Source organism: Sedimenticola selenatireducens DSM 17993 (assembly GCF_000428045.1).
In the GTDB taxonomy this organism is placed as follows: domain Bacteria; phylum Pseudomonadota; class Gammaproteobacteria; order Chromatiales; family Chromatiaceae; genus Sedimenticola; species Sedimenticola selenatireducens.
Window position 1 is genome coordinate 1 of sequence record NZ_ATZE01000012.1, and the last position, 115,343, is coordinate 115,343.

Sequence of the window (115,343 nt, forward strand, 5' to 3'; positions counted from 1 at the left end):
CTTATGAATCGAGGGTTCGAATCGTGGACTAACCAACTGCCCACGGTTACTGAACTTCTGTTACCGTCCAGAATAATGGCGGAGAGCGAGGGATTCGAACCCTCGATACGCTATTAACGTATACGCCCTTAGCAGGGGCGCGCCTTCAGCCACTCGGCCAGCTCTCCTAAATCAGTTCACACGTTCAATGGTCCTTACGGACCATCAGGGGCGCGCGTGATTCGGTGCTTCGCACCTCTCCCCTTCGGGGCCGTCCTCCGGACGTTCAGGATCCTGCGGATCCTAGTCAGCCACTCGGCCAGCTCTCCTAAATCAGTTCACACGTTCAATGGTCCTTACGGACCATCAGGGGCGCGCGTGATTCGGTGCTTCGCACCTCACCTCTTCGGGGCCGTCCTGCTATACAGAACAAGCCGGGCGTCACCCTGCACCCCAAAAGAGGCGGTATTCTAACCCATTTTTTTTCGTATTGCTTCTATGAATTTCACTTAAAAACGGCTTTTGTTTTTGCCGTTTTAAGGCCAAATCCGCACCACACGGCGCAGCCATCGCGTCCAACTAAGGGTATGAATATTGCGGGGCCTGAACGGCCCCGCACAAGCAAACGGTTTACTCGTCTACTATATCTTGGTCAGTCTGCTGTTCACGTTTTATGCGCTCGTAAATCTCTTCACGGTGCACGGTTACATCACGTGGGGCATTGACACCGATACGGACCTGATTACCTTTGACGCCCAGTACCGTTACGGTCACTTCGTCGCCGATCATCAGAGTCTCGCCTACGCGGCGTGTCAAGATCAACATCGTCCAATCTCCCTGTCTAAATTTCCAACTGTGGCGCCTCAAACACAGCCCTTCTGAGGAACTCCATCCTCCGGACAATGAAAGGAAACGCCGCCAACCAAGCACTTACCCCACAGGAGATGTGGTGAAAGAGCGAAGGGATTCTACCAGCTAACACATTGAGAAAAAAGTGAATTAAAGGTTTAATCGCAATGCAAAATGGACCTGCGGCACTGGCAGACGGAACTGACTAGTCCGTATAGATAAACTCTAGCCTATCTTTGCCGGTTCTGCCGCCAGGTCAAAGGCCTCGTGCAACGCACGAACGCCCAGCTCCAGATACTTCTCGTCAACCACTACCGAGATCTTGATTTCGGATGTGGAAATCATGCGGATATTGATTCCCTCTTTCGACAGCGCGGCAAACATGGAGCTGGCAATACCGGCATGTGAGCGCATGCCCACACCCACCAGGGAAATCTTGACGATAGCGTTGTCGCCAATTACCTCCCGTGCACCCAGATCCTTCGCCACATCGTTCAGGATGGACACGGCCTTGTCGTAATCGTTGCGATGCACGGTAAAGGTAAAGTCAGTGGTGCCATCCTGACCGATGTTCTGGATGATCATGTCCACCTCGATATTGGCATCGGAGATGGGACCCAGTATCCGATAAGCCACACCGGGTTGATCCTGCACACCCAGGATGGTCAGTTTGGCCTCATCGCGGTTGAACGCGATCCCTGAAATTTTTGCGTTTTCCATACCCTTGTCCTCAAAGGTGATCAAGGTTCCCTCGCCCTCTTCGAAACTCGATAGTACGCGCAGGGGTACATTGTATTTACCGGCAAATTCAACCGCCCGGATCTGTAGAACCTTGGATCCGAGGCTGGCCATCTCCAGCATCTCTTCAAACGAAATCTTGCTCATGCGGCGGGCCTTTGGCTCCACCCGTGGGTCGGTGGTGTAGACACCGTCCACATCGGTGAAGATCTGGCACTCATCGGCCTTCAGGGCCGCCGCCAGGGCCACTGCCGTGGTGTCAGAGCCGCCGCGTCCCAGTGTGGTGATTGCACCCTGTTCATCAATACCCTGGAACCCGGCCACCACCACCACGCAACCGGCATCCAGATCGGCCTTGACCTTGATGTCATCGATATCCTGAATACGCGCCTTGCTGTGGGCGCTGTCGGTCAGGATATGCACCTGTCCACCGGTATAGGATTTTGCAGGACAATCGATCTTGTGCAGGGCCATGGAGAGCAGTGCGATTGTCACCTGCTCGCCGGTCGATACCAGCACATCCATCTCACGCGCCGAGGGGTGCTCTTCTATCGCCTTGGCCAGCGCGATCAACCGGTTAGTCTCGCCGGACATGGCGGAGACCACCACCACCACCTGATCGCCACGGTTTCTCGCCGCCGCGACCTTTTCGGCAACAGCCTGTATTCTCTCGATGCTGCCGACCGATGTGCCACCGTATTTCTGTACGATAAGGGCCATTGATTCTGCTACTCGCTTTTCAGTTACATAATTCACCCGGCGAGAAGCCGGGCGTCCGAAGGGCGCTAATTAAACAATAAAAGCAGGGTGGTTTCCACGGTTTCGTAAACAGATGCTGCTTACTGTCCCAGCGATTCGCGCACCCATCCCTCAACCGAAGCCAGGGCTCCTGGCAGCGCGGCAGGATCGCTGCCGCCGGCCTGCGCCATGTCGGGCCGGCCACCACCTTTTCCGCCTACCTGTTCGGCAACGAATTTCACAAGATCGCCTGCCTTCAGGGTGGGGATCTGGTCCTTGGTGACACCGGCCACCAGACTGACTTTCTCACCGCTGACCGCCGCCAGCAGGATCACGGCACTGCCCAGCTTGTTTTTCAACTGATCCATGGTGTCGCGCAGGGCCTTGGGATCGACCCCATCCAGCTTGGCTGCAAGCACCTTGACACCGGCCACCTCGACGGCGCTACCGGCCAGATCGCTGCCGGCGGAGCTGGCCAGCTTGCCCTTCAGCTGTTCCAGCTCTTTTTCCAGGCGCCGACTGCGTTCCACCAGTTGGGTGACCTTTTCCGCCACATCGTCACGACCGGATTTAACCAGATCCGCGATCCGCTGCAGCCGCGTTTCATCCTCTTCCACACACTGAATAGCGGCCGCGCCGGTTACCGCTTCGATACGCCGCACGCCAGAGGCTATACCGGTTTCCGAGACGATCTTGAACAAGCCGATATCCCCCACCGCCTTGACGTGGGTGCCGCCACAAAGCTCAGTGGAGAAGTCGCCCATGCGCAACACCCGCACATTGTCGCCGTACTTTTCGCCGAACAGCGCCATCGCTCCGCTCGCCTTGGCATCTTCCAGGGACATGATGCGGGTCTGCACCACATGGTTCTCCCGGATCTGCTCGTTGACCATGCGCTCGATCGCCCTGAGTTGGTCACGACTGACCGGCTCGTAGTGGGAGAAGTCGAAACGCAGGCGCTCGGCATTGACCAGCGAACCCTTCTGCTGGACATGATCGCCCAACACCCGCTGCAGCGCGGCGTGCATCAGGTGGGTGGCGGAGTGATTGAGTGCGGTGGCGGCACGCTTGTAACCATCCACCCGGGCGACCACCTCGGCACCGACCTGGATCGAGTCACCCTGGAAGTTTCCGTGGTGAACGAACACATCGCCACCCTGCTTTTGGGTATCGGTAACGATGAACCGGGTGTCACCACATACCAGGACGCCCTCATCGCCCACCTGACCGCCGGATTCGGCATAGAACGGCGTGCGGTCCAGCACCACCATCCCCGCCTCGCCGTCGCCCAGGGTATCGACGGACTGACCATCCTGGAACAAGGCAATGATGGTCGCCTTGCTTTCCAGTTTCTCGTAGCCGGTAAATTCAGTGGCGCCATCGAGATTGATCTCCACCTGCTGGGCACTGCCGAACTGGCTGGCGGCACGCGCCCGCTCCCGCTGCGCTTCCATCGCCTGTTCAAAACCGGGCATATCCAGGGTCAAATCCCGCTCGCGGGCGATATCCGCGGTCAGATCGGTGGGGAAACCGTAGGTGTCGTAGAGCTTGAACACGGTCTCGCCGGGGATCTGCTTGCCATCCAGCGATTGGATGGTGTAATCAAGGATTTTCATTCCCTGTTCCAGGGTCTCGGCAAACCGCTCCTCTTCCAGACGCAAGACCCGCGTCACCTGATCGGCCACCTTGGGCAGTTCGGGATAGGCGTCACCCATCTCCTGACTCAGGGGTGCCACCAGTTTATGGAAGAAGGGATCTTTCTTGCCCAGCATGTAGCCATGACGGATGGCGCGCCGGATTATCCGGCGCAAAACATAACCACGCCCCTCATTGGAGGGCAGCACGCCATCCACGATCAGGAATGCACAGGAGCGGATGTGGTCAGCGATGACCCGCAGGGATTTCTCTTCCAGATTTATGCATCCGGTCACCTCTGCGGCAGCCTTGATCAGATGCTGGAACAGATCGATTTCATAGTTACTGTGCACCTGCTGCAGCACGGCCGCCAGGCGCTCCAGCCCCATGCCGGTATCCACCGACGGACGGGGTAACGGGGTCATCTCACCCGACTGATCCCGGTTGAACTGCATGAACACCAGGTTCCAGATCTCGATATAGCGGTCGCCATCCTCTTCCGGCGAACCCGGAGGGCCGCCCCACACGTCGGGACCATGATCGTAGAATATCTCGGAACAGGGGCCACAGGGCCCCGTATCGCCCATGGACCAGAAGTTGTCCTTGGCGCCGCAACGGGAGAAGCGGGTCGGATCGATCTTCATCTCCTTGAGCCAGATATCCTCCGCCTCCTGATCCTCTTCGTACACCGTCACCCAGAGCTTCTCTTCCGGCAGACCCAGCTCCTCGGTCAGGAACTCCCAGGCGTACTTGATCGCCTCGCACTTGAAATAGTCACCAAAGCTGAAGTTGCCCAGCATCTCAAAAAAGGTGTGGTGACGGGCGGTGTAGCCGACATTTTCCAGATCGTTGTGTTTGCCACCGGCGCGCACGCAACGCTGGGAGGTGGTGGCACGCACATAGTCACGCTTTTCCCGCCCCAGAAAGGTGTCCTTGAACTGCACCATACCGGCATTGGTAAACAGCAGAGTGGGATCGTCATGGGGCACCAGCGAACTGCTGGGAACCTCGGTATGTCCCTTCTCAATAAAGAAATTCAGAAAGGCGGTGCGTAATTCGGCGCTGGTCTTCATACAGGCTAGACTTTGTGATTAAACGAAATGGTGGATATTAGGCAGAACCACTGGAGTTGTCACCTGCAATTCTACGGAAATCGACCGGGGAGAACAAATAGACCCGGCCCGGCGCCAGCCTGCCTGATGAAGACGGTTCCCGCCGAAAACCGTCCGGCTTGGACATCGGCACAATCCGCCTTAAGATGTCCGGCCATTTGAGCATACACCGGGGCGACAAGATGCAGATCAACAACGACAAGGTAGTGACCATCGAATACACCATGACCGACCAGCTCGGCAATCTGCTGGATACCTCGGACAATGGGGATACCGTCTCCTTCATCCAGGGGCGCGGCGCGGTCTTTCCGGCTCTGGAAGCGGCCCTGGAAGGAAAATCGATAGGCGAACGCCTGCAGATCACTCTCACCCCGGAACAGGCCTACGGTGCCACCGACGAGCGGCTGATCAAGATAATCCCCCGGGAGCAATTCCGCATGGCGGGTGAAATCGCGGTCGGCAGCCGCTTCAAGACCCGCCGCGATGATACCGAGGTGGTAGTCACCGTGGTCAAGGTGGATGAGGAGAGTGTGGTGGTGGATGCCAACCCGCCGCTGGCCGGTGTCACAATCCAGATGGATGTGGTGATTGTCGAGGTACGCGACGCCATCGAGGAAGAGCTGGCCAGTGGCCAGGTTCAGGATATGGACGAGATCTATGCCAAGGAGCAGAAAAAGAGCGTGACGGTGGAGCTCAAGTAGTCATTTGGGCAAAGCCACACGCAGCCCGGGCTGGCCACACTCCACCTCCTCCAGCACCTCCGGGTAGTAACACATGTAGCCCGAGTGGCACAGCTCGGGCCGAGCCCGTACATTCGAGGCATAGTCATAAACGGCCTGCGCCGTTGCACCGGAAGTCACCCTGTCACGCACCGATCGCACCAGCTGAATACTCTTCAGCTTGCGTTCCAGCGGCGCCTCCCGCCCGGCGATCTTGATCGCCGTCACCCCATCCCTGGCCAGCCGGGAGATGGCGCAGAGACCACAGGGACCGAAGGTGTAGCCCTGTTCAGAGGTCGAAAAACCGCAACTGAATTTGTACCAGGTCCACTCCTTGTAATCGGCCTCGTTCTGCAACAGCGCCTGCTGTATTGCCTTGTCTATACGCTGTCCGTCGGCGCGGTAAAAACTGTACTGATAGGCATCCATGCAGATCGGACCGCCATACTGTTGCGGCAGGTGGATGGTGTGACAGACCCCCTCCTCGTAAATGCAGCCGTCGTTGAGGATGAACGTCTCGAACTCCATGTCCGGCAGGGAGGCGGCAACATCCCGGATCTCATCCAGCTTGAGATAGCGTGGAAAGATGACCCGGTCGACCCCCAGCTCGCCGAAAAAGCGGGCCGACTCACTGTTGCGGCAGGCGGCGATGGAGCTCAGGTGAATCCGGATACCCAGATCCAGCTCCACCACCGCCATCAGCAGAGCGGGATCGGCCAGGATCAGGGCATCCCCCCCCTCGCCGGCAAAGCGTCGCGCCAGCTCGATCAGGCACTGCATCTGCGGCTCGGTGTAGTGCTGGGCGTTCAGGGTCAGCATGGACTGTTTCCCGGCCGCATGGGCGGTAGCGATGATCCACTGCATCTCGGCATACTCTCTGATGTTGCCGAACAGCCGACGGCTTACCGTGGAGATGCCGAACTGCCGGGTCCACTCCTGCGGCACCATACCGAAGAACACCTCATCGGCACCCGCCTCCAGAACCGGCTCCAACTCTTCTGCCTTGCTAATCGGCGCAACGATTTTCATTCCAGTCTCCCGCCAGTACCAATCGATTGACCCAACCCTGTTGCAGTGCCTCTGCCAACACCCGTTGTTGCTCTTCCCCATGGCGATAGAAGATGGTATTGCCACGCAGGAAGCTGGGCAGTTCATGGGGACTCTGGCAACCGGTCCGTTGCATGCGGCTGAAATAGACCAGACACTCCTTCTGACAACTGTGTCCAGGCATGAACTTTTGCTGCTTGTCCAGCGACAGCGAGCCCGGTTTGCAGATACGCCCCTTGAGGGTGTAGCCATAAGGAAGGTGCACGGAGAGCCGCAAGCCGTTGGGTTGCAGGTCGGCCGGCTCGGCAAAGGGACGGATATCTGTTTCCGCCGACTCGATTCCGAAGCGCCGCATCAGTTTCGGATAGAGCGACGACTGCATCCCCGGCGGTATCGCACTGGCCCACTCCGCCGAGGGCAGGCGCGGATCCTTGATCATCTTGCCCATCTGCCGTCCCGCTACCGGACACAGCCGGGGGAATTGCTCCCTCAGCAGTCGCAACACACCCCAATCGTTGACCACCACCTCGCTCTGTTCAGGCAGCCGCTCCAACAACCGGGGCAACAGGTCGATTCCCCGATCAGCCAGCATCGGCGTCAACAGGGTGACACCGAGACCCTGCTCGACGCTCCAATCCACTACCCGTTCAAGCTGGGGACGGTGCGGCAACAGACGTTCACAAAATTCATTACCGAAATGAATCCGGTCAAGCGCACGGTCGGCCAGCTTTTCGGGCAGCACAGTCTCGCGCCAACCCAGAGCCGCCATGCAGTCACGCGCCGTGAGCGGCATGGAAAGACCGGACAGACGTTCCAGTAGCGCAGCATCACAAAGCGTAAAGGCCAGCTCTGGCTCGGACACAGCGGCATTCACCAACGACATGTCAATCTCCTCTCACCTTATTCGGTCGACCCGACATACAACCGCTTCGGTCTTGTGATACGAAAAACCCGGACATAGCATCATCCTGTCCGCCGCTCGGCACCGAAATAGCAGGCATTTTCGCGCAGATAACGTCGGATCGAATCGACATCCGCCGCTCTGCCGGTCGCGAGGTAGGCCGCGATATGCCCGCTCAGATAGCCGGTACCGATACTGGCCCCGGCGACCCGACTGTCCGAACTGCGGACAAATGCACCGAAGTCGGCGTAGCGCGTCTCCAGACAGGACCACTCGGTCTCCTTACAGCGTGCGTCACCTGTCATGCGCAGTACACCGGAATAGGCGGCGGGAAACACCGGATCACCGCGCGCCGGGGTGGCGGCACAGAGCGGTATTCCCGCTGCTGCCGCTGCCGCACAGGCCGCCTGCAAAACCGGCCGGTCAGCCCGCAGGCCGAGACTGAGATTGATCAGATCCACCTGCTGCTCCAGCAACCAATGGATAGCCGCCGCGACCTGGGATGGTGTGGTGGTAAAGCGCTCGGTAAACACCTGGGCCACCGCCAGTCGGGCGGCCGGGGCTGTCGTGGTGATGGCGCGGATTACGGCTGTTCCGTGCTGAACGCAGTCGTACTGCGTCTCACGCTGCACCAGCATTTCGGAATCAACCACGAAGGCCGCGGCACAATCAACAGTCTGCGCCTGATCACGGCTGAAGCCGCTGTCCACCACACCCACCGTGACCACCCTATTCATAGGCCATCTCCGGCCGGGGCAACACCTCAATCACCCCGTCATCCAGTTTTAGTACTATCGATGTCGCATCGGACAGCGCGGGACGATGACTAATCAGTATCCGGGTACGATCGGCAAACAGCTCATCCACCGCTGCAATGATCTCTGTCTCCGTCTCCTGGTCGACGGCTGAGGTTGCCTCATCCAACACCAGTACCAACGGGTCCTGCAACAGGGCGCGGGCGATCGCCACCCGCTGCTTCTGCCCGCCGGACAGCTGCACGCCCCTTTCACCAACCTGACTGGAGATACCCTCCGGCAGGCGCTCGATCAGCTCTCCCAGCCGGGCACGCATGGCGGCGGCCAGTATCGCGTTCTCATCCGCCTGCGGCGCTGCGTAACGCAGATTCTCAAACAGACTGCCGCGAAACAGCACAATATCCTGACTCACCACCGCCACCCGTTGGCGGATCGCTTGCGGATCACAGTCACGCAGATCAACACCATCCAGCAGGATGCGTCCCGACTGCGGATCATAGTGACGCTGCAACAGGTCAATCAGGGTCGACTTGCCGACGCCGGAACGCCCGGTCAGAAGCACCTTGCTGCCGGCAGGAATAGCGATATTCAACCCCTGCAACACCTGCTGGGTACGCCCGGGATACGCGAAGGAGACTGCGTCAAACACAATATCCCCGCCTGTTTTCCGCAATGGACACGGTGTATCGGGCGGCGTCACACTTGCCGGGCTGAAACGCAACTCTGCCACGCGACCCAGGCTCACAGAAACCCGCTGGATCGACACATAAAGTCCCAACAGGCTCTGCACCGGACCAATGGCCATACCCAGATAGGTGGAGAAGGCAATCAACGCACCCAGTTGCCAATGCCCGTCAATCACCCAGAACCCGCCGACAACAAAGGCGCCCGCCCGGGACAGGGATGTCAACATACCGGGGACGGCACGGGTAAAGAACTCGGTCATCTGCAGCTTGATCAGATCCCCCAGATAGTGGTCGCCAAGTCCGCCCAGGCGCCTGGCCTCACGCGCCTCCTGGCCAACCGACTGGATGAACTTCATCGCCGGCAGGGTCTCCACCAGGAAAGAGGAGAGATCGGCCGAGCGCTCCCGCAGGGTCCGGGTTCGCTGCTCCAGCTTACGCCGCATCCAGCGCATCCACAGCACTTCGATGGGGATCAACAACGCTACAATCAGCGACAACTGCCAGGAGAGCATCAACATCAACACCACCGCCCCAATCAGGCCCAGAATGCTGGAGATGGCGGCAAACAGGGAGTCAACGGCAAAGCGCTGGATCTCGGCCACATCCCCGTCCAGACGGGAGAGGATATCTCCGGTCCGGCGCTCACCGTAAAACGTGGGCGACAGGGTCTGCAGATGCCGGTAGAGATCTTCGCGCAACCGGAACAGGATGCGTCCCGACAGGAGGGTATGCAGATAGCGATTCAGGCCCGACAGCGCCATGCCCAGGATCCCGATCAGAATCATCACAAGCGCTACATTGACCAGCAGATCCCGATCACCGGCCAGCAATCCGTCGTCAATCAATACCTTGGTCAACCAGGGCTGCAACAGCACCTGAGCAGTGGCCAGCAGTGAAAGCAGCAGCAGCACCAACATGCGATACCGCATGGGCCAGACAAAGCCGTACACCCAGCCCAAAGCGGCTCGTGCGGCCGCTTGTGTGTTCGGCTCGCTGGAGCGAATCAGCCGATCGAACATGACCGACCGGAAATCCGCGCTAGCACATCCCGGTGCTTCGCGCGACGGATCCGCCGCTGGATAAAACAGCCCCCCGCCATGGGGGGCTGAACTGGCGGGAACATCACTTGGCTATTCCTGCAATCTCACCAGACGCATATCCGCGGTAGACATATCACCCGGCAGTTGAATGCTGCCAATTTTCTTCAGCGTCTCGGGGTCATGCACCGAGATATCGCTGGAGGTTCCTCCGACATAGAGAGTGCTGCCATCCGATGTCATGTTGATGGTGTAATAGGTGTGATCCATATCCGTTACGGCCAGGGTTTTCTTCTCCTTGATGTTGTGCTTGGAGAGCGTATTGAAGGCACCATAGATGATATTGGAATCGTGCGGATCGGATACCCAGCTGAATACAATGAACTGAAAGGGGACCGTCTCCATTTGCTCCACCGCACCGGACTTCAGGTCGACCCGGCTCATGCCCCACCACCAGTCCGCAGTCTCAAAGTTCATACTGTCATCCTTAAACTCTGCGGTGACATAGGCCATGATGTATTCACCCACATGCTCACCCTGGGAAGAGACAGCGAAGGCATCCGGCGTAAGCCAGCGCGCACCCCGTTCCCAGTTCTGCAGTTTACTGATGACACGCACCGTTCCGGTCCGCGGATCAATCGCCTTGAGATCGGCGCCTCCCAAAACCACCTCACCGTTATCCATGGTGGCAATCTTGGTGATGCGACGATCTACCGGCCAGCTGCGGCTTTGTTGCACATCAAGCCCCGCCGTCGTATCGAACACGGCAAGCTGCGGTTGCATGACCTCATAACGGTCATCCAGCTCACGCACCGGATTCTGTACGGTATAGAGCTCCTTGCCATCGGGACTGACGGCCAATGAGAAGAACGTCTTCACAATCACGTCACTACTTGACTGCTTGGCGGAAAAGACCATCTTGCAGTCGGTAATATCAAAGCCGTATATGTCTTCCCACTTGTTGGACAACACATAGGCGATACGGCCATCCGGCGACATGGCGATTGAGCCCGCACCGAAATAGCCGGGGACATCGCAGGAGCGGGTGATGCTGTTGGTTTGGGTGTCGATTACCTGCAGCTGATTCGGCCGGGTCACCGTCAACAGATACTCATGGGGCGCCGTGGTGGCGGCCTGTTTCACGTTGCCATGACAACCCGACAGGATTACGCCCACTCCGGCAAGTGCCAGCAATGCCCGTACAGCTCTTTTTTTGGTTTTCATCAAACTCATCTCCATCACTCATCTTCCGGGAAGATGCCATCCAGCTTACGCCAGTCAACATTTGCCTTATCTATCCCCTTGGACCAATCCGGATAGGTGCTCATGGTGTCCGGTACCTGGGCAGGCCACCAGCAGGCGTCCGCGCAGCCATACAGATCCGACTCCATTGGCGCGCAGAGTGAAGCGAGACCGCCGAACGGATCCACTTCCCAGCCCGGATCGGTGGTCGCGGTACAACCGACAACCGTCTGCATGGCCATCACCTCTTCAACTTCTTCCCGACTGACTGCCTCTTCCACTGTTTTGGCTTTTTTATTTATAGACTTCAGATGTTTCATTTCAGAAACTCCTCCTGGGTAATACGTGATTCTCGAAAAAACCGGGATTTTCGAGCATGAGCCGTGAATAGACCTGCACACCAAAATCAATCCAGTCTCGCATCAGGTCGCAATAATGGTAGGTCGGTACGGCTGGATCACCGGTTTTTGCATAACTTTCGTGATAGCAGCCACCGGAACAGAAATTGCGGATGCGACAGGTCTCACACCCTGTGTCAGTGCGATCCAGGCGCTGTTCCACAAAACTGGCCAGGCGGGGCTTGTCGATACCCGTCCGAACCGTACCAAACTTCGGCAGCGCGGAACCGGTAAAGCGATGACAGAGATTCAGTCCCCCTTCCGTGTCCACCGCCAGTAGTGCTACGCCCGCCCCACAGGGCAGCTGTTTTTTATTACCTTCATGCAGATCGGTCATCAGTTGGTGCATATTGCCAAAGCCGAGACTGCGATTCTCCAGCGCCTGCTCAAGATAGCGCTGCCCGAGGCGCTTCATGCCCTCAAACACCTGCTGCAGCTCATCCGGTCGAAGATTGAATGCCGCAATATCACCGGAGGTCACCGGACCAAAACCGACTTCATGGAATCCCAGGTCGTGGTGGAGGTGGTCAAAAATGGCCGCCACATCGATGACTCCGTGAGTAAGTGTTACCCGGCAGCCGACCGGACGTGACATACCGGCCTCCAACAACATTTTCACCTTTTCACTGACAAGGTCATAAGTGCCATGTCCACCGACCGTCAGCCGGTTCCGGTCATGCAGGCTGCGCGGTCCATCCATGGAAACCGTGAGTCCGAACCGGTGTTGCTTGAACCAGTCAATCAAATCGGGCGTCAGCAAGGTGGCATTGGTGGTCAGGGTGAAATCTGGCTTGGCCCCCAGCTCTGCAAAGCGGCTTTCACAATAGGCCACCACCTTGCGGATCAGTGGCATATGGGTCAGTGGTTCGCCGCCAAAGAAGACGATGTTGTACTTCGCCTGCCTCGGTGACTCCCGCAACAGCATCTCGATCGACTCGAGGGCTGTTTCATAGGACATCTTCTGCCCATCGGACGGAGTCGCCAGATCCTCCTTGTAACAATAGGTGCAGCTCAGATTACAGCCGGTATTGACATTCAGCACCAGAGTCGTAAGCGGAAAGTTCTTTACGCTGACCGGCGGCAGATTCAACCTCGCCGCTTTACCGTCATCGCAAAGTATTTCCAAGGACTTCAGGTCGTCAATCGTCTCGCTCAGATCGGCCTGGTGAAAATGCGTGCTCAGCCGTTGGTCGATCAATTGCCTGCTGACCGTTCCATGCTCATCAAACAGATCCAGCAGGGCACCACTCAACTCGTCGAGTTCAAACAGGCTGCTGGTTGGTATATGGAACAGCATGTCATGCCGTTCCACCGCCATCCGATGCAGGTTGGGTCTGACCAGTGTCAGGTTATCCATGGTTCACCTCGGTGGATTGCATTCGCTTATGTATCGTAAACACAACCCGACCTAAAGCACCGAGGCCCGGACAAAATGCTGCACCGTCACCAGCAGATGGCCTTCGCCACTCACCTTGTTACCGGCATCATCAACCGTACCAACCACGTTCAGGTTGCCCACGTTATTGGTGGACATCTTGCGTTCCGGATTGGGTCCGGCATCACCTGGGACAAACACACCGTTTGCATCGATAGCACCAGCATATTTGAGGTCGTTGTCTTCCTTGGCCGTCTCATCAAAAGGTTTCAGAGACCAGGTGGCCGGCATATAACCCAGCCGGACATCGTCTTCGGTGCCGGGCTTGCCATCGGCACCGGCAGCATAACCTACCGCCCGATAGGCCGATTTCGCCTTGGCAATCGGCGTGCCGTTGCCGCCGACTCTGGCAACCGACTCGCCGGGCACAACATCAACCCGCGCCACCTTGTCATACACCGCAAGTGCGGCAGGAGCCTGAGCCTTACCGACGGCAACGTCACGCAGACCCACCGCGGCGTCCTTTTCCGCCTCCACCAGCAAACGAATACGGTTCGCTCCGGCAGACAGCGTCTTGACTATCCGCAGGCCTTTGCCCAACGCCGGCGTACCTTTCAGCCCAACACCGACAATAGTGATCTCCTGCCTTGCTCCCTGTCGAATATGCGAGGGCATTACGCCGGTCACCGCATGGTCCCCTTTGGCCGCCCGCTGCGCCACCATGGCCGCACCCAGTTCATTCGCCTCCGCCATGAACAGACGCCCCTGCATCCGCGTTCCCTGTTCATTGGCCGCCAGGATCTGGCGCATCTTGATACCATCCAGCGTCAGCGACGCACGCCATTCGTAGCCTGTATAGGTAATCGCCTGCCCACTACCCGTGAGCGGCGTGCCATCGGCGTACTGCCCGATGACTTGCAGACCATACAAGTCTCCGCCTTTGGCGCGGACCTGCATCAGCGCGTCAAAATCACCCTTTCCGGGTATGTATCCGGTGATTGCCCAGTCATGTTCGAAGGTCGGCTTATCCGCCGCCTGCCACGATTTCCAGGCTGCCGATTCAAATGGATAATCCTGTGCCAGCTTCGGAACGACTTGATTCATGGCAAGATCGAACCAGGGGCGGTCACGCGCCAAAGAATGCAGTTCCAGCGTGGGAATCTGTCCCATGTGGAATTGAACCAGTAGCGACCACTCCTCTTCGGTACGGCGCTGCAGGCCAAAACGGGCGCCGGAGTGACAGCGGGCGCACATCTCGGCATAGGCGGGATCGTTGTTTTCCAGCAGGTTGCCGTCACGCTCCAGTCCATAGCGCAGGGCTGTGGTCTCTGATGGCGCCAGCCCTTGGGTATCGGAAAGGAATTTGTGTACCTGTTTTCGTTCATCCGCCGACATTTTAGCTTCATGAATGCTGACCATTCGCTGTATGGTCATCTGCCACCCTTCGGGGGTTTTGCGCTGTTCACTGATCCTGGAGTAAGGCAGACTCGGGTTGCCGGTTTCACTATGGCAATCCATGCAGCGCTTCTGGATTATCTGTTCGCCACTCATAGGCTGTGAAGCGGCGTAGAGCACGCTGTTCCCAGCAAGGGCAAGAAACCCACCGATCAGAAGTGCGCTTTTTTTGCTGATCTGTTTCAAACCACCACTCCTTCATATTTGATTGTTATAAAATCGCCGCAAGATTGCCGGCGCAACTATACTTCATCATCCCAAGAGGCGGGAGGACTGACAATTCCCCCGGGGCTATTGCCAGCCTTTGATTGCCAGCCTAAAGTATCTTCCCTGCGTTAACGAAGTTCTGCCGAAATGTTCTAATTTGTCGCGATGTGTAACGAAATGTAAACGAGATCATTTCAATATTTCTGCCCGACATGGATAACCAGTAATGACTAATATTCTTCCCTACTTAATAACCTGACAAGTCACGCCCAATGGATGGTATTCCCTACACTTTGTATGAAATACTAGGCGCCGTCATAGCCGCTGTAACAGCCATGCAGGACCGGCTTCGGCCTCACCGATACAAGGCACGCCATGCAGACTGATCGCAAACAGACCACCATACTGATCGTTGAGGATGACGCCGCTTCACGCGCGCTGCTGGTCAGTTATTTCTCCAGTGAAGGCTACCATGTACTGGAGACGGAACAGGCCGAAGATTTGGTGCGCCGTGTAAAGGACGAACAGATCGACCTGGTTTTGCTGGATATCAATCTTCCGGGAAAGGATGGCCTGACCGTTACCCGGGAGCTCCGCGCGGAGTCGAAAGTCGGCATTATACTGGTTACCAGCAAAGGCGATGAGATCGACCGGATTGTCGGCCTGGAACTGGGGGCCGATGACTATGTCACCAAACCATTCAATCCCCGGGAACTGTTGGTGCGGGCCAAAAATCTGCTCTGGCGTGTACATGACAGTCAACAGTTGAAAATGCATCATGCCGATCCCGACGTGCTCCATTTTGAGGGATGGCAACTCGACTGCAGTAGAAGACTGCTATCGGCGCCGGACAGGACATCGGAACGCTTGCCGGAGGGTGAATTCAAGTTGTTGCAAACGCTGGTTTCCCGGCCCGGGGTCGTCCTCTCCAGGGACCAGCTACTGGATGCGATCCGTGATCGGGAATGGACACCCAACGACCGCTCTGTTGATGTCTTGATCGGCCGGTTACGGCGCAAACTGAAAGACAATCCAGCCAAACCCGCCTTTATCCTCACGGCACATGGCGCGGGTTACGTGTTTGCGGGAAAACCGGACTGAGCCCATGTTGCGGCTGGGCGGATATCATGGCCTGACTCTACTCCATGAAGGGAGCAAATCGGTCATTATCCGTGCCAAACGGGATGCGGATAATCTGCCCGTGATTATCAAACAGGTGAGCCGTACCACGCCGATCAATGACAGCATCAGCCGCCTGCGGCACGAGTACTATCTGCTGCGTGATCTGAATATTCCGGGAGTCATTCGGCCGCTCTCCCACCAACAGAACGAACAGCTACTGTTTACCGTCTTCCACGATCAGGGCGGCGACCGGCTGCGACACTTTATACGTAACGAAACCGGCAACTGGCAGTCACTGCTTCCGTTGATGCATCAGTTAAGTGAACTGGTTGGCCGGATTCACGAAGCCGGTATCACACATAAGCAGATCACGCCCGACAATATCATTATCAATCACCGCACCAAGCAGGTGGAGATTATTGATTTTACTCTGGCAACCAAACTCGATAGCGAAGAGGCACAACCAGAGACCACTCAGATCCAGCTCGATGCCCTGCCCTATATGGCGCCCGAACAATCCGGAAGAATCAACCGGCGTATCGATTTCAGAACCGATTTCTACAGTCTTGGTATCATATTCTACGAACTGCTGGCCGGTCACCCACCATTCATCGCGCAGGACAAGCTTGAACTGATTCATAGTCACATAGCCAGGCATCCACCTCCCCTGCATCAGATCAGACACGACATACCCCAAGCCCTTTCGGCGATCGTACTCAAACTACTGGCCAAGGATGCTGCGCAGCGTTATCAGTCCACCTTTGGCCTGACCGCTGACCTCAGCGAGTGCATGCGGCAACAACAGGCGACGGGGGGCATCGAACCCTTTGCTATTGCGCACCAGGATCGTCCTGAGCGATTTCTTATCCCGCAGCGTCTTTATGGTCGGGAGCACACCATTGGCAAACTGTTGGGCTGGTATGAGCAGACAATGCAGGGCAAGCCACAGACGGTATTGATTTCCGGCTACTCGGGTATCGGTAAATCCACCCTGGTGAATGAAATACGCGAACAGGTTATCGAACAGAAGGGCATTTTCATCAGCGGGAAATTTGACCAGTTCCGCCGCAGCCGGCCATACTCGGGAATCATTTTTGCCCTGCAGTCGCTCATCAAACAACGACTTACAGAGCCGGAACAACAGATCGATCTCTGGCGCTCCCGATTACAGGCTGCTCTGGGCGATAACGCCTTTCTGCTGATTCGCCTGATTCCAGAGCTGGAACTAATAATCGGCAAAGCTGTTGAAGCCCAGCGGCTCACACCACACCAGGCACAGAACCTGGTATCACGCATGTTTATCCGTCTGCTGGAGGTCTTCAGTGCCCATGACCGGGCACTGGTACTGTTCCTGGATGATCTCCAGTGGGCCGACATGGCCTCTTTCAATCTGATCAACAGCCTTACAAGAAGCAGCACACTCTCCAATCTGATGTTGGTTGCCAGTTTCCGGGAACAGGAGATAGGACCGACACATCCAATCCGCCTGCTGATCGACAACGCAAAAGGCTGCCTGAACCAGATCAAGCTCGAACCACTCAGCCAGGAGCAAATTTCTCATCTGCTTGCCGACACGCTGCACCGCAAGCCCGATGAGACCCGCTCACTCGCCTACCTCTGTCTGCACAAAACCCAGGGTAATCCTTTTTTCCTGAAGCAGTTCCTCGGCTCACTGCATAACCAGAAACTGATCTTTTTCAGACAGGGAAAATGGCATTGGGATGAACAAGGCATCCAGAGCCAGGAGATGGCTGATGATGTCATTACTCTACTGGTCACCCGTATAGAGAGTCTGCCACAGGACACCCAACAGGTTTTAAAACTGGCGGCCTGTATCGGCAACCGATTCAATCTTAAAACCCTCTCCGTTGTCTATGATCATGATTACGAATCAACCACCCAGGCACTATGGCCTAGCCTCTCCGATGGCCTGTTGATTCCACTGGATGAGCAGTACCAGATGGCCGAGGCGAATGCCCAGGGGCTGACCTGGTACCGATTTGTTCATGACAGGGTGCAACAGGCGGCCTACTCATTGGTGTTGCCTGGACAGAGAAAAACCCTGCACCTGCAGATTGGCCAACTATTGAGGCGAAGCACCCCCGAGAATGAGCTGGATGAGCATATTTTCGAGATCGCCAATCATCTCAATATGGCCAAAGAGATAATATCGCAGCCGGATCAACGCATCCTGCTGGCGGAACTGAACCTCCGGGCCGGCCTCAAAGCCCGGCAATCGGCTGCCTGTGAGGGTTCGGCTGAATACTTCCAGCATGGCCTGGAACTGTTGCCGGAAGATTGTTGGTCAAGCCATTACCGGACCAGCCTTGCTATCCATACCGCGGCGGCCGAGAGCGCGTTTGGCCGCTCCGATTTTGTTCGGATGGAAAGCCTGATTGAACAGATCCTGTCTCATGCACATACGCTGCAGGATCAACTGAAGATCCATGAATTGAGAATTCAGGCGGAAACCGCCTGTAACCGGTTTGATCAGGCCCTCAAGATTGCACTGGAAGTATTGTCCCTGCTCGGCATTCAACTGCCGGAATCACCCGGCAGGCTACGAATTTACCTGACGTTAGCAAAAACACAATGGCAACTCGGGAAATACTCGGAAACCCAACTTCTCGAAGCACCGGAAATCAGCAACCCCCAAATCAAGGCCGCCCTGCCCATTTTAACCAGCATGTTCGGCATCGTGAAGTTTTCCAGCTCATCATTACGTCCGCTGGTTATGGCAAAACAGGTTGAGTTGACCTTAAAGCACGGACTGATGCCCTGTGCCGCACAATCATTTGCGGGATACGGCGGTATGCTGTGCGGCTATTACGGCGAGATAGATAAAGGTTATGCACTGGGCCAACTGGCGCTGAAACTGGACCAGCAACTTCCTTCCAAGACATCTCATCATAAAACGCTGTTCTTACACTACACCTATGTCGCGCACTGGAAACAGCCACTTACCGAAACTCTGGAGCCACTCCTGCAAGGCCATCACCTGGCGCTGGATTGTGGTGATGTGGAATGGGGTGCGTACGCCCTGGCGACCTACATCCAGTACTATTTCTTCCTTGCCCCCAGACTGGATATCCTGAAACAGACACTGACCGAGTACCTGCACCAAATCCGGCTGACCAGACAAAAGCAGTCGGAAGAGTACTCGCTCTTCACACTACAGACCATTGATAATCTGCTCGGTAACTGCAAACCCGCCAGCCGCCTTGAGGGTGAATACTATCGCGAATCGGAGATGCTGCAGCAACATAAGGCCAATAATCACAAGACCGCCATCTGTCTGCATTACTTCTACAAAGCGATACTGCACTATCTGTTTGCCGAATATACTGAGGCCGCCTCCGTATGCCGCAAAGGTCTGGGGTATCTCAGCAATATCAGCGGCACCTACACCGCGCCCTACTTTCTCTATCTCTCTGCACTCACCGAGATTGCCCTGTTGACCGAACAACCGTTGCCCGGCAGATTAACCAGTCGACACAAAATCAGGGGCATCCTGAAACAGCTTGAACGACTCGCCGGTTTCTCTCCTCAGAACCACAAACATCACGTTCTATTGATCAAGGCGGAACTCTGCCGCATCACCGGGAAGCGAGCACTGGCAATGGCCTACTATGAAAATGCCATCACCAGCGCCGAAAAAACCGCGTTCATCCTGGACAGGGCCCTCTGTAACGAACTTACCGGTCGGTTCTATATCGAATGGGGAAAACCGACGTTGGCAACAGCCAACTTGCAAGCAGCCTGGAATATCTACATGGCCTGGGGCGCGGCCAGTAAATGTGACCAGATGATCCGGTACTACAACCACAATTTTGCCGAACAGTCAGACCTGATTACGGCAGTCCAGGCGGACTACGCACAGGAGCAACAGACGAGGGAATTCAGCAATCAGAATCTGGATATCACCTCGGTGCTGAAAGCCGCCCATACCATAGCGGATGAGATTGTACTTGAGCGTATACTGGATCGGCTGATTACACTGGCCATGGAGAGCGCCGGTGCCCAGCGCAGCGTGCTGATGCTTAACCGGGGAGGCGAAATGATCGTTGCCGCCGACACCGATATGGACGGCCAACAAAGGACCAGAGCCGGCACTCCGGTGTCCGGGGCAGGAACCGATTTACCGCTTGCGCTGGTCCACTATGTCTCACGCACCCAACGCAGTGTAGTGATCGACTCCACTGCCGAAGACCAACTTTTTCTCCAGGACAACTACCTGAGACACAAACCACCCTGTTCCATACTCTGCCTGCCAATCTTGTACCATGGAGAGCTTACCGCCGTTCTCTATCTCGAGAACAGCGAAGCCAGGGGCGTATTCACACCAGAGCGCGTTGAGACCCTGAAAGTACTGGCCGCCCAAGCTGCCATCTCCATCGAGACGGCCAAGCTTTATCGCAGCCTGGAGCAATCCGAGCGGGAATATCGCTCACTGGTTGAAAACGCCATAGAAGGGATCTTCCGAATTTCTCCACGGGGTGAAATCATCTCCGTCAATCCGGCACTCATTACACTGTTAGGCTACGACCCCCAGAAGACCTCCATTAATGCCATAAGCGATATCAGCAGCCAATGTTTCTGCGACAGCGGCCATCTACACAGTATCCTGACCCTACTGGAAACAGAGCCGCGCGTCACAGACTTTGAGACCTTGTGGAGGCAAAAAAATGGCAATCGGATTCATGTCTCCATTTCCGCCAGAAAGGTAGTGGATGATCAGCACAATCTGATCTATTACGAGGGTACGGTTGCCGATATCAGCGCCCGCAAGGCCCGGGAACAGGCCGAGCAGGACCGATTCAAGGCAGAAATAGCCAGACAAAAGGCGGAAGCGGAGACAGTGGCAAAATCCCAGTTTCTCGCCACCATGAGTCACGAGATTCGCACTCCCATGAATGGCGTACTCGGGATGGCGCAGCTGCTGTTAAGAGGCGAACTGACCGACAGGCAGCGTAGCCAGGTCGAGGCGATCTACCATTCCGGCCAGTCCCTGCTCGACATCCTCAACAGCGTACTCGATTTCAGTAAGCTGGAGGCGGGAAAAATGGAGTTTTCCAGCACACCGCTTTCACTCAGAAATGCGCTGACCGACCTGGCTGGCCTGCTACGTCCACTAGCTGATGAAAAAGGATTAACACTGGAAATTGATCTGGCCAAAGACTTGCCGGAACAGGTCATGGGTGACGCCCAGGCACTGCACCAGATCCTGCTCAACCTCTGTTCGAATGCGATCAAATTCACTTCACACGGCACTGTAAGAATAGGCGCGAAACCGATTCAGTTCAGCGGTGACGATCTGTGGGTTCGCTTTGAAGTGGAAGATAGCGGCATCGGCATCCCCCCGCAGGCCAGCGACAGGATATTCCAGCACTTCAGCCAGGCCGACTCCTCGATCACCCGTCATTATGGCGGTACCGGGCTGGGACTGGCGATCTGCAAAAAACTTGTGGAACAGTTGGGCGGTGAAATCGGTTATACCTCCAATCCCGGCGAGGGCGCACTGTTCTGGTTTCAGCTGAACTATCCGCTGCAGACAGACCGCACACCACAACCGCTACCTACCGGCACCATAATGCTCTCGGCAAAGCGCATATTGCTGGTAGAAGATACACCGATCAACCAGGATGTCACCGTCGGCCTGCTGGCGCAGGATCATCACCAGGTTGATGTTGCCGCAGATGGCTATCGTGCCATCGAACTGCTTTTAGAAAACACCTACGACCTGATCCTGATGGATATCCATCTGCCCAGGATGGACGGCATGCAGACCACCCGGCAAATTCGCCGTCTGCCTGATCAAACCAAAGCCTCCATTCCGATTATTGCACTGACCGCATCGGTCACCGATGAGGAGGTCGCCCGCTATTACCAGTCAGGCATGAACGATGTCATCGGCAAACCCCTCCTGTATTCCACTCTCAGGGAGACCATGGAGAGGACGCTTGGAGACGGGCATTCGGCATCCGACAAACCGGTAACTCCTGTGCCATCGGCAAATATCGAGCTGTTGAACCAGACCCTGCTGTCTGAGCACATCAATCATCTGGGACACCACCAGTTCAAACAACTGATGCAAAAATACTATGATCAGGCGGACGAACTGCTGATGAAACTGGAGCAAGCGATTGCCGGCTCCAACCGCAACGAGGCCGGCAAACTGGCACACAAGCTGATCGGGGCCAGCGGTAATTTCGGTCTGACTGGGGTACGCCATGCATTGTCACGCCTGGAGGCCGATATCCACTCAGCACCGCTCAGCGCACTGGTCCTGCATACAGACCAGACTCGACAGCTCTATTTGCAAAGCCGGGAACTGCTGGAGCAGCAGCTCGCCGCAATGATCATTGAAGCGTGAAAAATGGCTACATCCTGGTTACCTGCTGCATACGATGTGCTGTTTTTGCAGAAGCGGATTTATCCGCAAAATTCGCGACTGAAGCCACTCCTACCGCTACGCTTGACCACCGGAGATGGATTTGACCTGTAGGAGGTCCGCCCCGGGCCGAATTCGCGGCGAGGCGCCGCTCCTACCAGGCAAATCCGCTCACGCACATCCTCTGCTTCGCGGTATAACCCCTTCCCCGGGCAAATCGTCAAGCTAAAACAACATCGACACATAATTGAGCCAGTAAAAAAGGGCAGTGAGAAATCACTGCCCTACAAGCGCTTAAACGGGATAAACGCGGAGACTACTTATTGATGTTCAGCAACTGGGGCGAGGTGTATTCCAGTAGTCCCTCGACGCCGAACTCAACCCCGAAACCGGACATTTTGCAACCGCCAAACGGCGCATGCGGCAATACCTCGGCATGCCCGTTGATCCAGGCTGTACCGCACTCCAGGCGAGTCGCCACCTGTGTGGCAGACTCGACATCAGCCCCCCACACCGAACCGCCCAGGCCAGCGTCACAGTCATTGGCGCGGCGCACCGCGTCATCGACATCGCTATAACGAATCACCGGCAGGACTGGACCAAACTGCTCCTCGTCGACAATCCGCATGCCGTCGCTCGCCTCGGCAACAATGGTGGGGGGATAGAAATAACCGCTGCCGGCCAGGCGCTCGCCACCACACAGAATACGCGCACCGTTGTTTCTCGCATCCTCAACCAGGTCAGACACAATCTGCAATTGCTTTTTGTTCTGCACCGGACCAAAGGTGACACCCTCATCCATACCACTGCCCAACTGCTGCTGCTGGGCAATCTCGGTCAGCTTGCCGCACATCGCCTCATAGATGGAATCATGCACATAGAGCCGTTTCAGTGCGGCACAGGTCTGCCCCATATTGAGGAACGCCCCCTGAAAAATCGGCATGGCCACAGCGTCCACATCGGTTCCCGGCAGCACGATACCGGCATCGTTTCCACCCAGCTCCAGGGTCAACCGCTTCAGATTGTTGGCGGCATGGAACATGATATCCTTCCCGGTCGCCGTAGAACCGGTAAAGACGATTTTATTGATCCGGGTATGGACACTCATGGCCCGCCCGATGTCACTCATACCGGTCACCACATTGACCACCCCTTTGGGCGCCACTTCATTAATCAGCTCTACCAGACGCAGGGTATTCAGAGGGGTAAATTCCGAGGGCTTGATCACCACGGTATTGCCCGTTCTGAGCGCCGGCATGATGTGCCATACAGCAATCATCAACGGCCAGTTCCAGGGGGTAATGGAACCGACGACACCAAGTGGTTTGCGGTGCATTTCAATTCGCTTTCCCGGCGAGTCCTCAATCACCTCCACCGGAATATCCAACTCTGCGGTTGCCCGGGTCCAGGCGACCGCACCACCCACTTCCGCCTGCGCCAGAAACATCGGCTTACCCTGTTCAGCCACCACGATTTCGGCCAACTCCGCCGCATGGGCTTCAATCTTGTCAGCTATGTCATGCAGTAACTGCTTGCGTGTGTCATTACTGCTGAACTGCCATTGCCTGAATGCCTCGCCCGCCGCGGCAACGGCCGCATCCAACTGACCCACCGAAGCAGTGGGACATGCCGCCACCACCGCTTCAGTGGCCGGATTCAGCACATCAAAGCTGCCGTTGTCCCCGGCAACCCACGCACCGCCTATAAGCAGCTTGTACTCTCTATTCATAACCGTTATCCATTGATTGTCGTTACCCCTGCGAAAGATCCGCGACCGCCCGGAGATACCCGGTCAGAACGGCACGATGGTCAGGAGCTGGAAATAGGTACTGGTGCCGGAACTGCCCAGCTGGGTACCCCCTTGGGCGGCACTATTTTTCGGATTATAGAAACCGATAAGCGGACTGAGAATCAGGTGATCGTTCACCACCCATTCGGCAAACAGGTCGAGCTCGGTGGCATCCAGATTGCTGTTTGAATCACCGTTGAAATCAAAGAACAGCGCACCCACCGTCAGCGTCTCCATAGGGGTTGCCTTCAGGGCGATATGATGGACGCCGGTGTCGCTATTGAATGGCCCCGCATAGTTGGCGGCCACCTCGCCCTGGAACCAGGTGCCATAGCCGCGGTTAAAGCCAAAGAACAGCGGGTCAAAACCCGTATCAAACTGGCTGTAGCGATAGTTCAGGCTGGGTGACCAGGCAATATTGGAGAAGGTCCACCCGGCCTCCATATACCAGGCATCCGCATCCAGGCGTGTGTTGTCACCCTGATCCTGGTTGGCGTATTCGGCGGACAGAAACAGATTTTCGATACCCATACTGCCCTGAAAGCGGACACCGGCAGTGCGCTGGCCGTCACGATGGGTGAGGCCCATAAATGCCGCCTCGGTGGCATCCACATCCAGGCCCTTGAGAAAATAGGCCCCGACGGTTCCGTGGTCCGATACATGCTCCACATTGAGGCCGGCCAACTCCATGCTGGCCTGGGCGGGATTGTCCGACTCCAGCCAGAACAGATCGCCCCTGAAGCCACTATCACCTCCAAGCTTCAGCATAAGGCTCTTCTTGAACGCCTTGCGCGCCGCCAACCAATAAGCCCCTCCCCGATCCATATCGGGCGCACCGGGAATCGCCTCAAAGCCTTTTCCAAAGTTGAGCGCATCACCGTTGATCAGAAAGCCATCGCCTATGGTGATATTCTGGCTGCCTGCCGAGACTTCGAACATCTCGTTGCGCCAACCGACATAGAGATCCTCAAAATCGGTCTCTGTTTCATCACCGGTAGTAAATCCGGCCGCATCCCCATCACCAAAGGTTCCTGAGGTCAGCAGATTGATGGCACCAAACAACGACCCGGAACCAGCTTTGGTCGATCCGCTGAAGCCATACTTGACATAACCTTCCTGCCAACTGACGCTGCCAGGCGTACCCAGCAGTTGTGCATAGCTTTCGTCGCTATGAAATACGCCGAATATCGCTTCAATATCCAGATTGATTTCCGACGTGTCATTCTTCATCAGATTCAATGCCGATGCCGATCCCCAGGTTGCACTCAACGCAGCGGCAACGACTCCCCTGATTATGCAGCGCCGTTTATTTATCCTCATAACAGTAGCCTCGATTGCAGATTATTCTTGGTCACACAAAAACGCGGGATTGTTACCCGGCCAGTGGTTTACGCGGTCGAACAATTGGATGCAGGCTAGCTTTTTCCTGTAAACCGGATTTGTTCAAGTTGTAGTGATTTGTTCCGGGTTGTAACAAGATGTAAATGCGCGGCGTGTGGGCGACCTGCGACAGCGATGCTGAAAGGAGTTCAGCCAATGATGTCCGCATCTTTAGCACCGGTAATTTGTCTACCGGCACATGAACCATTGCTGAAGGGGAGAAAAGGAATATTGAGGGATTAAGGGATCAGAGCTCCCCGGCGGGATCACTCCAGAGGAAACTGCGAATCAGCTCGCAGGGAAAACCACGGTATTCAAGGAACCGGGCACGCTTGTCGCGCTCCCGGAAATCCGCTGGCAGGGAGTCACCGAACTTGCGTCGACAACACTGACTTATCAGGGTCAGCCACTCGCTGTCTCCGGGGTCTGTCGAGGGATCGGCGAGGGTGGATGCCACCCCTCGCTCCAGCAGCTCCTGTCTGATCCTGACCGGTCCAAAACCCTTGAGTTTGCGACTGCTGACATACTGTTCGACAAAACGGGCGTCACTCAGATAGTCCTGCTGTTCCAGCCCATCCAGCACCTGTTCCAGCAACGCCGGCTCTTCGCAACGGGACTGCAGCTTGCGGCGCAATTCCGCCCGGCTGTGCTCTCTGATCGCGAGCAGGCGGATCGCCGCCTGCTCAAGTTCCGCTCGTTCCGACAATTCAGACCTCGACACCGACCTCCGCCTCATCCGATTTAACCTCGGGCTTGGGGAAGGCCTGCTGACGAATCTGATCTTCCAGGTGCTGGGCGATGTCTGCGTTCTCTTTCAGGAAATTGCGCACATTATCCTTGCCCTGGCCGATGCGGTCGCCGTTGTAGCTGTACCAGGCGCCGGACTTCTCCACCAGACCGTATTGCACACCCAGATCGATCAGCTCACCCTCGCGCGAAATACCCTCGCCATAAAGAATTTCGAAGTTGACCTGCTTGAAGGGCGGCGCCACCTTGTTCTTCACCACCTTGACCTTGGTCTCGTTACCGATCACCTCATCGCCCTTCTTGATGGCACCGGTACGGCGGATATCGAGCCGAACGGAAGAGTAGAACTTGAGGGCGTTGCCGCCGGTGGTGGTCTCCGGATTGCCGAACATCACGCCGATCTTCATGCGGATCTGGTTGATGAAGATGACCACGCAGTTGGAACGCTTGATATTGGCCGTGAGTTTACGCAGCGCCTGGGACATCAAACGCGCCTGCAGACCGACGTGGGTATCACCCATGTCGCCGTCGATCTCCGCCTTGGGTGTCAGCGCCGCCACCGAGTCGACCACCACCACATCCACTGCACCGGAGCGTACCAGCATATCGGTAATCTCCAGCGCCTGCTCGCCCGTGTCGGGCTGGGAGACCAGCAACTCGTCCACATTCACGCCCAACTTCTCGGCATACTGGGGGTCCAGGGCATGCTCGGCATCGACAAAGGCGGCCGTGCCACCCTGCTTCTGGGACTCGGCCACGATATGCAGGGTAAGCGTGGTCTTGCCCGAGGACTCAGGACCATAGATCTCGATCACGCGTCCCTTGGGCACACCGCCAATACCGAGTGCGATATCCAGATTGATCGAGCCGGTTGAGATCGCTTCGATATTCCTGATGGCCGTGCCGTCACCCATGCGCATCACCGCACCCTTACCGAACTGTTTTTCGATCTGACTCAGTGCGGCACCCAAAGCCTTCTTGCGATTTTCGTCCATTGTTTCCCCCGGTTTGACTAAAGGTGACATCCCGCCACCCGACAAGTTCTATTGATGTTCTCTATTATTGCACAGCCACAGGCTCAAGTCATGAGCCTGTTCAACTTTATTTAATTCAACATAAAGCAAATGGGAATCCATCGCCGACAGGGCAATATCAAATGGAAATTCAATCCGATCACCGGCCCCTGGAGCACAATTCCGGGTACAATCAGCACGGTGTACCTTTTAATCCCTATCTACTGAACAGGGCAGACAGCATGTTACCAGGAGAGACCGTCGGCATCGTCAATTATCCTTTACGCAGCCAGCTGGCCAGCGAGGTTCACGCCCGCCCCTACGAACAGCTGACCGCACCGGTGCAGGCGAGCCATCTGGCGATCCTCTCGGACGAGTCCCTGCTGGGAAAAGAGCGGGAGATGATCGGCGAGCTGTGCGAACGCTTTCGCGTGGCCCCGCCCTCCGCGTCGGCCCGCCACCACAGCGCCGACATGGGGATGTTCCGTCTGAAGTGGGAGCGTCACAGTGAATTCTCCAGCTACACCTTCTTTCACCATGCCCCCTTTGAGCAGCCGTTCCAGGAGACCGCCATCAGCCGGGTACCGGCAGACTGGCTGGAACAGCTGCCTGGACAACTGTTGACGGCAGTCCATCTGGCACTGGCTCCCCGGGATTACCCGAAACAGGAGATCGAGGAGCTGGCCACGCTGTTCGCCAGCAACACGGTGACCGGCTCGGTGGTAACTGGGGGCGCGGCCCGGGTCTGGACCGATTTTCATATCCACGCCGATGGTTTCAGTCGTTTCCTGATCCAGGACGACCATCTGCGCAGCCGCCAGGCCGGACGCCTGATGCAACGTCTCTATGAGCTGGAGCAGTACCGCCTGCTGGCCCTGCTCGCCTTCCCTCTGGCCCAGCAGTACGGCCAGCAGCTCAACCGGCTGGACCAGGCGCTGAACAGCCTGATCGGGGAGATTGTGGACATCGACAACCTGGAGGATGAGCGTCATGCGCTGGAACAACTGACCGGCCTGGCCGCCCAGGTGGAGCAGGTCGCCTCCACCACCAGCTACCGGTTCAGTGCCGCTACCGCCTATTACGACATAATCCGGCAACGCCTGGCGGAGTTGCGGGAAGAGCGCATTCAGGGGGTGCAGATGCTGCATGAGTTCATGCAACGTCGCCTGGCGCCCGCCATGCACACCTGCCAGTCAGTGGATCAGCGTATCCAGGGTCTGGCCACCCGCATAGCCCGCGCCTCCAATCTGCTACGCACCCGGGTGGACGTGAGCATGGAGGGACAGACCAAGGATCTATTGCGCTCCATGGATCGCCGTGCCCGTTTGCAACTGCGGATGCAGGAGACCGTGGAGGGGCTCTCGGTAGTAGTGCTCAGCTATTATCTGCTGGGCCTGGTGGGATATGGCCTGAAGGGGCTAAAGTCGGCCGGTATCGGCATCAATGTAGAACTGGGCATCGGCATCGCCATCCCGGTGGTGCTGGTTGCCGTGTTTTTCGGCGTCCGGCGATTGAAGCGACTGGCGGGACACGCGGGCGACTGAGCCGGCGGCCTGTTGAACCGTTCACCCTGAGGCGGGCCTCCTGCATGGACAGGAGTCAACCATTACAGCAAGGCCAGGACACCCTGTAGCGCCACTGCCACGGCCTGCCGGCGCACCGCCTCCCGATCACCGGCAAACCGGTGGCAGGCGGCGACCACATCGCCCTCCCGGCGTTGCCAGGCAAACCAGACGGTGCCCACCGGCTTCTCCGGGGTACCGCCCCCGGGACCGGCAACACCGCTGACTGAAAGCGCCAGATCGGCGCGACTGTTCACCAGGGCACCGGTCACCATCTCCCGCACCACCGCTTCACTGACTGCGCCGTGGGCCGCCAGTGTCTCCGGCTGCACCCCCAGCATCTCCTGCTTGGCCTGGTTGCTGTAGGTAACGAATCCCCGATCGAACCACTCGCTGCTGCCGGCGATATCGGTCAGTACCTTGGCGATCCAGCCGCCGGTACAGGATTCCGCAGCGGCCAGCTTCAGTCGGTGCTTCAGTAATTGTATCGCCAGCTCATGCGCCTGTTGTGCCAGTTCATTACTCATGTGGACAGTATCTGAGTTCACCCCCATAGACGCAAGCCGTGCGGTTTTGTCATAACCTATCGCGACAGATCGGGCCTGACCATCCGCACGATTTGGGCTACACTGTGCGGCCCTGAATCAGCAACTCAGAAGGTCCCTATGCAAATCCTCTGTGAACACAAGGCCTCGCCGGCCAAACTGGAAATCCTGGGTGTATTTGAATGGCCTATCTGGGAAAAAGAGGTCTCCGAGTTCCCCTGGCAGTACGACCGCACAGAGGTCTGCTACTTCCTGCGTGGCCAGGTGGAGATCACACCGGATGGCGGCGAACCCCAGACCTTCGGACGCGGCGACCTGGTTACCCTCCCGGCCGGTCTCTCCTGCACCTGGAAAATTCTCAAGCGGGTAGAGAAACACTACAGCTTCGAATAACCCCACAGCCGATCAACCGAGCCGCCGCACAGCCCCATGAGCAACACCGTCAGCCCATCCCACACACCCATGATGCACAGGTGTTTTACCATTGTTTAACAAGGATATTTTTTAGATCAACAGCATAAAAGCTACACTACAGGTTACAGTTTTTCAGCCCCTTGCTTCATAGTGTGTGTTCCTGTTGTAACCAATTGTTTTATTTAACTTAATTCTTAGCACCCATTGCCCATTACCTCTATCGAATAGGTATTAAGCTATTGTTTATCAGAGATTTTTTAAATAATACAGCATAAAAGCTACACTAAACGGCCAGTGACTTGCTCCCACCAGTTCCGGTCGGCGCCTCTTTCAAACCATAATTCGCTTTGCATTGGTACCAAATACGGACTATATTTGGTACGTTCTGGAATCAGAGATACGGTGGACACATCATGAAACTCAGCGAATCGGTCAAACCCATCAGCTACCTCAAAAGTCATACGGCCGAGGCCTTACGAGATGTCAACGAGAGCCAGCGGACCCTAGTGATAACCCAGCACGGTGAAGCCAAGGCGGTTCTCCAGGACATCGCCAGTTACGAACAAACCCAGGAATCGCTGGCGCTGCTCAAGATGCTGGCCCAGAGCTCCAAATGCATTCGAGAGGGGCGTAGCAAGCCCGTCAAAACGGCCTTCTCGGATATCCGCAAACGCATCAAGGAAAGCACCGGGTGACACGCTATCGCGTCCGGGTTTCAGAAGAAGCGGAACAGGACCTGATCGACATCTACCGTTACGTTGCAATCCATGACTCGGTGGAGAAGGCGGCGCACGTTTTGGAGCAACTGGAACCGCTCTGTTCGAGCCTTGCCGAACTGCCCATGCGAGGCCATATCCCGCCCGAACTGGATCGGATCGGCGTGACGAATTACCGGGAGGTTCACTTCAAGCCGTATCGTGTCATCTACGAGGTCATTGGGCAGGACGTCTTTGTTCATTGCGTCCTGGATGGGCGACGAGACATGCAGTCGTTACTTGAGCGGCGCCTGGTTCGGTAGGAGCTACCCACACTTCCGCGTTCGCGCAGTAGGTTTGCCGGTCTCATATTACTGTTGCCTCCCCTGCTGTTGAGCATGCCGAGCAGAGGGTATCGATAAATCCCACTAGATTGAAAACAAGCCATTTTTTATATTTAATATCAATGGCTTAATAGATAATCTATGTAGTAATACCATGCTCAGAAATAGTTGTGCTGGTAGTGCTTATAATAACGGCTAGTTCGCTGTTGCTGAAAAAGTAAATCTGTCCCGTTTTCCTCTCACCTTCCTTGTTAAGGCCGGACTCAGGAGCGAGACCCCGCCCTGCCGCAGGTAGCGGCGAATATCGTAGAGGCAGGAGACGCCGAATGAAACTTCACTGTATACGCTTATCAAACTTCCAGTGCTTCGGCTCCGAGCCTACGGAACTCAGCCTCGAAGCCCTGACTTTTTTTATCGGCCCAAATGGGTCCGGCAAGACTGCCGCGATGCAAGCGCTTTGCCGCTTGTTCGCTTTCGACCCGGCCTTACGGCGCATCAAAAAATCGGACTTCCACGTTCCCCATGATGAGGGAGAAACACCGGACGAACGGACCCTTTGGATTGAAGCTGATCTCCTCTTCCCGGAGCTGAAGGATGATGAGGGAGAACATCCAACAATCCCCCCTCACTTTGGACACATGCGCCTGGACGAACCAGCAGGTATACCGCGTGTTCGCTTTCGTCTCGACGCGAGTATGGGTGTGGATGGCGATATCGATGACACGTTTCGATATGTGCTGGACCTTAACGCGGATGGTTCGCCCCTGAATACAGCCGCAGTGTCTCGGCCCGAGCGCAATAACATTCAGCTCCACTACCTGCCTGCAAGACGCGATCCAGCGGAGCACATCTCGTTTGGAACAAATGCTCTGCTCGGCCGGTTACTGAGAGCAGTGAACTGGGATACCGAGCGCTCAACAATCAAGGCGCTGACCGAACAGATAAGCGACAGCCTGGCAACCAACGAGTCAGTCGCCTCGCTAAGCAAAAAATTAAGTGGCGCATGGAAAGGCCTTCATAAAGGGAGCTACTTTGCTGACCCTTCGATTACCTTTGTTGCGAGTGAAATCGAAGCGCTGCTCAGGCACCTGTCCGTATCGTTTGCTCCGGGCCACGACGAGCAGTTGGTGGATTTCTCGCGACTGAGCGATGGGCAGAAATCCATGCTTTACCTCTCGCTGGTTCTTTCTTCGCAAGCTATAGGGCGTGCGGTACTCAGTGGAGAAGACAGCACCTTTGATCCAGACAATCTCAAACCCGCTATATTCACGATTGTCGCTGTTGAGGAGCCCGAGAACAGCCTCTCTCCCCATTACCTGGGCCGTATTGTCTCGGCGTTGACCACGCTGGTACAAAACGAAGATGCCCAGGCTGTAATTGCCACCCACGCTCCTTCCATGCTGCGTCGAGTAGAGCCCGAAAAGATCCGCTACCTGCGTCTAAGCGAAGCACGACGAACAAGCGTGACCGGCATTCAAATGCCAGCTGTTGCCGACGAAGCCCACAAATTTGTGCGCGAAGCCGTCCAGGCCTTCCCGGAACTGTATTTCTCTCGATTGGTTGTTCTTGGTGAAGGTGACAGCGAAGAAATCGTACTACCCCGCATATTGAAAGCAAAAGGGGCTCCTATCGATGAGTCTGCGATATCTGTTGTGCCGCTCGGTGGCAGACACGTAAATCACTTCTGGCGCTTGCTAACAGCTCTGGATATCCCCTTTATTACTCTTCTGGACTTGGATTTGGCACGCCACCAAGGTGGATGGGGACGTGTAAAGTATGTAAATGATCAATTGGGCCAATACATGCCAGTCCAACAGCTTCCTTCTGATTGGGGTATACCCGCATGGAACGACGATACCAACAAGCTGCTTGACTACCAAAACTACATCAACACACTCGAAGAGCGCGGAATTTTCTTCTCCTCGCCGATGGATCTGGATTTTGCGATGCTCAAGAGCTACCCAGATGCTTACGAACTCGATGGCGCGGACGAGGTTCTCCCAGACGACAACAAGACCAAAGCGGTCCTTGGCGACAGTTACCACGATGCTAATCAATACACCGAGGACGAGCAAAAGCTTTTCATCACATATCACAAGCGTTTCAAGCTTGGCAGCAAACCCGCCGCTCATATCAACGCCCTTTCCAGGCTCACTGATGGTGAGCTTCTAGCCAAGATGCCACTTTCATTAGGTCGACTGGCTGATGCAGTGATCGCCAGACTCGCGGAATTACCTGAGTGATTGACCCCGCAGACTGGAAACCGGCTGATGGCCTTATATTAGAGCCCAATGCGTTAAACGCCGCGACCGAGCGCGAACGCTGCCTGGCACTGACCGCCGGTCCTGGTGCTGGAAAGACCGAAATGCTCGCACAGAGAGCGGACTTTCTTTTACGCACAGGAACATGCCGTTATCCGTACCGCATCCTTGCGATCTCATTCAAGGTCGATGCAAGCCGGAACCTGAAGGATCGTGTGCGCCGACGCTGCGGCCCAGAGCTTGCCGCCAGATTTGACAGTTATACCTTCCACGCTTTTGCAAAGCGCATCATCGACCGCTTTCGTCCGGTACTGACTGGGCTCGACGCGCTTGATCCGGACTACACAATCGGTACTCACAAAGTCACACGCCGACAAATTGAATTCGGCGACCTCATCCCCCTGGCAATAGATATTCTCAATACATCCCGGGTCGCCAGAAACGCAGTCCGCAAAAGCTATACCGATGTTTTTCTTGATGAGTTTCAGGACTGTACCGACCGGCAGTATGAACTGGTCCGACTGGCATTTCAGGGCACTTCAGTTCGCTTGACTGCCGTGGGCGATACCAAACAACGGATCATGGCTTGGGCTGGAGCCCTAGAGGGAGTCTTCTTAACTTTCGCCGCTGACTTTAATGCGGTGCCGTTGAATTTGTACCTCAATTTCCGCTCACAGCCACAGCTTCTTCGCATGCAAAACGCGATCATCCGCGTCATGGACCCCACGTCCGTCATGCCCGACGAGAACATTGTCGGTGATGACGGTGAAATCTATGCCTGGAGATTTAACACCAGCCAGGACGAAGCCGTATATCTGGCGGATCAGATAGTCCGCTGGATTCGGGATGAAGGCGTGCCTCATTCAGAAATTGCTATTCTGGTTTCCAAACAGCTCGATCTTTATGCTGATTTGTTGATGAAAGAACTGGATCAGCGCGGCATTCCTTACCGCAATGAGCAACAGCTTCAGGACATTTCCGTAGAGCCCGTAGCACGGTTAATAGCGGATTACTTGTTGTGCCTTTATGGCACACGAGAGCCGGGGGCCTGGTTACGGTTGATGGATCAACTTATCCCCTTCGAAGATGAGTACTATCAGGGCGACCTGCGACATGACTGGCAACGATTTATAAAAGCACAACGTAAAGAGGCTGAAATTCTCGACTTGATTGTCGATAGATGGCCAGGAGCATGGACATTTGTCGAGAAATTCCTTGAAAAGGTTGGAACGAGCGATTTGACTGCCCTGCACCCAGATTATGAGTCTGCCAGCCGACTTGAAGAGGTGATACACAACACAAGATCGCGGATAGACGAATTGCTCATGATAGACCCTGATTTGCTTCACGCTTTAGCTCGATTTTCCGAGGACCATGCGGTACGCATCCTAACCATCCATAAGAGCAAAGGCCTGGAGTTCGATACGGTGGTGATTGTAGGTGTAGAGAAAGAAGCGTTCTGGGGTAATGAGGCAGAAGAACGGTGCGCATTCTTCGTTGGGGTGTCACGCGCAAAGCGCCGCCTACTACTGACACATGCGGATCAGCGGGCAAGGCCACCCGATTGGACTAAACGTTGGGATACCGTGCGCCACCCCCAAACCGAATACTTTGGGTATGCCACACCGTTCTTGAGTGGCGGCACCTAAGCAAGTGGAATCGATCCGTCCAGGTTTATATGGCCCGGAGTTGTTAGGTTCTTTGAGATCAGAAATACAAACTTCTCTATCCAGTTGCTCATTAAACACTCAACTAAATGGCTCTTCTTTTTCCCGCTGGGATTCAAACCCTGCTATATACTTCTTAAGTAAATCACTTTTACTCCCGAAATATCTTTCCAAGAATTCCTCCGCCGTCAACGGAATATATTCGACATTTTCTGCGCTCAAACTGAGGTAGTTGAACACTGATACACAGCACCTTAGGCAACCTTCCGGGCTTTGACTTCCAGGTAAATTCCTTCCTGCTCCTGCAAGTAATAGATCAAAAGATAATCGCCATGTCCCATTTAGTTACCTTAGCTCCATGGACCTACGCCAGCAAGAATCTTTCGACCAACATAGTTCTCGTCTAGCTTTCCAACTCGCTTCTCCATGGCTCGCTTGCGAGCTGAACGATTCAGCCGAGCATGACTCAGCTTAAGCTGCATAAATGAACTGCTTTCGTTTTCGGCTTGCCAATCCTGGTTGATCCATATCCAGGCCCGCTGATCAGCTGATCGGAGGAAGAGTACCCAAGCAGCATAAGCCTCTGCTAGGTCTTGAGCCTTTAGGTAAACACACCACCAGTGGTGAGCGCAGGCTTCGGCCCATCGAAAACGCGCTGACTTGCATTCGAGTGCAGCATAACCGGTTCGAATCTCACCCTCTGGCCAGGCATCAGCGACAGGCAGTGTATTATTCGTAGTAAAACCTGCGAAAACTACACCGCGTTTCCGTTTCCAGGCGAGAGGCGATGCCCGATCCGTCTCGATAATTCTGGTGAGCCAATCTACCTTACCATTATAGGACGCGGCAGTCGCAAGGTTGAACAAATCTCTATCAGTATTGCTATATACCCACGTGGTCAGCTCATTTCGCAGTTCATTTCCCTCAGGCGAATCCGGAACACGAAAAACCATGTGTAATAACTCTTCGACACCTGCTACACCCATATATCGGGTCACCACCGAAGCACGAACGGCACGCCAGAACTGCGTGCCACGTACAGGGTCATATGCCAGGAGAGCCTCGCAGAGTGTCAGGAAAGCCCCTTCTGCCAAACGAACACGGTGTCGAAAATTCGTTGAAATCTCTTGATACCCCTCAATCCATAAATCGACCATATCTGGTGCATGTTTCAGAACATGTTCATAATCTGCCGTGTCAATATTTGCAAGATAGAGGCTAGCACCGGAAGCATGTAATTCTCGTATACGTGAAATCGCGGTCTCGGCGGCACGCCGGTACGCCTTTTCCTGCGCTTTGGCATCCATAGCTTTACTCAGAGCCTCCATGGGATTATTGGCATCATCCTCGCTAGTACGTGGTGAAACTGAAAATGAAAATGGCGGGGACTCGACATCAGCTCGGTCAACCGACAAATTGGATCCGGGATCAGGTTCCTCGACTTTCTCAATCATAAGAACGTGACTGAAGATTTCAGCTGCAAGCCGCACCTCCATTCGGTCGGATCCGCGCTGGCGAGCCGCTTCCAATATCCGCCATGGCGCCAATCGCTGGATAATCTGTTCGAAGGGCAAGGCCCGTGTAGCCTCGATATAGGCGCCTGTTCCATAGTGGTTTACCCAAACATCTGCTTCCGGTCTCCAGGACCAGCCATCGGCCACAAGCCGTCGGCCGAAGCGTTCCGCGTCAGCTCGGGTCAACATTTGGAATACGAGCCCACGATGATCATAGTCTGTCTGTTTTGCAAAACCTTCTAGCCATGACCAGGCACTATCGCTGAACTCAACCCGGTGGATAGATAACAAGGTGATTAAATCGTCTTGTTCTTTCGTCGAACTGGGTGCATAACGCGAAATCAGTGCATCAACGTCATGCGATGTAGGAACACGCAATACTTCGGCAAGGTCTGTCAGGATGGATTTGAGGTTTGCCTGAATTAACCGATCAATTTGTGCCTGTGCATCCAGATTCTGGAGTTCCAGTATCAGGAGCTGGCTGGCGGCATAGAACTCCCGCCCCTCATCTTCGTCAGTATTGCTCATGCGCAAGGTTTTCGCTGCCACAGCCTCAGATTCGCCAGCCAGCAGGAAATGGTCAGTCACACTAACCGCATTCCAGTACCGGGACTCGGGTGGGCAAGTCGCCATATTTTGCATCTTGTTATGTATTAAATCAGCGAGCTGCTGAGGCGCGCAACGAGCGAAAACGGGTTCAAGTTCTTCGAAATTATGATCCTCGATCGTATGGCTCATGTGTCGATTCAGTTTCTCGACATCAAGATGCGGAATTGCAGCACGAACCTCCTCAACGAATGTGTCTGGTGGCTCGAAATTCGGGTCCAACCATAGCTCTTTAGTACGCTGTATACGTGTCAGTAACGGTAGCTCTGTATCATGCAGCACGATTTCAGCATGTCGACGTTCTAACGGGAAAAAACTACGGCCAGGTTGCGGCAGGTAATCTTTCTCATAGGTCCACCAGCGATCGATACCGGGATCAATTGACACTGCAGTATCTTCATCTATCTCCTGACCACTCAACCAAAGCAAGATCGCAGCGGTCCGCGCGGGAAGATCCGCATGTACACCCGGCTCTGGTGTTCTGAAACGAACGTCCTTTGATAATGCGCGTAGAACTTCCGCCGTGTCATCAGGATCGACTTCGTTAAGAAAACAGAGCCACTTCAATCCATCCCAGCCCTCCTCACTGCCCTTGATTGCCAATGAAATGGCTGCCACTTCCATAATTGGCACAACCTGAGCAAGCGGGAAGCCCTCGATAATCGACGGCGCAACAGATCGCAGCGAAATATCAAACTGGTCCACGAGTTCAAGATCAACGCCAATGACTGTAACTGGACCTGAAGTATCAATGCCAATACGCTGTATGAACCGATCAGACAAGCTTTTCTTAGAATCCGGGTGCGAATCAATTTCTCGTGAGATGATGCTGAACCACTTACGTATCCGTTCGACAATCGTTGTCAGTGCCGCATCACCCTTTCGCGGGATGGCACGCAACGCATTGACTGCCCAAAGACGAGCCGAGGCATGTGTATAATTATCAGAATGTTCGACTGCGTCGAGTAATGCACCTGTTAAATACAAGGCAAGATTGGCAAGCTCTCGCCGATGATTGTCGCCCACATTTTGGCTTTGCAACCACGCTGTGACGAGCACCCCAGTAATAGGAGATTTTCCTGAGTCACCCCGTTCCACCATGATCGAGACCGCGGCACGCAGGATCTCTGCACGTTGATCAAACCCTGCAATTGGATCAAGCCACAGTGTGAGTTCAGCATCGAGTGACTCGAAAGTCGGTGTAACTACCGCATCAAGCTGGGCAAGCACTGCAACACCGAGGGCATGCGCGATAACGGCGGGAGCGAGTTGCAGGCATCCTGATGGTTCAGGTTTTGCGAACCGACCGTCAATGATGTCACTGAGCCGCGAATAAACCTCTGTCTCCGAGAGATCGGGACGATTCACCGTCTCTCCAAGCGACTTGACTGAGAATGCCTCGACACCATCGCGATACTTCTGAGCAATCTCTTTCAACCAAGCCTTCCACTCAGATTCGCTAAACGACTTTCCGGCACGCACTCCGAAGCTGTCACGTCCATACTCCCAGAGCAATCTGTGTAATGTGATCTGACCCGCCTTGACTAGATTCTCACGAAATCGTACTACGAGCTTAAAGAGACGGGGTGTGCGAGCCAGCTCGATAAGATCAGGATGCAGGTCAACCTGAGTAAGACTCTCGAACGCCAGCATTTGGTCGAGTTCACCTCCCGGCGCCGTATCGTAGAGATCCACGGTAATCGGCACTGCTGCTACGACGAGGCCACGAAGCCTGGACAACTTATTGTCAAAGTAATGATTACGGCTACTGATGACTACCCGTACCCGTCCTGCAAATGACTCACCCTGCAAAACCTTCAGCAGCGATAGCCAAGGTACAGAAGACTCCTGATTCAACCCATCAAAGAAGAGTGTCAGAACTGGCCCTTCATCCGATGGCCGCTTGAGCAGGTAATCGAGTCGACGAAGCCAGTGTTGCGAATCTCGTACACCACTCACTTCATAGAGACGATCCGCCAGAAACTGTTTAACATTGGTTTCTGAGACCGTCGAGAGATTAGTCGCTGCTGATGATGGGATTATCAGTATAACTGGCTGCTCACCCTTGGTTTCGACCAACCAATCGAGCACCGCCCAGGTCTTGCCTACGCCATCCCACCCGATAACCGCCGCAGGAGAATCCGATCTTGCCGGTCCATGCCACCAAGTACTGAGTGCCTGATGTACCGCACTGCGTTTAATTCTCTTATCCTGAGCTGCGCCCGCCACGTCTTGACCAAGTGCAGCGTTCGAGGCCCGTGGTGAGCTCCATATACTGTCGAGTTTCTTATGCGATCTGTCTCGAAGTGACTCAAATCCGAGGCACCATGATTGCAGATTTCGCCGCAGCATCTCGACTGCATCGGTTGAGGTAGATTGAAGCGCACGAGCAAAGGTCGCAGCTTCTCCCGAAAACTCTGCTTCTACCAGATCGGGGTCGAGAGAGCACAATGCTGCAAGTGAAGTGATCTCGTGTTTCTTCCATTCGATAATTAGGACGGGGACGCCAAGTTTCTCGCCTTTCTGGACCAAGTCCTGCGCAAGCTGCTCAGGCACGCTTCGAGTTGCAACGAGAAACCAGCCCTCTAGTGCCTCATCCCGTGCCAGCGCATGATCTATTTCACCAAGCAGCTCCCGATCCTTCAGCGACGTGGTACTGCTATACTTCTTGCACTCTAATCGGAACCGTCGCCCTTGCTGACCAGCCGGGCCTGCATCTCCACCATGTTGAAAACCCGACTTGGCAACCGAAACATGGACATTGAGAAGTCGACCGAGTAAAGCCGCCGCGAGATTTTCGAACTTTTTCGCATCACCTTTTTGCAGTTCGCGTATAAGCCTTTCCTGATTTGTCAGAGCGCTAGATTTCTGCATCATTGAGATCGTCAAGAAACTCTGAAGCCGGATCAACGCTCGTCACCAGAAGATGATCCCGTGCACGGGTACAAGCAACGTACAATAGATGGCGTTCTGTATTGTAGACCTCCTCCAAATCCGAGTCATCGACTACTGTCTCAATCCGCTGCTGCAGGGGAAGAACTTCATCATCACAAGCCATGACTACAACTGCGCGAAACTCCAGCCCCTTCGCAAGATGCATGGTACTGATCGACAGGTAACCGCTCGTTGTCTCTAGCTTCTCGTCAAGCACCTTAAATGGTAGCGCTGCGTCCTCGACTGCACTCAGGGAACGACCAAGTTCCTTGTCAGAACGGACAAATACTCCCATCTCGTGAGGCAGTACCCCTTCGCTGTTCCGCTCAGTCAACCATTGACTAACCGTGTTGCGTTCATCCTCAATAGTATCCAGTATCTGGATACCGGGAGTTGGTCCGTTGAATACGGATACGGTGCCACGACGCTCTTCGGTATTACCATCCACATCTGAAACCTCTGGACCCAGCAACCTATCGGCCTGCATCCTGATCTGGTGTGATGTTCTGTAATTTATATGGAGGGTGCGAGAACGACCGCGAATATCGACACCAAGTGCTTTCCAAGAAAACGGGGGCTGGAATATGCGCTGACCAAGATCGCCGGCAAAAAATAGGCTGTTTAGGCGTTTGCCACCAAGTGCTGCAAGAAATCGCAACTGAGAAACACTGATATCCTGCGCCTCATCAACGACGGCAAAGTCGAAAGGCGGGTGTTTTCGCTCAGCAAGTTTTTTGGATAGTTGACTAAACAGGCCGGGATAAGTTATCAGGCAGCGCTCTGCCAACTGTGAGCGGACACGATCAAATATCGACCAGAGCACCTGACGCTGCTGCTCTGGCAGGCGCGTTTTTCGTCCCAACCGCCTGACGTCCCTATATGCCTCCCAGGTATCTAACTGCCACGCATCTACTACCTCTTCCCATTCAGTCAATAGAAATTGCGGACTAAATTTGTGCCCTCCTACTTCTACTGCCACCTCCGTTATGATTTGCTGTAATTCTTCATGGGATACAATGTTTAGAGCGCCAAAGTGCAATTCATAGAGCCGGCGACCAATTGCATTAATGGCATGGACTTCCAATCGCTCACCAATATGCGGTTCATTGCTGATCAATCGCCTTAGCTTGGTTCTCAGCGAGTTAGCCAGGGTGTCGGAAAACGTGGTAAGCAAGACTCGCGCATCGGGGTGACTACGGGCGAGAAAGACGGCCCGATGTAAAGCAACGATTGTCTTGCCCGTACCCGCCGAACCCGAAACCCTTGCTGGTCCGTTATAGTCTTTTTCCACCCACTGGCGTTGGGCCGGATGTAGGAAGATAGTCCATTTCTCCCATGGGTAATCCAGCGCGCGCTCAAGTTCTTCGACATTTTTCATCACCCGGAAACGGCGCTGCGCATCGGGATGTTCAAACGGATCAGCGCTCACAGATACTGGCTGCGCAATATGTGGGATACCGCCAGTTGCCAATTCCAGGAGCGCTTCTGCCGCTTCGCCAGGCAGGTGATCTGCCAACTCAAGCACGCTGTCTTCATCAGCACTGCGCACATCATCCAGCCACTCGGCTGGCACCCCATAACTCAACAAATTGTCATCAGAGATGTCCGCAAACAACAGCGGCTTTAATGGTGTTGGTTCATCAACGGGAACATCAATCTGGGCAACGTATTTCGGGACGGTAATTTCCCTGACCATCTCCCGAACTTCTACTATCTGTGCCGCACCGGTCTTTGGATGGGTTTCCAGCTTGCGACGTTCCGCCCATTGATAGGCTTTATCGTGATGGTTCACGTAACAAAGTAATAAACTCTTTTCCGTCTTATGGACGATCAATCGAATATCTCTGCTGACCCGGACTGACCAGAAATTCGGATCCTTGGCTCTATCGAGCTTATGAAATTGCATTCCAGGGTTTGCTGGATTCAATTGCAGATCGAATGCTGTTGTCTTGACATTTTTTTGTTCCTCACCAGTGAGTTTAGCGAGACTGTCTGTGAAGGTATCGGCGATACGGAAATTCATCACAACATCCTTTACTGAGTATCTCTTCTCGAATGAAGTAACATTCGCGTTCTCGATCAGACCGCTTGAATCCCTGACCGGGACCTCAGCACCCCGACAGGCATAGGAGGAACTTCGACATCCGACACAATGGTCGTGGCGCCGTCCAACCCAATATCGATGTCGTACCGCCTACCTAAGGCGTCCGAGGTACTTAGCAGGCGCCTGCACAAAAGATCCGCAAGAGCGGGATCCTCGACCGCGCAGACTATTTGCCTGCCATCAAGGCGCAATGCTGCAAGTACTTCAATTAAGTGGAGTGCTCGAAAATCATCAATATGCTGAATAGGATCATCCAAGAGCAATGTGTGCCAAGGCGTCCACGCGCGTGCCAAATGTACTGATAACAGAAACGCTAAGCCAGCTGCGCGCCGCTGCCCGCTACTAAAAACGAACTGAGGATTAAGTCCGTCCCCTACTTTCAGACTAAGAAACCGTCGAACGTCGCCGCGAATACTATATTCGATGGAGCGCCAGTCATGATGAGGGCGCAAACGCTGGTAGAGCTCATTCAGGAGAGGGCTGATTTGAGCCAGCCGCTCGTCGATGATCTCACCTGAAATGCTGCGCACTCCACGCTCCATGGCCTTCGCGCTTGCCAAGGCTCGTTCGGAGTTCTCCACTTGCGCCGCTGCACCATCTGCTTCCTTGCGGAATGTCGCGATACGATCTTCGAGCGACGAGATTTTCGAAACAGACTGTGACGCCTCAAGTGTATGCAACGCCCTCTCAAGATTGATGAGTCGATCCCGTTCAGCCGTGAGTTGCTGTTCAAGACCGTCGGGATCCTGGACAAAACGAAGGTCAAGCCCGTGGCGTTCAAAGGTTTCGACATGAGCCTGTTCCCGAGCGGCAAGGCGCGATTGCTCAGTTTCAATCCCGGACCATTCCGCCTGCGCCTGATCCAGCTCGGCGGCAGCCTGCTTAGCCGATTCGCGCGCGTCTGCCGCTTGCTGCCGAGCCTCTGCAATCCCGGTGGCGAGAGTGGCCATTCGCTCTCGCGCGAGCGCAAGCCCAGCGGCGAACTCTTCATTAGTCCTTGAGGCCGCACATAGCGGACAGTGTTCGTCGTGCAATCCCAACTTTTCGCCATGTTCGATAATCGCGGCAAGTGAAGCGGCAAGGGCGTTAGCTCCCTGCTCAACTTCGAGAGCGCGCTCCATATCCGTAACAATGCGGTCTGCTTCAGCCTTCGATTTGTTGGCCACATCGAATCGCGCTCGTGCGGCTTCCCGCTTCTGGGCTGCCTCCGGGGCATCGAAGGCACGTCGAAGCGCCAGAACCTCATGCCCCTGAGAGATGGCTTCGCCCATCCCTCCAAGGCGCGTACGGCCTGCCGCCAGTGTCGAACGCCCGGCAACAAGGCGAGCTGCAATGTCCTCTGGACCATTGGGTGTTGCGGCAACCAAGACTTCCATCGCGGCAGCAACGTCGCCTGCACGACCGATTGCCTCCTTCGCTTCAGACAACTGCGTCAAGGCATTTGTAAGCTGGGTACGTGCATTGGTATACGTGTTCTGTCTCGCGTCGTGGGCCGTCTCTATGCTCTTGAGTACAGACTTGGCTTTGGCGCCAAAATCGACTCCTTGGACAGGGCCAAGTGCAGACCGCACCAGTTCGAAGCGCTCGGTTTCGCTCAGATCGAGGCTGAGTGCCGCAATCCATTCGTCGCGGATGATAGAGGTTCTGCAAAGTTGGCGAATCGCGTCATCTGGTCTGACAGCGTGGCAGAGAGCATCTTCGATCTCTTTTGGTGATTTGTCGGCGCCCGATTTCCTTGTTCTTGTGATGAGGAAAGTCTCGCCGTTGTCCTCCTTGAGCGACGCGGTTACGTAGTGGTTGCTCGGAGAGCCCTCGCCGCGCCACCACAGGTAGTCGTCGAGACTTTCTTGTGCTGCTTTTTCGACAGCATACTTGTCAATCGACCCAGTCAAGGCAAATTCCACAGCGTCGCAGAGCGTGCTCTTCCCCACGCCATTGCGCCCAGTGATGACGGTGAACCCTGAACCGAAAGTGACGCGGACCTTCTCGCGAAATCCGCGAAAACCACAGACCTCTATAAAATCCAGTCTCATGTCTTCTCCACAAGCATTCTCGCGACCTCCTCAGCGTCGCCACCACCAAGAAACGCCGCCAACACGTCCGCGGAAACGTCCTTCAATCTGGAGCGAAGTCTGTCCTCAAAATCCGTATCCGAGAGTATCGGCTGAGCCTTCACGGCGGTGAGGGGTAGCAAGGCGCGTTCAACATCGTCTTGCGTGCGCACGCCGACGCGAGCGATCTTTCGGGTTAGTGTAAAGTTCTCCTCGATTCGCTCTACTTCACGCTGCTCGGATTGAGCCCCTTCCTCTGCGAGAAACACCGAATAGACATTCCACGCCTTGGCCCCCGCTGCGCGCAGCGCGGCACTATGCCGAGAAAGTACGGTGCGTTGCGCAGACTCCCAGCTTGCAAGAAGATCCTCCGCCGATGAGAAGACGTGAACGAAACCGATGATAGCAGCGTTCTCGAAGCATGTTACTGCGGGTGGCTCACCGGTCCATGGCCACGTTTCGTACCCAGATTCTCTGAGGAGGATTTCGGTTTGTGTCGCGATATCCATTAAACGCCTAACTCCGCTTGGGCCTGTTCGAAGGTCAGCCACTGCCCCCCAGCGGCCGGCCGCATGATGCTCCCCACAGTGCCCGGCCGAACCACATGCCCAGGCAGGCCAAGATCGGTCGCACCCACTGCAACGAAGACGTCGGCCGACGATGCGGCAGGCGCTTCAATGAAGCGTTCAGCAAGGCTGTTCAAGACGCACCCCGCACCGTTGATGACCCGGATGGAAAGCCCATGCAACGTGTAACCCTGTGGACGCTGTACTGCGCCAGCTCGCCGAAGGAGGAGGTGGAAGCATCCAAGCACATCGCCGTCTCCGGGGCGCTTGGTTGTTGCAGGACGACCATTGGGCACGCCCTCGGCGTCCCTGCGCCAGTCGTACAGAGATTCGCTGTCCAACGCGGCAACGTTCAGCCACGCCGGATCGCAAGCTATACCAGCCACAGCCTCAAACGCAGCACGACCCGCAGCTAGCACCTGCCGTAAGTAATTCTCAGAAAATGCTCTTCGCAACTCGTCAAGCGCGTCGGCTCCTGACTCTTGAACGTGCGAGAAAGTGACTTGCGGCTGATGCGCGAGCGCCCAAAGATCCGGCGCTTTCTGTTCGAGATCGGCACCCTCGGAGAGATCGATCACGGTAATCGATAGCGGGGCAATTCCTTGAATAGCACCGCCAACTATCTGGTTAAGGTAATTCCAATCGGACCAGAAACCCACCACTAGTAGATCTTTCTGGCGCAGATTGGCTTCCATCCAGACTCTACTGCTTGCGATACGGTCAGAAATGATTGGATCGTTGAGCTGCGACGGCGCCCACACGGTGGAACGGCGGTCACGATGCGAGCAGCCGTGGAACTTCAGGAACGGGGACTGAGCATGAGAACATGCCGTCGCTTCGTCCCCATTCAACGAACCGCAAAAATCAGCGCCGTAGTCCCATGCGCGCCGCTCAATCAACTTGTCGTAGTTGCTGGAAAGACCGGCGACGACGGCCTTTGTGATCAGGAAGTCTGCGATTGCGGCGTGACCGGGATTGGGGGGACGTTCGAACTCAATCCACGGAACGAGATTCTCAATGAACTGAGCCTCGAGGGTATTGAGATCGGCAAAGTGTTCTGCCAGTCCCTCAAGATCCTGGCGAAGCGCGGGATCGATGTGCGGGTCCACTCTAACTTGGTAGGCATCAAAGCACATCTCGGCAACTCGACGCGCAGAGGGGAGATTGCTTGGTGGAGCCATTGACAGACCGGCGCCGCATAGCACTACGAGACGACCAGCGTCCATGGACGCCAACAACCGCGTTCTCACTTCCGGTGTCAAAGTGGTTCCCTCATACGCGGAACACCTTCATTACTTCATCGCCAAGGTGGTTGATGACCTTAACCGCTATACGACCCGATGTCGGCTTGTTGAAAGGGCGTGAGGTATCGCTGTTGAGTGTGGCCCAGGCATCCTCATTGATCTCCGCCTTGAGCGTGGTCTTGAGTGCCTTGTAGGGGTCATTCGCACCTAGGAAGTAAGCATGGCGGACAAAGAAGCTCTCTTCGTTGTAATCGGTGTCGATGAACCAGCAGGCGATGCCCTCCGCCCCGTCACTGCGGACTTCGCCGGTGTTGGGATGAAAGACATCCACACCATTAACCTTGACCTGAATCTTTCCATCTTTGGCATCGATGATGTCGATATCTGGCTCACCAAAGATGACGAATAGGTTGCCCTTTCCGGTGTTCTTCAGATCCTCGGCCATGTGCAGGTCAGCATTCATTCTTGCCTTGAGGACTGGGATACGGCCGAGCTTGTCGAACTCTGAAGAATGAGCGTCGTAGTTGAAGGCGCAAGAAATCAGTACATCGAAGTCGGCGTCGCCTGCTTCACGGGCGGCGAACACCAGATCAGGGCGGGACACTGTACCAAACTCCGGTCCGATAAAGATGCCGGCACGTTTCTCTGAACCAGACTCTTCATAATGTCCCTCGGCACAGATCAGGTCACCCGGCCATGGTGTCAAAGATATGAAATCGATCTTGTCTTCCTTGTGAGCCTGCTGCACTCCGGCAGTTTTTAGGTTTTCCATAATCATCCGGACGAAATCCCGCTCCTCACCGTAGCCGTCCTGTGGTTCCGAAACGCCGTCAATTAGCTCGTCATTTTCATCGACGCCAAGGACGCGGTGTGGTGAGAGACTTTCCACGGTAAAGGGTCCGGCCACCCGTACCTTCTTCTTATCCTCATAGGGTTTGTCGTAGAGGTATTCAAAGTCCGCTTTGGCGGCGATAGAGGCATCGATCTCTTTTTGCCGTACAATACGTTGTTCCCACCACTCAGCATGTAACTTCTTGGCGGCATCATCCCAATCGTCATTGGCATCTCTGGGGATTTCCCATTCTTCCCATGTCTCTCCCAATTCCTGATTAAGTTGATTACGCAGTGGCTCTAGTTTTTCTTGGTACTGCTCCCAGATAATGTCAATTTCGGAGTTGTTGGCGATGGATTTGAGCGTGACACGTGGTGCACGTTCGTAAACAAATCCCTGTCGTATGCTCTCGTGTGTCGGTGATTCACTGGGTGTTGAGTGCGTAACGTTTGCTTCCTTTAGCTGTCCTTCGTGACTATCAGTAAGAAGATAATAAGGATAGCGAGCCCCCATAATACGGGCTCGGGCCAAAGCCAAGGCGACACGGGAAGTATCCATCGTAATCCATCGGCGACCCCACTGCTCAGCGACGTAAGCGGTAGTTCCAGAACCACAGGTCGGATCTATGACCAGATCACCTGGATCAGTGGTCATTAATATACAACGCTGCACTATTTCTGTATTTGTCTGAACAACATAGACGGGTGATGATTGACCAAGAAACCCGTCCCAAAGATTCCCGATCGCGGTAAGACTGCTCTCATCTAGATATCGCAAATGCCGCAGGGACTTGCCAATTACAATAATGCGGTCAGTTTTGAGTGCTCGTTCTAGCTGTTCTTTTGTGGTTCCCCACCACCGCTTTCCTGAATCAAAATTACGACCAACATACTCAACTTCGTATTTGGCTCCAGGACCAGGCTTCGTAAGTGATACATCTTGACCAAACTTCGCATCCGCTGGAATCTCTACTCCCAATTTTTCAAGTTTTGAGCGTCTTATTCTCTCACCATTGGGGAGAATCACCCATGGGAAGTTTTTATCTTCCTCTGCGTCCTTTATCTTATAAAGTTGACGATATTTTACCTGTGTAGCGGATGCACGGCTGTACCACAGCAAGTAATCCAAGCGTGCAGGCATTCTTCCAGATGCAGATAAACCCGTAGCACCTTTAGTAAATGCGATCATCGCCACTTGGCAATCTTCTCCAAATACTTCATCTAGTAACGCCCGCACACGATGAACATTCTCATCACCTATCTGGACAAATATCGAGCCACTATCGTGCAACAAATCCCGCGCGACGGTCAGTCGATCTCGAAGGTAAGTAAGGTATGAATGAATTCCATTCCGCCACGTGTCGCGAAACGCTTTTACTTGTTCTGGCTCACGTGTAATCTGCTCAATATTCCCATCCTTCACATCACGGCTTGTTGTTGACCACTGGAAGTTGGAATTAAACTTGATGCCGTAGGGTGGATCGATGTAGATACACTGCACCTTGCCACGCAGACCTTCGCGCTCGGCCAACGACGCCATCACCTGCAAACCATCACCCAGGATCATGCGATTAGTCCAGTTAGCATCGTGCTGGTAGAACTCTGTTTTAGCGCCTTCGTCTGGTACGCCATTAAAATCAGCAAAGAGGTCTACTTGGGAGTCTGCCGCCGCTTCATCGGTTTCAGTGCGAAGAAGCAAGTCATCAATCAGCACCTTAGGGTGGAGCTTCTCCTGGATGTATAGCGGTGGGGTATGAACCACCAAGTCTGACCAGTCCTGCTCATCCTTGCCACGCCAGACCAGTTGGGGGTCCAGATCGCGGTTTCTGCGCTCGTAGGCGACTCGGATCGGGTCTTGATCGTCCTTCTGCATTACCGAGTGGTATTCGGCCGTCGGGATATTCTTGCGCGACGCCTCCTCGTGGGTAAGGGTCTCGACTGTTTTCTTGGTTTGTTTCTTTGCCATACGGATATCCTTACGCCGCCAGCTGTGCAGTGACGGATTCGATCATCTTGTTGAATTCGGCTTCAATCTTGTCGGCGAAGTCAATTTGCATCTCGTAAACATCTGTGAATTCGGCGAAGGCCCAGCGGCCGTATTGACTGAGATTGTTCACACCGGGGACCCAGTAGGTCTCCATCGTGGACTTCTTCTCTTTCGCATCCTCTCGCCGGTAGCCCTTAATTTCCACAATCAGATGCAGCAGGTCGTCATCACCGTGACCATCATTGATCATGACGATGAAGTCTGGGATATATTTACGTGTCTCGGAACCGTAGCGGTATGGCACTTCAAGCCCCAGATTATGGTTCTTTACGTAGGCTTTTACTTTCGGGTGCGACTCGACCACACGGCAGAACTCCCCTTCCCAGTCGCTATCGAGAATCGCCCAGTTGATATGGCAAAGTTTGGAGTCCGTCTCCCAACGGTCGGTCTTGGAGGTATTGAAGTTGACATGGGCGGTGGAACCGACAGGATTGTAGGGATCGAGCACAGCCCTGATGGGGCGCTCACCAACCAGCGACCGCGTAATGCCAGCGGTGATGCGTTCACACGCCATATCAGCCAGTTCCTGGTACATGAGCTGCGCGGGGTAGGTGCCGCCTTTGCAGACCAGACAGTTATCGAGCCACTGTTTGGTAATGCGTTTCAATTGACCGAAAAGGTGTAATTTGGGTTCTTCGCCTGGGTCGCGCCATTTTGTGTAGAGCAGTCGCTGGGTAATATGGAACAGCAGTGTGGAACGGCGCATGTCCTCCAGGTGTTCCAGACTCAGATCCACGTCCTCACCGATAATTCCGGCATTCTTAGTGATCGACGGGCCGACCAAGTCTGGTGTCAGTTCCAGAACGGAGTCGTCATTGAACTCGGCAGTCAGCCGTTCCTCTGGCAGCTCTACACGATAGCCTGCGACACGCGGGAAACGGATTTCCAGGGCATCGCGCTCAGGGCGAATGGCCTTGACCTGGATGGTCTCGCGAGGTGGCTGCGGTGGTGCGACCACGGGCTTGGCCGTGAAATCGAAGGGAATGCCCAGGACGTCAGCATATTCGACGTTAAACAGTCCTTCTTCATTCAGATCGTAAGACTGGCGCCGCAATGCACGACCTATTACCTGCTCGCACAGGAGCTGAGTACCAAAGGCTCGAACTCCCAATACGTGAGTGACGTTGTTGGCATCCCAGCCTTCGGTGAGCATCGAGACAGAGACCACGCAGCGAACCGATTCGCCTAGCTGACCTGCCTTTCCTACCGTGTTCATAACCTCGCGCAGCAGGTCTTGCTCAGTGATGTTCTCGGCCTGGCGGCGGTCTCCGGTTCGTTCGATTATCTCGCGGCGAAAACGTTCGATCTCATCAGCGGCCATTTTGTGAAAATTCTTGTCCAGCGCCTCACCCGATTCAAGCTGTTCGCTATCGATCAATAATGTGCGAGGCCGTGCAATCGGGTTGCCGTGTTCATCAAAGTTTCGGAATAACGGTAAACGCCCATTTTCAAGTGTTGAGGAACCGTCATCATTTTCCCGTTGAAAGCCAGAGATATAGTCATACACCAGCTTGGAGGTAGAGGTGTTGTTACAGACCACGATGAAGCAGGGAGGCACATGAACCCCAGCATCCTTCCATAGCTCATAGGTCTTCTCATAGTGGCCGTAAAGCGCCTCGAGGGCGGTCTGTAGTCTCACAGGCAGACTGAGCGGGTCGAGTATTTTTGACTTGCCCCGGCCTTTTTTTGGCATGTCCTTTCGAATGTGTTCCCACAGTTTGCGGAACATTGGCATTTCGTCACCGGGAAGATTTTGCGCTACGGGCACTCGAGGTAGTTTGACGATTCCGCACTCTATGGCATCCATGAGCGAGAAATCACTCATTGTCCAGGGAAACAGGGTGCCCTCCGCGTAACCGGAACCGCTCAGGAAGAAGGGAGTCGCCGACAGATCAACAACACGAGTCACTCCGAGTTTTCGGTTGACTGCTTCGATACCAGATATCCAAAGCCGGGCAGCTTCACTATTTTTTTCGGCCTCTTTCCGATCATCTCCCTTGAGATCACCTTCGGCATCATGGTCGGGTTTTTCACGATAGCAGTGGTGAGCCTCATCGTTAATCACCATGATGTTCTTCATACCCATCAGGTCAGGCATTACCCTTTGAAGCATCTGGCCCTCTGTTTCCAGGGTGTTCAGTGCCTCCCCTCGTCCCTGAAGTAGTGAGCGGCCACCTTTAGAAAGATCTTGGCGCTCACGCTGCTTGAAGGCATGGTAGTTAGTGATAACGATCTTAGCCCGTTCGAGCTCACCCATCATATCGCCAGGTATTAGCTCTCGGCTGAGGTAATAGCTATCGGGATCGTTGGGTTGCAGAACACGCAGACGATCTCGAATGGTCAAGCCTGGGGCTACAATAAGGAATCCGCGAGTAAACCGCTTGCTCTGAGGTTTGCGTACCGAGTTGATGGTCTGCCAGGCAATCAACATGGCCATGACTGTGGTTTTTCCGGCTCCGGTGGCCAGCTTCAAGGCAAGACGCATGATCTCCGGATTAGCATCATTGTTAGCATTCGCCAGATGTTCCAGAAAGCCTTTGCCAAGCTTTCCGGTGTTGGGAGCGACTTCGGTCAGCCAGACCGCCGTTTCAACGGCTTCGACCTGACAGAAAAAGGGACGGATACTACTGAAGTTGTGATGTCGCCAGTGTTGGAGCAGGCGGGCGGTTTCTGGTGTTACTTTCCAGTCGTTAGAGTTCGGCAGTGCTCGCCATTTATCAACCTGATGACGAATACCATTGATGATTGCCGTATGGTCGTATTGCTGTTCATCTGTGGACAGGCCCTTGCCTTCATCGAAGAGCAGTTGTGATTGTTCTGCCGTCCCTTTGCGTTTTCTGGGCTTGGGGATGGGTGTAATGAATTCCGCGCGGCGACGGCTTTCGATGATCTGCTGTGTGGGTTGACCGCTGTCGTCCAGTTCCCAGTGCCGATTAGGGTAGTCATAGGGAGAATTGAGAACGGGGCGTTCAAAGAATTGGTTATCCATTTTCCTTATATTCCCCTCTTACCCACAGATCTACTTCATTTTTTCTGAATTTCCAGAGACGGCCTACTTTATGGGCAGGCATTTTCTTGCGATCGATCCATTTGTATATAGTGTCCCGCTTGACCCCGAGATGAGCCGCAATCTCATCCACCGAAAACCAACGATCATCAGTCATTGCTTAACACCCCAGTACGGATTCCACCCGATAAAGAACCATACACTGACTCAAATCACGCTCGCTGAACCAGTCACACCAGTTGTCCAATAAAAACGGGAATAATCGGTCATATAGTATTAGAATAGCCACATAAAAGATAGAATTTTATGCCAATCCGAGTTCTGATATCCAAGTAGAAGGCACTGCGAATCAATATGTTACACAAGCCACCCCCGACAGTGACCGGAAGGAGATGATGGTGGAGGTTTTCTTTTCCTACTCACACCAGGACGAAGGATTGCGCAATGAGTTGGAAAAACACCTGTCGCTCCTTCGACGGCAAGGAGTGATTGATATTTGGAGTGATCATCGCATCAGTCCAGGCGAGGAGCTTGGCGGTGAAATCGACCAGCACCTTGAATCGGCTGACATCATTCTCCTATTGGTGAGTCCCGACTTCCTGAATTCGGACTATTGCTATGACATCGAAATGAAACGAGCGATGGAGCGCCACGAACACGGAGAAACACGTGTGATACCGGTCATCCTGCGACCTTGTGATTGGCAGAGCGCACCTTTCGGAAAGCTTAAGGCTATTCCGAACGATGGAAAGCCAGTTACAAAACACCAGACACTCGACGATGCATTCCTTGATATCACACGTGCCATCCGGAGTGTCGCCCAACAACTGAAACCAGCCTCGACAGGCACAGTACACGCTGAATCCACACCTATTGAAAGCACCTCGGTGCCGTCGCCCGGCCAAAAGGTTCGATCCAGCAATCTGAGGATTCATCAGGAGTTCACCGACCGACAGCGGCACAAATTCCTCGATGATGCGTTTGAGTACATTGCCCAGTACTTCGAGGGTTCACTCGCGGAATTGGAATCACGGAACCCGGATGTGGAGACCAGTTTCAAACGGATCGATACGACTCGTTTTGAGGCGACAGCCTACATGAACGGGCAGGAACGCAGCCGGTGTGGAATCTGGCTGGGCGATAGTGCTTCTATACTTAAGGGCATCCTGTTTTCCCACAGTGGATTGGGGAACGGGAACAGTTACAATGAATCATTGTCTGTGGAAGATGATGGCTTCTCACTTTTTCTGAAACCGATGGGCATGGCTCGTATGGGACAGCATATCGATGAGCGGCTCACACATGAAGGGGCAGCAGAATACTACTGGAATATTTTTATTGAGCGGCTTCGATAGTGCGGTATTGTGATCAGGCAGTCTATGCAGGAAAACAAAGTGAACAACTTTTTCAAACATCTGGTTAAGGCCCTACTCGCAGCCATTCGATTCGTGATGGTATTTTTTTCAGAAGCAGTAAGGCTTCTCGCCAGCAGCGCTCGAACATCACCAGCAGACGACGAGATCAATAACTCGTTTCGTGGTGGCGTTATGAATCACCGTACCGGAAAGTTTGACGACGGAAGCGATCCCGCAGGTTGGTACGAACGCGATTAGCGACGAGTTCCTTTCGATAGCAGTGTTTTGCCGATTGATCCCCCTTGGCGACCTGCATCCTGGGCAGGACTCCGAAGTGGGCTGGTAGCTGCCTCAATCGATCGTCCCACATGTACGCCTACCCACGCCATCATCCCGCTCCAGAGCAAAGGCAAACCCAGATAGAGGCTTGTCGTGATCATGTTGAGCAGCATGCGTTTGATGTCGTGCTCGCCGGGGTTTGCGAACATCTGCAGGAAGACATTCACATCCGGGTACATGGACAGGATGAGGTTCTGATCCACCCACAGCGCCAGGTACCAGAGCACGCTCCAGAACTTGACGGTGAAGATTGCCATGGCGCCGATGACCATCATGGAGATGGAATAACGCGACAGCACCACGATCATGGGCAGCAAGGCATAGATGCCGAGCAGGAGCACGGCCTGCACCATCGGAAGGGCCTGCAGGACCGCGGTCATGGTGACCGAGAACAGCGCCGATGCAGCCACAACGCCGCCCGATGCCAGGCCGCCTTTGGCGACATTCTCTACCGTGCTGAGTAACCCGGTACTGCCGGAATTGTGGGCGACGAGGTCGTTGTTCGACCACGATGGTGGAGCATTCGCCAGAACAGTCTTGGCCACTGCATCATTTTGCTGTTCGCTGGCCAGGGCCGGTGCGATGGCAACCACCAGTCCTGAAAAGCCAGCCGATGTGGCATCGGCCTCGGTGATCAACTTTTCACGCAGGCCAGCCGAGGCGTCCTCCCACCACTGCTTGCAGTAAGGCCTGCCCCAGGTGGGTGGAGCCGCAGGATCGTATTCGGTATCACGGGCAGCATTGTAGGCCCAGCCGCTGACCTGCGTGGTGGCGCGCAGGGTGTCATAGTAGCCCGGCGTATTACGATAGACTTGCGATCCCATCCAGTCCGGATCATCAGGGCCATAGGTTGTCAGCAGGGCATTGACCGCGGCGGTGGCAGGTCGTTCTGACTGGTACATCGACCGGGCCGGGATGTAGCACTGACTGAAAAAATCGCTGACTTCCTGGCGCAGGCGTGGGTCGGCAATAGTCGCCAGCCGCGCCTGTTGCTCATAGGTACGCATGTCCGCAGCGCTTGGGAGGCCTTCGACCACCGCATGGTTGAATCCGGAGGTCATCGAGAGCACCGCATACCACCACACCGGGACGTTCACCGTCGCCAGCGAACCGGTGAAGCCGGTTGAACCGTAGGTGCTCTGGGGTGCGGCCACAGTCGCCGTGGAGGGTGTCGGGTCGATTAGTGTCGGGGGCGGCGTGTAGTTGAGTGAAGCCGCATTCAGTGGCGTCAACGCGGCCGGTTGGCCGGCCAGCACCACCACCAGTAGCGCGATAAAGAGTTCCAGCTCCATGCGCCGCAACGACAATCCGGTGACAGTACCGAACTCACCACCTTGCGCCGGTTCCCGCCAGTTGTCGATCAGGATGCCAAGGAACGGCAGGAACACGATACCGGTGCCCACCAGCACATCCCACAAAATGCCATAGAAGGTCCAGCCGAACAGTGTCGTAAAGAGTTCGAGATAGCTGTCGACGGTCATGCCCCGCTCCCCTGCAGTGCGGCCAGCACCTGACCAAGCAGGTTCTGCCCCAACACCAGTTCAATCACGACGAGCCAGGTCACGATACGCCAGCGTACAGCGAGCAAGTTCGTGGCCTGTGTCTCATCCAGACGTTCCCAATGTTCAAGGGTGTTCACGATCCATGGCCAGCCCATCGCCAACAGGGCAATCAGCGAGACACGGATGCCAGTCAGGAGCGGTTTCAAGGCATCGATCCTTGTCTGCACAGCGACTACAGAGGATGTCTCGACTGAATGCCAGAGAATGCCACCCGCTCCCAGTGCCAGACCAAATGCCAGCAGGGTCAGCAAAAAGAACCAGCGCCGGCGCAAGGCAAATCCGTTATTGGACACGGCCATTGCTCAGCGGACGTGGATCGATGGTCGGTACTTCTGGCGTTTTCAGGGATGACTGCCGACGGGCCGCGGCGCGTTGCAGCAAGGTCGCAATCGTGTCGGAAACCACCTCCTTGCGTACCCGAGTCTCGAACAACAGGTTCTCGATCTCCTTATCCAGCTCGGTGATGGATTTGTCCGCGTGCTCGCGGGCCACCTCGGTAGCATAGACCTCGGGCACCTGGCGGCCGGAAAGCAGCAAACGGCGAGCGTACAGCGCCTTCTCCACCGTGCGGGCCGTGCTGATCTCTGACACCAGACGGCCCATGATGAGGCTCTGCTCGGAGGCCGGCATTTCCCGAATCGCCTCGATGACCTGGCGGGTAATGGCCACGCCGGGGGCAGTAATATTGTCCAGGTTGGCCAGTGTCGGGGGCGTTGCGCCGGAGACCAGGTTCTGGATTTCCGTCGTTACGGTAGTTGCCTCCTGATTGAGCTTTGGCAGTAGCCCGGTACCGGGAATACTGTCCTTGCGGCAGGTATCACAGGTCGTGACGATGTTTTCGCCGACCACATCGACGACCCAGTTACGCGCCTCGGTAGGCGTTGTCCAGATCTCAGTCAGGCGGGTGGCCGATGCGGGAGGCACCGGGCCTGCCGTTGTGATCGGGCGATTCATATTGATGTTGTACCCTGCCTTGACGATGTCGCCGGTAAATTCCAGCACCGGCTGTCCGGAGCCTCCGGCCTGCCCACCGATCCAGGGCACGCCATTGTCCCCGTTAGAGGTCTCGACGGCATCCTTGGCGGTTACTGCATCATTGCCACCTACGCCCATCTGGAGTTTCCAGTCATTGCCTTTGGACAGCGTGATGAGATCGGCATAGGGATTTTTGCCCTGGGCGATCTCGGCCTCCATCTGCTCACAGGACTTGGTCGCCAGCTGCATGGTCTCCTCGGCCTGCAGCAAAGCATTCTGGAACATGTCGTAGAGGCCAGGATTGGCGCGCTGCAGGATCAGCGCCGGGAGTGCGGCAATCGCGGCACTGGCCGCGGCCGTCATCGCGTTCATCATGTTGTCGATACCGGCACCGATATCGTTCAGCGTATTGGTCACGGCCGCCACGGGGTCGAATTTGCCGCAGCTATAACCCAGCCCCAATTGCGCCGAGCCGCCCAGGGTAACGGATACCACAGAAGGATTGGCAGGCGCCGATACCGGCTCTGCCCCACCGATTTCGTAATACCAGAAACTGTCTTCCGTCGGCCCCTTGGTGATGGCATGCGCATTATTCACACTGAGGAGTCCAATCAGTAGCCAGCTGACAGCTCGTCGATAACGGAATGTATGTAAAGAGTTCGTTTTCATCAGGGATAGGCAATCCAGTCAATATCAAACAGAAACCATTGGCCGCGGCGCTCACAGCACTTGTAGGGCCGCCATAGATTCCAGACATAATCGCCTTCGCTATCGACGCGCCCGCCACCCCAGCCGGTCAGGCTGGCCAGATCATTGGTGCCAAAGACGTTGCAGCTCGATTCAGATAGCGGCAATAACATCTGCCAGGTACCGGTGCTGCGATCCTTCTCCATCAAAGGCCCCGGTGACCAAACCTTCATGGAACCCGATGAGCCGGTAACCGGCACATAGACGTGCGGTTGTCCCGTACGCGTGACGATGTCACCAGCTCGCTGGGCATTGAGGGCCGCCGCCTTGGGCTCTTCCGACTGGGTTGTCCAGCCAGTGCGCGGATAGACACCACCCCAGGTCTGCAATGGCCAGGTGCCCAGTTCACGCAGACCGGGAATCAGGCTGGCGGGATAAAAGATCTCCGGGATCTCCTGCCGCCACGACAGGGCATCGAGGCCGGACTGGAAATAGGGAAAGAATGAAGTGGTCTCTGACGGACACAACAAACCGGTACCAGCAACGATACCTGTCAGCGAGCTCAGCGGGTGGCCAATGGCGTCAGTTTCCCGGTAGACCAGATTCTTGTGGTCACGCTCCGAGGTTCCTTCTGTTCGGTTGCCAGCGCTTTCAATCGGCACCGGCAGCAAGGCACCCAACAGACCCGTAGCCGCCGTCTTTTGCGCCAAACCGAGAGTCGCGCGGATCTCGGTCCACGGATTCCCGCCCAGCTCGTTGTAGGTACTGACCACCAGATCCGGGTTGTAATGCCCCACCTTGATCGAGGTGCGTACACTGCAACCGGTCCAGGAACAGCGCAACCAGAAACAGGTGCCAATTGGCATCCAGCGCATGCAGGAGAAAGCCGCCGTTGTCGTCTGGGCAACGATCTGTGGTGTGGTCGTTGTACCGGAGAATCCGGTGACCGGCACCCATAACGCAATCGCTAGGCAAAACGATAGAAAGCTCTGGCGGATCATCACTTGCCTTCCTGCCGCCATGCCCGGTAATGCGCAATTGCGATCTGCACATCGGTTACGCCGTATACGACTGCCTCGCCATCGAAGACAATGGCTGGATAGCGATCCACGCCATACTGCATCGCCTTCGCCAAACCCATCGCGGCGCGTTGCATTCGCGCACGATCTTCCTCACTTAGTTGCTGGAATCGGTGCAGAACGACTCGTTTGGATTGCTCGGGATCGGCCGGAAGGCCCTGTGACAGATTCGCTTCACTACGCCAGATGCCATCCAGTTCAAAGACATGGAATTCTGCTTGCTCATGAAGCGCCTGACTATTGATACCCACGTCACCGGATATGGGCCGTTCAGTCGTGGTAAATACCTCCACGAGGTGCGGATACACCTCTACCGGTCGACCCGCTTGTGCAACACCAGCGAATAGGACCAATACAATCCGTACCGGCACGACAAAGCTTTTTGAGCGTGAATTCCTGATCATGTACACAAATGGCCCACTGACAGAGTGATGGGGTATCGTGTATTACGATGAGGTCTTAGTGAACGGAAAACTCGATCAAGATATGGCGTGGTTAATACCCGGTATTCACCACAGAATGATCATGCTGGATTTTCAATAAGTGTGACGATGATAAATCCGGCCATTGGCTCCACCTGATCGCTCTAAAACGGGCGTGATGATCAATGCTCGAGTAGACTGAATATATGTCTCAAAAGCACAATAGCTATGGATCAATCGATTGACTGATTTTGTCGGCTAACGGCAGGATAGCTGGCATTCAGGGTTTCGCGGAATAACGGTTAGTGAATGCTTTCAAAGGCGCCAGGAACGGTCATTGTGATTGCACTTCTCTTAATATTGAACGGAGCCGGAATGGAACGTAGTGAAATCCGGGTTTTTACTCGCGTTTCTCATTCCCCGGATTACGCTGTCACTTCATCCGGGCCTCTTACTACAAGACATTAGATCTAAGCCAAGCGTCAAGAGTGTCGATCTGCACAAAATGTGTGGGCACTTCATAAGGTGGAAACCTCAACCAAAAGTGCATGTCTTTGGACACGTAAAGTTCAGACAGCGATAATGGTTTGTCCTCTGGAGTCGGCCAACCCAACAAGGACCGCAAAATGTCCGTGTTTTGGATGAAAAAGTCGCGCCTTTGCTCGATCTTTTGTAGCTGCCCTTTCTTTCTGCCGCCACCAAAAATTGTATCCCGTAACCGACGCGTATCTTTGAGACAAAAGGCTGGTTGATTGTATTTGCACTCAACCGTCAGCCACAAGTTTTCCTCTGGTCTGTATGCCAATACGTCAAAATCTCCAACCTCTGGAAAATTTTGATCCGGAAAACGACTTTTGAAATCAATACCCCTGATAGCATAAGGCATGGCACGGGCGCAGATTTCGTGCGCTCGAACCTCTAGATCGTCTTCCAGTTCCTTTTTAAGTTGCCTGACAGCTTTCTTTATATTCGGCCAAGGGTAATCAGCCGGTAGGTAACCATCTGTAATTACCCCCCTCCAAATGCGGCTCGATCTTTCCACCACAGCCGCTCCCCATAATACTCGGCCGTCGGCTAGCTCAAATAGGGGACGAATGGTGTTACGACTGCCTCGTTTAAAATGCTCCCAGACAGGAACATCGTCCGGAACATCATCCTTGCCAAACAGATGCCAGGCTTGGCCAGGTTTAAGAATGAGGAATTCGATCACCGCTAGAGCAGAATCTAAAGGAAGATCTGGGTAAGTCGTTACTGCACGCTCTGCTATACGTTGTTTTTCACTGGCATATCCGCATGCCAATTCTTGAGCGCCACCAACCGATACCCAAAGCATAAGTGTGGAAAAAACTTGCAGCATGTGAGTATAGGTAAATTGGAGATCTGTATCGAATGCCTCGTCCAGCATGGTAAAGTATGCCTCCGTCGACATAGCCGTGGAAACCTTGTCCTTTTCAACGACGTTAACGCCCAACCGCAGAGCAGCCATCTCTCGTCCAAACACGTCTTCCTCATGCTTTCGCTTTTCCGAGAAGAAAACCTCCGGAACATACTGGTCATCGATCCGTAGACCTCCTACATCTATGTCGTTATGGAGGACATCGCTAGCGCTATACAAAACCAACAGCCAGTCGATCATTGCTAGGATTGATAGCACCTCCTCCGCACGCGCAGGAGATGTCTGTGCGGAACTTAGAACTACCGAACATTCCAGTAGGTATCGATAGTTTTTGCTTTCACGAATAAATTTTTCATGAGCCTCTGACATGGCATGTTCCCGATCATAATCAACCTCGTGCCGAAGGCTTTGTTTGAACCGAATTTCATCCCGGTTATAGGAAGCAGTCAACGAGTCGTATTGGCTAGTGCAATACCACAGTAGACTCTCGCGATCCATCTCGCCAATGCGCTTGTGCACCTCGTCCCGATAAGCTTCACGCGCACGGTTAATGAGTGCTTTTGCAACCTCTAATTCGTATGTCCCCGGTTCTATATCTTGTCCTCTCAGAAGTATTGCGAGATCACGTCGCGCAACTTTGTAATCTTCAGAAGTAGGTACTTGCGGTAGGGTAAAGTCTGGCACATCCACTTTTCGTTGCAGGTGGCTTACCGTAAAACGAGGTGAGCGGTCAGCAGTGTTTAGCAACGCTTCGCGTAGCTCAGAAGGCATTGGGCAATCAAGAATTCTGAACAAATGCTCAACAACCACCACAGCACAGGCTGCCTCGAAAGTTGCATCTTCAGCAACTTCCAATTCTTGAGCCAATTTCGCCAAATTGACAATGATCCGGGCTTGGTAGCTTTGCGGATCCATAGATGCCATTTCCTTCCAGTCAGTAATGAGAGGCATTACTAATGCTTGCTGTATCTGTTCATCCTCACCTGATGCCAGTAGATGTTTCTCACTGAAACAATGCAAATTGATACGACGCATGGGCAGCTGAAGGAATGGCTCGATAATCGAAGCACGCTCGGCGATGCTATCAGCGGCACAATGGAGAAAAAGCTCAAGCAACGAGCCATCCTGCGACTCTAACCCAACATCTTCGGCATCGAGAATAAAATAAAGTGTCGTAGCCCCAATGACAGACGACCACGCGATTTTTGGTGTGTTTTTAGCAATAACGGAAGACAGCGAACTAGCACTCTTCGTCTCATTTATTTCCCAAGCATTGTCGTCGTCTGGAAAAATGAGTGGGGCTTGGCTCCATAGTTTCTTGAGCTGTTGGTACCTCCAGGATGCACCCCAGTGGGGGTCCAAAGCCAAGAAGTTTGGCATCAACGCCCCTTCAATGATTTGGGCATGGGTATCACGGAAAGAGCCAAACAGGTCTCCCAAATCACTAAACGGACTACCTCCATACTGACCAAGGCCATCAACATAGTCCCAGAATCGCGTAAATTCATCCACCGATTCAATAGAGTCAAAAATTGTGCATGCATCGACTAAGCTCATTAGTTGTGCTTTGGTGTTAGTCTTCCTTACCTTCAAATGTCCCGTGGATACTGTCGTGATAACCAGGATGACCTTTACTGAGATGGGTTGGGGTGTAGATGCTTGCGGATCGCGAAACTGAAAACCATCGCTAGTTCCGATGACCTGGAGTCCCCAGTCTGGGTCACGCATAACACGATGCATTGCGATCACAGCTTTTTCAGCTATTTCCAGTTGATCGATCGCCACCGGCACTACCAGAAAGAAATGTGGGGCACTGATAAGAGCAGCTGCGATGGGCAGCGGGACTCGCTCACGGCGCGACCGCATCACTAATGGACCAGTCAGGCATGATCCAGTCTTGACTCGTTTAGCCACATATTTCCCTAACTGTGTAGCAGCCCATGGCGAGACGGTATAGGTTTCCGCTGCCCAGGCATCAATCACAACCGTCGTTACGTTGCGAAGACAGATGGCGTAAGTCTTTCCATCAATTCGGACCGCCTGCCAAGGCAACACTGCACCAGTCATCACTGCTTCACCGAAGCTGTTAGCATCTGACCAGGTGGCTGGTTTTCCAAATTGTGTAATGTATTGATCGTGAAGCTGGTTAACTGACGATAGGTTACTCAAGGCGGGTAAGATGACTTCCCAAAATTTTGCAGGTGGAATCTCGATATACCCAGGACTCAACTCGTCCGGTTGATCATTGCCATTTACCGGTACCTGTTCCAGGAGTTGGCTCTGCAATCGTATCGAAATTTCCAAATCGGCTACGGCTTGCGAACCATTTTCATGGGAGATACGGAATGCTTCTATGTAGTCAGAGATGCGTTGCACAGGGCCGCCGTGCAGAATAGCAACTGGCTCCTGCCCTATTAATATTTTCACCGCTCCCCAATCCGCCTCTGGCACGTAGTCCTCGAGCATAGGAAAGTCAGGCAAGGACTCGATAAGTGCCCTACAGAACTCAGCGAATCCCTCGTAGGTCGTTATTCGGGTCGGTGAAAATCTGTCGAACGGCATAGAGACCAAAAGGCTGAATGCTAAAAGGTGCTTTACTTGGCTAGCGCGATTGGGCTGCCATAAATCTAAGATGTTTAGCGCGCAGATCGCATCTACTGGATGAACACGTGACAGGACCTCGGTAACTCGTTCGCAGGAAGCCTGGAAGGATTGTTCGAACCTCTTTTGCTGCTCTTCCATATTCTGCTGCATCGCGATCAGGAAGTCCGGCTTCGTGATTGGCGCTTTAAACTTCTTCTTGCCCTTTTTCCTATTTCTATTTTTACGCTTTTTTCTATTCATTAGGCTTCTCAATGAATTTTGACCTTCCTTTTCGAGATAAGTCAAAGAGTTAATCTGCACGTATCATACACATGTACCAGTTTCTCGTGCTTCAGCGGGCATCTTTTAGACCAGATCATCGGTGCGCCTTTTATTTCCTCTTTGGTTTTTCAAGTATAACGTTTTTGAGACTTGTGCCGAATGACAGCTTCGGGTCGAAACCTGAGAAAATCGCTCTCCAAAATTCTGAATTTTCAAATGTCGCCTTTTCGCTAATTGCTGCCGGTAAAAACCTCAGCGTTGAACATCAACTCAGGGTTGAGAGCAGCCCCAATCTTTATTGATGTTTTGTTCTGAAAGTCACTTTTGAAGGGATAGAATCCCTACGCATTTCGATTTGCTGCAATCCGTTCCGCGATGACATGCACCGCCTCGAGTTCGCTGCAGTTGCGCTCCCGCATAATCGCGCCACGCTCTGCCTTTTCGTGTTTCTCGGTCATGGCAAGCGCAAGTGATAGCGGCGGCGGGACATTGCGAAATAGCGCTTCCATATTGTCTGAGAGCACGACACCTTCGACATACTTGCCCGGCTCCTTGCGAGCCGACAGCAACAGACTGCGCTGTACGTCAGTCAAATCCTTGAAGCGGGCGATTTGTTCCACCTCCTCCTTAGGCATCACCATGCACAGCCACCACTCCATCATGTTGAGCATCTTGCGACTGGCATCCGGGAAGTCTTCCAGATTCTGGGTAGCAATCCAGAACCAGGCGCCGAGCTTGCGCCACATCTTGGTGATCTTGACTACGTAACGCGCCAGCAACGGATTGGTGGTAATGATGTGCCCTTCATCAGTCACCACCAATGTCGGCCTTGCATCGTGCTGGTGGCGCTCTACCAGATCGTTGATATGGCTCATCATGGAGATGTAGGCGACGGTGAGCTGATCTTCGTAGCCTTCCCGGGCCAGTAGCCCCATCTCCAGAATCGTGATGTCCGCCTCGGGCCAGGGGGTGCCCGGCCGGTTAAAAAAGTGTCCGGCAAGACCTGAACAGAACAGCGCCATGCCGTCCCCCATCTCGATGGCACGGTTGCGCCGGTGATCCGGCAGGCTTTCATCGTGACCGATACTCTGGAGTGCGGCGACGACATCCTGGGTGAGCACCTGATCGCGACCAGCCTCCTTGACGGTTTTGGCCGCTAGGAAAATCGCATTACGGATCAGCAGACGGTCAGCCCGGGTCATGCGCGCATCCTCGCGTTCATCACCCCCGGTGATCATGATGCGGGCCGCAATCTCCATTTCGCCGAGTACATCACGGCCGGTGCCCTCCTCATCCAGCTCGTCGTCTTCTTCCAGTGCATCCGGATCATCGCGCAATTGCTGCTGACGTTCCTTCTGCAACACACGCAAGGCGTCGGCAAACGGCGGCAAACTAACATCGGTATTCGGGTTCAGGGTAACCTGGTTGACAGCCAGGCCATGAGCCTGAAACTGCTGACCCAGCAGAGAGAAGGAACCGCCGGCCTCGATGATGAAAATGCGCGGGCGGTACATGGCGGCCATCTGCTGCAGCAGATAGACCAGCATTGCCGACTTGCCGGCGCCGGTGGGACCGAGGATCAGCATGTGAGCGTTCTTCTTCCGATCAGCCCGGTGCAGGGGATCAAAAACAAGAGGTTCGGCGCCCCGGTTGAAGAACACTAGCCCCGGGTGCCCGGTACCTTTGGATCGGCCATACAGCGGTAGAAGATTCGCCGTGTGACTGGAAAACACCAGTCGTGATCGGCGACTGGATTTCTCCAATGTGGCATCGTAGGCCATGGGAAGATTGCGAATATAGCTGTCGAGCGCCAGCAGATCGGCCTCATGCAGAATCGGTTGCAGCCCGTTGGGTAGCAGCAGTGCATTCAGCTGATTGACATTGGCGCGCAGGATCTTTATGTCGTCACCGCGCACATAGAAAGCAATGCCCAGCGGATAGAGCTTGTTACCGCGCGCCATCTCCCGCTCCACGGCCTCGGCATCTTCCTTGGTGAGTTCGACCTCCGCGGAGTCCCCCACCGCGGCACGTTTGACCTGGGCGATGTGGTTTCTCGTGAAGTCCTGGGGCCTGGCCGTCAGGGTCATTACCATCACGGTGTACTCCGGGAACCGGTCGAATAACGAGAAGACGTGATCACCGGACTGGCGCTCTGCGGTCATGTGACCGACCTCAGGCGCCCGGCGCAGTCCCTGAACGGTCACCAGCGTATGTGGCAGATCATCGAACCACCAGGTGGCTGAAGCATTGTCCGAGCGAGGCATCGTCAGCGTCAGGCGCTCGGCAAGATCATGCCCGAATGGCAGGTCTTCATCCCCCGGATAGGGGGCAATCTCGAGCAACTTGTCGGGATCACCACCCGTAATCTCAGGCCTTGGGTTGAACCATTTCAGCAACCACTCGTAGAGGTCCCGACCAGTACCTCGGCGTACCCGAATCCCTGCCGAGGCCAGTGAGGCCACCCACTTGGTGGCCACATCATTCAGGGATTCCTCGATTTCCACGGCCGAAGGCACACGACCATTGGGTTTCAGACGACGATACAAAGTGGCCCGCACACGCCGGATCTGGCCTCGCCACTGGGCACCGGTTACCGCGGTGTCTTCAAAAAGACCACCGGGACGAGTGATCCGGACGAGATGCTCCGACAATGTTTGCTGGAAGTGGCGGGTATAGTCCGACTCCCGTGCACCAGGCTGGGCATAGTTCGCGATTTCTTTCTCGAATCCTTGAAGACTTGGCTCGTCCTGAACGTATACCTGCAAGATCCACGGGGCATCGTCTTCTTCAGGGATGGCATCGGTCAGCGCGGTCTGGATCGCATCACGCAGCTGAGTCATGAACGCAGGTGTACGTGCCTCGGTACCGGCCGGGATCAGATCGAACAGGGCGCCGACACTGATCCCGTCCTCCAGCAGAAAGGTACGGCTTGCCGGGTTGTATTCCATCCACGGCAAGAAGTCAGTAAACGACGGCGGACGTTCATACATCTGCTTGACCTGGTTCGTCGTGACTGGCAGATCGTCATTTTGTTCGTCACGCTTCGAGGGTGTAGGGACTGACTTTATGAGACTCACCGGCGGACACCGCCCTGCTGACTACTGACTTCACCGGGTAGCGCATATTCCACCTGCTCGTACATCGGGAACGCTGTCGTATAGCCGGGCACCGGTGCTCCGGCATCACCGGCCAGATGCGGAAAGATGTACATCACTAGCGTCGGGTTGGGCAGGCGAGGAAACAGCACATCGATCTCGTTGAAGGCATCTCGTGTGTAGCCATGCAGCGCCGTCTCTCCCGAGACGATGGGGCGGTCACCCAGCTCGCCACGAATGGCCTGGGGATTGTCAGCATTCATCTCGTGCACGTGGCCCTCATAAATAGCCTTCATCGAAGGGCCATCCTGGGGTAGTACGGTGTCCTTGGTGCTGGCGCAACCGGCCAGCACCAGGCTAATCAAGCCGAGTACGGCGATAAAGGTCGAGGGCGGTTTCATGGGTCAGTTTCCTGCCAGTGGTATCGAAATCAATAGGGAGCTCCCGGTCAACATGGATGGCAATGCGGATGCCGGCCGGGACAAAGACGGCATCGAAGCTCTGGGACTGGCGCTCCAGCAACCACTTCGACACTTCCTCGCTACCGCCGGAAATGGTCTTGCCCAATACGAAGCGGCCGGTATCACCGCTGACGCTACTGGTAACACTGCCCGCATTGCTCACCACCGAGGTTGTCTCGGCATTGGCCGCCGCTTCCGCCGCAGCCTGGATGGCGGTCACGCCGATACGTTGGCTGAGAAATGCCGGAGCGTTGGTCTTGCGCTCGCCAGTGATGCAGGGAATGCCCTGTTCATCCGAGATCCAGCCCAGTGGCTTCTCTGCACCACCACCCTGATTGCCCTGGTCGTCGCCGGAAATGGTTCGGATGGTGCCATCCTCAAAGACGAAGGTGACCGAATCGAGGCGACCGGTCACACATGAAAGCGTCCAGTCTCCAACAGCGGTCCCACTCCACACCATGCCTTGAACACCAGGCACCGTGAGACCATTGGCGGCCAGGTTATCAGCGCCGGTGATGACCTTGAACGGCATCGGATCACGTACCTGTCCCTGTACTGGCACCCGACCAACCAAGGCCGTCATGGCCGTTGAACCGATCAGGGTGGCGTTACGGGGAACCGTATAAACGGGATTGACGGTGCTGAGTTCCTGAGCTATTGCCTGTTTGAGTTTTGGGGTCTTCTCACTGGCCGATGTCAACGCACCTCCGGTGGACTGGCCTGCCCTTTGCAGCAGGCTGTTTCCATTGGCTACTAACTCAGCATCATCGACAACATCCAACGGTTCGACCCAGATCAGGCTGTCAGTCGTTGCAGCACCTTCTCCGACATCATCGAGGCCCAAACCCACCGGGATATCGTTACCGCTTTGTGCGGGATAACGCTGGGAAAGAGACTGGGACAGAGCATCCACACGTGCCGTCAGGGAAGAAAGCACACCGGCATCGATCCGGTCGCGTGACTCCCGGTCCTTTTCATGAGAGAGCAGCTCACGCTTGACCCGGGTTGTGACGTTTTCCTCGATCTGGTGACGATTAGCCAGCAGTTCACGGTTCTCTTTACGCAGCTGATCATTGTCTTTGCGTAGAGCCTGTACTTCCGTGGTCATGGACGCGACATTGGCCGTCAGCGTCTTGATGGTATCGGCAGGACTGTCCGCATCCGGCGCGGGTGCCTGGGGTACGCTCTCCAGAACAAGTGCATCTTCAGGTTCCTGCGAACAGGATTTCAGGGTGACGAATACCAGCATCAGCACGACAGCGCCGGCAAGCAGGGGTAAGAGTCGGTTGGAGGTTGCAATCGCCATGGTAAGCCCTAGTGCGAAACGCTGAACGGCCGGGCGGAGATCAGATAGACAGCGGTGGTATCAGCCTCATCGCCTTTGGGAAACAGACGGTGGTGCTGAAAGGTTGCCGTCAGCCAGGTGCCGCGCAAGTTGCGTGGGTCCAGTGTTAGCGCCTGTTCGGTACGGTTGGTGAACTTGACCGCCGTGACATAGAGACCCTTGGCGCGCCATGCCACCAGCGGGACCCCTTCAACGGCACCACCATGGTACAGATCGACGGGGTCACGACTGACCGGAACCCGAACAATACCGGGTTGGTCTTTGACCAGGCGAGCCGGGGCATAGATCTGCTGGGCAGCGAAGCGGGTCAGCTGAATAAAATCAGGCCGCTCCTGTTCCGGCTCATGTCCGCCAGTTGCCTGACTATTTTCACTGCCTTGTTCATCCGTCCCATAGATTTGAATCGGATGGCCCGGCCCACCCTCTTCAGTGGCTGTGACATCAAGCAGGTAGATACGTCCACTATCGAGTTCACGTACCATGAGTCGGTTGGAACCGAAGGACGTGTGCGCCAACAAGTAGACCATCCCATTGACACTCTGCGTACGCAGCACACCCTGAACCGAGGCCGGCACACCCACTTTTACTGTGGCGGGAAATTCAATCCGCTGCTCCTGACCAACCACGAGTTCCAATCGGATCGGCGCTTTCTTCCACTCGATCCGCTCCAGCGCTTCCGTCTCGGCATGCGCGAGCGACTGCATCAGAAGCAGTGTCACGACCAGCAAGGTAGCCATTACTGAATAGTTCGATGTTTCTTGTCGCATGGGTTGCTCCTGCTACTGTTCTTGCCCGGCATCTACACCGAGTTCCGATTCTTCCAGCCGGCGTGGCCCGTCACTCGCAAAGCCGTCCAGCGCCAGCCCCCAGGGATTGGCTTCCGGATCGACCGCGAGACTGACCACCCGCAAGGGATAGCGAATGGCGGTTTTCTTCACAGTCATGCCTTTCACTGACTCGAACAGATCGAGGTCCAGCCAGACCACCCAAACGCCGGGCGCGAGCACATCGACTCGACGTTCCTCGTAGCCATGTCCGGCAATCTCATGCACACCTCGCACCCGGTAGGCCAACTCACCCTTGCGGCCTTTCTGTTCCAGATCGGCCATGAGTTCCGTCCGGTATCGCGGCGTCACATACGGAGAGATGCGGAAGATGGCCTTGCCATAGTCCTTGGCTCCATCGTCGGGCCAGCGATTAAGCTGCTGGAAGATGTAAAAGGCAAAGGCATACACATTGGCCGCCGGCACTTCGTCGACCGAAAGCGTCGCCCCGGAGCGAAGATCTGGAGGGACATGCACCGTCAACTGCTTCGGCGCCTGACTCCAGCCAAACCAGAGAACCAGAATCACGACGAACTGAAGGCCGATCACCACCCATAGTGAGCGCAGGTGGGCGCGAACGTTATCGATCTCGGTGCGGTAACGTCGCATACCGTGTTCTCCCAATATCCCAGGCGCCACTGCGCCGAATGAACGGCGAGCTGCGCAAACCATGGTCCGACAACCAGATGGCAATCTGTTGCTGGTAATAGCCATCCGGTCGGCCACGTTTCAGCCGCTGGAACAGTCCCGCCATAACGATGACTGTTCCCACGACACCGACACCGGCCATGCCGAACCCCATGGTGACCGCGCCCAACAAACCCGCCAGGAGGAGGCTAACGGGTAACCAGATGAGCGCGGCCACACCCACGATGATGCCCAGTTCGGACGACGAGCAGCCCTTGAAGATCGCCGGCTCCACATTGAGCCGGTCGGCCAGAATATCGTCACGATCCGACATCGGTTAAATGACGCCTGCAGCTTCGGTGAGCAGGTAGCTGGCAAAGATCAGCACAATCGCACCGACAATACCGAGCACACCCACTTCGGCCCATTCGGCCTTGCCCTGGCGAGCCTCGTTAAACTTGGCGAAACCGAGATAGGCGATCCACAGGAAACCGAGCACGGCAATCGCCAAGCCCAGAACCAGACCGCCATCCTTGATGTAACCGGAAATGAGCGCAATCCAGTCACCGGCCGCAGGCGCGGTACTGGGGGCGACCGGGGTCGGCAACGCCGCCAAAACCGACTGGCTTGCCGTAACTGCAAACAACCCAGCTGCGGTTACCACCTTTTTTACTGCTTTCTTCATCATTACTTTCTCTCCGAGGTAACGGGGTTGCCCCCTGTTATAAATACCGGGGAACTCCCCGAATCCCTGCAGCAATGGCCAACGGCCGCTACCGCAGATAAAAACCCAACACCATGAGCACAATGCTGGCGCGCAACGTCGCCCAGACCACATCGAACAAAACGACCTGCCCGTTCTGCCAGGCACGGAAGGTGCCTAGCGAAACCCAAATAACCCAGACGAACGCCAGCACCAGCACGACCGATGCGATGCCGGTCAGCAACGTGGCCGGTGTAAAACCGGAGCCCGCCTGAAATGCCGTGTTCTGTGCTGCCGTCATGACCTGACATCACCGACGGTAATCGCCGCGCAGGGGCGGGAAAGTTCGGGGCTCCGAACGTGGTGCATCGATGTGCTCCTGGATCCCGAGTCGAATCCGATCAAGATCCTGGCGCAGCCACTCATACTGGAAACGAACACGGGCATCCGAATTGGCTTGCGAAGCCGCTTCAGTCATCAGTGGTTCAATGGCATGTAGTTCGTGGATGATCCGGGCGAGTGCTGCCCGCTCACCGTCTGCGTCAGCAAAGGCAAACTGAATCGGCAATACAGCCGCCAACAGCCCTGAGACCAGCGGTTTGGTAATTTGCATGGATGTCCTCCCCTTGTTGCGCATGACGCGCATGGTGGGGGATTCGGGGAGGACTAGATATGGAAAATCAATTCAGAAAGGTGCGGGGTTTTCCAACTTTGAATAAAGCAAAAAATACCATTAAACACTTGACTCCGTACCTAAGTACGGCGTTTACACTCAAAATGTCCCCAGGTTTGTGGAGTCACAGCCCATGCGATTGACCAGTCTTTTTGATACCAGCGGCGCGATCGGTGCCATTGTCGCGGCCATGGGCTGCGCGTCCTGCTTTCCTGCGCTCGCCGCCCTGGGGGCCTCGATCGGCCTCGGCTTTCTCTCCCCGTACGAGGGGCTCTTTATCAACACCCTGCTACCCGTGTTTGCGGGTATCGCGCTGGCCGCCAATCTCTTGTCCTTCGTTTCCCATCGCATCTGGTATCGCCTGCTGGCGGGTATCGCCGGCCCCTCGATGGTGCTCGCCACGCTCTACCTGTTCTGGACCGACAACTGGAGCACCTACCTGTTCTATGCCGGTTTGGTGGTGATGCTGGCGGTTGCTATCTGGGACATCGTCTCGCCGCCGCGCAAGGTCTGCGCGAGTTGTGAGATCCCCCAGGGGGAAGCGCAACATGACTGACTCGAATACCGCCTTCCAGCGCACCGCGACACACAGCCATGGCTCGAAGCTACTGGGTTTCTCGGCTCTGGTACCGGGGATCGGCGCGGCACTGCTGCCGGCCGTCACCTGCCCGGCCTGCTGGCCGGCCTACGCGGGTCTGTTGAGTTCGCTGGGGCTGGGTTTCATCGACTACAGCCCTTGGCTCATTCCGGTTACCGTGGTCTTTCTCGCGATCGCACTGACGACCCTGGCATTGGAAGCTTACAAGAAGCGCACCTATGGGCCACTGCTGCTTGGCGTCATCGGCTCGACCGTACTGGTGATCGGCAAGTTCCAGTTCGAATCTGAAGTCGCCTTGTATATCGGTGTCGTACTGCTCATCGGAGCATCCGGGTGGAATGCGTGGCCGCGCAAGGCCTGTCGGACCAATCCACAGAACAATGCATGTAATTGTAAATAGGGGACAACAATGGCGTTCGTCACATTGAATATCACCGGTATGACCTGCGAGCACTGCGCCAAAAGCGCCCAGGACGCGCTCAACACGCTGCCCGGGGTTTCCGCGTCCGTGTCCTATTCGCAAGGTGAAGCACAAATTGAATCGACGAACGATATCGACACAGCCCTGCTTCTCAGAGCAGTAGAGTCAAAAGGCTATGGCGCGACTCTGCAAACCGATAAACATGAACCTGCGAGGGGGATGGGAGAAGACAAGCTGACGGTTGCCATCATCGGCACCGGCTCTGGCGCCTTTGCCGCGGCCATCAAGGCTGCCGAGGAAGGTGCGCAAGTGACCATCATCGAAGAGGCGGATGTGATCGGTGGCACCTGTGTGAATGTTGGCTGCGTACCGTCCAAGATCATGATTCGTGGTGCGCACATCGCCCATCTTCAATCTCATCATTCATTCGATGGAATCGCGTTGAACCGGCCGCCCATCGACCGTGCCGCGCTGGTCAGACAGCAGCAGGCCCGAGTCGTAGATTTACGTCATGCGAAATACGAAAACATTCTGGAGACCAACCCCGACATCAACTTGATCCGTGGCTGGGCTCGTTTCCAGGATACACACACGCTGATCGTTACGCAGGCTGACGGTTCAGAAAAAACCGTGACGGCGGATCGCATCCTCGTCGCCACCGGTGCCCGGCCCGCCATACCGGAGATTCCAGGACTGAAAGAAACGCCCTACTGGACATCCACCGAGGCCTTGATCGCTGATCAGATACCCGAACACCTGGTGGTCATTGGTGCCTCGGTCGTCGCGCTGGAACTGGCCCAGGCCTTTCTGCGCCTGGGATCGAAGGTGACCATTATGGCGCGCAGTGTCTTTCTGTCGAAAGAAGACCCTGCAATTGGTGAAGCTCTGGTCAAGATTTTCGAAGAGGAAGGCGCACGAGTATTGTTGCACACGTTACCCGAGTCGGTGGCATACGATGGCAATGAATTCATCCTGCCGTCAGCCGTGGGGGAGACACGGAGTGATCGGTTGCTGGTCGCCACCGGCCGCCGTCCAAACTCCGACCGACTCGATCTTGGCAAGGCAGGGGTCGAAACGAGACGTGACGGCGCCATTCTCATCGATGATCACATGCGCACATCGGTCGAACATATCTATGCGGCCGGTGACTGCACCAACCAGCCGCAGTATGTGTATGTCGCGGCAGCGGCCGGTACACGCGCCGCCATCAACATGACGGGCGGTGATGCAGCGCTGGACCTGTCCGCTATGCCCGCCGTGGTATTCACCGAACCGGCTGTGGCGACCGTGGGCCTGACCGAACAGCAGGCGAATGATCAGGGTATCGACACCGAGTCACGCACTCTGGATCTGGAGAACGTACCGCGCGCGCTGGCCAACTTCGACACACGCGGTTTCATCAAACTGGTAGCAGAAAAGGACAGAGGCCACCTGCTCGGCGTCCAGATTCTGGCGCCCGAGGCCGGCGAGATGATACAGACCGCGGTGCTGGCGATCCGTAATCGCATGACTGTCGACGACTTGGCCGGCCAGCTGTTTCCTTATCTGACCATGGTCGAAGGACTGAAGCTCTGTGCCCAGACATTCAGCAAAAATGTCGAGCAACTGTCCTGTTGCGCAGGCTGATGTGCGTTCTTGGTCACTGCCTCCATTTTACCGTCGTTTAGGTATATGGTTGCGGTAACTTTTGCAACGCGTACGCACGAGCAACCTGTGGGGACGAACACCGAAAATGAAAGCGACCAACCATGTTATGACTGAAAGTATGACCATTGGCATCCTGGCCAAGGCGGCGGGTGTCAACGTCGAGACCATTCGTTACTATCAGCGGATCGGACTTGTCGACGAACCGGACAAGCCACCGCAGGGTTACCGGCGCTACCCGGCTTCCATTATCGATCGCATCCAGTTCATCAAACGCGCCCAGGATCTGGGATTTACCCTCAACGAGATTACGGACCTCTTGTCCCTGAATGACGGGAATTGTGAAGAAGCGCGGACGATTGCGGAACACAAGCTCGAAGGCATACACCGGCGGATTGAAGACCTGACTGCCATGCAAAGTGAACTGACCAGACTGGTCAAGGCCTGTCGACGAAATGCCGATGGCCGGGGTCACTGCGCCATCATCCAAACCTTGACCAGGTCCAATGGGCGCTAACAACTGCCGGGAATAAGAAATCGTCTCGAGTTGTGAATTTTCAAAGATATTTCTTGAACGTACTCGCCGTGACCGCCACCGTCAGCGCAAACAACGTTGCAAACGGCAAGATGACAAAGGTCGGATGCAGACTGAACGGCAAGGCGAGATAGGTGACCCAGGTCAACACGACAAGGGGCAAAGCCGCCTTCTTCGCATAGTGGTAGACAAAGGAACTCTCCCGTCCCCCACCCCATCTCCGCAGATCGCGCTGCACCAATCCATCGACGAGCGCGACCAGGCTAAACAGCAAGAAGATCGGCATCGCCAGTGTCAAAATAGCCAGGCGCACTGAAAACACCTGCGTCACCTGCATCATGGCCAGTACGTACTCTGACATGGGTTTATAAACCTTATGCAGCGTCGCCCTGACGCCCTGCTCATACTTCCGTGGAGGCAGTGACACCCATTGGATGAAATCCACAAACCGCGTCACCTCGAAAAGGTAGTGGTAGGAATTATCGGCGAACCGTTTGGCGAATCGTGCCGGATCGGAGGTCACAACGCTGCGTCGAAAATCATTGTCGAGATAACTGATCTCCGTTACCAGCATGGTACGACTGTGGTCCGTCCCTTCATCCGGCCACCAGAACATCATACCGACCCACTCGATGATGATCGAGAACAACAGCGAGAACAGCAGCCACAGAATAAGCTTCGCGACAGCCGACAAGGTCTTCGAGAACAGCCCTTGCTGAACTACCCGGCGACGAGGATCTGCCACGGCCTCAGCCATCGGAGGCCTCCGGCTCTGACTCGAGTTCGCTGACATCCGGCGCAGCTCCCCACCACGGCTCCTGCACCCGGTACCAGTGATCGTTGGTGATGTAGGTGCGCTCCATCTCATTGGTGATTTCGGTGAGCGTTTCAGGCATATCCGAGTCCGTTGCGGGCAACGGCATGCGAATCTTCCAGAGCTGGCCACCCTCCAGGAGGGCAAAGGCCTGCCCTTTAGGCAGCGTGATCAACTCGGCCGGTGTGAGCAACGGGACTTCTGAAACACTGATTCGGTCCTCGTTACGGGAGCTGAAATCGATCCCGGAACCCGGATCCGAGGAATCGTTGACACCCGAGACACTCATCAAGGTGAACACCTCAACCTTGGGTAGCTGGTCGGTGAGCATCTCGGCCGTGGCCAGCTCTTTCACCCTTAGCATGATCATCGTGTTGAAGTTACCGGCTACCTGACTGGCTTTTGCACGATTGCCGATGCGCGCTTCGACATCCGACCAGGTCTGGGTGTAGGCCGTGACCTGAAAGCCGGCGCCACCGGCCTTGTTCAACAATGGGACGAACTCGTCACCGATCAGTTCATTGAACTCATCGGCATGCATGGAAATGGTGGGCGGTGTATCGATGGACTCACCGTCTACGCCATGCTTGTAGATATGCCCGGCCACCGACACCAGATCGGCGAACATGGAATTGCCTACTGCGCTGGCCACTGTGGTATCAGTCAGGGCATCCAGCCCGACATAGACGATCCCCTTGCGTCGGATGACTTCCATCCATTCGAAGATCGGTCTCGTATCGTTCTTATCCAGATAATCCGGGGAGATAAGTTCGGCGATATTGCCCGTGGTGAGCTTCTCCATCAGGGGTCCTACGGAACTGACGATCTTGTCGAAATAGGTCTTGTCGTACTTGAAGGCAGACACCAGCCCATCGAGGACAGGATCATAGAGGTCCTGTGCCTGCAGGTGCCGCATCAGGGCGATAGCTTCTTTACTGCGACCCCGCAGGGCCGCCGGCAGGTTACGTTCCGAGATCTTGCTCGACAGTTCCTCGACCTGCTCCTTCCAATCCTCTGCGCCGTGTCTATCCAGATGCGCCTCGGCATACTCCGTGAACAGAGGTTCAATATCGTTGATGTAGCGTCGGACCTGCTGGTAATCCGGACGGCGGTTTAGTGCCACGAGTGCGCGAGCAATGATGTTGACGAATCGCCAGGCGAACTCCTTAAAGGCCGCCGAATTTCCTTCACTGGGTAACTGGTTGGCGATGCGGGTGGCAACCTCGGTGATTCGCGAGAAGTTGCCGATGGCGTTGTAGCGAGCCGAAACCTGTGGAAACCCCAGATGGAACATATAGAAGTCCTTAGTCCGTCCGGCCCGTTTGGCCTCTGCATATACACGCCGTAACAAACCGGCATCGCCCTTGGGATCAAAAACGATCACCACATCCCCGCGACGGATGTCCTGGGTGATGAGGATCTCGGCCAGCCTGGTCTTACCGACGCGAGTGGTCCCCAACACCAGGGTATGCCCCACCCGCTCACCGATATCCATCCACACGTCCTGTTCGTCCGGCTCGACGGCATGCAGGGCCGGTTTACCACCGACCGCCGGCAACGGAGCCAGGGGATTCCACCAGGCCCGCACCCGGAACAGCCGCGCCAGCAAACTCAGAATCGAGACCGATTCCCAGGCGACCTCCTTCCGGCGCGCCCATTGATACAGGGTTCCCGGCTGGACGTAACGCTGGACCTCCGGCCGGATGGTATCGCGCAGGCGCTGGGTGTGTTTCTGGGTCCAGCGAAAGCCCCGGCCCAGAAAGAGCTTGCGGCGACTCAGCGGGATCTTGCGGGAACGCACCTTATATACGGGCAGTCGGCGCATGTTGCCCTGGTAGCGCAGCACCCGCCAGGCCTGCCGGCCCCGGATCACGCCGATCAGGCCCAGTACGGCGCCAGCGCCATAGGCCACACCCGGCGGCATCATCAGTGCCCATGGGGCCAGAATGGCGATGGCTGCCGTGGCGAACGCAACCAACGTCGACCACAGCTCAACCGGGGGTCGCAGCAGGGCCTCGATGGGATGCGCGCTCACTGCTCGATGCCGTGCGCCGAGATTAGCACCGGATAATGCGAAACGCTCAGTGCCTTCGCGATGTCGCTGCCCGAGGCTGGTAGGATCGATAGGCCGTCAGCCAATCTAGCAATCGTTCGCAAATCATCCATCGTCTCGGCCTGCACCAGCATCCCGACGGCACCGATCTCCTTGAGCCGATCGCGGTGTGTCTGTAGCCACTGTCGGGAACGGCTGTCTGACCCGATCAAGAAAAATGGCCGCGTGAACGGCCGGTCATGCGCACGAGCCAGAACCGGCCCCGGTGTCAGGTCGGGTGATTGAATGGGCAACCAGGCTTTAGGATCGGCTGCACCGAGTGATGGTTTTATCTGGATTGGGTTTTGCTTCGGCATGCCTTCTCTCGATTCGAAGACATCAAGAAACGGCGCTATGGAATGAGTATGCCCGCTGTCATATATCACAGTCAGATCACCCCGGGCCGTGACAGGCACCAGCAGGCAACTCATGACCATGAGCTTCCGACAATAAAGACTGAATCGACCCATCGTGTCATCCCTCCTTTACAATGCGCTGCCAGTGGGAGACAACACGGCGACGGTACCGGTCTGCACGTTGGGAATCCTTCGGTGAGTGATAACAGCCAACGCTGCCCCACCAGTCCTGCCGCGTGGTGTAACAATCCTGCAGAATCCCGGCGCCCACGCGTATGTTGTGATACGGATCAAGCGCCTGCCATGGGGTTCCGAGCCGATCCTGGTGGTAACGCCAGTTGACCTGCATCAGGCCAATATCAATGGAACGCTTCCCCTCCTTCAAATACGCCGTCAATGCCTGCCAGGCCGCTTGCCGGGAATCGAAGAAGTAACCCCGGCCGGCCACGTTCAGTGTCCAGGGCCAGGGCCGGAGGGCTCTGGCCTGTCCCGTTTGCTTACCACTTTCAGTGAGTGCCACAGCGAACAGAACGCTCTGGGGTATTCCGTGCTCTGCGGCAATCATGCGATAACCCGCTGGCACGGATTCATTCGCCCTGCTTATGGAAGGAAGCGTCAGGACGGCAAATACGATCGGCCAGCCGAAAACTCGTATCAACGCCATCATGGGCTAGAGCTCCGAAATCAGTAGTCGTGTGACGTCCTCACCTCGACGGCGCAATACGGACGGGACGTCACCTTGCCCCTGCGTCAGTTTGTCGAGGGCTCCGCCATCATGATTGAGGGTGATTCGCCGGCTGCGTACCCAGTCCGGATCGATCTGGTGATTGGACGCCCAATCCCTGACGGCGCGATCGTCTCCCTTGTCTACATCGGTGAGATAGATATCGATACCGCTGACTTCGTCGATCCGCTTTAACAGCTTATTCAGCAGCAGATCACAGGCCGGACAATCCGGGCGCGTAAAGAACAGCAGGCGATCTCCGGACTGAAGGGCATTTTTCACTTTGGTCTTTCCCGGCAACCGGCTGATGTCGATCAAAGACACATTCGGATACAGGCGCTTGGTTGCAGCATCGTAGGCGTGCTGGAACGCAAGGATACGACCGGCGTCTTCATACATGGCGTGGGCCCACACTTCGGCATACCGCTGTCGCTCTGCGTCATCCCGCGCATGAATACCGAGCACTTCGATGGGCGATATCGTCGCCGGACTGATGCTCCCACGAATGCCCTGCATCAACTGTTTGTAACGGCGCCACTCCGTCTCCGACAAACCCCACAGACGAGCGTGCGCCAGATCCGTGGCTGATAAGACGTTCGTGGATTTTTGAGAACTATCCTGCCGGGTATCCTCGACCTGGGTATGTGACAACTCGACCGCCATCACGGTATTCGATACGACAAGGGCACCCAGAAAAACAACCGGCTTCCATCGTCTATTCATCGATGCATTCCCCTTCACACATGTCGGTCTTCTGTGCTGCCTGGTCTCTATGGCCGATATAGGGGACCGTCAGATCCCGGTAAATTCCAGACTTGTCAGGAAGACACCCACGCATCCCCGGTGTAGCAAGAACTGAATCTGCCGTAGTTTGGATACGAGATGCACTATTGCTGGATGGTTCAGCGCCATCATTCTTCTCTGCTATCGCGGATCCCAGCGAAAACCCGCCGAAGAGCAACAACACAGCTAATACGATTTCCATCGGTTCTACCTCTGTAATGAAACGGAATGGTTCTGGCCATGCGGCCCTTTGAATTCGACCCTGCCCTTGAGGCGGTCGATGCGTGACACTGTCCAGCCCGACTGCTTCGCCCCGAACTTCAAGAATGCAACACGACCTGCCTGGGAGATGGCCACGTAGGTCATGTCATCCCAAACGTCGATGGCATCGACTTGAAACGGTGGAGTTTTGGCGGGTGCAGGTTTCGACCTGGCCGCCGACTTATGCTGGGCGACCTTGTGCTTCCTAGTCTCCTTGATGAGGGTATTCAGCCGCGCAATGGAATCTTCAATACGTTGACGAAGGGCATGGTTACTTTCCGTAAGATCGGCAACGGCCACTTTGATCGCGAGAACACCTTCAGCCACGGAAGCCAGGCTTTTCTTCACATCCGCGCTCAGGGCCACTTGCGCTTCGAAACCGCGGTCGATCCGGCCAGATAATGATGTCAGCCTCTGATCGATCTGTTCTACTTTGCCCTCGGCCGGGTCTATCTCCGGTTCCGGTGTTTTGATCACCTCCTGGGTTGGCGTATTGGAGTCCTGTATCTGGAGTTCATCCAACGGTTCTTCTTGCCGCTGGATCTTGGAAAGCGACAATGCACTGATTACGACGATACCGACCACAACGGCGGTCAGTACGGACTTATAAGCCAGCCGCCGGGACCTTGGCTGCCTCTCTGCCTTATCCTGCTTGCTCTCCTTTTCTGACGGATTGATCTGCTCCGGTTGCTGCTCAGTCGTCATCCTGCGATTCCTCCACATTAGACATGTACATGGTCTCGTGGGCAGCAACCTGCTTAACTGCACACTGCTCGAAGGTGATCAGTCGGTGAACAGGATCCTGGACTAAATGGAAGGCCGGTCCCGCGAGTGTCTCCAGCGCCTCGCGCAAGGTCATCGGCCCAAGATGGTGATGGACAGCCGGCAACGGTAGTGCAAATAACGCGAGCGTTTCCGGTGCGGAGGATTCAGTAGCAGCCAACCGATATCCACTGCGCTGCAGGAGATACCGCACTGCCTCTCCGATGGTCTGGATCCGCGCTGGCAACTGAACGGTAACGGTCGCTTCCAACAGTTCCGACTGCGCCTGGGTCGGAGCCGCGGAAACCATCGAATACCGGCCTGTCTGGATATCGCTTGCATGAAGGTTCACGCTGGCGACAGTACAAATGCCGGCGATACATATCGCTGTCACTGCACCAGGGTGAGCAGGATTAAAGAGTGATCGTTTCATAATGGATTCAGCCTCAGTGGTTTGATACAACCTGGCCGGCATCATGAAGCTGCGCTCGGGTACTGAAAATGAATAATCCATTCTCACCGGCGCAGTGTTTTTGTGGCTGTATTCACGTCCCGCAATAGACCGCCACAATCTGTGGTCTCTCGTGCCCGAGCTCGAGACTGATTGTCAGGCGGGCTTGCTGGTCAATCCGTTTTTGTTCCGGCGTGAGCGTTTTGACTGCAGGACCGCCCGCCGCGGGTGAACGCCATCCGGTCAGTTCCTCATAACGATTCTGTGCATAGGCATGACGAAGACCATGCATCCTGGATAAGCCTGCCCTGGCGGTCTCGGCTTCGTACAATCGCAATTGCTGTCGATAGTTCTTTGCGCTGGGAATCAGAGAACCTTTACCGGCCAGCTGGCGCGCACGGTCGAGAACTGTGCGCTGGGCTTCAGTCCGTATCGGGATGGTTCGCGCCTTGCCGCCCTTGGTCCAGCTTTCCTTGAGGGCGATATGGTCGCCGCGATTGGCGTAGTCCGGCATGAACTTGATCGCCTCTTCGCGGCGCAAGCCAAAAGCCTGTTGTAGTTCCAGGCTCATCCGGACACGGGCATCTCGAATCTTGCCAAGTTCTTCCGCCCCGACACTACGGGCCTTGGATTCGTTGGTCACAAACTGCCGGTTCGGAACACCATAATAATCGTTCGATCGAGCAACGACGTTCTGGCGGTTGACCTTCTGTGCCCACCAGCGAATGACTGCCAGCCGGTTCTTCATCGCCCCGGCCGACAGCTCTTTCTCTTGCCAGCTTTTGACCAAAGCCTCGATGTGCTTGGGCTTGAGCGACTGTGCGCTCATATGACGGTAACCCAGTTCATGGAGCTGGTCGGCGATCTGCGTCAGCAGCCGCTCCCGGTCTCGCTGGGTGGTAAAACTGCCGTCCCGGTTTCGACGGCAAATCTGCTTGAGTTGGTAGTTCAGGTCTCTCAAAAGTGTTCTCGCATATCGGTAAGTGTTTCTGACCCAACCGGTGGCCATAGCCATTCGGTCCCGCGTATACCCCAAGGGCACTTCCTCGCGTTGTTTTTCAACAACGCTCAGGGCGCGCGGTACGGTCATGGGACACTACGCCCATTGCGACCTAAAGCTGCCTGGTCTAGGCAACGCCGGTTCTCCCCGGAGGGAATGGTCTGGCGTGGACCAACGTGCGCCGTTATTGGCGCGATTTAAGTGTGGTTACACATCACCTCCTTTCAGATAGGCGGAACACTTCCGCGGTTAATGAAGAATGAACATCGACGGTACCGCTAGGTGCGGACGTCTTGGTTCGACGAATCAATGCAGGCCGGTGCCTGCGAGAAAGAACCGATCCCGTGGTCGGCTCGGATTGGAGAAAGAACCCACGGCTTTCGCCGCAGCGCATCAAAGGGTTCGGGTGCGCTCTGTTGCCACTGTTTCCGCAGTAGCCACGGTTAAAATCGGTCGAGGGCGGCAGTATCAGCCTTCATCACTGGCCCTGCACTGAATAATCCTGCCGAAAACCCGCGCCGTTTCCGGGAATGCCGCCCTCGTCACTACCCCGCTTCGCTTGCCAGTGACGAGGGCGCCTTCGGTTCAGGCACGCCATGCGCCAGGCATCCGCCTGTCACAGGACCTGCTTTTAATCGGTTGTTGCAATCCCTCGGGCCGGCTGTACCTGACCACTGGGGCCCACAGGCGCCGCTGAACGCGGCCCCGCCCTTGGCACGCGAGTTAGAGGCTCGCGTTGCCGTGGCGGGCAAGGCATGTGGACTCAGTGGACAGCCATAAAGTGTTGGTACTGGACGTAGTCAGCCAGTATCTTGACTCACTCGTACGTCCGTCGGGTCGGTCTACGTGGTGTGATGGAGCGGAGAAAGGAGCCCCGCAGAAAGCGGGGCGTTGGTGGGGATGGGAATGACTACTCGGATTCCTGGAATACTTCATCCAGATTGATACCAGCTGACTCGACGTGATGCTCGATAACAAGCGCAAGCGACTGGCTACCATCCGATTGCGTAATATGACGCAGCTCGTCGGGCTCATAGCCGTCTGTGTCGTAATCGACGACAGCAACACCCGGCGCGGCATCAGGCTGATCGGCAATCACTGCCTGCACAATGCCGCCCTCCAGAACGACAGCCAGCCTTGCACAGGCCAGACCGGGGCTGCCTCTATCCGAACTCGCCCCGGTTGCCCGAAGCGCGGCCTGATAGGCCTGATCCAGATCGCTCCAGTCGATACTGCCACCTCGGGCCTCACCATGCCTGTAGGCCTCGACCAGCAAGCTCGACGCCTGGAAAGCTGCATCCCTGCGACGAAGCGTTACCACACTTGCGTCCGGCGCTGGCCACGGTTCATCATCGAGCAACGTCTGTTCGACCGTAAACAGCAATGGGCAGTCGCCCGTTTCATCGTAGTCATCGAGCAATAACGGCACCGTTGCCGTGTCCTGCCAGATATCACCTTGCTCGAACAAGGTCTCGGCTTTGCTGACCGCTTCGTCCGAATTGTCGGCCTCAATGCCAACCATGACCCGGTGCTCGTAGGGCAAGGTGTATTGAACAACATATTTCATAATGATCTCCTTCTGAGTGGTAACAGGGGGAGACCATCACCCACCAGGGAGACAGTCTCCCCGGTGGGTATGGCGAAGAACTCAAGTCGTTGACTTGATCGGTTGATTGAACAGCATGCGTACTACGCTTCAGTCCTCATGCGGCAACAGGATCGTGATGACCGGTTCACCGGCATCACCTGGACCGACAATGAGCTTCAGTGTGACCAGCTCCGCTTCGGTCGAGTGACCGTCACGGGCTACCCGATACAGCTGGAACAACATCCGGTCACCCGAATCCTTGCTGGTGCGTATGGCATGAGACGCCATATACAGGACGTCCCACAGCCTCCCCGACAGATCCTGATGCACCTGCTGCTCACTGTCATCCTCAGCCCAGGCCACACAATCGGCCCAGACCACAGATGTCAGCGCAACGGGCCATTTGAAACCAGCCTCGCTGGCCATGGAACCCGCATCGATCAGTACACCGTCCTCGATGGCCTGTGCACGGGTATAGGTTGAAATTACTTCACCGAAAAACGCTTCAGTGGACTGTTTATTGGAAATGTTACTCATGGGTATTCTCCTGTGATGGATAAACGCCAGGTCACACCTCCTCCCCTGCCGGAGAAGAAGATGCTTCCCCGGCAGGGTTTGTAGAAAAGTGTTGGACTTCAAAGCAGCCCACGTTCTGCGAAAGAGACACTTTCGCCAGCTGAGACCACAAAGTGGTCCAGCACCCGCACATCAACCAGTGCAAGTGCCTCTTTCAGACGGCGAGTGATCGACTCATCCGCGTGACTGGGCTCAGCAACACCCGATGGATGATTGTGAAAAAAGACCATAGCGGCGGCATTCACCTCCATGGCCTGCTGCACCACGACCCGCGGGTAAACCGAAGCGCCATCGATGGTGCCCTGGAACAGCTCACGCACGGCGATGATCCGGTGACGGTTATCAAGAAACAGACAACCGAAGACTTCGTTACGGTAGTCTGCCAGGCGCAGACGCAGGAAATCCCGCGTCTCGTCCGGTTTACTCAAAATCCTGCCGGCTCGATGTTTGATAGACAACACCTTCATCGCTAGTGCGATCACTGATTGCTTTTCCACATCGTTCAAGTCTGCTGGACTCAAACCGGACAACCGGTCTTCTACCAGCACCTCTTCGGATGCATCCGTTTTCTTCATGACTGATCCCCTCAGGAAAAAGGGAGACCAGTCCCTCGGAGGAATGATCCCCCGATGGGTAGAAAATGGCCGGGTAACGTGGTGTTACCCGGCCAAACGTTGAGTTACGCCGCGTCTTCTTGTGCGGTGTAGAACGGTTGCCCGTCGACCTTGGCCCACGCAATGCGCAGTAGCCGTGCCTTCAGGCTGATACCGGTTTCGCCGGCCTTGTCCCCGTTCTTGAAGGTGAAGGACTCGGCAAAGAGATCACTGAGTGTGAAGCCGATCAGTACCTTCAGATTGCCCTCGACGGCCGGCTTGAGCTGACGCACGATTTCCTGCGCCTGCTTTCCGGACACGCGACACTCGAAATGCGTGTACTGGGCGTTATCGACACTGCCACGAAGGGCAGCGATGGTGATACTCAGGAAGGGCTCTCCTTCCTTGGGTGTCACCTCCCGGACACGATTGAGATAACCGATGCCGGTGGTGTGAAGATCGAAATACTGCTTGGTTTCGTTGGTTGACATAGCACTTGCTCCTTAGAGGTTAAAAACTCCCGGAACAAGCGCGCCCCTGACGGGGATGCTTGCCCGGCAGGGTGAATGAAATGGAATCAGGTTCCACTCCCTTGAGAAAGGACCGACGACAGAAAACTGTCGCTGTGCACCGATTGCACGGCCCGACGGTGCCTCGATTGCCACTGAACCGCAGTGACGACGGATAAAACCAGTAAAACAGACACAATCAGGCCGCATCAGAGGCCTCACAGACATAGCGCAGGTACTTGAGCATGCCGCGTGCATTGGCAAACGCAGGATGTTCAGCAATCGCTTGATGCGGGAACCAGTTGGCGATGTGTTTAGACAGTGCCACGGTCCCACCACCGACGAACAGCACACGATCCAACTCGATGCCTAACCCCAGTTGCCGGCGGGTCTCGTCATGAATGCGTTCCACGGCCTCGCGCATGGCTGCCTCGACCAACGCGGCAACATCGTGCTCCTTTCCTTGAAGACGAACAGTCTTGTGCTCCACCGCCTGGGATACCAGTTGCTCACTCAGTGACTCCAGATCGAAGCGTTCCTGGATTCCATCGGCCACACTCTGTTTCACGTTCAACATTCCACACTGCAGCGAACCAGAAGAGGCATGCAATATGCCCTGGTCCTTTACCACGACGTAGTCTGTCGTGCGTCCACCGATGTCGACGATGGCAACCGGCACGGAGACACGATCCGCATCGAGTGTGACGCCGTCCTCCAGTTCGACGATCACGTAGTCATACCAGGCGGCCAGGGCCTCCGGTATAACCTCATGGAATGCGATGCCCGCCGGCAGCGCATCCGAAAGTGGGCGAACTGCCTGCTTGAGGCTATCGTGCTTCCTGGCAATGGTTTCCTGCCGATGCTCACCGCTCTTGCGGTAGAAGGTGCTAACAGGCAAACCGGAGACAGCATGTACACTCTTTCCGGCAAGTCCGGCCTGCTGCAATGCATGTTGAACAACTGCTCGGTTCAGACCAGACCACGGGTAACCCTCAAAGTGCGTGGGCGCACCGTCCAGGGCACCAACCGAATACACGGTATCCTCTGTCTCGTACTCAGAGATTCGTTGTTCGGCCTCATGGATCCAGGTCACACCGGCTTGGCCCACGCGAGCACGTGAAGGAATCGCGAGTAACCGGCCATCCGGAAGTGCGATCTTGGTGAATGCATAGCCATCGTCGAGGCCAACCGGGATGGGATTTATTGAGCTTGCGTCAGCCATATATTTTTAATCCTCTGATTCGTTATCGAGTATGTTTGTTGGTTGCCTGCCCTAGCCCATCACCTTGCGCCCATCACCTTACCGAGGGCCGCAAAGGGTTTAGTACCCTCCGTGGCCGATATTGGCTCAGCGGACACAACAGCAGGCACAGATTCGGGAAGCCCGGCAGTTCGATGCGACGACCGGGACATCGAGTTGGTGAATGCCATGGTCGAATCGCGTCTCGTATCGTCAGATGTACCGCGTAGCGATTCGATCTCGGATCGAAAACCCTGAACCAGCAACCCACGCAACCATTCCTGCCGGCGGTTAGCGGGCACTTGTCTGTGTCGGTTTAGCAGGACAGACTCCAGCGCCACACGGGGATCAAGCTGTATGGTGACTCGGGTTCCAGGTTGTGCTTTTGCCATGACAAGACGGCCCCACTGACTTCAAACAAGCTCAGGATTATGGAGACACGTACCTGGCAGACCAGAGGAAACCCGATACATCACGTGTCGTCGTTTTCGTCAGGGAAAGGAGCTGTGGCCGGTGCGGTGGGTGCGGAATGCAGTCTGAGATTCCTGGAGTATCCCGAGGACAAGTGTCGTTGAGTTGGCGCCATCGGTGCACGACGTTTGCCACTCAATACATCATCGGGAACTACTCCCATGAACTGGACAGCCTGCGTATTCTTGTCGTTGCCTTTCTGAATATCAGACCGCTCGATGCGCAGAAAGCGATAACCCTGAGGAATCATGAACAGGCCACGGATCTTGCGTGCGCCCAGCTCAATGATTTGGTCACGCGATGCACGATCCAGCACACCGATGTGGCTGGCAGTTAGTGCGCCACAAACCAGGGCATCGTATGTCGACACGAGGCGTGCGGCTTGATAAGCATAGGGGTTGGCGAACTGTAGCGGCATCCGGTAGGGTCGCTCAGACACGGCAACGTCGACCTCTATCGAACCCATCTGTGTCAACCGCTCATCCAGATCCCGCTGGAGACGCTGGAATAGCGCCTCCCGATCCTCAATGGCGTCATGTACCTTGATTAGCCACCAGTCTGCATACGGATCATCATTACGCGATGCCTGCCAGATCAGTCGCAGCCGTTCAGCGAATAGCCCCAGACCGATGATCGGCGATTGTCCCTTCGTGCCGTTACGACCACGAATCAGCCGACGAGCCTGGTTCGTCTGCAGCGTTAGCCAGACCTGGCCACGCAGTGGACCCAGTTTGTCAGCATCGGTCGGTTTGGGAATCGGGTTTTCCGTGGTCACGGGTTGTCGGTTTCCTTGTTGCATGAGTTTGCGCGTATAAACGCATGCGCACTCGTTATGAACAAGGGAAAATCCCGTCGACAAATGGGAGGGTTGTATATCGAGTTCGAATTTCGACAGGTGATTCCAGTGGAATCACCTTGAGAAAACCTTATGTCTCGTTAGCTTCTGATGCTGACTCCTTATTTGTTAGCATTCCCAACGCCTTCCGCATCTCATCCATCCGTACCTTTGCCAGCGCCATGCGCTTCTGGCGTTGCTCGTCAGTCTCCTTCGGTTCAGTGGCTGTGTCGTGGCGTGATGCCTGTTGACGCTGGGTCTCCCGTGCGCGCCGGGCATCCCGAACCTTAATGCCGAGATTGGGCACAAACTCGCCCGATTTCATCAATTCACAGAGACGGAACAGGAAACTGATCTCGTCATAGACCGGCTTCATGCCCTTTTGCTCGGCCTGGAACCGCCCCTCCAGTTCATCAAGAATCGGCTGGCGATCCTCTGGGGCAAGGGTGAAAAGATAGCGGTTTGCAATGTCTCTCTGGTTGTCGCCCAGGCGCCGCGGATATACCAGCGATTCTCCGTGCTCACCGGCATGCATAAATTTCGACGCACTCTCACCAGAAGTAGTAGTTGTTTTTTTATTATTATTACTACTACTACAACCTGAGTTCGATTTTTGTACGTTCGATTTTCGAACTTGGGTCTCAACCGAGTTCGAATTTTGGTCATGGTGATCCCGCGCCTGCCTGTTGCCCATAGAATCATGACGAATCTGCTGGATAGCATCGCAGGTAAACGAGAAGAACCGGCGTAGACCTTCGTTACCTGTGCTCACCACAGACTGTATCCGCCGTTCGATTGGATGCTCCAGGGCGCATACGTCACGCCCGCCCCCGACATCCTCATCAATGGACGCCAGCACACCCTTGGCCACTGTACGCACCCGGGCATGACCATGGCTCACGGCCTTATTCAGAAAGGCCATGTAGTCGCCATCCAGGTGGATCACATCGGCCAGTGGCAAGGGCTCGTCGTGCAGTGCATAGACGTTACCGCGAAACCGCCCGCTGGCTTTACGCATACGACCACAGAGGGTCAACCAGCGCGAGGCACGCAGGATGGCAATCGCACGGGCGATCGTAGAACGCGATGAAACATTGACCATACGGGAAATGGTTTCATAACTCGGAAAAGCGGTATTAGCCCCCGTCTCCCGAACCGCCAGCATGATGACCATCCACACCAGTTTGTCGACAGGCTCGAGTACCGGGTCACGGATTACCGCAGTGGGAAAAGATTGGTGCCGGTTTCCGAGGAAAAGGACCGTGTCGGCAGCACCGCCATCGCGTGATGCCTCCACACGAGCGATGGTGGCCTTGATCAGTTTATCGAGGGCGAGTGTTTCCGGACGAATGACGCCTGTCTGCTCATCCATCATCACCTACCTGAGCGGCACCATCGTCATTCTGGCCGGTCAGGTTTCCGTACTGGGCCCATCTCTGGGTCAGGTTCCAGATGGCGCGCATCGGCACCCCAGTCTCCCGGTGGAGTTCCAGGTAATCATTGGGCGCGAGTAATCCAGTTGTCTCCCCATCGACCCGGCTCGACCAGGCCTGCCAGAGCCGGTTGGAACTTTCCTCATCGGCTTCGGGGGGACGCCCGACCGAAGGGCTCACAGACAGGGTACGCCTTAACCGGCCGTAATCACGGGCGTTCAATCCGAACAGGATCAACAGCATCTCATGCGGCGCATCGGCTGCGATCAGCGACTGCAGGGTTTCTTCCGATTCGCGCTGCACCCGCAGGTGATCGATCATCGGCCAGTACACCTGTCGATTCAGGGCGATATCCAAACAGTGGGCACGAAGCGATTCAACACGGTACAGGTCCGAGACGTTCATCTCCCGCAGAGCCTCGATCTCACGTGGACCGAATTTCATGTTTTGCAGGGCCACGTGGTCCCCTTCTGCCAGGCAGCGAATGGCATACATCAATACGGCAGTGACCAGATCGGATTCCTTCGTGCTTTCCATCGCATCTACTCCCAGACCGATACACCGGTATCCGCGGCGATACGTCGGATGCGTCGATAGGTATCCATCAAGGCCAGCAGATCTCGCCAGTCCCGATCATCGAGCGGCCGCCAGAGCCGATAGCCGGTGTGACCCGGATCCAGTGTCCAGATACTGCTGAATAACAGATCGGCATCTTCGGTCTCGAGTGCACGGCGAAGGATGGATTCGTCCGGCAGCAGCGGCAGAATGGCCTCGAGCGGCGCAAAGGTCATCTCAGCACAGGCCGCCAACTGCCACCAAAGCATGGTGAGCTGACTCAAACTATCCTCGTCGAGCTGATCCGCCAGGGTGGGATCTGGAACATCGCGTAACACGAATCCCAATCCCTTGCCGGACACTGCTTCAACGAGGTCCGCCATGCCGTTTCGCTGGGCCAGTCGTGTCGCAAGCGTCCAGGCTCGGCCACGCAAAGACTTCAGATCATTCGGGCTGGTATCGTTGGTGAGATTCGGTAGCTCGGTGTCAGGCTCAGAAGTCTCTTTGACATCGTCATCTGGCAGACCAGGAAGCGGTACTTTCCCGGGATTCGACTGATCCGGTAGTTCCGGTGGTAACTCATCAGTGGATGCTCGATCCGAACTGGATACACGCGAACCTCCATCATCCTGGTCAGCATCGAACGATTCGTCTGTAGGGCGCTCAAGTTCTGATGAATCCTCATCCGGATCCGGTTCCATTTCGGCCTCTGGAATCACCAGTTCCCTGCCGGCTATCTCGGCATCGAGCATCACGCGTATGGTATGAATGCTGACATCCAATGCAGCGGCAATTTCAGATTCAAATGCGCTGCGGAGCACATCTGTGTCCCAGTCAGGGCTATCGTACCGTTTGCATAGTGTCGTGAAGACCTCTTCGAAATCCTCTGCCGACTCGGAACACCGATCCTGCCAAATCTTGTGAGCGGCACGCTCCAATCTGCGAATGCGTTCGACATGCGGCCTGCCGAGTCCGCCTTCAAGCGCAATGGGGATGACGGGTAACAATCGATCGACGGTGTATACCATCTGGGAAATACGCGCCTGGGTGATGCGATACCCAGCACGGCGGAGTTCTGTTTCGAGACGCCTTTGAGAGATCACATCGAGACCGAGTTCTTCGGCAAGCAATTTTTGCGCTTCGCAAACAGCGCGCGCCTTATCGATGAAAGTAAGGCCTCCCCGCAGGTCGTTTTCCCGAAGATGCGCCAGCAGGACATCGGATTCGCAGCACCAGGCTTTGAGCAGGCAAGGTACTGCGGCAAAACGTTGATCACCGGTCTCGGCGAATAACTCCTTCAGTATGATCAGCCGCGTATTACCACCAGCATGGACGATAAAGTCAGCCGCATCTGGCCGCTGCGTGACCACCAAAGGTTGGTCCAGACCGGTATTGCGGATCGAGTCTCTGATCCGGTCATATTCGGGATTGCGGCCGTGACGCGGATTGTGCTCGTATGGCTGAATTCGGGAGATGTCGATCATCTGTGGCGCCGGGCTGGTGGTTGCTTCTGCCGGTTGTGAGATCGACAAATTCGCAGGCGGCGTTGTGGGTTTGCCAGCCATTGGTCATTCCCATCCCTGCAGGCCGACGAAGATCTCCGGGTAACGGACCAGGCTTTCCCGCGGCACCGGCTCCAGCCGTCCTCCTGATCGGTCCGCCACCCGATGGCTGACCTGCTCAATACGTGTCGCCATCTGGGGGCTCGCATGCCGGTGCTTACCAGCCAGCTGATACAAATAAGCAACTGAATCGTTGCAGACGGTAGCCAACTCTGCGCGTTCCCGCTTGGTGGCATATTTCAAAAATGTCCTTAGCTTCATGATGCCGGACATTAGCACCATGCATATCTATCAGCAAGCTAACTCGCCAACTAAATGTTTATCTTTGTGCTAAATTTCTGCTATATTGCATGCATGATGCGCATTCCAGAAAAAATTCGGTTGAAGAATCTCGAGCTTCTGATTGCTGAAGCCGGCTCTGCTGCGAAACTGGCCGAACGCGTCGGCACCAACAGTTCCTATATCAGTCAGGTCCGGCGTCAGATGCGTACGAAGAAAGGTACTCCGCGGGGCATCGGCGACGATCTGGCGGAAAAACTGGAACGCGGAATGGACAAGCAGGAGGGGTGGATGGACACACCGCATAAGGACGAACGGGACGAGTCACACATCGCTGGCACTGAAGTCAATGCGCACATCGGGCCGGATATCCGCAGCCTATGCCCAGTGATCTCCTGGGTACAGGCTGGCGAATGGATGGAAATCGCCGAAGGTTACCAACCCCAATACGGTCAGGAGTTGCTGCCCTGCCCTGTCAGTTGCAGCAATGATTCTTATGTCCTGCGCGTACGCGGCATCAGCATGGAACCCAAGTTTCATGATGGCGATTTGATCTTCGTGGATCCTCATGTGGACCCGATCCATGGAAAATACGTGGTCGTCATGATCGAAGACACCGCAGAGGCCACCTTCAAACAACTTATCGTCGAGGAAGGCCGTCAGTACCTCAAGGCGCTGAATCCGGAGTGGCCAAACCGGATCATCGAGGTCAACCAGAATGCCCGGATCTGTGGGGTTGTGGTGTTTAAGGGAGAGATGGTTTAAGAACAATTTCCTGAAAAATCTGCTTGGGAAAATTTGTTTGCCTGTTTGATCATCGCTACCTGGATACAACAGCGTAACCCTGATAGAAATCCTACTCAGCTCGTCTCGGTTAGCTGATTTATCCGCCTGCTAAACATTTTCTCTTTGCTCATTAAATTGGCACCGTGCTAAAGTTTTGGCATGGACATTATCATCACCCGAAATAGCACCTGCCTGCCCGCTTTTCCGTGTCTTTCTCACACGACCACCGTTAGCATGAACTGCGCATCAAGGCACGGTGGAACATGTGAACTCATGAGGCAAGCAACAATCGCACAGCAACCCCCACCTTGGGTATTCATCGCGCATGCCTGAGCCTCACCCAATCCGAATCGAAAGAAAGCCAGCGGTGTTAAATCGAACCGGGATGAGTCACGCGACCCTATATCGTCGAATCAGTGAAGGCCTGTTCCCTCCCGGGGTTTCCCTCGGTAATCGTTCTGTCGGCTGGCTGGCCCATGAAGTGGATACGGTATTAAGTGCATATGCCTCGGGAAAAACGACGGAGGAACTTCAAGCCGTGGTAAAAATTCTCATTGAAAAGCGGCAGACTCTGGCCAATTGATTGAGCGATTCCCCCCCCTTCCAATTAGCTGCTGGAGTTAACTTGGGACAATAACCTCCATTCATCGCCTATAACCCGCTTTGGCCACTTTTATTTCTCATAATTAATAAATATACTGCACATTACCCACCACTCCACATATATTTCTTGTTTTTAAGTAATTATTGACTTATTGCCCAACATCGACCTATAGTTTCTTTTATTGGAGAAACTTTATGGCCAGAAAAATTACGCCCTTACCCCTACCCACCTCCCCAGTCGTCGATTCGGTTGAGGCGTTTGGCGCGTTTGTACGCAGCCTGCGCACGCAACAACAACTGCGCATCGATGATGCCGCTGCACTGTGCGGAGTTTCGGTTCAGCTGCTCTCGGATCTTGAAAATGGCAACCGTTCCGTCGGCCTGGACAAGGCCTTGGCGGTTGCACAGCAACTGGGGCTCACCCTGCTGGCGGTACCAAAATCGGCGCAACCCCAGGCAATTGCCGCCATCAAGCGTCAGCCATCATGACAACCCACAGCCTTTCGGCCTGGATTGGTGAACAACCGGTTGGCACCCTGAGCTATCACGACGATACCGGGCGCTTCTCTTTTGAATACGAACAGACCTGGATGACGAATAGCGGCGCTTATCCAATCTCCCCCGCCCTCCCGTTTCGGCGTCCGGACGACCAAACGGATGAACTGCACTCGGTCAACGTACGCCGCTTCTTTGAGAATCTGCTGCCCGAAGGCAAAGCCCTGGAGGATGCGGCGGCTGCGCACACGGTCTCAAAAGGCAACCTGTTTGGTCTGCTGCGCTGGCTGGGCCAGGAGAGTACCGGTGCGCTTGCCCTGTTGCCTGAAGGCACCCTGCCGGCCCGGGTTGAACCGATCGTGCGTGAAGTCACCTTTGAAGAGCTCTCCGAGCGCATCCATGACCGGGCCAATCGTCCCTTCAATGTATGGGACGGCCGGGTACGCATGTCCATTGCCGGTTACCAGGATAAACTGGCGGTCTATGTTGATGAGGAAGGAAAGCTCTTCCTGGTGGAAGGCCAGCTGGCTTCGACGCATATCCTCAAACCGGAGCCGATGAACCCAAAGCTATCCAGGCTGGTAGCCAATGAGCACTTTTGCCTGAAGCTGGCTGCCGCGCTCGGTATACCCTCAGCCGAGGTAGAGATTCTACGCGTACCGGAACCGGTACTGATGGTCAAACGCTTCGACCGCATCAAAAACAACCGCCATGTCGAGCGTTTACATGCGGTGGATAGCTGCCAGGTGCTCAATCTCAGCGTCAACCACAAGTATGAACGCAATTTCGGCAGTGGGCGTGATGTCGCCAATATTCGGGACGGCGTCAGTTTCGAGAAGCTCTTCACCATCGCTCCGCTCACCCAGTCTCAAGCGGCCACGCGCATGACGCTGATCCGTTGGGCGATCCTGCAATACCTGATCGGCAATAGTGATGCCCATGGCAAAAATATCTCGTTTCTAGTCGAGCCGGGCGGCCTGCGCCTCGCCCCTGCTTACGACCTGGTTTCGGTGTGTATCTATCCGGATATCGAACACGAATTTGCCATGGCCATCGGAGACGAGTTCGATATGACTAAAGTCCGCGCCTTCGATTGGGCAGACTTTTCCGACCGCTGCGGCATAGAACGCCGCCTTCTGGTGCGTGAGATGAACCGGATAATCAAAGCGCTCAGAATCCAGCTGCCGACATTACTGTCTCTGCCCAATTACATTGAGGAAGAGCGCGCCATGCTGCAGAAGATCTCGGACCTGGCCCTGCAACAGGCTGAGCGACTGGAAATCGATGCGAAAATGATTGCGAAAGTGGTAATTGAATAGAAGCGGGTGCAGCTTCAACCCGTTCCAATGAGCGAGTCCAGATGATCCGCCCACTTCTGTAACCACTGCCTACACTCCGCCTCGTACCGGTGCAAATCGTAGGTTCCTTCAATCCCCTTACGCGAATGCCCTAGGGCCGCTTCAGCCACCTCATTGGGGCATTGCAGGCGCGACAACCCTGTTCTGACGCTCCTGCGCAGATCATGAGGAGTCCATGTAGGGATTTTTATCATCGTGTCAGCCTGCCTCATTCTCCAAGCCTGCTCGGTAAGCTGCTTTTGCTGGATGGGTAGTTTCGTCTTCTGGGAGGGAAATAGGTAATCACCTGTAGTCATACGTAGTGCAGTCAAAAATTCCACTGCTTGGCGAGGAAGCTGAACATAGCGCTCGGTTCCGGTCTTGCTCTCCCTGATATGAAAGGTCTGCTTCTCCAGATCAATATCCTGCCAAGCCGCATTGCATACCTCTCCGGTTCGACACCCTGTCCAGAGGGTAAATCGAAGAACATTTTTCTGTGTTGCCGTATAGTCAGCACCCGGCAACCATTTCAGCAACGTCGCCAACTCGGTATCAGAGAGGACTCTTTTTCCTCGTTGATGGGTAAGTTTCACTTTGGCCTGCCTGAGACCTGATTTGGCAAGGAGTGCCGGATTTGCGAACTCATCTGAGAAATAGCCCAGACCAATCGCAAACTCGTAGGCAGCGGTAAGCTCTCTCAATACATTTCCTGCCTGAACATTTGCCCCACGTTTAACAATTGCCATGACCATATCTACCACGGCCTTTCGCGTGACAGTATTTGCCGCCATTTCCCCCAACTTGGGAATCACATCGCCATAGAGGGTTCTGCGCGTCTCAGACTGACCTTTCGGTTTTCGTGCGCCGGCGATGACCTTTCCGCTTGGAGATTTCCGGTCTTCGATATACTGGGTCAGGTAGAGCTCTACGAGTTTCTCCACAGTGAAGGATTTCTCAACTGACGATCGTTGTCCCAGTTCCAATTCCTGGTCTTGCTCCCGTTCCTGCTGTTTCTGCCGTTTCTCCTCTTTGGCCTCAGTTGCCGGACAACGCCCCTGGCGACGAATTTGTTTCAGTTCCTGGAGCTTCAATCTCGCTTCGGCCAGGGAGGTCTCCGGGAAGTTGCCGATTTTCACCTGAACGAGCTTTGAGGTGATCGGGCTGGTATAGCGATAGAAAAATGTCTTTAATCCGGTAGCCCCGCATTTCACTCGCAAGCCGATGTTTTCCCCCTTGTCGGCCTTGATTTTATCTCCCGGCTTCATCGTCTCCACTGTCCTGGAAGACAAAGGTTTGGTATTCTGTACTGTTGCCATTGGCATCCTCTTGAATTGATGTCAGTTTGTCCGACGCAATGGAAAAAAGTGTAACTTTTGGATTTAAAGGAAAAAGTTACACCAACATAAGTTACACTTCAAGTTACACTTTTTCCTGAGATTGGATGATATTTCGTGAGACTCGATGAGACCGCAAGAGACGACGGAAAAACGATAAATATATAGAAATCAATAAGTAGCACAGCGTAACGGCATGAGTTCATTAGAAAAAAAAGAACAACACACCCCAATGATGCAGCAGTACCTGCGTATCAAGGCCGACTATCCGGATATGCTGGTGTTCTACCGCATGGGGGATTTCTATGAGCTGTTTTATGGCGATGCGGAACGTGCCGCGCGGCTGCTCAATATCACCCTGACCAAGCGGGGCCAGTCGGCCGGCCAGCCGATCCCGATGGCCGGCATCCCCTATCACGCCGCCGAGGGCTACCTGGCGAAACTGGTCAAACAGGGCGAGTCGGTGGCGATCTGCGAACAAGTGGGCGACCCGGCCACCAGCAAGGGGCCGGTGGAGCGCAAGGTGCAGCGCATTGTCACCCCCGGCACCGTCACCGATGACGCCCTGCTGGAAGAGCGACGCGACAACCTGCTGGCCGCCCTGGTTCAGCAGGCCGACCATTTCGGTCTCGCCACCCTTGACCTCAGCAGCGGCCGCTTCGTGGTACAGCAACTGGCCAGCAGCGAGGCACTGGCGGGCGAGCTGGAAAGACTGCACCCGGCGGAACTGCTGCTGATGGAGGACTACGCCCTGCCGGATGGCCTCACCGCCCCCGGTGGCACCACCCGCCGGGCTGCCTGGCATTTTGACCGGGACAGCGCGGAACGGCTGCTGACCCGTCAGTTCGGCACCCGCGACCTGGGGGGGTTCGGCTGCACCGACCTGCCGCTGGCCATCGGTGCCGCCGGCTGCCTGCTGCAATATGTCAAGGATACCCAGCAGAGCGCCCTGCCCCATCTGCGCGGTCTCTCGGTGGAACGGCGCGAGGAGGCGATCATTATCGATGCCGCCACACGGCGCAACCTGGAGCTGGACAACAGCCTCAGCGGCCAGGCCCAGCATACCCTGGCCGGCATCCTGGATCGCACCACCACGCCGATGGGCAGCCGCCTGCTGCGGCGCTGGATCAACCGCCCGCTGCGCGACATCACCCAGGTTCGGGAACGCCACGACGCCATCGGCCTGCTGCTGCAACAGCAGGCGTTTCCAGAACTGCAGGAGTGCCTGAATGGCATTGGTGATATCGAGCGCATCCTGGCACGGGTGGCGCTGAAGAGCGCACGGCCAAGGGATCTGGCGACCCTGCGGGACTCCCTCGGCCAACTGCCAGACTTGCAATCACAACTGGCGACACTGGACGCCCCGCTGCTGCAGCGACTGGCCGGTGAGTGCGGCACCCATCCCGACACCGTGGACCTGCTCCGGCGCGCCGTGATCGAGCAGCCGCCGATGCTGATTCGTGACGGCGGTGTGCTGGCCGAGGGCTATGACAACGAACTGGATGAGCTGCGCAACCTGTCCCAGAATGCCGATCAGTTCCTGCTTGATCTGGAGAGCCGGGAGAAGGAACGCACCGGGATCGCCAACCTGAAGGTGAGCTACAACCGGGTCCACGGCTACTACATCGAGATCAGCCGCAGCAAATCCGAGCAAGTCCCGGATGACTATGTACGCCGCCAGACCCTCAAGGGCAGCGAACGCTTCATCACTCCGGAGTTGAAGAAGTTCGAGGACCAGGTGCTGTCGGCGCGGGAGCGCTCCCTGGCCCGGGAGAAGATGCTTTACGAGGCGCTGCTGGAGACCCTCCAGGCGGTTATCGCCCCGCTGCAGCAGTGCGCCGCAGCCATGGCGGCGCTGGATGTGATCAGCAACTTCGCCGAACGGGCCGAGACCCTGCAACTCAGTCCGCCGCAGCTGGATGACACCCCCGGCATCCACATCGAGGATGGACGGCATCCGGTGGTGGAGCAGGTGAGCGACGCCCCGTTCGTCGCCAACAGTGTTGATTTCAGCGACCAGCGGCGCATCCTAATCATCACCGGGCCCAACATGGGCGGCAAGTCCACCTACATGCGCCAGACCGCGCTGATCGTCCTGCTCGCCTATGCCGGCAGTTTTGTACCGGCCGGTTCAGCCCGGATCGGCCCGGTGGACCGGATCTTCTCCCGCATCGGCGCCTCGGATGATCTGGCGGGCGGCCGCTCCACCTTCATGGTGGAGATGGAGGAGACCGCCAATATCCTGCACAACGCCAGCGAAAACAGCCTGGTGCTGATGGATGAGATCGGCCGCGGCACCAGCACCTTCGACGGCCTGTCACTGGCCTGGGCCTGTGCCGTGGAGCTGGCCACCCGCATCCGCGCCTTCACCCTGTTTGCCACCCACTATTTTGAGCTAACCACCCTGCCGGAGGAGTACCCGGGCATTGCCAATGTCCATCTGGACGCGGTGGAGCATGGTGAATCCATCGTCTTCCTGCACGCGGTGCGGGAAGGCCCCGCCAACCAGAGTTATGGCCTGCAGGTGGCGGCCCTGGCCGGTGTCCCGCGTCCCATCATCAAGCGCGCCGGTCAGCGGTTGCGGGAGCTGGAACTGTCGGCCCAGCGGCACAGCGACCAGCACGCCAGCCAGCTCTCCCTGTTTGCCGCGGAAGCAGAACCGGCACCCCCCTCGCCCGCCCTGGAGGCGCTGGCCCAGCTCAACCCCGATGAACTGAGTCCCCGGGAGGCGCTGGAACAGCTTTATCGGCTCAAGTCGCTGTGCGACTGAGCCGTTTCACGCTGCGCCGCCTCCCAGCCCTGAATAACCAGCTTGCGTTCACTGCCCCAACGATACTGCCCGGCCTCACCGGTTTCACGGATTACCCGATGACAGGGGATCAGGTAACCGATCCGGTTGACGGCCAGCGCGGAGCCGACCGCCCGCGACGCGCCGGGCGAACCGGTCAGGGCGGCCAGACGGGAATAAGAGATCAGCTCGCCATCGGCGACCCGCAGCAGCGCCTCCCAGACCTTGATCTGAAAATTGGTGCCACACAGTACCAGGTGCAGTGTGCCCGGCTGGGGCTGTGCCGAAAAGATTTGCGCCGCCAGTCGTCCGGCCTGCGCCTCATCCCGCCGCAGGCACGCTTCGGGCCATTCCCGGGTCAGTTCACCCTCAAAACAAAGATCCGGTTCATCATGGAACCCGAGGTGACAGACGCCGTGTGGCGTCCAAGCGATCAGGGCCATGCCGAAGGGGCTGGCGCCCCAGCCGTAGCCGATCTCGAGACCCGCCCCTTGAGCCTTGATCTGTCCGGGGGTCATCGCCTCACAACTGATCATCAGATCATGCAGCCGGCTCGGCCCGGAGAGTCCGGCTTCGAATGCGGCATCCAGCAGCGAGCGCGATTCACGCAACGCCGCCCTGGCCCGCTCCTTGGTCAGATACTGCAGGAAACGTTTCGGCGAGACCCCGGCCCAGCGACTGAACAGGCGCTGAAAATGGTACTCGCTTAATCCCACCTCGGCGGCGACCTCGCCCAAAGCCGGTTGCCGATCGGCGTGTTCACGCAGAAAGCGGATCGCCCGGGCAATGCGCCGATACTGAAGCTGCGATTCGCTGGCAGAGAACTCAGACATGTTGATCCGCCTTGGAAAAATAGAGCTGGCGCGGCGAGAACCCGGTCACCAGGGCGGTGCCGACGATCACCACCAGTGAACCGGTCAGGGTATACCAGCCGATCACCTCATTAAGGAACAGATGTCCCCAGAGCACGCCGAACATCGGGATCAGAAAGGTCACGGTCAACGCCGAAGGCGCCCCCAGGTCCTGAATCAGGCGGAAATAGAGCAGGTAGGCGATACCACTACAGACGACACCCAGCGCAATGACGGAGGCGATCACTGTCCCGTCCGGCGTCCCGGACATGGGAAAAAACGGCACTACCGGCAGCATCAGCAGTGTGGCGGCCCACATGCTGCCGTGGGCATTGCTGAAGGCATCCACCGATCGGGCGTTGCGGGCATAGGTCGAGGCGATGCCGTAACAGAAGGCCGCACCCAGCGCCGCGGCAATCGCCAGCGACGCTCCGGGACGCAGGGCCACCTGATCAAAACCCACCAGCAGGGCGACACCGGCAATCCCCAGCAGCAATCCAGCCAGGGTTTTCCCGGCCAGCACGGTGCGTGTCCATAGCGCGACAATTACGGCACCCCAGATCGGTGCGGTGGCATTCAGTATCGACAGCATCGAGGCGGACAGCGTCTGGGCTGCGTAGCTGAACAGCAGAAACGGCAGTGCCGAGTTGAAAAAGCCCAATATCAGGTAATGCCGCCAATGCTCACCAAGCCGTAGACGTTTGCGCTGATACCAGCCCACAGCAGCCAGAAACAGCGCCGCCAGACCGACCCGCCACTCCACCAGCCAGGCCGCCCCCAGTACCGGCGCACCGATGCGCATGAACAGAAACGAGCCACCCCAGATCGCTGCCAGGCAGAGAAGGCGTACAAGGCTGGCGCTGTCCATATCGTGCTCCTGACTGGAAATAGAGTACCGGTGATCCTGTTACCAGAGTTTGTCAACCGGCAACTGTTGAACCCACTATAGATAGCGCGGTAGCACGATACCACCCGATTCTTGCGCTCTTCCCCTGGCACCGCTCAGGCGTCATAGACGTTCAGCCCATTGACTCCTATGCTTCATTATATGGTTTGCTTCAGGACAGGGTTGGTCGCGAAAAACTTCTCTTGGCTCATACTGCTGTGGGTCATTCCCACGCAGGCGTCCGATCTGCAGCGCGAAGCGCGCTGGACGAACCAGATTGTAGATGCCATTGTGGTTGGTGAGCCGATATGGCTCGAAGCCGGGAACCACCGATTCCTCTCCATCTACACTGAACCGACCGATGAAAAACGTCACGGTGCACTCATCCTGGTACACGGGATCGGCGTGCATCCGGACTGGCCGGAGGTGATCAATCCATTGCGCGAACAGTTGCCGGAACAAGGCTGGGCAACGCTTTCGCTGCAGATGCCGGTATTGAGTGCGGATGCGGGGGTCAATGAATACTATCCAATTTTTCCCGAGGCACTTCTACGTATCGAAGCCGGCATGCGCTACCTGCACCAGCAAGGATATCAAACTCTGGTGATTGCCGGACACAGCCTCGGCAGCGAGATGGCGGCATATTGGGTTTCACAATCCACTGACGGAGCACTCAAGGGGTTTATTGCCGTGGGGCTCTCCGGCGCCGAACGGTCCGGATATGGCGACACCCTGGGGCACTTGGAAAAAATTGCCCAACCGACCCTGGATATTTTTGGCGAACACGATCTGCGCACCGTCAACCTGACGCGCACGGCACGTTTGGACGCTGCCCGGCGGGGCGGAAACAGCGCTTACAGCCAAGTGGAGGTGAAAGGGGCCGGACATATGTTCCGGGGTTACGATGTACCGCTGGTGGAGGCGGTCGCAAAGTGGCTGGGCGGGCTGACCAGGGATTAAAGCCGGGCCAGGACCGGGGCATACTCTCCAGGATCCACAACCGGACCCGAGCAACCCCTTACTGGGCGAAGGAGATCTCCGCCATGTACTCACCCACTTCCACCACATCCCCCTCCTGCAGCTGAACGCCGCCCTTGGAGTCGATCTCCTTGTTGTTGATGCGCGGGAAGCTGGAGCCGCCGATATGAAGCAGATAGAAACCCTGGGGGCGTCGTGCGATCACGGCCACATTCTCACCCGGCTTACCGATGGTGAAGAGTGAACGATCAATCTTCTCAAGATTGCCCTTGTTCGGTCCGCGGAAGAAACGCAGCGTGGCGCTCTTGGGCAGGAGCTTTCTTACCGGACTCGCCCGCCTGGCACGGGCGGCGGCGACCACTTCTGGTTGGATCACAACCGTCTTGTCCAGGTCTCCTTCCGCTTCCTCCTCCGGTACATCCACCACCAGATCCAGCATGTAGCTGCCGATGGCCAGCCGGTCACCCGCCTTCAGTGCATGCTTGGTGATGCTGCGCCCATTCAACTGGGTGCCATTGGTACTGCCCAAGTCCTCGATATAGAGATCGGTATAAATGCGCCTGATGGTTGCATGGTGCCGGCTTACCGACGGATCGTTCAACTGCAGATCGGACTCCATGTCCCTCCCGATGGTGATTATCTGCTTATCAATCGCCAGCTCATCCACCAGGGCATCGTCTTTTTTTATAACCAGCTTTTCCATCGTTACTCCCGACCCAGAGTTATCTGGCCGCATTCACCTTAAAGTTCGGGGCATACCAGTGCCAGTGAAACATTATCCAGACCGCCGTTGTTCAGCGCTGTCTCCAACAGACGTTCGGCAGCGTCGTTTATGTCGCCGTCTGCTTCCATCACTATATTCAGCATGTCCTGATGCGGGATCATGTTGCTTAGACCATCTGAACAGAACAGGTAGAGGTCGCCCGGCGCCACATCCGAGACCCCGACATCTACTTCAACTGTCTCATGGATGCCCAGCCCACGAATCAGGACATTGCCCTTTACCCCGGCATCCAGCGCTTCCTGTACGGTGCCAAACATCCCCTCGTCCACCAGCGCCTGGATCATGGAGTGGTCCCGGGTCAGCTGTTCCAGCTTTCCATCACGCAAGCGGTAGAGCCGTGAGTCACCCACATGGCCATAGTGCACCCGATTATCGCAGAACAATGCCACCACCACCGTAGTGGCCATTCCCTCGTAAGCCGGCTCGGCCAGCATGGTAGAGAGAATCGATTCATTCGCCACCTCCACCGCCGATCGAATTGTTTGCGATGACAGTGTCGTTTCATCATTCGTGCAGAGTGGCAATAGATCGGCGGTTATCGCTTCAACCGCCAACTGACTGGCCACTTCCCCGGCATTATATCCGCCCATGCCATCCGCCAGAATCACCAGGCCGTGCGCTTCCAGCACCGCCACGCTATCCTCATTGATCTCCCGAACCCGTCCCTTATCGGAACAGGCAACAGCACGGATGGGCAGTACATTCATATCTAATTACTAATCCTGGCCCAGTCGGCCGGAATTACCTTCGCAGGGTGGCGATGTTCCATGAGCGTGCTATCGGCAGCTTTTCCATCAGACTTGAATCTTCAGACACTACGACCAAATAATCTGTAAACGGCTGCACATTTCTGCAAGGTGAGGGAGCTTATTATGCAGATCCGTCCCCGTGCAGCACCTTAAAGGCAAAATAGGGGCAGTAACCAGATTGGCTCAGGGTTATTTCAGCCGCTTCATCTTATCCAGGATTTCATACAGGCGCTCGGCGTCGACATAACCCGGCAGCATATCCCCGTTCTCCAGCACCATGACCGGCGCGCCGGATACGCCCATGCGCTCCCCCAACTGCCAGTGACTGTGTGCCGGGTTTGGACAGGATATCGAATCGACCGGCTCACCGGCCATCGCCAGGGTTATCGCCTGCTGCCGGTCCGGGGCGCACCAGACAGCCACGGCCTTGGCAAATGAGTCGCTCCGCTCCCCGGCTCTGGGATAAAACAGATATCGAATCCGTATACCCCGATTGGTGTATTGATCGATCTCCTGATGCAATTTGCGGCTGTAGGCGCTATCGATATCGGTAAACACGGTGACGGTATATTTGGTCTGCTCCGGCGGCTCGAAGATGAGCATATTCTGCTCACCGACCGCATCCACGGCAGCCACCGTGATCTCGTTCAGGCGGGGGTTGGTGAGATTTTTCTGCTGCTCCAGATCGATGATCTCTCCCTCGATCAGGAAACGGCCGTCACCGGTCACATAGACCAGCCGCGCTCCCACCACCACTTCAAAAATATTGGGTATCGGGGTGCTGCGGATGCTGTCGGGCAGGATATCCGGCAACAGCAGCGCCAGGCTCTGGCGCACCTGTGCAATCTGCCGGTCATCAGATTGGGCGACTGCCGGGCCGATCAGGAGGAACAACAGCAGCAACAGGGCCAGGCCCCGGTAAAAGTCCACGCAGTTGTTCACGATCAGTCCCGGAAATTGATGTACTTGAGGGGCAGATCGAACTCGGTCTGTTTGAACAGGGTGATCACCTGTTGCAAGTCATCCCTGCTCTTGCCGGTTACCCGGACCTGATCACCCTGTATCTGGGCCTGCACCTTGAGTTTGCTGCCCTTGATCATCTTCACCATTTTACGCGCCGTATCGGTCTCGATACCCTGCTTGATCAGCACCTTCTGGAGAGCGGCGTTCAGTGTGGTTTCCGGTTCCTTGATATCCATGCAGGTGATATCCACCTTCCGCTTGACCATTTTCTGGCGCAGGATATCCATCATCTGGTTGAGCTGGAACTCCTGCTCGCCCTTCAGGGTGACCTCAGTGTCGTTCAGTTCATAACTGCACTTGGTTCCCTTGAAATCAAAACGGGTGGATATCTCCCGCTTGGCCTGATCGACGGCGTTACGCACCTCCTGAATATCCACTTCGGAGACGATATCAAATGACGGCACGGTTTTTGACTCCTCTTACACGTTGCTACAGGTCGGTCAAGGCTAACATATTGCCGCAACTCAGGCGCGGGGATGGTGCTGTTGGTGCAGGCTCTTCAGGCGCTCCCGTGCCACATGGGTATAGATCTGGGTGGTGGAGAGGTCGCTGTGTCCCAGCAGCATCTGTACCACGCGCAGATCGGCGCCATGATTCAACAGATGGGTAGCGAAGGCGTGTCTGAGCGTGTGGGGCGAAAGGTGCTTGCTAATCCCGGCGGTGGCCGCATGTTTCTTGATCCGGTACCAGAATGCCTGACGGGTCATGGCGGCCCCGCGCCGGGTCGGAAAAACATCATCACTGAGCCGTTCGCCCAGCAGATCATAGCGGGCCGAGCGGATGAAACGGGAAAGCCACTCCAGCGCCTCGTCCCCCAGCGGAACCAGTCGCTCCTTGCCCCCCTTGCCCATAACCCGGACCAGTCCCTGATTCAGGCTGAGCTGGGAAAACCGCAGTCCCACCAGTTCCGAGACCCGCAGGCCAGTGGCATACAGCAGCTCCAGCATGGCCCGGTCCCGCAGCCCTTCCGGGTCATCGGTATCCGGGGCTTCCAGCAGCGCCTCCACCTCCTGCTCGGTCAGTGACTTGGGCAGCGGCCGGCCCAGCTTGGGCGCATCGATCCGGGCCGAAGGGTCCAGTTTGACCCATCCCTCCCGCAGGGCGTGTTGATAGAACTGGCGAAAACAGGAGAGCATGCGTGCCGTGGAGCGCGCCTTTTTACCCGCCTGCGCACAGGCCGCCAGATAGGCCTGCAGATCACCACGGCCCGCCTCCAACAGAGTCACACTCTGCCGCTTCTCCAGCCACTCGGCCAGCTTGAACAGGTCCGACTGATAGGCGGACAGGGTATTGCGACTGAGCCCCCTCTCCATCCACAACGCATCGGCAAAACGCTCTATGATCGTGCTATCCACCACTTCCGTCATCACTGCTCACCCGGTAAACACCCCACCGTTAGTTTATCCCCTCTCCGGCAGCCGCCGTCATGGGCGGTGCATGCATCATACACCGCCTCTATCACCCACTGGCGACCTTGAGCCGTAATTTGACAAACTCACTTACGATTACCATCCAGCCCAGCCGTATTCAGGAAAAATTAGCTACGACTGAAACCACTCCTACCGCTATGCTTGGCCGCCGGAGAGGGGGGTTGACCTGCAGGAGGCCCGCACCGGGGCCGAATTCGCGGCGAGGCGCCGCTCCTACCTGGCGAATCGCCAAGCTTAGCCAAAACAACACCAACACATAATTGGGACAGAGGGTTTATAAACCTGACCTGACCTGACCTGCACTGAATCTAGAACTGCCCTGTCTAGGCATTGCACCACAGCGGACGAATAGGGGATCATAGGCCGGACTTTCAACAACCACCAATAGCAGCGCATGAGATTTCACGGACCTGCCCCCGACAACCGCACACCTCCCTGCACCGGCATCCTGATCACTAACCTGGGAACTCCTGATTCACCCTCGGTCGCTGATGTCAGACGCTATCTGCGGGAATTTCTCAGTGATCCCCGGGTAGTGGAGTTTCCCCGGCTCCTCTGGTGGCTGGTACTCAACGGCATCATTCTGCGCATCCGTCCGAAACGCTCAGCGGCCGCCTACCGCAAGGTCTGGACCGACCAGGGATCGCCTCTGCTGGTTATCTCCAGTGAGATTGCCAGCGCGCTGCAGCAGACCCTCGAACAGCGACTCGAAGGCCCGGTCAAGGTGGTGCTGGCAATGCGTTATGGCTCACCGTCCATCGCTGAAGGACTGGAAGCCCTGCGCCAGGCCAACGCCCAACGGATACTGGTGTTGCCGCTCTATCCGCAGTATTCCGCCACCACTACCGCATCCACATTTGACGAGATCAGCCGGGTACTGCGGCAGTGGCGCTGGCTTCCCGAACTGCGCTTCATTAATCACTACCATGATGACCCCGGTTATATCGACGCCCTGGCGGAGAGCATAAGGGTTTTCTCCCGTAACCATGACGAGCCTGACCGGCTGCTACTGTCGTTTCACGGCATTCCCCAAGCCTATGCCGATCAGGGTGATCCCTATGCCGAACAGTGCCGGATCACCGCAACGCGGCTCGCCGCCGCGCTGGACCTGTCACCGGAGCAGTGGGCCATCACCTTCCAGTCGCGGGTCGGGCGGCAGGCATGGCTTCAGCCCTATACCGATGAAACCCTGAAACAGTGGGGCGCAGATGGGATCAAACGGGTCCATGTAATCTGCCCCGGCTTTCCAGCCGACTGCCTGGAGACCCTGGAGGAGATAGGCGAAGAGAATCGGGAATATTTCCTCTCCGCCGGCGGCGAGGAGTACCACTACATCCCCTCACTGAACGACGGCCAGCCGCACATCGAAGCACTGGCCGATCTTGTGCAAAGACACCAGTGGCGGGACGGTTGATCCCGACCAACCAAAAGACTTTGACATAGATAAAATTATACTATGCATCAGTATAATTTATTTGAAAACATTAAAGATCACAGTTAGTTAGCCGATATCCCGTTACCCAATAATAATCAGGTAACCGTCTATGAAGCCAAGTATTCTCCGTACGCTCTTCATCACCTATATGGGATTCGGTCTAATAATGGGATTGCTCTTTCCCCTGTATGCACAGTTTTTTGTCGAATGGAAACCCGGCATGCAGCTCTGGTTCAATATCGGTTGCATCATTGCCGGTCTGACCATAGGTATCGCCAACTACTGGGTGTGCAAACAGGTGCTGCTGCGCCGCCTGCAGCGCATATCCGAGGTGGCGCAGGCCATCAGCAATAACGACATAAGCCACCAGTGCACCCTGGTCAGTCATGATCTGATCGGAGAGATCATCAACAGCTTCAACCAGATGGGCGCCAACCTGCGTGACATGATCGGCCGAATCGGCAGTTCCACTCACGCACTGGACGAGAACACCCAGCAACTGGCCGGAATCGCCGAGCAGGGTCGTGAGAAGGCCGCGCAACAGCAGGTGGAGAGCCGACAGGCGGTCCAGGCCATTGATGAAATCAGCGACAGCATCCACCAGGTATCCGAAATGGCGGTTGAAGTCGCCGGCTCTTCCGGCCAGGTCGATCAGTTTGCCAAAGAGAGCACCCTGATCGCCACTGAAGCCATCGGGTCCATCTCTGCATTGATTGCCGACATGAATAAAGCGGGAGATGTGATCAGCCAAGTGGATGAGAAGAGCGCCAGCATCGGCATGGTCATGGACGTGATCCGCAACATCGCCGAGCAGACCAATCTGCTGGCATTGAATGCGGCCATCGAAGCGGCCCGCGCCGGAGAACAGGGCCGCGGGTTCGCCGTGGTTGCCGACGAGGTACGCACCCTGGCAACACGCACCCAGGAGTCTACCGAGGAGATCGAAAAAATCATCGGCCAGTTGCAGACGGGTTCCCGATCAGCAGTGAATGTGATGGATAACGCACGCAGCCGGGCGATACAGACGGAAGAGCATTTCGAACACGCGGCGGAACTGCTGGCTGAAATTGCCGGAGCCATCTCCTCGGTAACCCTGATCAGTAACAACCTGTCCACGGCCACCGCATCACAGAACGCACTCATTGGGACAATCAAGGATCATATGGAACAGATCGACGAATCCTCCCAGGACACCTCCCAAGGCGCCCTGCTGGTTGCCGAGTCGAGTAATCGGCTGAGTCATCAGGCACATGAACTGAGGGAGATGCTGGAGCAGTTCAGACACTGAGGCGACCCTTCCCGGCTGGAGCCGCTCCTACCTGATCAAGCCAAAAAAAAGCCCGGACATCGCCGGGCTTTTTTTGCGCTTGAGGCCGGTTACTTCAATTTACCTATGCCCAGCATCTTGAGGATGTACTTCTCATAGATCGGCTCGGACGTGCCCTTTTTCATCTTGCGGATGAAATACTTCTCGAAGGCGATCTTGGCCATATGCACCCATTTGCCCTTCTTGAACCAGGCCACATTTCTGGGTGGGATCTGCGGCAAGGCCACAAAGGCGGCGCCGGTATCACCCATGTCCGCCAGACAGATGGCATTCCAGGTAGCGTTGGTCGAAAGCTCGCGCCCGGCCAGTTCATCCGCAATGTTATGCACAATGGCCGTGACCATGGACTCGATCATATAGCCGGTCTTGGGGGCGCCGGTCGGTACCGCCGTCGCTTCAACCGGCGGGATGGCGATACAGACGCCGGCCGAGTAAATATTCGGATAGGTCGGATTTCTCTGGTGGCTATCCACGAAGACGAAACCACGCGGGTTACACAGCCCTTCCACATTGGCCACCGCATCCACTCCCTTGAACGAGGGAAGCATCATGGAGTACTTGAAGTCCAGCTCATGATTCTTCACCAGATGGCCACTGTCGTCATACTGCTCGATGTGCATCTTGCCCGCCTCAACCTTGGTCACCTTGGCATTGGTGATCCAGTTGATATGGTGAGCGCGCAAGTCGGACTCCAGGAAGCCCTTGGAGTCACCCACGCCGCCCAGGCCAAGGTGGCCGATATAAGGCTCCGAGGTCACATAGGTCATGGGCACCTTGTCGCGCATCTTACGCTTGCGCAGATCCGCATCCATGATAAAGGAGAACTCGTAGGCAGGTCCGAAACAGCTGGCAAATGGCATGGCGCCAATAATCACATGACCCGGATCATCGAGTAGTTGCTGATAGGCGTCGTAAGCATCCAAAGCGTGATCCACGGTACAGATCGACTTGGTATTGCCAACCACCGGACCCGCACCTTCCACCTCTTCAAAAAACAGCTTCGGCCCGGTAGCGATGACCAGATAGTCATAGCTGACCACTTCGCCATCCGCCATCTCAAGGGTATTGTTTTCGGCATTGATCTTGTCACAACGCTTGGCAATAAAGCCGATGCCCTTGCGTTCCAGGTGGGGACGGATATCAAATGTCACACTCGCCCGATCACGCCAGCCAACGGCCACCCAGGGATTTGAAGGTGTAAACTGAAACTCCTCCCGCTCATTGATTACCGTGACCTGATGATCCTTGCCCAGGGTCTCTTTCAATTCGTAGGCACAGGGCATACCCCCGGTACCTGCACCCAATACAACGATATGAGCCATACTCTCTTCCTCCCAAGGAACGCGCTATTACCAATTTTCCCCATTTACCGCTGACGACCCGATGGACTGAACAATCATCCTGTCAACTCGGGCTTCCTGCTTCAGCCCTCGCAATGGATTACTCAATCCGGTCGGATGCACATCGGCATTTAAAACAGGCGGATTCTGCTCCTGAACCCCTGTAGATAAAGCCTGTTGTAATAAATGATCATCGTGACAATTGCCATGATACGGTGATCCGCTCTTGCGAATCCGTCAACCGGCCGCCGGCGTCCCGCCCTGTTCGACTCTGCTGAGATATTCGAACAGGGTCTGAAAACGGATCTTGTCGGGCTTGTCAAACACCGGATCATCGTGATTGGGCGATTGTTCAATGATTGCCGCCCAATCCTGTTCCCGCAGCACGTTATCCAGCAGGGGAAAGGCTTCCTGCTCTTCCAACGCAATGTGCTGACGCTGCAGCGCGATAAATTCCCGCCCCTGCACCTCCAGTTCGTCCCGTGGCATCACTCCACCCTGGTAGATATTTTCCAGCGAATAGCGAAAGGTACGAGTCAGTTGCGCCAACTCCTGATGTTGTTGCACCAGTCGGTCCAGCAGGTCCGCCTGTTCATCCACCAGGGCTTTGGCCACGCTGAACATCACATTCTCCAGGGGATGATGCCCCTGGTCCGCGTAGGCCTCCATGTACTCCAACAGTTCGATTTTCAGATCAAAATCCGACTCACGCCCCGCTAGAAACTGATCGAGCTGGGACGTCAAAAGATCAAGAATTCTTTCCAAATTCCTATGATCTTTCTGTAGTTTTTCCAATAGATAATGCATGGGATGCCTCCATATAACAAGCCAAGAATCGAGTAATTTGGGTATAAGTATTTTTTTACCACCCCATAAAATCTGTTCCAGCTTCCCGAACGCAAACAGCACGCAGGGGTTACCCGCGAACTGGCCGGTGCTTTATCCGGGCCTGTAGGATAGATCCATCCTAACCCATCTTTGCCCGACACACCTCACCAAATGGACCGGGGAGAGTTACGGGATCAACCTTCGCCATGATCCTGTGATATCTGTTTATCATTTGACGTGGATTTGCCACCACGCCTTATTCGCCGCCAGATCCAACCGGCCGAGGCGACCTCGCCGGTAAGAATATACTTCAGTGCGTGATAGTTCTGCAGACACCAATCCATCCGGTCACGGGCCGAATGGCGACCACAAAACAGTAATCGGTCGCCCGCCTTCAATGCCAGATCATCGGCAGGCAGCACCAGGCGCTGCCCCTCCCGCTTGAGTAAAAGACAGATGGCTGGCAGGGAGCGGGTACGCTCACCCGGATCGGATAACAGATGGGGAAGGGTCACTTTGCGCCCTTTCATCACCGCGTCATAAACCGCCAGCGCCCCCTCTCTATCCAGTAGCACCTCCCAGATGGCAGGCTTTTCACTTCCCACCAGCCGGTGGAGTCTCTCCACCAGCTCCCGCGCCCACTCATCCTGCTGATGCAGAGCGAGACTGGTGAACTGATACAGCAACGGGGTGCCCAGCAATACCCGAATACGGTTGGCGATAATGGCACTCGGATGCATCACCATGTCGGCCTGCACAGCATCGACAATGGCCTGATTCTCCTTGTGATTCTGTCGCAGAATCACAAACAGATCCGGCCGCAGTTGCCGGGCGGTCATAATAATGGAGAGGTTGTTGGCGTCGTTGTCGGTCCCGGCGACCAGGCCGACGGCCCGGTCTATGCCGGCTTCCAGCAGGGTATCCGCCTCGGTGCCCCGGCCCAGCACAAACCCCGTTTCCGGCATGCCGGTCATTTCGGGCTTGGACTCGATCACCACTGGCTCGATCCCCTCACTCTTCAGCCGGCGATAAATGGCCCGGCCGAATCGGCCAAAACCACAGATAATCCAGCGCCCCGCCGTTGGTGGATAGATTGGCGCCTCCGGCAGCCGCCGCTCACCAGTCAACCAGCTGTGCAGCAGATAAAGCCCCGGCGCCTGTAGTGCGGTGGCCAGATGATTGGCGAAGGTGTCAAAGGGATTGATGATGTAATCGGTACCAAACGAGGCCATGTTCTCTTCAACATCATGAGAATCGGAACGGCAGATCACCTTGATCTCGGGGTGTAGCAGCTTACTGGTAATGGCAACTTTCAGATTCACCTCGTTCACATTAGTGAGCGCCACTACCCCCTTGCAACGGACATGTTTCAGGCCCGCCTCCAGCAGGCACTTGGGACGGGACGCATCACCCTGCAGTGCCGGCACGTATTGCCGCAGGTTCTCCAGTTGCAGCATGTTGACGCGATCGGGGTCGATATCAATCACCACCACCGAACGATCCCTTTCTGTCAGCGCATAGGTCAGGGCACTACCGGTTTCGCCATATCCGCACACCAGATAGAAATCCTCCCGCATCCGGCGAACACGGCGGGCAAAGCGGCTTTCGGTCAACGCCTGCTGAAAAGTCTTGTCCTGAACCAGGGAGAGCAGGGTCCCGAGAGCGTAGATCCAGACCACCACGGTGGCGTAGAGGGAAAAAGTGACCCAGAGTCGCTGGGCATCGGTAAAGGGAAAGGGGATTTCACCAAAACCGATGGTTGTGGCCATAAAGCTGACAAAATAGAAGGCGTGGAAAAAATCCATGAACCAGACATTGCCGGCCTCATCCTGTCCCGGCATCAGGGTCAGGCCCAAGATGGCAACCGCATAGGTGAACACCAGTGTCAGCAGCGGCTGACGCATGCGGCGGAAGATGAGGAAAAAAATGCTGTGCATAAGCGCCGGCCGGGACTAACGTCGCAGCATCACGGTCTCGATCACCAGCAGGACGACCGAAATCACATTGGCCAGCATGGCGCCGCCCGATAGCGAGACGATACTGGCCATCATCGCCGGGGTCATGCCACTGCCGGAGGTGTGTTCAACAACAGCCCAGATCAACGCGGCTGCCAGCAGTTGCAACACCGCCACCAGACTGGTGGCCAGCAACACCGCTCCCATCTGGGTCCGATCACCGAACTTGAGCAGCGTGGCGATCAAATTGACCACCACCACGGCAAACAGCTCATACACATGGTGGTGGTCGGGGTTATCGATCTCCCCCACGAAAAAACCAAAATTGAGCGTCAGCGCCAAAACAATAAAAAAACCAAACACCACCTTTTCAGGATTCATCGACTCCCCTCATCTCACCGGTTGAACCTGCCCAATACAGCCCTGTTTCCGTCCGCAGCGGCTCAGCGCCACCTGCCGATCATACGATCTGTGTTCATCGGCACCAAGTCTTGTATTGAAACCAATGGCCCCGCTGTCGCCTGCCACAGGCTCATTGGCGCCCACGGCGCGCCCCATGCCAGGGGCATTCCTGAAACAGGCCAGGCCGCACCCGCCCAAGTTGTTACTATTGGTAACAACTGGTACTCTTGCCGGATGCAAAAGCACCCGGATCCGATCAGGTTAAGAGAGAGTGCGCTGTTACTGGCGCTTTTTGCCCTCTTTCTCTTCGCTTCGCCACTGACGGCATGGTGGGCGGACGACCGGGCCCACTGGCTGATGCCCTACGCCCTGTGGCTGTTTGTTATTTTGCTGGGCGCCTGGTTACGCCGACGATACCCACACCATGACGTATGACCTGGAGATCCTGTTCGGGGCCAGTCTGTTCTACCTGCTGCTGCTCTTCTTCGTCGCCTATGTCACCGACAGCGGTCTGGTGCCGGATCGCTGGACCGACAATGCGCCGGTCTACGTCCTCTCACTTGGCGTCTACGCCACCTCCTGGACCTACTACGGCAGCGTCGGTTTTGCCGACAGCGAAGGCTACCAGTTCCTGACCGTCTATCTGGGCGTCACCATCGCCTTTATTCTGAGTCCGGTGTTGCTGCAGCCGTTGCTGCGGCTGACCCGTGAATACCAGCTCACTTCGCTGGCCGATCTGCTCGCCTTTCGCTATCGCAGTCAACTCGGTGGCGTGCTGGTTACCCTGTTCATGCTGCTCGGCTCCCTACCCTATATCGCCCTGCAGATCCGCGCCGTCACCACCTCAATCCAGGTGCTGACCCACGATGACATCCCGCAGCTGCTGGCACTCGGCTTCTGCGGCATGCTGACCCTGTTTTCCATCCTGTTCGGCGCCCGGCACATTTCGCCCCGTGAGAAACATCGCGGCCTGGTGGCAGCCATCGCCTTCGAGTCACTGGTAAAAATTGTCGCCATGCTGGTGGTGGGATACTTTGCCATTTTCGGTGTTTTCTCCGGACCCGAATCCCTCAACCAGTATCTGACGGACCACCCGGAGGCACTGCAAAAGCTGTACGAACCGGTACGGGAAGGCCCCTGGACCACCCTGCTGTTTCTCTCATTCTGCGCCGCCTTCCTGCTGCCGCGACAGTTCCACATGACCTTCACGGAAAATCTGTCGATGCGCTCCCTGGCGACGGCAAGCTGGGCGTTTCCACTGTTTCTGCTGTTGCTGAATCTCGCCATCCCGCCCATCCTGTGGGCGGGGGAGTATCTGCAACTGGATATGGACGCGGACTATTACGTGCTCGGCATCACCCTGAGCAAGGGTCCCAGCTGGCTGCCGATCCTGGCCTTTATCGGCGGCGTCTCCGCCGCCAGCGCCATGGTGATCGTATCCACCCTGGCCCTCTCCTCCATGTGCCTGAACCATCTGCTGTTGCCGGCCAGCTACCCCGATCCCAAGGTGGATCTCTATCGCTGGCTGCTGTGGGGAAGGCGTCTGCTGATCGGCCTGATCATCTTCGCCGGCTACATCTTCTACGAAGTGCTGGAACACAACCAGGGGCTGGTGCAGTTGGGGCTGATCTCCTTTGTCGCCGTCGCCCAGTTTCTGCCCGGTATTATCGGCCTGCTCTACTGGCGCCGCGCGACCCGCGAGGGATTTATCGTCGGGCTGCTCGGTGGCATTACCATCTGGATCATTACCCTGCTGCTGCCACTGCTGGAAAAATCGGGCTTTATCAGCACCGGCATCGATCTGCCGGCCATGCGCGATACCGCCGGACTGGATCAGTGGCAGTTCTCCACCTTCTGGTCGCTGGCCTGCAACGGCCTGCTGTTCGCCATCATCTCCCTGATGACCCGACAGTCTCCCGAAGAGGAGGAGACCGCCTTTGCCTGCCGTAGCGAGGTAGCCATCATGGCCCCGATGAGCGGCACACTGATGGCCGGTTCCCCCACCCAGTTTGCCGAAGGACTGGCGGTCATGCTGGGGCGGGAAGCGGCCGAGATGGAGGTCGACCAGGCGCTGGAAGACCTGCAACTGGATCGCAATGAAACCCGCCCCCGCGAACTGAAACGGCTCAGGCAACGGATCGAGCGCAACCTCTCAGGCCTGTTGGGACCGGCCATGGCCCACATGATCATCAACCAGCAACTGAAGGTCGATGCCGACGCAAAGACCGCGCTGGCCGACTCGATCCGCCACATGGAGGAGCGGATGGAGCAGTCCCGCAGCAAACTGAAGGGCCTGACCGCCGATCTGGACGCGCTGCGCCGCTACCACCGGCAGATCCTGCTCGACCTGCCCCTGGGGGTCTGTGCGGTCGATCCGGACCACACCGTGGTCACCTGGAACCTGGCACTTGAGGTGATGAGCGGCGTACCCAGCAACGAGGCCACCGGGCGCAAGCTCTCCACCCTGACCCAGCCCTGGGGTGAGCTGCTGGCCGGCTTTGCCCTGGCCCAGGATGAGCATATTCACCATATGGAAGTGCCGATCAACAACCGACCCCACTGGTTCAACCTGCACAAGGCGGCCATTCTCGACCCCGATCTGCCACGTTACCGGACCGGACCACGCAGCGGCCTGGTGCTGCTGCTGGAAGACCTGACCGACCTGGAAACCCTGGAGGCCGAACTGGCGCACAGTGACCGGCTCGCTTCGATCGGCAAGCTCGCCGCCGGTGTTGCGCATGAGATCGGCAACCCGGTCTCCGGTATCGCCTCCCTGGCCCAGAACCTGCTGGAAGAGCGGGACGAAGCGACCACCCACGAGAGTATCGAGGCGATACTGCAGCAGACCCGGCGCATCAGCAGTATCGTCCACTCACTCATGAGCTACAGCCGCAGTGGACGCATTGGCCTCAATTTCGAAATCTTCAATCTCAACGAGATCATGGAAGAGGCGATCCAGCTGGTGGGCCTGACCCGTGCCGGCAAGCATGTCGCCTTCAGCAACAGCAGCCCAGACGATCTGGCCATGAAAGGGGATCGCCAGCGACTGGCCCAGGTGATGGTCAATCTGCTGACCAATGCCTGTGACGCCTCAAAGCCGGGCGACCGGGTGGAGATATTCGCCTTTGCCTCCCAAGCCCGGATACAGATCGAGGTGATGGACCAGGGAGAAGGCATACCGGATGAAGTTCGGGATGAGATATTCGAACCCTTCTTCACCACCAAGGAGGCCGGCAAGGGAACCGGACTGGGGCTGCCCATGGTGGCCAAGATCATTGATGAACACGACGGCAGTATTGAAATTGACTCGGCGCCGGGGATCGGCACCCGGGTAATTATTCAACTGCCCCAACACATGGACCATAAACGTCATGAGTCAAATACTGGTTATTGAAGACGAATCGGTCATCCGCAACGCCGTGGACCGACTTCTCACCCGCAGAGGCTACAAGGTAAACACAGCCGAATCGGTCGAGGAAGCGGAACAGAAATTCGACCTGAAGAGCTTCAACCTGATACTCACCGATGTACGGCTGCCGGGCGTACCCGGTACCGATGTAATCAATCGCGCACCGGGCGTCCCGGTGCTGATCATGACCAGTTACGCCAGCGTACGCTCGGCGGTGGATTCCATGAAACAGGGGGCGATCGACTACATCGCCAAGCCGTTCGATCACGATGAACTGGTGATGCTGATCGAACGCACCCTGAAACAGGAGAAGCTGGGCAGAAAGACCGAGGTACTGAAATCAGATCTGGACAAATCCTATCCGGTCGACGGTATGGTGGGAAAGTGTCCGGCGATGCAGGAGGTG

At 55.9% G+C, this 115,343-nt stretch carries 96 protein-coding genes and 1 tRNA gene (1 of these 97 running past the window's edge); 26 read left to right on the forward strand and 71 right to left on the reverse strand.

From position 1 onward, the window contains the following. Positions 1-76: 76 nt before the first annotated feature. The 4 genes from A3GO_RS0110830 to alaS form a co-directional block, all read right to left on the reverse strand. Positions 77-167, reverse strand: a tRNA-Ser gene (locus A3GO_RS0110830). 442 nt (positions 168-609) lie between these two features. Next, entirely contained in the window at positions 610-804 is a 195-nt protein-coding gene (gene csrA, locus A3GO_RS0110835) for a carbon storage regulator CsrA (protein WP_029133414.1), read from the reverse strand. A 249-nt stretch (positions 805-1,053) separates the two neighbouring features. Beyond that, positions 1,054-2,286, reverse strand: coding sequence for an aspartate kinase (locus A3GO_RS0110840; protein WP_029133415.1), 1,233 nt, complete (start codon positions 2,284-2,286; stop codon positions 1,054-1,056). 119 nt (positions 2,287-2,405) lie between these two features. Next, positions 2,406-5,012 carry an alanine--tRNA ligase gene (alaS, locus tag A3GO_RS0110845; protein ID WP_029133416.1) on the reverse strand — a complete coding sequence of 869 codons (2,607 nt, stop codon included), beginning with the start codon at positions 5,010-5,012 and terminating at the stop codon, positions 2,406-2,408. Positions 5,013-5,233: 221 nt separating this feature from the next. On the opposite strand from alaS, the gene A3GO_RS0110850 reads away from it, so the two are divergent. Continuing rightward, positions 5,234-5,752 (forward strand): FKBP-type peptidyl-prolyl cis-trans isomerase, encoded by a 519-nt coding sequence (locus A3GO_RS0110850; protein ID WP_029133417.1) that lies wholly within the window; start codon positions 5,234-5,236, stop codon positions 5,750-5,752. Here the strand turns inward: A3GO_RS0110850 and A3GO_RS0110855 are convergent, their stop codons facing one another. From A3GO_RS0110855 to peaA, 8 genes are all read right to left on the reverse strand, one after another. Further along, positions 5,753-6,799: a U32 family peptidase gene (locus A3GO_RS0110855; protein WP_029133418.1), complete on the reverse strand. Its 1,047-nt coding sequence runs from the start codon at positions 6,797-6,799 to the stop codon at positions 5,753-5,755. It lies immediately after the preceding gene. Further along, positions 6,777-7,700, reverse strand: coding sequence for a hypothetical protein (locus tag A3GO_RS26120; protein ID WP_051302183.1), 924 nt, complete (start codon positions 7,698-7,700; stop codon positions 6,777-6,779). The genes A3GO_RS0110855 and A3GO_RS26120 overlap by 23 nt, the downstream gene beginning before the upstream one ends. 80 nt (positions 7,701-7,780) lie before the next feature. Further along, positions 7,781-8,455, reverse strand: coding sequence for a subtilisin-like serine protease QhpE (gene qhpE / locus A3GO_RS0110865; protein ID WP_029133419.1), 675 nt, complete (start codon positions 8,453-8,455; stop codon positions 7,781-7,783). Next, entirely contained in the window at positions 8,448-10,178 is a 1,731-nt protein-coding gene (locus tag A3GO_RS0110870; protein WP_029133420.1) for an ABC transporter ATP-binding protein, read from the reverse strand. Before A3GO_RS0110870 ends, qhpE begins: the two co-directional genes overlap by 8 nt. A gap of 111 nt (positions 10,179-10,289) precedes the next feature. After that, positions 10,290-11,420, reverse strand: a complete 1,131-nt coding sequence (gene peaD, locus A3GO_RS0110875; protein WP_245621716.1) for a quinohemoprotein amine dehydrogenase subunit beta — start codon at positions 11,418-11,420, stop codon at positions 10,290-10,292. A 14-nt stretch (positions 11,421-11,434) separates the two neighbouring features. Beyond that, positions 11,435-11,758 (reverse strand): quinohemoprotein amine dehydrogenase subunit gamma, encoded by a 324-nt coding sequence (qhpC, locus tag A3GO_RS0110880; RefSeq protein WP_029133422.1) that lies wholly within the window; start codon positions 11,756-11,758, stop codon positions 11,435-11,437. Between the two features lies 1 nt (position 11,759). Beyond that, a complete protein-coding gene (gene peaB, locus A3GO_RS0110885) occupies positions 11,760-13,193 on the reverse strand; it encodes a quinohemoprotein amine dehydrogenase maturation protein (protein ID WP_029133423.1) in 1,434 nt (477 codons plus the stop codon). A gap of 51 nt (positions 13,194-13,244) precedes the next feature. Continuing rightward, positions 13,245-14,852, reverse strand: coding sequence for a quinohemoprotein amine dehydrogenase subunit alpha (peaA, locus tag A3GO_RS0110890; protein WP_029133424.1), 1,608 nt, complete (start codon positions 14,850-14,852; stop codon positions 13,245-13,247). Positions 14,853-15,248: 396 nt separating this feature from the next. Here peaA and A3GO_RS0110895 point away from each other — a divergent pair, with 396 nt between their 5' ends. Together A3GO_RS0110895 and A3GO_RS23590 are read left to right on the forward strand one after the other, a co-directional pair. Beyond that, a complete protein-coding gene (locus tag A3GO_RS0110895) occupies positions 15,249-15,974 on the forward strand; it encodes a response regulator (protein WP_029133425.1) in 726 nt (241 codons plus the stop codon). 4 nt (positions 15,975-15,978) lie between these two features. Beyond that, positions 15,979-22,368 carry an AAA family ATPase gene (locus tag A3GO_RS23590; RefSeq protein ID WP_051302185.1) on the forward strand — a complete coding sequence of 2,130 codons (6,390 nt, stop codon included), beginning with the start codon at positions 15,979-15,981 and terminating at the stop codon, positions 22,366-22,368. A gap of 334 nt (positions 22,369-22,702) precedes the next feature. On the opposite strand, the gene A3GO_RS0110905 is transcribed toward A3GO_RS23590, so the two are convergent. The 4 genes from A3GO_RS0110905 to recA form a co-directional block, all read right to left on the reverse strand. Next, complete coding sequence (locus A3GO_RS0110905; RefSeq protein ID WP_029133426.1) at positions 22,703-24,115, reverse strand: aldehyde dehydrogenase family protein; 1,413 nt, start codon at positions 24,113-24,115, stop codon at positions 22,703-22,705. A gap of 63 nt (positions 24,116-24,178) precedes the next feature. Beyond that, positions 24,179-25,495: an alginate export family protein gene (locus tag A3GO_RS0110910; protein ID WP_051302187.1), complete on the reverse strand. Its 1,317-nt coding sequence runs from the start codon at positions 25,493-25,495 to the stop codon at positions 24,179-24,181. Positions 25,496-25,802: 307 nt separating this feature from the next. Continuing rightward, the gene (locus A3GO_RS0110915; RefSeq protein WP_245621717.1) at positions 25,803-26,276 is read right to left on the reverse strand and encodes a regulatory protein RecX; all 474 of its coding nucleotides are present in this window, start codon (positions 26,274-26,276) and stop codon (positions 25,803-25,805) included. Further along, complete coding sequence (recA, locus tag A3GO_RS0110920; RefSeq protein ID WP_029133429.1) at positions 26,263-27,297, reverse strand: recombinase RecA; 1,035 nt, start codon at positions 27,295-27,297, stop codon at positions 26,263-26,265. Before recA ends, A3GO_RS0110915 begins: the two co-directional genes overlap by 14 nt. Before the next feature lie 161 nt (positions 27,298-27,458). Between recA and A3GO_RS0110925 the strand changes: the two genes are divergently transcribed. After that, positions 27,459-28,859, forward strand: a complete 1,401-nt coding sequence (locus tag A3GO_RS0110925; protein ID WP_245621718.1) for a DUF3422 family protein — start codon at positions 27,459-27,461, stop codon at positions 28,857-28,859. A gap of 62 nt (positions 28,860-28,921) precedes the next feature. Here A3GO_RS0110925 and pncC read toward each other — a convergent pair whose 3' ends face one another. After that, positions 28,922-29,404 carry a nicotinamide-nucleotide amidase gene (gene pncC, locus A3GO_RS0110930; RefSeq protein ID WP_335340034.1) on the reverse strand — a complete coding sequence of 161 codons (483 nt, stop codon included), beginning with the start codon at positions 29,402-29,404 and terminating at the stop codon, positions 28,922-28,924. Between the two features lie 138 nt (positions 29,405-29,542). Between pncC and A3GO_RS0110935 the strand changes: the two genes are divergently transcribed. The 5 genes from A3GO_RS0110935 to A3GO_RS0110955 all read left to right on the forward strand — a co-directional run bounded on the left by A3GO_RS0110935 (position 29,543) and on the right by A3GO_RS0110955 (position 34,785). Then, complete coding sequence (locus A3GO_RS0110935; protein WP_029133432.1) at positions 29,543-29,815, forward strand: cupin domain-containing protein; 273 nt, start codon at positions 29,543-29,545, stop codon at positions 29,813-29,815. Between the two features lie 434 nt (positions 29,816-30,249). Then, a complete protein-coding gene (locus A3GO_RS0110940; protein ID WP_029133433.1) occupies positions 30,250-30,531 on the forward strand; it encodes a type II toxin-antitoxin system Phd/YefM family antitoxin in 282 nt (93 codons plus the stop codon). Continuing rightward, positions 30,528-30,854, forward strand: a complete 327-nt coding sequence (locus A3GO_RS0110945; protein ID WP_029133434.1) for a type II toxin-antitoxin system RelE/ParE family toxin — start codon at positions 30,528-30,530, stop codon at positions 30,852-30,854. Before A3GO_RS0110940 ends, A3GO_RS0110945 begins: the two co-directional genes overlap by 4 nt. 347 nt (positions 30,855-31,201) lie before the next feature. Beyond that, on the forward strand, positions 31,202-33,118 hold the full coding sequence (locus A3GO_RS0110950; RefSeq protein ID WP_029133435.1) for an AAA family ATPase: 1,917 nt from the start codon (positions 31,202-31,204) through the stop codon (positions 33,116-33,118). Further along, positions 33,115-34,785, forward strand: coding sequence for a UvrD-helicase domain-containing protein (locus A3GO_RS0110955; RefSeq protein ID WP_029133436.1), 1,671 nt, complete (start codon positions 33,115-33,117; stop codon positions 34,783-34,785). The genes A3GO_RS0110950 and A3GO_RS0110955 overlap by 4 nt, the downstream gene beginning before the upstream one ends. Before the next feature lie 368 nt (positions 34,786-35,153). On the opposite strand, the gene A3GO_RS0110970 is transcribed toward A3GO_RS0110955, so the two are convergent. The 8 genes from A3GO_RS0110970 to mads1 form a co-directional block, all read right to left on the reverse strand. After that, positions 35,154-39,833, reverse strand: a complete 4,680-nt coding sequence (locus A3GO_RS0110970; protein WP_157606786.1) for a hypothetical protein — start codon at positions 39,831-39,833, stop codon at positions 35,154-35,156. Continuing rightward, positions 39,784-41,880 carry a UvrD-helicase domain-containing protein gene (locus A3GO_RS0110975; RefSeq protein ID WP_037375206.1) on the reverse strand — a complete coding sequence of 699 codons (2,097 nt, stop codon included), beginning with the start codon at positions 41,878-41,880 and terminating at the stop codon, positions 39,784-39,786. Before A3GO_RS0110975 ends, A3GO_RS0110970 begins: the two co-directional genes overlap by 50 nt. A 56-nt stretch (positions 41,881-41,936) precedes the next feature. Next, a complete protein-coding gene (locus A3GO_RS0110980; RefSeq protein ID WP_029133439.1) occupies positions 41,937-43,994 on the reverse strand; it encodes an AAA family ATPase in 2,058 nt (685 codons plus the stop codon). Next, entirely contained in the window at positions 43,991-44,521 is a 531-nt protein-coding gene (locus A3GO_RS0110985; RefSeq protein WP_029133440.1) for a hypothetical protein, read from the reverse strand. The genes A3GO_RS0110980 and A3GO_RS0110985 overlap by 4 nt, the downstream gene beginning before the upstream one ends. Beyond that, positions 44,521-45,714 carry an SIR2 family protein gene (locus A3GO_RS0110990; RefSeq protein ID WP_245621719.1) on the reverse strand — a complete coding sequence of 398 codons (1,194 nt, stop codon included), beginning with the start codon at positions 45,712-45,714 and terminating at the stop codon, positions 44,521-44,523. The genes A3GO_RS0110985 and A3GO_RS0110990 overlap by 1 nt, the downstream gene beginning before the upstream one ends. Positions 45,715-45,850: 136 nt before the next feature. Continuing rightward, positions 45,851-48,619 carry a site-specific DNA-methyltransferase gene (locus tag A3GO_RS0110995; protein ID WP_029133442.1) on the reverse strand — a complete coding sequence of 923 codons (2,769 nt, stop codon included), beginning with the start codon at positions 48,617-48,619 and terminating at the stop codon, positions 45,851-45,853. A gap of 10 nt (positions 48,620-48,629) precedes the next feature. Beyond that, positions 48,630-51,689 carry a BPTD_3080 family restriction endonuclease gene (locus A3GO_RS0111000; protein ID WP_029133443.1) on the reverse strand — a complete coding sequence of 1,020 codons (3,060 nt, stop codon included), beginning with the start codon at positions 51,687-51,689 and terminating at the stop codon, positions 48,630-48,632. Then, on the reverse strand, positions 51,682-51,864 hold the full coding sequence (gene mads1 / locus A3GO_RS0111005) for a methylation-associated defense system helix-turn-helix domain-containing protein MAD1 (protein ID WP_029133444.1): 183 nt from the start codon (positions 51,862-51,864) through the stop codon (positions 51,682-51,684). Before mads1 ends, A3GO_RS0111000 begins: the two co-directional genes overlap by 8 nt. Positions 51,865-52,099: 235 nt before the next feature. Here mads1 and A3GO_RS0111010 point away from each other — a divergent pair, with 235 nt between their 5' ends. Next, positions 52,100-53,062 (forward strand): toll/interleukin-1 receptor domain-containing protein, encoded by a 963-nt coding sequence (locus A3GO_RS0111010; RefSeq protein ID WP_335340035.1) that lies wholly within the window; start codon positions 52,100-52,102, stop codon positions 53,060-53,062. Positions 53,063-53,101: 39 nt separating this feature from the next. Beyond that, the gene (locus tag A3GO_RS0111015; RefSeq protein WP_157606787.1) at positions 53,102-53,320 is read left to right on the forward strand and encodes a hypothetical protein; all 219 of its coding nucleotides are present in this window, start codon (positions 53,102-53,104) and stop codon (positions 53,318-53,320) included. Here the strand turns inward: A3GO_RS0111015 and A3GO_RS0111020 are convergent. From A3GO_RS0111020 to A3GO_RS0111090, 15 genes are all read right to left on the reverse strand, one after another. Continuing rightward, positions 53,317-54,882 carry a conjugal transfer protein TraG N-terminal domain-containing protein gene (locus tag A3GO_RS0111020; protein ID WP_029133447.1) on the reverse strand — a complete coding sequence of 522 codons (1,566 nt, stop codon included), beginning with the start codon at positions 54,880-54,882 and terminating at the stop codon, positions 53,317-53,319. The two genes, A3GO_RS0111015 and A3GO_RS0111020, sit on opposite strands and share 4 nt — an antisense overlap. Next, the gene (locus A3GO_RS23595) at positions 54,879-55,256 is read right to left on the reverse strand and encodes a hypothetical protein (protein WP_157606788.1); all 378 of its coding nucleotides are present in this window, start codon (positions 55,254-55,256) and stop codon (positions 54,879-54,881) included. Before A3GO_RS23595 ends, A3GO_RS0111020 begins: the two co-directional genes overlap by 4 nt. Continuing rightward, the gene (locus A3GO_RS0111030; protein ID WP_245621720.1) at positions 55,246-56,535 is read right to left on the reverse strand and encodes an integrating conjugative element protein; all 1,290 of its coding nucleotides are present in this window, start codon (positions 56,533-56,535) and stop codon (positions 55,246-55,248) included. The genes A3GO_RS23595 and A3GO_RS0111030 overlap by 11 nt, the downstream gene beginning before the upstream one ends. Before the next feature lie 71 nt (positions 56,536-56,606). After that, entirely contained in the window at positions 56,607-57,626 is a 1,020-nt protein-coding gene (locus tag A3GO_RS0111035; protein WP_051302191.1) for a TIGR03756 family integrating conjugative element protein, read from the reverse strand. After that, entirely contained in the window at positions 57,626-58,108 is a 483-nt protein-coding gene (locus tag A3GO_RS0111040; protein ID WP_084610015.1) for a TIGR03757 family integrating conjugative element protein, read from the reverse strand. The genes A3GO_RS0111035 and A3GO_RS0111040 overlap by 1 nt, the downstream gene beginning before the upstream one ends. Positions 58,109-58,580: 472 nt before the next feature. Next, positions 58,581-62,366, reverse strand: coding sequence for a hypothetical protein (locus A3GO_RS0111045; RefSeq protein WP_029133451.1), 3,786 nt, complete (start codon positions 62,364-62,366; stop codon positions 58,581-58,583). Positions 62,367-62,728: 362 nt separating this feature from the next. Further along, complete coding sequence (locus A3GO_RS0111050) at positions 62,729-65,464, reverse strand: conjugative transfer ATPase (protein WP_084610017.1); 2,736 nt, start codon at positions 65,462-65,464, stop codon at positions 62,729-62,731. Then, positions 65,461-65,883, reverse strand: a complete 423-nt coding sequence (locus A3GO_RS0111055; protein WP_157606789.1) for a TIGR03751 family conjugal transfer lipoprotein — start codon at positions 65,881-65,883, stop codon at positions 65,461-65,463. The genes A3GO_RS0111050 and A3GO_RS0111055 overlap by 4 nt, the downstream gene beginning before the upstream one ends. Then, positions 65,840-67,249, reverse strand: coding sequence for a TIGR03752 family integrating conjugative element protein (locus A3GO_RS0111060; protein ID WP_029133454.1), 1,410 nt, complete (start codon positions 67,247-67,249; stop codon positions 65,840-65,842). The genes A3GO_RS0111055 and A3GO_RS0111060 overlap by 44 nt, the downstream gene beginning before the upstream one ends. An 8-nt stretch (positions 67,250-67,257) precedes the next feature. Further along, on the reverse strand, positions 67,258-68,055 hold the full coding sequence (locus A3GO_RS0111065; RefSeq protein WP_245621721.1) for a TIGR03749 family integrating conjugative element protein: 798 nt from the start codon (positions 68,053-68,055) through the stop codon (positions 67,258-67,260). Positions 68,056-68,067: 12 nt separating this feature from the next. Next, positions 68,068-68,721, reverse strand: coding sequence for a PFL_4703 family integrating conjugative element protein (locus tag A3GO_RS0111070; protein WP_029133456.1), 654 nt, complete (start codon positions 68,719-68,721; stop codon positions 68,068-68,070). Continuing rightward, positions 68,693-69,073 carry a TIGR03750 family conjugal transfer protein gene (locus A3GO_RS0111075; protein ID WP_029133457.1) on the reverse strand — a complete coding sequence of 127 codons (381 nt, stop codon included), beginning with the start codon at positions 69,071-69,073 and terminating at the stop codon, positions 68,693-68,695. Before A3GO_RS0111075 ends, A3GO_RS0111070 begins: the two co-directional genes overlap by 29 nt. Before the next feature lie 3 nt (positions 69,074-69,076). Beyond that, positions 69,077-69,427, reverse strand: coding sequence for a TIGR03745 family integrating conjugative element membrane protein (locus tag A3GO_RS0111080; RefSeq protein WP_029133458.1), 351 nt, complete (start codon positions 69,425-69,427; stop codon positions 69,077-69,079). 85 nt (positions 69,428-69,512) lie between these two features. Continuing rightward, entirely contained in the window at positions 69,513-69,743 is a 231-nt protein-coding gene (locus tag A3GO_RS0111085) for a TIGR03758 family integrating conjugative element protein (protein WP_029133459.1), read from the reverse strand. A gap of 9 nt (positions 69,744-69,752) precedes the next feature. After that, positions 69,753-70,055 carry an integrative conjugative element protein, RAQPRD family gene (locus A3GO_RS0111090; protein ID WP_051302195.1) on the reverse strand — a complete coding sequence of 101 codons (303 nt, stop codon included), beginning with the start codon at positions 70,053-70,055 and terminating at the stop codon, positions 69,753-69,755. A 193-nt stretch (positions 70,056-70,248) separates the two neighbouring features. On the opposite strand from A3GO_RS0111090, the gene merC reads away from it, so the two are divergent. From merC to merR, 4 genes are all read left to right on the forward strand, one after another. Next, positions 70,249-70,671: an organomercurial transporter MerC gene (gene merC / locus A3GO_RS0111095; RefSeq protein WP_029133461.1), complete on the forward strand. Its 423-nt coding sequence runs from the start codon at positions 70,249-70,251 to the stop codon at positions 70,669-70,671. Further along, positions 70,664-71,113: a MerC family mercury resistance protein gene (locus A3GO_RS0111100; protein WP_029133462.1), complete on the forward strand. Its 450-nt coding sequence runs from the start codon at positions 70,664-70,666 to the stop codon at positions 71,111-71,113. Before merC ends, A3GO_RS0111100 begins: the two co-directional genes overlap by 8 nt. A gap of 9 nt (positions 71,114-71,122) precedes the next feature. Continuing rightward, complete coding sequence (merA, locus tag A3GO_RS0111105; protein ID WP_029133463.1) at positions 71,123-72,760, forward strand: mercury(II) reductase; 1,638 nt, start codon at positions 71,123-71,125, stop codon at positions 72,758-72,760. Positions 72,761-72,899: 139 nt separating this feature from the next. Beyond that, on the forward strand, positions 72,900-73,295 hold the full coding sequence (gene merR, locus A3GO_RS0111110) for an Hg(II)-responsive transcriptional regulator (RefSeq protein ID WP_245621722.1): 396 nt from the start codon (positions 72,900-72,902) through the stop codon (positions 73,293-73,295). Positions 73,296-73,335: 40 nt separating this feature from the next. On the opposite strand, the gene A3GO_RS0111115 is transcribed toward merR, so the two are convergent. The 19 genes from A3GO_RS0111115 to A3GO_RS26710 all read right to left on the reverse strand — a co-directional run bounded on the left by A3GO_RS0111115 (position 73,336) and on the right by A3GO_RS26710 (position 90,053). Next, a complete protein-coding gene (locus A3GO_RS0111115; protein WP_029133465.1) occupies positions 73,336-74,070 on the reverse strand; it encodes a TIGR03747 family integrating conjugative element membrane protein in 735 nt (244 codons plus the stop codon). Beyond that, positions 74,063-76,162, reverse strand: coding sequence for a type IV conjugative transfer system coupling protein TraD (gene traD / locus A3GO_RS0111120; RefSeq protein WP_211245091.1), 2,100 nt, complete (start codon positions 76,160-76,162; stop codon positions 74,063-74,065). Before traD ends, A3GO_RS0111115 begins: the two co-directional genes overlap by 8 nt. Then, positions 76,159-76,650: an integrating conjugative element protein gene (locus tag A3GO_RS0111125; RefSeq protein WP_245621723.1), complete on the reverse strand. Its 492-nt coding sequence runs from the start codon at positions 76,648-76,650 to the stop codon at positions 76,159-76,161. Before A3GO_RS0111125 ends, traD begins: the two co-directional genes overlap by 4 nt. A 43-nt stretch (positions 76,651-76,693) precedes the next feature. Continuing rightward, positions 76,694-77,242, reverse strand: a complete 549-nt coding sequence (locus A3GO_RS23600; RefSeq protein WP_245621724.1) for a lytic transglycosylase domain-containing protein — start codon at positions 77,240-77,242, stop codon at positions 76,694-76,696. A gap of 3 nt (positions 77,243-77,245) precedes the next feature. Beyond that, positions 77,246-78,022 (reverse strand): TIGR03759 family integrating conjugative element protein, encoded by a 777-nt coding sequence (locus A3GO_RS0111135; RefSeq protein ID WP_051302199.1) that lies wholly within the window; start codon positions 78,020-78,022, stop codon positions 77,246-77,248. Beyond that, on the reverse strand, positions 78,015-78,284 hold the full coding sequence (locus tag A3GO_RS0111140) for a hypothetical protein (protein WP_029133469.1): 270 nt from the start codon (positions 78,282-78,284) through the stop codon (positions 78,015-78,017). The genes A3GO_RS0111135 and A3GO_RS0111140 overlap by 8 nt, the downstream gene beginning before the upstream one ends. A 5-nt stretch (positions 78,285-78,289) precedes the next feature. Then, complete coding sequence (locus A3GO_RS0111145; protein WP_029133470.1) at positions 78,290-79,048, reverse strand: hypothetical protein; 759 nt, start codon at positions 79,046-79,048, stop codon at positions 78,290-78,292. Then, a complete protein-coding gene (pilL2, locus tag A3GO_RS25360) occupies positions 79,038-79,619 on the reverse strand; it encodes a PFGI-1 class ICE element type IV pilus protein PilL2 (protein ID WP_245621725.1) in 582 nt (193 codons plus the stop codon). The genes A3GO_RS0111145 and pilL2 overlap by 11 nt, the downstream gene beginning before the upstream one ends. A gap of 31 nt (positions 79,620-79,650) precedes the next feature. Then, on the reverse strand, positions 79,651-80,646 hold the full coding sequence (locus A3GO_RS0111155) for a phage integrase N-terminal domain-containing protein (protein WP_335340036.1): 996 nt from the start codon (positions 80,644-80,646) through the stop codon (positions 79,651-79,653). A gap of 820 nt (positions 80,647-81,466) precedes the next feature. After that, positions 81,467-82,123 carry a hypothetical protein gene (locus A3GO_RS23610; RefSeq protein ID WP_037375211.1) on the reverse strand — a complete coding sequence of 219 codons (657 nt, stop codon included), beginning with the start codon at positions 82,121-82,123 and terminating at the stop codon, positions 81,467-81,469. Between the two features lie 129 nt (positions 82,124-82,252). Then, entirely contained in the window at positions 82,253-82,681 is a 429-nt protein-coding gene (locus A3GO_RS0111165; RefSeq protein WP_029133472.1) for a DUF6573 family protein, read from the reverse strand. 98 nt (positions 82,682-82,779) lie between these two features. Continuing rightward, positions 82,780-83,295, reverse strand: coding sequence for a JAB domain-containing protein (locus tag A3GO_RS0111170; protein WP_029133473.1), 516 nt, complete (start codon positions 83,293-83,295; stop codon positions 82,780-82,782). Between the two features lie 104 nt (positions 83,296-83,399). Beyond that, on the reverse strand, positions 83,400-83,804 hold the full coding sequence (locus A3GO_RS0111175; RefSeq protein WP_029133474.1) for an STY4534 family ICE replication protein: 405 nt from the start codon (positions 83,802-83,804) through the stop codon (positions 83,400-83,402). Between the two features lie 217 nt (positions 83,805-84,021). Then, positions 84,022-85,044: a ParM/StbA family protein gene (gene parM / locus A3GO_RS0111180; protein WP_051302204.1), complete on the reverse strand. Its 1,023-nt coding sequence runs from the start codon at positions 85,042-85,044 to the stop codon at positions 84,022-84,024. A gap of 490 nt (positions 85,045-85,534) precedes the next feature. Further along, on the reverse strand, positions 85,535-86,308 hold the full coding sequence (locus A3GO_RS23615) for a PFL_4669 family integrating conjugative element protein (protein WP_051302207.1): 774 nt from the start codon (positions 86,306-86,308) through the stop codon (positions 85,535-85,537). Between the two features lie 151 nt (positions 86,309-86,459). Beyond that, positions 86,460-87,740: an STY4528 family pathogenicity island replication protein gene (locus tag A3GO_RS0111190; protein ID WP_051302208.1), complete on the reverse strand. Its 1,281-nt coding sequence runs from the start codon at positions 87,738-87,740 to the stop codon at positions 86,460-86,462. Then, positions 87,733-88,338 (reverse strand): DUF2857 domain-containing protein, encoded by a 606-nt coding sequence (locus A3GO_RS0111195; RefSeq protein ID WP_029133477.1) that lies wholly within the window; start codon positions 88,336-88,338, stop codon positions 87,733-87,735. Before A3GO_RS0111195 ends, A3GO_RS0111190 begins: the two co-directional genes overlap by 8 nt. Positions 88,339-88,343: 5 nt before the next feature. Continuing rightward, on the reverse strand, positions 88,344-89,921 hold the full coding sequence (locus A3GO_RS0111200; protein WP_051302210.1) for a ParB family protein: 1,578 nt from the start codon (positions 89,919-89,921) through the stop codon (positions 88,344-88,346). Between the two features lie 3 nt (positions 89,922-89,924). Beyond that, positions 89,925-90,053, reverse strand: a complete 129-nt coding sequence (locus tag A3GO_RS26710; protein WP_281179382.1) for a hypothetical protein — start codon at positions 90,051-90,053, stop codon at positions 89,925-89,927. A gap of 219 nt (positions 90,054-90,272) precedes the next feature. Here A3GO_RS26710 and A3GO_RS0111210 point away from each other — a divergent pair, with 219 nt between their 5' ends. From A3GO_RS0111210 to A3GO_RS0111225, 4 genes are all read left to right on the forward strand, one after another. Continuing rightward, positions 90,273-90,962 carry a LexA family protein gene (locus A3GO_RS0111210; protein WP_037375241.1) on the forward strand — a complete coding sequence of 230 codons (690 nt, stop codon included), beginning with the start codon at positions 90,273-90,275 and terminating at the stop codon, positions 90,960-90,962. Between the two features lie 346 nt (positions 90,963-91,308). Further along, a complete protein-coding gene (locus tag A3GO_RS25750; protein WP_029133481.1) occupies positions 91,309-91,566 on the forward strand; it encodes a helix-turn-helix transcriptional regulator in 258 nt (85 codons plus the stop codon). 215 nt (positions 91,567-91,781) lie between these two features. Beyond that, entirely contained in the window at positions 91,782-92,075 is a 294-nt protein-coding gene (locus A3GO_RS0111220; RefSeq protein ID WP_029133482.1) for a helix-turn-helix domain-containing protein, read from the forward strand. Beyond that, positions 92,072-93,400, forward strand: coding sequence for a HipA domain-containing protein (locus A3GO_RS0111225; RefSeq protein ID WP_029133483.1), 1,329 nt, complete (start codon positions 92,072-92,074; stop codon positions 93,398-93,400). The genes A3GO_RS0111220 and A3GO_RS0111225 overlap by 4 nt, the downstream gene beginning before the upstream one ends. A 14-nt stretch (positions 93,401-93,414) precedes the next feature. Here A3GO_RS0111225 and A3GO_RS0111230 read toward each other — a convergent pair whose 3' ends face one another. Continuing rightward, on the reverse strand, positions 93,415-94,734 hold the full coding sequence (locus A3GO_RS0111230; protein WP_029133484.1) for a tyrosine-type recombinase/integrase: 1,320 nt from the start codon (positions 94,732-94,734) through the stop codon (positions 93,415-93,417). 214 nt (positions 94,735-94,948) lie between these two features. Here A3GO_RS0111230 and mutS point away from each other — a divergent pair, with 214 nt between their 5' ends. Continuing rightward, a complete protein-coding gene (mutS, locus tag A3GO_RS0111235; RefSeq protein WP_029133485.1) occupies positions 94,949-97,522 on the forward strand; it encodes a DNA mismatch repair protein MutS in 2,574 nt (857 codons plus the stop codon). On the opposite strand, the gene A3GO_RS23620 is transcribed toward mutS, so the two are convergent. After that, positions 97,495-98,373, reverse strand: coding sequence for a methylated-DNA--[protein]-cysteine S-methyltransferase (locus A3GO_RS23620; protein ID WP_051302212.1), 879 nt, complete (start codon positions 98,371-98,373; stop codon positions 97,495-97,497). The genes mutS and A3GO_RS23620 overlap by 28 nt on opposite strands. Further along, positions 98,366-99,259, reverse strand: coding sequence for a DMT family transporter (locus A3GO_RS0111245; RefSeq protein WP_029133486.1), 894 nt, complete (start codon positions 99,257-99,259; stop codon positions 98,366-98,368). The genes A3GO_RS23620 and A3GO_RS0111245 overlap by 8 nt, the downstream gene beginning before the upstream one ends. Before the next feature lie 201 nt (positions 99,260-99,460). Here A3GO_RS0111245 and A3GO_RS0111250 point away from each other — a divergent pair, with 201 nt between their 5' ends. Then, a complete protein-coding gene (locus A3GO_RS0111250; RefSeq protein WP_029133487.1) occupies positions 99,461-100,237 on the forward strand; it encodes a DUF3530 family protein in 777 nt (258 codons plus the stop codon). A gap of 58 nt (positions 100,238-100,295) precedes the next feature. Here A3GO_RS0111250 and A3GO_RS0111255 read toward each other — a convergent pair whose 3' ends face one another. From A3GO_RS0111255 to xerD, 5 genes are all read right to left on the reverse strand, one after another. After that, a complete protein-coding gene (locus tag A3GO_RS0111255) occupies positions 100,296-100,958 on the reverse strand; it encodes an FHA domain-containing protein (RefSeq protein WP_029133488.1) in 663 nt (220 codons plus the stop codon). Between the two features lie 38 nt (positions 100,959-100,996). Next, a complete protein-coding gene (locus A3GO_RS23625) occupies positions 100,997-101,746 on the reverse strand; it encodes a PP2C family protein-serine/threonine phosphatase (RefSeq protein WP_037375213.1) in 750 nt (249 codons plus the stop codon). A gap of 231 nt (positions 101,747-101,977) precedes the next feature. Beyond that, positions 101,978-102,730 (reverse strand): DsbC family protein, encoded by a 753-nt coding sequence (locus tag A3GO_RS23630; protein ID WP_051302215.1) that lies wholly within the window; start codon positions 102,728-102,730, stop codon positions 101,978-101,980. Between the two features lie 2 nt (positions 102,731-102,732). Beyond that, the gene (locus A3GO_RS0111270; RefSeq protein ID WP_029133489.1) at positions 102,733-103,215 is read right to left on the reverse strand and encodes a YajQ family cyclic di-GMP-binding protein; all 483 of its coding nucleotides are present in this window, start codon (positions 103,213-103,215) and stop codon (positions 102,733-102,735) included. A gap of 60 nt (positions 103,216-103,275) precedes the next feature. Then, positions 103,276-104,178, reverse strand: a complete 903-nt coding sequence (xerD, locus tag A3GO_RS0111275; RefSeq protein ID WP_029133490.1) for a site-specific tyrosine recombinase XerD — start codon at positions 104,176-104,178, stop codon at positions 103,276-103,278. A 457-nt stretch (positions 104,179-104,635) separates the two neighbouring features. Here xerD and hemH point away from each other — a divergent pair, with 457 nt between their 5' ends. Both hemH and A3GO_RS0111285 read left to right on the forward strand, forming a co-directional pair. After that, on the forward strand, positions 104,636-105,655 hold the full coding sequence (gene hemH / locus A3GO_RS23635; RefSeq protein ID WP_037375214.1) for a ferrochelatase: 1,020 nt from the start codon (positions 104,636-104,638) through the stop codon (positions 105,653-105,655). Positions 105,656-105,785: 130 nt separating this feature from the next. Then, entirely contained in the window at positions 105,786-106,964 is a 1,179-nt protein-coding gene (locus A3GO_RS0111285) for a methyl-accepting chemotaxis protein (RefSeq protein WP_037375216.1), read from the forward strand. An 89-nt stretch (positions 106,965-107,053) separates the two neighbouring features. Here A3GO_RS0111285 and A3GO_RS0111290 read toward each other — a convergent pair whose 3' ends face one another. The 4 genes from A3GO_RS0111290 to A3GO_RS0111305 form a co-directional block, all read right to left on the reverse strand. Continuing rightward, on the reverse strand, positions 107,054-108,325 hold the full coding sequence (locus tag A3GO_RS0111290) for an NAD(P)/FAD-dependent oxidoreductase (RefSeq protein WP_029133492.1): 1,272 nt from the start codon (positions 108,323-108,325) through the stop codon (positions 107,054-107,056). Positions 108,326-108,580: 255 nt separating this feature from the next. Continuing rightward, positions 108,581-109,150, reverse strand: coding sequence for a hemerythrin domain-containing protein (locus A3GO_RS0111295; protein WP_029133493.1), 570 nt, complete (start codon positions 109,148-109,150; stop codon positions 108,581-108,583). A 215-nt stretch (positions 109,151-109,365) separates the two neighbouring features. Then, positions 109,366-111,108 (reverse strand): potassium channel family protein, encoded by a 1,743-nt coding sequence (locus tag A3GO_RS23640; RefSeq protein ID WP_051302217.1) that lies wholly within the window; start codon positions 111,106-111,108, stop codon positions 109,366-109,368. Between the two features lie 15 nt (positions 111,109-111,123). Beyond that, on the reverse strand, positions 111,124-111,507 hold the full coding sequence (locus A3GO_RS0111305; protein ID WP_029133494.1) for a DUF6394 family protein: 384 nt from the start codon (positions 111,505-111,507) through the stop codon (positions 111,124-111,126). A 255-nt stretch (positions 111,508-111,762) separates the two neighbouring features. Here A3GO_RS0111305 and A3GO_RS0111315 point away from each other — a divergent pair, with 255 nt between their 5' ends. The 3 genes in view from A3GO_RS0111315 to A3GO_RS0111325 are tightly spaced (each overlapping or abutting the next) and all read left to right on the forward strand, a layout consistent with a single transcriptional unit that may run on beyond the window. After that, positions 111,763-111,963: a hypothetical protein gene (locus tag A3GO_RS0111315; RefSeq protein ID WP_037375218.1), complete on the forward strand. Its 201-nt coding sequence runs from the start codon at positions 111,763-111,765 to the stop codon at positions 111,961-111,963. Then, positions 111,953-114,922, forward strand: coding sequence for a sensor histidine kinase (locus A3GO_RS0111320; protein WP_029133496.1), 2,970 nt, complete (start codon positions 111,953-111,955; stop codon positions 114,920-114,922). Before A3GO_RS0111315 ends, A3GO_RS0111320 begins: the two co-directional genes overlap by 11 nt. Continuing rightward, positions 114,900-115,343, forward strand: the 5' portion of a protein-coding gene (locus tag A3GO_RS0111325; protein WP_029133497.1) for a sigma-54-dependent transcriptional regulator. It continues 912 nt past the right edge of the window; 444 of the gene's 1,356 nt are visible here — the first part of the coding sequence; its start codon is at positions 114,900-114,902; its stop codon lies beyond the right edge, outside the window. Before A3GO_RS0111320 ends, A3GO_RS0111325 begins: the two co-directional genes overlap by 23 nt.

Bases quoted from the DNA above. Each gene is read 5' to 3' on its own strand.
- csrA (WP_029133414.1), bottom strand. From the start codon at position 804: ATGTTGATCTTGACACGCCGCGTAGGCGAGACTCTGATGATCGGCGAC.
- A3GO_RS0110840 (WP_029133415.1), bottom strand. From the start codon at position 2,286: ATGGCCCTTATCGTACAGAAATACGGTGGCACATCGGTCGGCAGCATC.
- alaS (WP_029133416.1), bottom strand. From the start codon at position 5,012: ATGAAGACCAGCGCCGAATTACGCACCGCCTTTCTGAATTTCTTTATT.
- A3GO_RS0110850 (WP_029133417.1), top strand. From the start codon at position 5,234: ATGCAGATCAACAACGACAAGGTAGTGACCATCGAATACACCATGACC.
- A3GO_RS0110855 (WP_029133418.1), bottom strand. From the start codon at position 6,799: ATGAAAATCGTTGCGCCGATTAGCAAGGCAGAAGAGTTGGAGCCGGTT.
- A3GO_RS26120 (WP_051302183.1), bottom strand. From the start codon at position 7,700: ATGTCGTTGGTGAATGCCGCTGTGTCCGAGCCAGAGCTGGCCTTTACG.
- qhpE (WP_029133419.1), bottom strand. From the start codon at position 8,455: ATGAATAGGGTGGTCACGGTGGGTGTGGTGGACAGCGGCTTCAGCCGT.
- A3GO_RS0110870 (WP_029133420.1), bottom strand. From the start codon at position 10,178: ATGTTCGATCGGCTGATTCGCTCCAGCGAGCCGAACACACAAGCGGCC.
- peaD (WP_245621716.1), bottom strand. From the start codon at position 11,420: ATGAAAACCAAAAAAAGAGCTGTACGGGCATTGCTGGCACTTGCCGGA.
- qhpC (WP_029133422.1), bottom strand. From the start codon at position 11,758: ATGAAACATCTGAAGTCTATAAATAAAAAAGCCAAAACAGTGGAAGAG.
- peaB (WP_029133423.1), bottom strand. From the start codon at position 13,193: ATGGATAACCTGACACTGGTCAGACCCAACCTGCATCGGATGGCGGTG.
- A3GO_RS0110895 (WP_029133425.1), top strand. From the start codon at position 15,249: ATGCAGACTGATCGCAAACAGACCACCATACTGATCGTTGAGGATGAC.
- A3GO_RS23590 (WP_051302185.1), top strand. From the start codon at position 15,979: ATGTTGCGGCTGGGCGGATATCATGGCCTGACTCTACTCCATGAAGGG.
- A3GO_RS0110905 (WP_029133426.1), bottom strand. From the start codon at position 24,115: ATGAATAGAGAGTACAAGCTGCTTATAGGCGGTGCGTGGGTTGCCGGG.
- A3GO_RS0110910 (WP_051302187.1), bottom strand. From the start codon at position 25,495: ATGAGGATAAATAAACGGCGCTGCATAATCAGGGGAGTCGTTGCCGCT.
- recA (WP_029133429.1), bottom strand. From the start codon at position 27,297: ATGGACGAAAATCGCAAGAAGGCTTTGGGTGCCGCACTGAGTCAGATC.
- A3GO_RS0110925 (WP_245621718.1), top strand. From the start codon at position 27,459: ATGGAAATTCAATCCGATCACCGGCCCCTGGAGCACAATTCCGGGTAC.
- pncC (WP_335340034.1), bottom strand. From the start codon at position 29,404: ATGAGTAATGAACTGGCACAACAGGCGCATGAGCTGGCGATACAATTA.
- A3GO_RS0110935 (WP_029133432.1), top strand. From the start codon at position 29,543: ATGCAAATCCTCTGTGAACACAAGGCCTCGCCGGCCAAACTGGAAATC.
- A3GO_RS0110940 (WP_029133433.1), top strand. From the start codon at position 30,250: ATGAAACTCAGCGAATCGGTCAAACCCATCAGCTACCTCAAAAGTCAT.
- A3GO_RS0110950 (WP_029133435.1), top strand. From the start codon at position 31,202: ATGAAACTTCACTGTATACGCTTATCAAACTTCCAGTGCTTCGGCTCC.
- A3GO_RS0110975 (WP_037375206.1), bottom strand. From the start codon at position 41,880: ATGAATTTCCGTATCGCCGATACCTTCACAGACAGTCTCGCTAAACTC.
- A3GO_RS0110980 (WP_029133439.1), bottom strand. From the start codon at position 43,994: ATGAGACTGGATTTTATAGAGGTCTGTGGTTTTCGCGGATTTCGCGAG.
- A3GO_RS0110985 (WP_029133440.1), bottom strand. From the start codon at position 44,521: ATGGATATCGCGACACAAACCGAAATCCTCCTCAGAGAATCTGGGTAC.
- A3GO_RS0110990 (WP_245621719.1), bottom strand. From the start codon at position 45,714: ATGTGCTTTGATGCCTACCAAGTTAGAGTGGACCCGCACATCGATCCC.
- A3GO_RS0110995 (WP_029133442.1), bottom strand. From the start codon at position 48,619: ATGGCAAAGAAACAAACCAAGAAAACAGTCGAGACCCTTACCCACGAG.
- A3GO_RS0111000 (WP_029133443.1), bottom strand. From the start codon at position 51,689: ATGGATAACCAATTCTTTGAACGCCCCGTTCTCAATTCTCCCTATGAC.
- mads1 (WP_029133444.1), bottom strand. From the start codon at position 51,864: ATGACTGATGATCGTTGGTTTTCGGTGGATGAGATTGCGGCTCATCTC.
- A3GO_RS0111010 (WP_335340035.1), top strand. From the start codon at position 52,100: ATGATGGTGGAGGTTTTCTTTTCCTACTCACACCAGGACGAAGGATTG.
- A3GO_RS0111020 (WP_029133447.1), bottom strand. From the start codon at position 54,882: ATGACCGTCGACAGCTATCTCGAACTCTTTACGACACTGTTCGGCTGG.
- A3GO_RS0111035 (WP_051302191.1), bottom strand. From the start codon at position 57,626: ATGATCCGCCAGAGCTTTCTATCGTTTTGCCTAGCGATTGCGTTATGG.
- A3GO_RS0111040 (WP_084610015.1), bottom strand. From the start codon at position 58,108: ATGATCAGGAATTCACGCTCAAAAAGCTTTGTCGTGCCGGTACGGATT.
- A3GO_RS0111045 (WP_029133451.1), bottom strand. From the start codon at position 62,366: ATGAATAGAAAAAAGCGTAAAAATAGAAATAGGAAAAAGGGCAAGAAG.
- A3GO_RS0111055 (WP_157606789.1), bottom strand. From the start codon at position 65,883: ATGAAACCGCCCTCGACCTTTATCGCCGTACTCGGCTTGATTAGCCTG.
- A3GO_RS0111060 (WP_029133454.1), bottom strand. From the start codon at position 67,249: ATGGCGATTGCAACCTCCAACCGACTCTTACCCCTGCTTGCCGGCGCT.
- A3GO_RS0111065 (WP_245621721.1), bottom strand. From the start codon at position 68,055: ATGCGACAAGAAACATCGAACTATTCAGTAATGGCTACCTTGCTGGTC.
- A3GO_RS0111070 (WP_029133456.1), bottom strand. From the start codon at position 68,721: ATGCGACGTTACCGCACCGAGATCGATAACGTTCGCGCCCACCTGCGC.
- A3GO_RS0111075 (WP_029133457.1), bottom strand. From the start codon at position 69,073: ATGTCGGATCGTGACGATATTCTGGCCGACCGGCTCAATGTGGAGCCG.
- A3GO_RS0111080 (WP_029133458.1), bottom strand. From the start codon at position 69,427: ATGATGAAGAAAGCAGTAAAAAAGGTGGTAACCGCAGCTGGGTTGTTT.
- A3GO_RS0111085 (WP_029133459.1), bottom strand. From the start codon at position 69,743: ATGACGGCAGCACAGAACACGGCATTTCAGGCGGGCTCCGGTTTTACA.
- A3GO_RS0111090 (WP_051302195.1), bottom strand. From the start codon at position 70,055: ATGCAAATTACCAAACCGCTGGTCTCAGGGCTGTTGGCGGCTGTATTG.
- merC (WP_029133461.1), top strand. From the start codon at position 70,249: ATGCGATTGACCAGTCTTTTTGATACCAGCGGCGCGATCGGTGCCATT.
- A3GO_RS0111100 (WP_029133462.1), top strand. From the start codon at position 70,664: ATGACTGACTCGAATACCGCCTTCCAGCGCACCGCGACACACAGCCAT.
- merA (WP_029133463.1), top strand. From the start codon at position 71,123: ATGGCGTTCGTCACATTGAATATCACCGGTATGACCTGCGAGCACTGC.
- merR (WP_245621722.1), top strand. From the start codon at position 72,900: ATGACCATTGGCATCCTGGCCAAGGCGGCGGGTGTCAACGTCGAGACC.
- A3GO_RS0111115 (WP_029133465.1), bottom strand. From the start codon at position 74,070: ATGGCTGAGGCCGTGGCAGATCCTCGTCGCCGGGTAGTTCAGCAAGGG.
- A3GO_RS0111125 (WP_245621723.1), bottom strand. From the start codon at position 76,650: ATGAGTTGCCTGCTGGTGCCTGTCACGGCCCGGGGTGATCTGACTGTG.
- A3GO_RS23600 (WP_245621724.1), bottom strand. From the start codon at position 77,242: ATGATGGCGTTGATACGAGTTTTCGGCTGGCCGATCGTATTTGCCGTC.
- A3GO_RS0111135 (WP_051302199.1), bottom strand. From the start codon at position 78,022: ATGAATAGACGATGGAAGCCGGTTGTTTTTCTGGGTGCCCTTGTCGTA.
- A3GO_RS0111140 (WP_029133469.1), bottom strand. From the start codon at position 78,284: ATGGAAATCGTATTAGCTGTGTTGTTGCTCTTCGGCGGGTTTTCGCTG.
- A3GO_RS0111145 (WP_029133470.1), bottom strand. From the start codon at position 79,048: ATGACGACTGAGCAGCAACCGGAGCAGATCAATCCGTCAGAAAAGGAG.
- pilL2 (WP_245621725.1), bottom strand. From the start codon at position 79,619: ATGGATTATTCATTTTCAGTACCCGAGCGCAGCTTCATGATGCCGGCC.
- A3GO_RS0111155 (WP_335340036.1), bottom strand. From the start codon at position 80,646: ATGACCGTACCGCGCGCCCTGAGCGTTGTTGAAAAACAACGCGAGGAA.
- A3GO_RS23610 (WP_037375211.1), bottom strand. From the start codon at position 82,123: ATGAAATATGTTGTTCAATACACCTTGCCCTACGAGCACCGGGTCATG.
- A3GO_RS0111165 (WP_029133472.1), bottom strand. From the start codon at position 82,681: ATGAGTAACATTTCCAATAAACAGTCCACTGAAGCGTTTTTCGGTGAA.
- A3GO_RS0111170 (WP_029133473.1), bottom strand. From the start codon at position 83,295: ATGAAGAAAACGGATGCATCCGAAGAGGTGCTGGTAGAAGACCGGTTG.
- A3GO_RS0111175 (WP_029133474.1), bottom strand. From the start codon at position 83,804: ATGTCAACCAACGAAACCAAGCAGTATTTCGATCTTCACACCACCGGC.
- parM (WP_051302204.1), bottom strand. From the start codon at position 85,044: ATGGCTGACGCAAGCTCAATAAATCCCATCCCGGTTGGCCTCGACGAT.
- A3GO_RS0111190 (WP_051302208.1), bottom strand. From the start codon at position 87,740: ATGGATGAGCAGACAGGCGTCATTCGTCCGGAAACACTCGCCCTCGAT.
- A3GO_RS0111195 (WP_029133477.1), bottom strand. From the start codon at position 88,338: ATGGAAAGCACGAAGGAATCCGATCTGGTCACTGCCGTATTGATGTAT.
- A3GO_RS0111200 (WP_051302210.1), bottom strand. From the start codon at position 89,921: ATGGCTGGCAAACCCACAACGCCGCCTGCGAATTTGTCGATCTCACAA.
- A3GO_RS26710 (WP_281179382.1), bottom strand. From the start codon at position 90,053: ATGGCGACACGTATTGAGCAGGTCAGCCATCGGGTGGCGGACCGATCA.
- A3GO_RS0111210 (WP_037375241.1), top strand. From the start codon at position 90,273: ATGATGCGCATTCCAGAAAAAATTCGGTTGAAGAATCTCGAGCTTCTG.
- A3GO_RS25750 (WP_029133481.1), top strand. From the start codon at position 91,309: ATGCCTGAGCCTCACCCAATCCGAATCGAAAGAAAGCCAGCGGTGTTA.
- A3GO_RS0111220 (WP_029133482.1), top strand. From the start codon at position 91,782: ATGGCCAGAAAAATTACGCCCTTACCCCTACCCACCTCCCCAGTCGTC.
- A3GO_RS0111225 (WP_029133483.1), top strand. From the start codon at position 92,072: ATGACAACCCACAGCCTTTCGGCCTGGATTGGTGAACAACCGGTTGGC.
- A3GO_RS0111230 (WP_029133484.1), bottom strand. From the start codon at position 94,734: ATGGCAACAGTACAGAATACCAAACCTTTGTCTTCCAGGACAGTGGAG.
- mutS (WP_029133485.1), top strand. From the start codon at position 94,949: ATGAGTTCATTAGAAAAAAAAGAACAACACACCCCAATGATGCAGCAG.
- A3GO_RS23620 (WP_051302212.1), bottom strand. From the start codon at position 98,373: ATGTCTGAGTTCTCTGCCAGCGAATCGCAGCTTCAGTATCGGCGCATT.
- A3GO_RS0111245 (WP_029133486.1), bottom strand. From the start codon at position 99,259: ATGGACAGCGCCAGCCTTGTACGCCTTCTCTGCCTGGCAGCGATCTGG.
- A3GO_RS0111255 (WP_029133488.1), bottom strand. From the start codon at position 100,958: ATGGAAAAGCTGGTTATAAAAAAAGACGATGCCCTGGTGGATGAGCTG.
- A3GO_RS23625 (WP_037375213.1), bottom strand. From the start codon at position 101,746: ATGAATGTACTGCCCATCCGTGCTGTTGCCTGTTCCGATAAGGGACGG.
- xerD (WP_029133490.1), bottom strand. From the start codon at position 104,178: ATGACGGAAGTGGTGGATAGCACGATCATAGAGCGTTTTGCCGATGCG.
- hemH (WP_037375214.1), top strand. From the start codon at position 104,636: ATGAGATTTCACGGACCTGCCCCCGACAACCGCACACCTCCCTGCACC.
- A3GO_RS0111285 (WP_037375216.1), top strand. From the start codon at position 105,786: ATGAAGCCAAGTATTCTCCGTACGCTCTTCATCACCTATATGGGATTC.
- A3GO_RS0111290 (WP_029133492.1), bottom strand. From the start codon at position 108,325: ATGGCTCATATCGTTGTATTGGGTGCAGGTACCGGGGGTATGCCCTGT.
- A3GO_RS0111295 (WP_029133493.1), bottom strand. From the start codon at position 109,150: ATGCATTATCTATTGGAAAAACTACAGAAAGATCATAGGAATTTGGAA.
- A3GO_RS23640 (WP_051302217.1), bottom strand. From the start codon at position 111,108: ATGCACAGCATTTTTTTCCTCATCTTCCGCCGCATGCGTCAGCCGCTG.
- A3GO_RS0111305 (WP_029133494.1), bottom strand. From the start codon at position 111,507: ATGAATCCTGAAAAGGTGGTGTTTGGTTTTTTTATTGTTTTGGCGCTG.
- A3GO_RS0111315 (WP_037375218.1), top strand. From the start codon at position 111,763: ATGCAAAAGCACCCGGATCCGATCAGGTTAAGAGAGAGTGCGCTGTTA.
- A3GO_RS0111320 (WP_029133496.1), top strand. From the start codon at position 111,953: ATGACGTATGACCTGGAGATCCTGTTCGGGGCCAGTCTGTTCTACCTG.